Source organism: Amycolatopsis sp. NPDC049688 (assembly GCF_040674975.1).
In the GTDB taxonomy this organism is placed as follows: Bacteria; Actinomycetota; Actinomycetes; order Mycobacteriales; family Pseudonocardiaceae; genus Amycolatopsis.
The window spans coordinates 344143-459485 of sequence record NZ_JBFANY010000005.1 but is presented as its reverse complement, the minus strand read 5'-3'; the positions used below and the strand labels follow the sequence as shown (position 1 = coordinate 459485).

General features: G+C 72.5%; 96 protein-coding genes and 2 pseudogenes (2 of these 98 only partly in view). 53 read left to right on the top strand and 45 right to left on the bottom strand.

Annotation, left to right across the window (positions count from 1 at the left end; all coding sequences use genetic code 11):
* Positions 1–857: the 5' portion of a phosphocholine-specific phospholipase C gene (locus tag AB0J55_RS20875; RefSeq protein WP_364250615.1), read on the bottom strand. 1165 nt of this gene lie to the left of the window's left edge; the window shows 857 of its 2022 coding nt (coding positions 1–857); its start codon is at positions 855–857; the stop codon falls past the left edge of the window.
* Positions 858–1022: 165 nt separating this feature from the next.
* On the opposite strand from AB0J55_RS20875, the gene AB0J55_RS20870 reads away from it, so the two are divergent.
* Both AB0J55_RS20870 and AB0J55_RS20865 read left to right on the top strand, forming a co-directional pair.
* Entirely contained in the window at positions 1023–1559 is a 537-nt protein-coding gene (locus tag AB0J55_RS20870; protein ID WP_364250612.1) for a MarR family transcriptional regulator, read from the top strand.
* Entirely contained in the window at positions 1556–1942 is a 387-nt protein-coding gene (locus tag AB0J55_RS20865) for a hypothetical protein (protein WP_364250609.1), read from the top strand. The genes AB0J55_RS20870 and AB0J55_RS20865 overlap by 4 nt, the downstream gene beginning before the upstream one ends.
* Before the next feature lie 176 nt (positions 1943–2118).
* Here AB0J55_RS20865 and AB0J55_RS20860 read toward each other — a convergent pair whose 3' ends face one another.
* Positions 2119–3348 (bottom strand): MFS transporter, encoded by a 1230-nt coding sequence (locus tag AB0J55_RS20860; protein WP_364250606.1) that lies wholly within the window; start codon positions 3346–3348, stop codon positions 2119–2121.
* Between the two features lie 110 nt (positions 3349–3458).
* Between AB0J55_RS20860 and AB0J55_RS20855 the strand changes: the two genes are divergently transcribed.
* Complete coding sequence (locus AB0J55_RS20855; protein WP_364250603.1) at positions 3459–4169, top strand: metalloregulator ArsR/SmtB family transcription factor; 711 nt, start codon at positions 3459–3461, stop codon at positions 4167–4169.
* Here AB0J55_RS20855 and AB0J55_RS20850 read toward each other — a convergent pair.
* The 4 genes from AB0J55_RS20850 to AB0J55_RS20835 are packed head-to-tail and all read right to left on the bottom strand — an operon-like array spanning position 4152 to position 8417.
* The gene (locus AB0J55_RS20850) at positions 4152–5045 is read right to left on the bottom strand and encodes an aminoglycoside phosphotransferase family protein (RefSeq protein WP_364250600.1); all 894 of its coding nucleotides are present in this window, start codon (positions 5043–5045) and stop codon (positions 4152–4154) included. The genes AB0J55_RS20855 and AB0J55_RS20850 overlap by 18 nt on opposite strands.
* Before the next feature lie 29 nt (positions 5046–5074).
* Entirely contained in the window at positions 5075–5815 is a 741-nt protein-coding gene (locus tag AB0J55_RS20845; protein ID WP_364250597.1) for a succinate dehydrogenase/fumarate reductase iron-sulfur subunit, read from the bottom strand.
* The gene (locus AB0J55_RS20840) at positions 5812–7731 is read right to left on the bottom strand and encodes a fumarate reductase/succinate dehydrogenase flavoprotein subunit (protein ID WP_364250594.1); all 1920 of its coding nucleotides are present in this window, start codon (positions 7729–7731) and stop codon (positions 5812–5814) included. The genes AB0J55_RS20845 and AB0J55_RS20840 overlap by 4 nt, the downstream gene beginning before the upstream one ends.
* On the bottom strand, positions 7731–8417 hold the full coding sequence (locus AB0J55_RS20835) for a succinate dehydrogenase cytochrome b subunit (RefSeq protein ID WP_364250591.1): 687 nt from the start codon (positions 8415–8417) through the stop codon (positions 7731–7733). Before AB0J55_RS20835 ends, AB0J55_RS20840 begins: the two co-directional genes overlap by 1 nt.
* An 82-nt stretch (positions 8418–8499) precedes the next feature.
* Between AB0J55_RS20835 and AB0J55_RS20830 the strand changes: the two genes are divergently transcribed.
* The gene (locus AB0J55_RS20830) at positions 8500–9429 is read left to right on the top strand and encodes a LysR substrate-binding domain-containing protein (protein WP_364250588.1); all 930 of its coding nucleotides are present in this window, start codon (positions 8500–8502) and stop codon (positions 9427–9429) included.
* On the opposite strand, the gene AB0J55_RS20825 is transcribed toward AB0J55_RS20830, so the two are convergent.
* Entirely contained in the window at positions 9426–10268 is an 843-nt protein-coding gene (locus AB0J55_RS20825; protein WP_364250585.1) for a TIGR03619 family F420-dependent LLM class oxidoreductase, read from the bottom strand. The two genes, AB0J55_RS20830 and AB0J55_RS20825, sit on opposite strands and share 4 nt — an antisense overlap.
* A 129-nt stretch (positions 10269–10397) precedes the next feature.
* On the opposite strand from AB0J55_RS20825, the gene AB0J55_RS20820 reads away from it, so the two are divergent.
* Together AB0J55_RS20820 and AB0J55_RS20815 are read left to right on the top strand one after the other, a co-directional pair.
* Entirely contained in the window at positions 10398–14567 is a 4170-nt protein-coding gene (locus tag AB0J55_RS20820) for a cation-translocating P-type ATPase (RefSeq protein WP_364250582.1), read from the top strand.
* Between the two features lie 242 nt (positions 14568–14809).
* The gene (locus AB0J55_RS20815) at positions 14810–15907 is read left to right on the top strand and encodes a serine hydrolase domain-containing protein (RefSeq protein WP_364250579.1); all 1098 of its coding nucleotides are present in this window, start codon (positions 14810–14812) and stop codon (positions 15905–15907) included.
* A gap of 65 nt (positions 15908–15972) precedes the next feature.
* Here the strand turns inward: AB0J55_RS20815 and AB0J55_RS20810 are convergent, their stop codons facing one another.
* From AB0J55_RS20810 to AB0J55_RS20800, 3 genes are all read right to left on the bottom strand, one after another.
* The gene (locus tag AB0J55_RS20810) at positions 15973–16407 is read right to left on the bottom strand and encodes a hypothetical protein (protein ID WP_364250577.1); all 435 of its coding nucleotides are present in this window, start codon (positions 16405–16407) and stop codon (positions 15973–15975) included.
* Between the two features lie 10 nt (positions 16408–16417).
* Positions 16418–23122, bottom strand: coding sequence for an RHS repeat-associated core domain-containing protein (locus AB0J55_RS20805; protein ID WP_364250574.1), 6705 nt, complete (start codon positions 23120–23122; stop codon positions 16418–16420).
* A gap of 181 nt (positions 23123–23303) precedes the next feature.
* Positions 23304–23882 carry an XRE family transcriptional regulator gene (locus AB0J55_RS20800; protein WP_364250571.1) on the bottom strand — a complete coding sequence of 193 codons (579 nt, stop codon included), beginning with the start codon at positions 23880–23882 and terminating at the stop codon, positions 23304–23306.
* Between the two features lie 66 nt (positions 23883–23948).
* Here AB0J55_RS20800 and AB0J55_RS20795 point away from each other — a divergent pair, with 66 nt between their 5' ends.
* From AB0J55_RS20795 to AB0J55_RS20785, 3 genes are all read left to right on the top strand, one after another.
* Positions 23949–24566, top strand: a complete 618-nt coding sequence (locus AB0J55_RS20795) for a class I SAM-dependent methyltransferase (protein ID WP_364250568.1) — start codon at positions 23949–23951, stop codon at positions 24564–24566.
* A gap of 11 nt (positions 24567–24577) precedes the next feature.
* Entirely contained in the window at positions 24578–25060 is a 483-nt protein-coding gene (locus AB0J55_RS20790; RefSeq protein ID WP_364250565.1) for a DinB family protein, read from the top strand.
* Positions 25061–25205: 145 nt separating this feature from the next.
* Positions 25206–25709, top strand: a complete 504-nt coding sequence (locus tag AB0J55_RS20785) for a hypothetical protein (RefSeq protein ID WP_364250562.1) — start codon at positions 25206–25208, stop codon at positions 25707–25709.
* Positions 25710–25964: 255 nt separating this feature from the next.
* Here AB0J55_RS20785 and AB0J55_RS20780 read toward each other — a convergent pair whose 3' ends face one another.
* Complete coding sequence (locus AB0J55_RS20780) at positions 25965–26378, bottom strand: STAS domain-containing protein (protein ID WP_364250559.1); 414 nt, start codon at positions 26376–26378, stop codon at positions 25965–25967.
* A 182-nt stretch (positions 26379–26560) separates the two neighbouring features.
* Between AB0J55_RS20780 and AB0J55_RS20775 the strand changes: the two genes are divergently transcribed.
* The 4 genes from AB0J55_RS20775 (at position 26561) to nrfD (ending at position 33519) form a co-directional block, all read left to right on the top strand.
* Positions 26561–28069, top strand: coding sequence for an MFS transporter (locus AB0J55_RS20775; RefSeq protein WP_364250556.1), 1509 nt, complete (start codon positions 26561–26563; stop codon positions 28067–28069).
* 118 nt (positions 28070–28187) lie between these two features.
* Positions 28188–31463 carry a formate dehydrogenase gene (gene fdh, locus AB0J55_RS20770; protein ID WP_364250553.1) on the top strand — a complete coding sequence of 1092 codons (3276 nt, stop codon included), beginning with the start codon at positions 28188–28190 and terminating at the stop codon, positions 31461–31463.
* On the top strand, positions 31460–32509 hold the full coding sequence (locus tag AB0J55_RS20765) for a 4Fe-4S dicluster domain-containing protein (protein WP_364250550.1): 1050 nt from the start codon (positions 31460–31462) through the stop codon (positions 32507–32509). The genes fdh and AB0J55_RS20765 overlap by 4 nt, the downstream gene beginning before the upstream one ends.
* Positions 32506–33519: an NrfD/PsrC family molybdoenzyme membrane anchor subunit gene (nrfD, locus tag AB0J55_RS20760; RefSeq protein ID WP_364250547.1), complete on the top strand. Its 1014-nt coding sequence runs from the start codon at positions 32506–32508 to the stop codon at positions 33517–33519. The genes AB0J55_RS20765 and nrfD overlap by 4 nt, the downstream gene beginning before the upstream one ends.
* A gap of 8 nt (positions 33520–33527) precedes the next feature.
* Here nrfD and AB0J55_RS20755 read toward each other — a convergent pair whose 3' ends face one another.
* Positions 33528–33956: an STAS domain-containing protein gene (locus tag AB0J55_RS20755; RefSeq protein ID WP_364250544.1), complete on the bottom strand. Its 429-nt coding sequence runs from the start codon at positions 33954–33956 to the stop codon at positions 33528–33530.
* 237 nt (positions 33957–34193) lie between these two features.
* Here AB0J55_RS20755 and AB0J55_RS20750 point away from each other — a divergent pair, with 237 nt between their 5' ends.
* From AB0J55_RS20750 to AB0J55_RS20725, 6 genes and pseudogenes are all read left to right on the top strand, one after another.
* Positions 34194–35984 carry an NAD(P)/FAD-dependent oxidoreductase gene (locus AB0J55_RS20750; RefSeq protein WP_364250541.1) on the top strand — a complete coding sequence of 597 codons (1791 nt, stop codon included), beginning with the start codon at positions 34194–34196 and terminating at the stop codon, positions 35982–35984.
* On the top strand, positions 35981–37507 hold the full coding sequence (locus AB0J55_RS20745; protein WP_364250538.1) for a PQQ-binding-like beta-propeller repeat protein: 1527 nt from the start codon (positions 35981–35983) through the stop codon (positions 37505–37507). Before AB0J55_RS20750 ends, AB0J55_RS20745 begins: the two co-directional genes overlap by 4 nt.
* Positions 37508–37539: 32 nt before the next feature.
* A pseudogene (locus tag AB0J55_RS20740) lies at positions 37540–38782 on the top strand (MFS transporter); the annotation flags it as partial.
* Positions 38783–39001: 219 nt separating this feature from the next.
* Positions 39002–40372 (top strand): protein kinase, encoded by a 1371-nt coding sequence (locus AB0J55_RS20735; RefSeq protein WP_364250535.1) that lies wholly within the window; start codon positions 39002–39004, stop codon positions 40370–40372.
* A gap of 165 nt (positions 40373–40537) precedes the next feature.
* On the top strand, positions 40538–41896 hold the full coding sequence (locus tag AB0J55_RS20730; protein ID WP_364250802.1) for a serine/threonine-protein kinase: 1359 nt from the start codon (positions 40538–40540) through the stop codon (positions 41894–41896).
* A gap of 139 nt (positions 41897–42035) precedes the next feature.
* Positions 42036–43094 (top strand): LacI family DNA-binding transcriptional regulator, encoded by a 1059-nt coding sequence (locus AB0J55_RS20725; protein ID WP_364250532.1) that lies wholly within the window; start codon positions 42036–42038, stop codon positions 43092–43094.
* A gap of 337 nt (positions 43095–43431) precedes the next feature.
* Here the strand turns inward: AB0J55_RS20725 and AB0J55_RS20720 are convergent, their stop codons facing one another.
* Both AB0J55_RS20720 and AB0J55_RS20715 read right to left on the bottom strand, forming a co-directional pair.
* Complete coding sequence (locus tag AB0J55_RS20720) at positions 43432–44538, bottom strand: substrate-binding domain-containing protein (protein WP_364250529.1); 1107 nt, start codon at positions 44536–44538, stop codon at positions 43432–43434.
* A complete protein-coding gene (locus AB0J55_RS20715) occupies positions 44538–46328 on the bottom strand; it encodes a heparinase II/III family protein (RefSeq protein WP_364250526.1) in 1791 nt (596 codons plus the stop codon). The genes AB0J55_RS20720 and AB0J55_RS20715 overlap by 1 nt, the downstream gene beginning before the upstream one ends.
* Before the next feature lie 105 nt (positions 46329–46433).
* Here AB0J55_RS20715 and AB0J55_RS20710 point away from each other — a divergent pair, with 105 nt between their 5' ends.
* From AB0J55_RS20710 to AB0J55_RS20690, 5 genes are all read left to right on the top strand, one after another.
* Positions 46434–47747, top strand: coding sequence for a sugar ABC transporter substrate-binding protein (locus AB0J55_RS20710; RefSeq protein ID WP_364250523.1), 1314 nt, complete (start codon positions 46434–46436; stop codon positions 47745–47747).
* Entirely contained in the window at positions 47747–48679 is a 933-nt protein-coding gene (locus tag AB0J55_RS20705; protein ID WP_364250520.1) for a sugar ABC transporter permease, read from the top strand. The genes AB0J55_RS20710 and AB0J55_RS20705 overlap by 1 nt, the downstream gene beginning before the upstream one ends.
* A gap of 101 nt (positions 48680–48780) precedes the next feature.
* Positions 48781–49590: a carbohydrate ABC transporter permease gene (locus AB0J55_RS20700; RefSeq protein ID WP_364250799.1), complete on the top strand. Its 810-nt coding sequence runs from the start codon at positions 48781–48783 to the stop codon at positions 49588–49590.
* A complete protein-coding gene (locus tag AB0J55_RS20695) occupies positions 49587–50597 on the top strand; it encodes a hydroxyacid dehydrogenase (protein WP_364250517.1) in 1011 nt (336 codons plus the stop codon). The genes AB0J55_RS20700 and AB0J55_RS20695 overlap by 4 nt, the downstream gene beginning before the upstream one ends.
* A gap of 115 nt (positions 50598–50712) precedes the next feature.
* A complete protein-coding gene (locus AB0J55_RS20690) occupies positions 50713–52629 on the top strand; it encodes a DUF2264 domain-containing protein (RefSeq protein ID WP_364250514.1) in 1917 nt (638 codons plus the stop codon).
* A gap of 3 nt (positions 52630–52632) precedes the next feature.
* Here the strand turns inward: AB0J55_RS20690 and AB0J55_RS20685 are convergent, their stop codons facing one another.
* Both AB0J55_RS20685 and AB0J55_RS20680 read right to left on the bottom strand, forming a co-directional pair.
* Complete coding sequence (locus AB0J55_RS20685; RefSeq protein WP_364250511.1) at positions 52633–53358, bottom strand: ABC transporter permease; 726 nt, start codon at positions 53356–53358, stop codon at positions 52633–52635.
* Complete coding sequence (locus AB0J55_RS20680; protein WP_364250508.1) at positions 53355–54080, bottom strand: ABC transporter ATP-binding protein; 726 nt, start codon at positions 54078–54080, stop codon at positions 53355–53357. Before AB0J55_RS20680 ends, AB0J55_RS20685 begins: the two co-directional genes overlap by 4 nt.
* Before the next feature lie 227 nt (positions 54081–54307).
* Here AB0J55_RS20680 and AB0J55_RS20675 point away from each other — a divergent pair, with 227 nt between their 5' ends.
* From AB0J55_RS20675 to AB0J55_RS20640, 8 genes are all read left to right on the top strand, one after another.
* Positions 54308–55948, top strand: coding sequence for a beta-1,3-glucanase family protein (locus AB0J55_RS20675; protein WP_364250505.1), 1641 nt, complete (start codon positions 54308–54310; stop codon positions 55946–55948).
* Positions 55949–55987: 39 nt separating this feature from the next.
* Positions 55988–56686, top strand: a complete 699-nt coding sequence (locus AB0J55_RS20670; RefSeq protein ID WP_364250796.1) for a response regulator transcription factor — start codon at positions 55988–55990, stop codon at positions 56684–56686.
* Positions 56683–58062 (top strand): ATP-binding protein, encoded by a 1380-nt coding sequence (locus AB0J55_RS20665; protein WP_364250502.1) that lies wholly within the window; start codon positions 56683–56685, stop codon positions 58060–58062. The genes AB0J55_RS20670 and AB0J55_RS20665 overlap by 4 nt, the downstream gene beginning before the upstream one ends.
* 48 nt (positions 58063–58110) lie before the next feature.
* Positions 58111–59490, top strand: a complete 1380-nt coding sequence (locus AB0J55_RS20660; protein WP_364250499.1) for a ferredoxin reductase family protein — start codon at positions 58111–58113, stop codon at positions 59488–59490.
* A gap of 13 nt (positions 59491–59503) precedes the next feature.
* A complete protein-coding gene (locus AB0J55_RS20655) occupies positions 59504–59929 on the top strand; it encodes an FMN-binding protein (protein ID WP_364250496.1) in 426 nt (141 codons plus the stop codon).
* Positions 59930–59964: 35 nt separating this feature from the next.
* Positions 59965–60456: a DUF2231 domain-containing protein gene (locus AB0J55_RS20650; protein ID WP_364250493.1), complete on the top strand. Its 492-nt coding sequence runs from the start codon at positions 59965–59967 to the stop codon at positions 60454–60456.
* Between the two features lie 90 nt (positions 60457–60546).
* Complete coding sequence (locus AB0J55_RS20645) at positions 60547–62187, top strand: phospholipase D-like domain-containing protein (RefSeq protein WP_364250490.1); 1641 nt, start codon at positions 60547–60549, stop codon at positions 62185–62187.
* A 15-nt stretch (positions 62188–62202) separates the two neighbouring features.
* Complete coding sequence (locus tag AB0J55_RS20640; protein ID WP_364250487.1) at positions 62203–62856, top strand: DUF2278 family protein; 654 nt, start codon at positions 62203–62205, stop codon at positions 62854–62856.
* Positions 62857–62892: 36 nt separating this feature from the next.
* Here the strand turns inward: AB0J55_RS20640 and AB0J55_RS20635 are convergent, their stop codons facing one another.
* Complete coding sequence (locus tag AB0J55_RS20635; RefSeq protein ID WP_364250484.1) at positions 62893–67062, bottom strand: amino acid adenylation domain-containing protein; 4170 nt, start codon at positions 67060–67062, stop codon at positions 62893–62895.
* Positions 67063–67064: 2 nt separating this feature from the next.
* A pseudogene (locus AB0J55_RS20630) lies at positions 67065–67595 on the bottom strand (SET domain-containing protein-lysine N-methyltransferase); the annotation flags it as partial.
* Positions 67596–67717: 122 nt separating this feature from the next.
* Here AB0J55_RS20630 and AB0J55_RS20625 point away from each other — a divergent pair.
* On the top strand, positions 67718–69349 hold the full coding sequence (locus AB0J55_RS20625; RefSeq protein WP_364250482.1) for a glycoside hydrolase family 13 protein: 1632 nt from the start codon (positions 67718–67720) through the stop codon (positions 69347–69349).
* Between the two features lie 85 nt (positions 69350–69434).
* Here AB0J55_RS20625 and AB0J55_RS20620 read toward each other — a convergent pair whose 3' ends face one another.
* Positions 69435–69725: a winged helix-turn-helix domain-containing protein gene (locus AB0J55_RS20620; RefSeq protein WP_364250479.1), complete on the bottom strand. Its 291-nt coding sequence runs from the start codon at positions 69723–69725 to the stop codon at positions 69435–69437.
* Positions 69726–69910: 185 nt separating this feature from the next.
* Here AB0J55_RS20620 and AB0J55_RS20615 point away from each other — a divergent pair, with 185 nt between their 5' ends.
* The 3 genes from AB0J55_RS20615 to AB0J55_RS20605 all read left to right on the top strand — a co-directional run bounded on the left by AB0J55_RS20615 (position 69911) and on the right by AB0J55_RS20605 (position 72127).
* Positions 69911–70843: a TerC family protein gene (locus tag AB0J55_RS20615; protein WP_364250476.1), complete on the top strand. Its 933-nt coding sequence runs from the start codon at positions 69911–69913 to the stop codon at positions 70841–70843.
* 138 nt (positions 70844–70981) lie between these two features.
* Positions 70982–71623, top strand: coding sequence for a DedA family protein (locus tag AB0J55_RS20610; RefSeq protein ID WP_364250474.1), 642 nt, complete (start codon positions 70982–70984; stop codon positions 71621–71623).
* Positions 71624–71632: 9 nt separating this feature from the next.
* A complete protein-coding gene (locus AB0J55_RS20605; RefSeq protein ID WP_364250472.1) occupies positions 71633–72127 on the top strand; it encodes a hypothetical protein in 495 nt (164 codons plus the stop codon).
* On the opposite strand, the gene AB0J55_RS20600 is transcribed toward AB0J55_RS20605, so the two are convergent.
* From AB0J55_RS20600 to AB0J55_RS20565, 8 genes are all read right to left on the bottom strand, one after another.
* Positions 72121–73071, bottom strand: coding sequence for an RNA polymerase subunit sigma-70 (locus AB0J55_RS20600; protein ID WP_364250469.1), 951 nt, complete (start codon positions 73069–73071; stop codon positions 72121–72123). The genes AB0J55_RS20605 and AB0J55_RS20600 overlap by 7 nt on opposite strands.
* Positions 73072–73103: 32 nt before the next feature.
* Positions 73104–73640: a maleylpyruvate isomerase family mycothiol-dependent enzyme gene (locus tag AB0J55_RS20595; RefSeq protein ID WP_364250466.1), complete on the bottom strand. Its 537-nt coding sequence runs from the start codon at positions 73638–73640 to the stop codon at positions 73104–73106.
* 201 nt (positions 73641–73841) lie between these two features.
* Positions 73842–74633 carry an isocitrate lyase/phosphoenolpyruvate mutase family protein gene (locus AB0J55_RS20590; protein WP_364250463.1) on the bottom strand — a complete coding sequence of 264 codons (792 nt, stop codon included), beginning with the start codon at positions 74631–74633 and terminating at the stop codon, positions 73842–73844.
* Between the two features lie 4 nt (positions 74634–74637).
* Complete coding sequence (locus tag AB0J55_RS20585; RefSeq protein WP_364250460.1) at positions 74638–76038, bottom strand: DHA2 family efflux MFS transporter permease subunit; 1401 nt, start codon at positions 76036–76038, stop codon at positions 74638–74640.
* Between the two features lie 337 nt (positions 76039–76375).
* A complete protein-coding gene (locus AB0J55_RS20580; RefSeq protein WP_364250457.1) occupies positions 76376–77044 on the bottom strand; it encodes a hypothetical protein in 669 nt (222 codons plus the stop codon).
* 17 nt (positions 77045–77061) lie between these two features.
* Positions 77062–77433, bottom strand: a complete 372-nt coding sequence (locus AB0J55_RS20575; protein ID WP_364250793.1) for a hypothetical protein — start codon at positions 77431–77433, stop codon at positions 77062–77064.
* A gap of 41 nt (positions 77434–77474) precedes the next feature.
* Entirely contained in the window at positions 77475–77843 is a 369-nt protein-coding gene (locus AB0J55_RS20570; protein WP_003082809.1) for a roadblock/LC7 domain-containing protein, read from the bottom strand.
* A 246-nt stretch (positions 77844–78089) separates the two neighbouring features.
* The gene (locus AB0J55_RS20565) at positions 78090–78929 is read right to left on the bottom strand and encodes an LLM class F420-dependent oxidoreductase (RefSeq protein ID WP_364250454.1); all 840 of its coding nucleotides are present in this window, start codon (positions 78927–78929) and stop codon (positions 78090–78092) included.
* Positions 78930–79019: 90 nt separating this feature from the next.
* Between AB0J55_RS20565 and ligA the strand changes: the two genes are divergently transcribed.
* The 3 genes from ligA (at position 79020) to AB0J55_RS20550 (ending at position 81916) form a co-directional block, all read left to right on the top strand.
* Positions 79020–81011, top strand: coding sequence for an NAD-dependent DNA ligase LigA (gene ligA, locus AB0J55_RS20560; RefSeq protein WP_364250451.1), 1992 nt, complete (start codon positions 79020–79022; stop codon positions 81009–81011).
* 114 nt (positions 81012–81125) lie between these two features.
* Positions 81126–81572: a hypothetical protein gene (locus AB0J55_RS20555; RefSeq protein ID WP_364250448.1), complete on the top strand. Its 447-nt coding sequence runs from the start codon at positions 81126–81128 to the stop codon at positions 81570–81572.
* A gap of 143 nt (positions 81573–81715) precedes the next feature.
* A complete protein-coding gene (locus AB0J55_RS20550; protein WP_364250445.1) occupies positions 81716–81916 on the top strand; it encodes a hypothetical protein in 201 nt (66 codons plus the stop codon).
* Positions 81917–81973: 57 nt separating this feature from the next.
* Here the strand turns inward: AB0J55_RS20550 and AB0J55_RS20545 are convergent, their stop codons facing one another.
* A complete protein-coding gene (locus tag AB0J55_RS20545; protein WP_364250442.1) occupies positions 81974–82993 on the bottom strand; it encodes an alcohol dehydrogenase catalytic domain-containing protein in 1020 nt (339 codons plus the stop codon).
* A 65-nt stretch (positions 82994–83058) separates the two neighbouring features.
* Between AB0J55_RS20545 and AB0J55_RS20540 the strand changes: the two genes are divergently transcribed.
* Positions 83059–83646: a TetR/AcrR family transcriptional regulator gene (locus AB0J55_RS20540; protein ID WP_364250439.1), complete on the top strand. Its 588-nt coding sequence runs from the start codon at positions 83059–83061 to the stop codon at positions 83644–83646.
* Between the two features lie 238 nt (positions 83647–83884).
* Positions 83885–84097 (top strand): hypothetical protein, encoded by a 213-nt coding sequence (locus AB0J55_RS20535; RefSeq protein ID WP_364250436.1) that lies wholly within the window; start codon positions 83885–83887, stop codon positions 84095–84097.
* 6 nt (positions 84098–84103) lie between these two features.
* Here the strand turns inward: AB0J55_RS20535 and AB0J55_RS20530 are convergent, their stop codons facing one another.
* Entirely contained in the window at positions 84104–85027 is a 924-nt protein-coding gene (locus AB0J55_RS20530; RefSeq protein WP_364250433.1) for an NADP-dependent oxidoreductase, read from the bottom strand.
* A 105-nt stretch (positions 85028–85132) separates the two neighbouring features.
* Complete coding sequence (locus tag AB0J55_RS20525) at positions 85133–85498, bottom strand: MerR family transcriptional regulator (RefSeq protein ID WP_364250430.1); 366 nt, start codon at positions 85496–85498, stop codon at positions 85133–85135.
* 231 nt (positions 85499–85729) lie between these two features.
* On the opposite strand from AB0J55_RS20525, the gene AB0J55_RS20520 reads away from it, so the two are divergent.
* Positions 85730–86302, top strand: coding sequence for a hypothetical protein (locus AB0J55_RS20520; protein WP_364250427.1), 573 nt, complete (start codon positions 85730–85732; stop codon positions 86300–86302).
* A 125-nt stretch (positions 86303–86427) separates the two neighbouring features.
* On the top strand, positions 86428–88638 hold the full coding sequence (locus AB0J55_RS20515; RefSeq protein WP_364250424.1) for a tetratricopeptide repeat protein: 2211 nt from the start codon (positions 86428–86430) through the stop codon (positions 88636–88638).
* 35 nt (positions 88639–88673) lie between these two features.
* On the opposite strand, the gene AB0J55_RS20510 is transcribed toward AB0J55_RS20515, so the two are convergent.
* From AB0J55_RS20510 to AB0J55_RS20495, 4 genes are all read right to left on the bottom strand, one after another.
* On the bottom strand, positions 88674–89828 hold the full coding sequence (locus AB0J55_RS20510) for a 4-hydroxybenzoate 3-monooxygenase (RefSeq protein ID WP_364250421.1): 1155 nt from the start codon (positions 89826–89828) through the stop codon (positions 88674–88676).
* Positions 89829–89906: 78 nt separating this feature from the next.
* Positions 89907–90683 (bottom strand): helix-turn-helix transcriptional regulator, encoded by a 777-nt coding sequence (locus AB0J55_RS20505; RefSeq protein ID WP_364250418.1) that lies wholly within the window; start codon positions 90681–90683, stop codon positions 89907–89909.
* A gap of 107 nt (positions 90684–90790) precedes the next feature.
* Positions 90791–92215, bottom strand: a complete 1425-nt coding sequence (locus AB0J55_RS20500) for a metallophosphoesterase family protein (RefSeq protein ID WP_364250415.1) — start codon at positions 92213–92215, stop codon at positions 90791–90793.
* Positions 92216–92390: 175 nt separating this feature from the next.
* Entirely contained in the window at positions 92391–93149 is a 759-nt protein-coding gene (locus AB0J55_RS20495; RefSeq protein WP_364250412.1) for an SDR family NAD(P)-dependent oxidoreductase, read from the bottom strand.
* 100 nt (positions 93150–93249) lie between these two features.
* On the opposite strand from AB0J55_RS20495, the gene AB0J55_RS20490 reads away from it, so the two are divergent.
* On the top strand, positions 93250–94149 hold the full coding sequence (locus tag AB0J55_RS20490) for a helix-turn-helix transcriptional regulator (RefSeq protein ID WP_364250409.1): 900 nt from the start codon (positions 93250–93252) through the stop codon (positions 94147–94149).
* On the opposite strand, the gene AB0J55_RS20485 is transcribed toward AB0J55_RS20490, so the two are convergent.
* From AB0J55_RS20485 to AB0J55_RS20475, 3 genes are read right to left on the bottom strand one after another with little or no spacing between them, the layout of a single operon-like run.
* A complete protein-coding gene (locus AB0J55_RS20485) occupies positions 94139–94774 on the bottom strand; it encodes a hypothetical protein (protein WP_364250406.1) in 636 nt (211 codons plus the stop codon). The genes AB0J55_RS20490 and AB0J55_RS20485 overlap by 11 nt on opposite strands.
* Positions 94771–95529, bottom strand: a complete 759-nt coding sequence (locus AB0J55_RS20480; protein ID WP_364250403.1) for an HD domain-containing protein — start codon at positions 95527–95529, stop codon at positions 94771–94773. Before AB0J55_RS20480 ends, AB0J55_RS20485 begins: the two co-directional genes overlap by 4 nt.
* Positions 95526–95852, bottom strand: coding sequence for a PadR family transcriptional regulator (locus AB0J55_RS20475; protein WP_364250400.1), 327 nt, complete (start codon positions 95850–95852; stop codon positions 95526–95528). The genes AB0J55_RS20480 and AB0J55_RS20475 overlap by 4 nt, the downstream gene beginning before the upstream one ends.
* 288 nt (positions 95853–96140) lie before the next feature.
* Here AB0J55_RS20475 and AB0J55_RS20470 point away from each other — a divergent pair, with 288 nt between their 5' ends.
* Positions 96141–97793 carry a phosphodiester glycosidase family protein gene (locus tag AB0J55_RS20470; RefSeq protein ID WP_364250397.1) on the top strand — a complete coding sequence of 551 codons (1653 nt, stop codon included), beginning with the start codon at positions 96141–96143 and terminating at the stop codon, positions 97791–97793.
* On the opposite strand, the gene AB0J55_RS20465 is transcribed toward AB0J55_RS20470, so the two are convergent.
* Together AB0J55_RS20465 and AB0J55_RS20460 are read right to left on the bottom strand one after the other, a co-directional pair.
* Entirely contained in the window at positions 97735–98706 is a 972-nt protein-coding gene (locus tag AB0J55_RS20465; protein ID WP_364250394.1) for an LLM class F420-dependent oxidoreductase, read from the bottom strand. The genes AB0J55_RS20470 and AB0J55_RS20465 overlap by 59 nt on opposite strands.
* A gap of 11 nt (positions 98707–98717) precedes the next feature.
* A complete protein-coding gene (locus tag AB0J55_RS20460; protein WP_364250391.1) occupies positions 98718–99200 on the bottom strand; it encodes an RpiB/LacA/LacB family sugar-phosphate isomerase in 483 nt (160 codons plus the stop codon).
* Positions 99201–99273: 73 nt separating this feature from the next.
* On the opposite strand from AB0J55_RS20460, the gene AB0J55_RS20455 reads away from it, so the two are divergent.
* Both AB0J55_RS20455 and eno read left to right on the top strand, forming a co-directional pair.
* On the top strand, positions 99274–100512 hold the full coding sequence (locus AB0J55_RS20455) for a hypothetical protein (RefSeq protein ID WP_364250388.1): 1239 nt from the start codon (positions 99274–99276) through the stop codon (positions 100510–100512).
* Between the two features lie 6 nt (positions 100513–100518).
* Positions 100519–101781: a phosphopyruvate hydratase gene (gene eno / locus AB0J55_RS20450; RefSeq protein ID WP_364250385.1), complete on the top strand. Its 1263-nt coding sequence runs from the start codon at positions 100519–100521 to the stop codon at positions 101779–101781.
* On the opposite strand, the gene AB0J55_RS20445 is transcribed toward eno, so the two are convergent.
* A complete protein-coding gene (locus AB0J55_RS20445; RefSeq protein ID WP_364250382.1) occupies positions 101776–104598 on the bottom strand; it encodes a BTAD domain-containing putative transcriptional regulator in 2823 nt (940 codons plus the stop codon). The genes eno and AB0J55_RS20445 overlap by 6 nt on opposite strands.
* Before the next feature lie 207 nt (positions 104599–104805).
* Between AB0J55_RS20445 and AB0J55_RS20440 the strand changes: the two genes are divergently transcribed.
* A complete protein-coding gene (locus AB0J55_RS20440) occupies positions 104806–105027 on the top strand; it encodes a helix-turn-helix transcriptional regulator (protein WP_364250379.1) in 222 nt (73 codons plus the stop codon).
* 70 nt (positions 105028–105097) lie between these two features.
* Here AB0J55_RS20440 and AB0J55_RS20435 read toward each other — a convergent pair whose 3' ends face one another.
* Genes AB0J55_RS20435 through AB0J55_RS20415 form a run of 5 tightly spaced genes read right to left on the bottom strand, consistent with a single transcriptional unit; the run spans position 105098 to position 111150 of the window.
* A complete protein-coding gene (locus AB0J55_RS20435) occupies positions 105098–105778 on the bottom strand; it encodes a methyltransferase (RefSeq protein WP_364250376.1) in 681 nt (226 codons plus the stop codon).
* Positions 105779–106750: a glucosyl-3-phosphoglycerate synthase gene (locus AB0J55_RS20430; RefSeq protein ID WP_364250373.1), complete on the bottom strand. Its 972-nt coding sequence runs from the start codon at positions 106748–106750 to the stop codon at positions 105779–105781.
* Between the two features lies 1 nt (position 106751).
* Positions 106752–107939 (bottom strand): MFS transporter, encoded by a 1188-nt coding sequence (locus tag AB0J55_RS20425; protein WP_364250370.1) that lies wholly within the window; start codon positions 107937–107939, stop codon positions 106752–106754.
* Positions 107936–109267 carry a peptide ligase PGM1-related protein gene (locus AB0J55_RS20420; RefSeq protein WP_364250367.1) on the bottom strand — a complete coding sequence of 444 codons (1332 nt, stop codon included), beginning with the start codon at positions 109265–109267 and terminating at the stop codon, positions 107936–107938. Before AB0J55_RS20420 ends, AB0J55_RS20425 begins: the two co-directional genes overlap by 4 nt.
* Entirely contained in the window at positions 109264–111150 is a 1887-nt protein-coding gene (locus tag AB0J55_RS20415; protein WP_364250364.1) for an anthranilate synthase family protein, read from the bottom strand. Before AB0J55_RS20415 ends, AB0J55_RS20420 begins: the two co-directional genes overlap by 4 nt.
* Before the next feature lie 116 nt (positions 111151–111266).
* Between AB0J55_RS20415 and AB0J55_RS20410 the strand changes: the two genes are divergently transcribed.
* The 5 genes from AB0J55_RS20410 to AB0J55_RS20390 form a co-directional block, all read left to right on the top strand.
* Positions 111267–112502, top strand: coding sequence for a 3-deoxy-7-phosphoheptulonate synthase (locus AB0J55_RS20410; protein WP_364250361.1), 1236 nt, complete (start codon positions 111267–111269; stop codon positions 112500–112502).
* Positions 112499–113155 (top strand): isochorismatase family protein, encoded by a 657-nt coding sequence (locus tag AB0J55_RS20405; RefSeq protein WP_364250358.1) that lies wholly within the window; start codon positions 112499–112501, stop codon positions 113153–113155. The genes AB0J55_RS20410 and AB0J55_RS20405 overlap by 4 nt, the downstream gene beginning before the upstream one ends.
* A gap of 381 nt (positions 113156–113536) precedes the next feature.
* Complete coding sequence (gene fabG, locus AB0J55_RS20400; protein WP_364250355.1) at positions 113537–114298, top strand: 3-oxoacyl-ACP reductase FabG; 762 nt, start codon at positions 113537–113539, stop codon at positions 114296–114298.
* Between the two features lie 5 nt (positions 114299–114303).
* Positions 114304–114756 (top strand): MaoC family dehydratase, encoded by a 453-nt coding sequence (locus AB0J55_RS20395; RefSeq protein ID WP_364250352.1) that lies wholly within the window; start codon positions 114304–114306, stop codon positions 114754–114756.
* A 104-nt stretch (positions 114757–114860) separates the two neighbouring features.
* A protein-coding gene (locus AB0J55_RS20390; protein ID WP_364250349.1) for a phosphotransferase family protein crosses the window boundary here: on the top strand, positions 114861–115343 show its start. It continues 534 nt past the right edge of the window; 483 of the gene's 1017 nt are visible here — the first part of the coding sequence; its start codon is at positions 114861–114863; the stop codon falls past the right edge of the window.

Below are 115343 nucleotides of genomic sequence, written 5' to 3'. Positions count from 1 at the left end.
CGGAGCCGGTCGAAGTAGCCCTCGCCCGCCTTCGCGTTCGTGCCGGTGCGGGCCTTTTCGTACAGGGCGTCGCCGGGTTTGGCGTTGCGGTAGCTGTCGAAGTACAGCAGCGAGTTGTCGCCGTAGTTGCCGCGGTAGGCGTCGTCGATCCAGCCCCAGCCGCCGGCGGCGTCGAGGCCGTCGCCGATGTCCTGGTAGATCTTCCAGGACACCCCCGCCTTTTCGAGCCGCTCGGGGTAGGTCGTCCAGGAATAGCCCTTTTCGTCGTTGCCGAGGACCGGGCCGCCGCCCTTGCCGTCGTTGCCGGTGTAGCCGGTCCACATGTAGTAGCGGTTCGGGTCGGTCGAGCCCATGAACGAGCAGTGGTAGGCGTCGCAGATGGTGAACGAGTCGGCGAGGGCGTAGTGGAACGGGATGTCCTCACGGGTCAGGTACGCCATCGTGGTCGAGCCCTTGGCGGGCACCCACTTGTCGTACCGGCCGGCGTTCCACGCCGCGTGCGTGTCCTTCCAGCCGTGCGGGAGGTCCTGGATGAACTGCAGGCCCAGGTTGTCCGCTTCGGGGCGGAACGGCAGGATGTCGCGCTTGCCGTCCGACTGCTCCCACACCGACTTCCCCGACGCCAGCGTCACCGGCCGCGGGTCGCCGAAGCCGCGGACACCGCGCAGCGTGCCGAAGTAGTGGTCGAACGACCGGTTCTCCTGCATCAGCACCACGATGTGCTCGACGTCCCGCAGCGTCCCGGTGCGGTGGAACGCGGGGATCTCCGCGGCCCGGGCGATGCTGGTGGACAGCGCGGAAAGGGCGGCGGTACCGCCGGCCAGCTGCAGAAAACGTCGTCGGTTGACGTCCGTCATGGGGACTCCGGGGGTGTCGTGGTGGCGAGCCGGGTCAGTATGGGCGGCGAAGAGCGAACCTGTCCCGGGAGCGAGGCTAACGCCGGGCGAAAGCCTGGTTAACGCCTTCGGGCGGACAGGCCGTTGACAGAGATACGGAAGTACGTACTAATGTAGTCCTTCACTATGAACGACGTACCCAAACTCGCCCGCGACCCCGATGACCGGCTCTACTCCCCCGACGTCCGCAGCGCCCTGGCCGGGTTCGCCCTCGGCGAGGACACCGGGGCACTGGAGGCCGCCGCGGCCGTCCGCACCGCCGCGCGGAGCCTCGACCAGCTGCGCTCCCACGGCACCGGCAGCCGCGGCCTCAGCCCCGGCGCCCTCGACATCCTGATCCGGCTCGCCACCGGCAGCTCGAACGTCAAGGACCTCGCCGCCTCGGCCGGGGTCAGCTCCCGGAACGTGACCGGCCTGGTCGACACCCTGGAACGGGCCGGGTTCGCCGAGCGGGTCCCCGACCCGCGCGACCGGCGGTCCGTGCTGGTCCGGATCACCCCGGACGGCGAGACGTGGCTCGGGGAGTTCCGGCGGCCGTCGCAGCTGGCGATGGCCGCGCTGTTCCGCGGCTTCACCGCCACCGAGACGGCGCAGCTGCGGCACCTGTGCCTGCGGCTGGTGGAAAACCAGCACCACCTCACCCGCCACCTGGAGGACCGATGACCACCCGCGACACCGTTCAGGCCTACCACCGGGCCCGCTTCGACGGCGACGTGACCGCCGCGGCCGCGCAGCTGGCGGACACGTTCACCTTCCGCAGCCCGCTGATCACCTCCGCCGACGCGCGCGGCCACCTCGACGGGCTGGCCGCGTTCGTCGGGATCGTCACCGGGGTCGACCTGATCAGCGAGCTCTACGGCGAGTCGGAGGCCACGCTCGTCTACGACGTGCACACCGCCACGCCGGTCGGCGTCCAGCACACGGCCGAGCACTTCCGGTTGCAGGACGGGAAGATCGAGGCCATCTCACTGATCTTCGACGCGACGCGCTGGCATCCGCTCATGGCAGCGGCGGCCCGCCCGGACGCCCGCGGCGAAGGGGGTTGACCGGTCCCGCTTCCGCCCAGCGGAGGTCCGAGGGGGGTCGACCTGCGAGCGGAAGCGGGAGTACGAGGCCGGTACGGGGGTCGCCTCGCGGCGAAAGGCTCAACACGGCTCCAGCCGGACTGGTATTCCGTGAAGGCAAGGGGTGAGGCCCGGGGACACCGCCGTACCGACACCCGTTACAACGTCGCGCCACCGCTGGTGTTCCGGGCGGCGGGCGTGACGTGCGTCGCTCGGCGGGCCGGCTCGCGCGTGCGGACCGCCCAGCGGGTCAACGCCGGCACGGGAGCGGCGGCGGCGAGGAACACCGCGGCCACCAGCAGCCACCCGGGCGCCCCGAGCCCGCCCACCGCGAGCGTGAACACGCCGGGGGCCACCATCTGCACGGTCGCCGTGGCCGCTTCGGTGACGCCTTGGTAGGCGCCTTTGGCGTCTTCGCGCATCAGCCGCACCGACAGGCCCCAGCCGGCGGCCACGTACCCCAGTTCGCCCACGATGTGCAGCAACGCGGCCAGCACGACGATCGTGACGGCGCCCGCTCCCGCGCCCCCGGCCGTCGTGGCCAGCAGCACGCAGCTCGCGGCGAGCACGACGCCGGACACCACCGCCGTCCGCGCGGCCTGGGCCGTCGTGCGCGCGAACCGCGCGAACGGCACCTGGAACAGCGCGATGCCCACCGAGCTCAGCACGACCACGACCCCGCCGAGCCCCAGTGGCAGGCGGGTCCAGCCGGACAGCCACAGCGGCAGCCCGGCCGACAACATGGCCCAGCACAGGGAAAGCACCGCCGTGGCCGCGACGACGGCCAGGTACGGCCGGTCGCCGAGCACCGCCCTGGCCGGCGGGCGTTCCGCCGGGCGTGCGGCGGGCGCGGGCACCCGCAGCGTCGCGGCGGCGAGCACGAGGAAACTCGCGGCGTTGACGACGATCGCGAGGGTGTACGCCCACCGCGCGTCGGCGGTCAGCACGAGCGCGCCGAGACCGGCGCCGGCGGCGTACCCGACGTGCTGGGCGACCCGCTGCTGCGCCAGCACGCGCACGCGTTCCGCGGAGTCGGTGACCAGGCCGGTGATCAGCGCCGTCCGCACCGCGGTCCCGCCGGTGGCGAGGGCGGTGAACGGGATCGTCACGGCCACGAACGACCAGGTGCCGCCGACCGCCAGGTAGGCCGCCATCGCGGCGCCCCGCACGAGGGTGAGCACGACCAGCACCGGCCGCGCGCCGGCCCGGTCGGCCAGCGCCCCCAGCGGTACCGCGGCGGCCATGCCCGCCGCGCTCGCCACCGCGAGCCCGGCGCCGACCGTGATCGGCGGGAGGCCGGCGATCCGGGTGAAGTACAGCGCCCAGATGGTGAACCACAGGCCGTCGCCGAGGGCGGACACCCCGCGGCCCCAGAGCAGGCTTCGCATGCAACCACCCTTCATGGAGACGTGAATGGTAGGCACAGCCGTCACGGCGGCGCAACAATCATTCAGGGTTTCGTGAACCGTGCTAGGCTCGCGCGCGGAAGGGACGGGTGATGGGCGGACTGGTCGATGCGGGCAACGCCGTCCAGGGCGCGATCGTCGAGCTGACGCGCGAGCTGGCCGATCCGGTGCGGCTCACGGCCCTGCAGGTGCTGGCCGCGGAGGGCCCGCACACGATGGTGCAGCTGGCCGACGCTCTCGGCGTCACGGCGCCGAGGCTGGGCAACCACCTGGCGCGGCTGCGGGCGGCCGGGCTGGTGACGGTCGAGCACGCCGGGCGGCACGCCGTGTACCGCGTCGGCCGCGAGGACCTGCTGCCGGTGCTGACCGCACTCGCGCACTACGCGGGCAACGATTCCTTCGCCTTGCCGGACCGCGCCGAGTCGGGCGCGGACATGGCCCACACGTGTTACGACCACGCGGCGGGCCGCCTCGGCATCGCGGTGTTCAGCCTGCTGGTCGAGCGCGGCGCGGTACGGCCACCGGACGGTTCCGCCTCGGAGGTTCGGCTCGGCGAGGACCTCTCGGCGTTCCACGACCTCGGCGTCGCCCCGGCCGAGGTGGACCCGGGCCGCCGCCGCCCGGCGACGGCCTGTCTGGACCGGACACACCGGGTTCCGCACCTGGGTGGTGTGCTTGGGCACGAGGTCCTGGCCGCGTTCCTCGCCGGCGGTCTTGTCCGCCGGGGCACCGGGGACCGCGAGCTGCGGATCACCCCGCGCGGCCGGCGCCGGTTCGCCGCGCTGCTACCCGGCTTCGCCTGAATACTCGGCGAAGATCTGCCCCAGCACCCGGCGCGGCTCCGCGTCGGCCGACTGCGCACACGTGATCAGGGTCTTCCACAACGCCCAGCCGCGCCCGCGCGCCCACGTCGCCTCGTCGAGGGACAGCCGCTCGCGGAACGCCTTCCGGCCCTCGGCGGTCAGCAGCGTCCACGCGATCGCCGTGTCGCACGACGGGTCCCCGACGCCGCACGTGCCGAAGTCGATGACCGCCGCCAGCCGTCCGTTGCCGAGCAACAAGTTCCCGGCGGCCATGTCGCCGTGGAACCAGCGGTCCACGCCGTCCCAGGATGCGTCCAGGGCGGTTTTCCAGATGTCGCGCGCCAAGGCGGTGTCGATCTGACCGTCAAGAACCGTGAGGGCACGTTCGACCGATCCGGCATAGGTGTCCAGCCCGCCGCCGCGGAACCAGTTGTGCAGCCCCGGCTGCGGACCGTCAGCCGCGTCGATGCCCTGCAGCGCAGCCAGGAACCCGGCCAGGTCCAGCGCGAAACCGACGGCGTCGGCAATGCCGTCTGCGGTCGCCGGTTCGCCGGGCAGCCACGGGTAGACCGACCACTCGAAGGGGTAGCCCGCGCCAGGCCGTCCCGCGGCCAGTGGTGCGGGGATGGGCAACGGCAGCCGGGGAGCGAGCTCCGGGAGCCACCGGTGTTCCTTGCCGACCGCCAGCGCGTACTCGGCCGCGCTCGGCAGCCGGGCCACCAGGGCGTCGCCGAGGTGGAAGGTGAAGTTGTCCCACCCGCCCCGGGCCACCGGCCGGACCGGCAGGCCGGCCCACTGCGGGAACTGGGCGGCGACCAGCCGGCGCACCTGTCCGGCGTCGACGGTGAGGCGCTGCGGGCGCGGAAGATCGGGCATGCCTCCAGTCAACCCGGCGCGTCCACCGGTTATCGGGCCCGGGCCGCCGCCAGGAACTCGCGGTTGAGCGTGGTGATGCTCGCGAACGGAATCCCTTTCGGGCAGACCGCCACGCACTCGCCGGTGTTGGTGCAGCCGCCGAAACCCTCGGCGTCCATCGCCTCGACCATGTCCAGCACCCGCCGCGCGCGTTCCGGACCGCCCTGCGGCAGGAGGCTCAGGTGGGTCACCTTCGCCGCCGTGAAGAGCGTCGCGGAGCCGTTCGGGCAGGCCGCCACGCAGGCGCCGCAGCCGATGCACGTCGCGTTGTCGAACGCCAGGTCCGCGTCCGGCTTGGGGACCGGGGTCGCGTGGGCGTCCGGGGCGCTGCCGGTGGGCGCGCTGACGTACCCGCCCGCCTGGACGATCCGGTCGAGCGCCGACCGGTCGACGACGAGGTCCTTGACCACCGGGAACGCCTTGGCGCGCCACGGTTCCACGTCGACGACGGCGCCGTCGGCGAAGGAGCGCAGGTGCAGCTGGCACGACGTCGTGCGTTCGGGCCCGTGCGCCTGCCCGTCGATCACGACGCCGCAGGAGCCGCAGATGCCCTCGCGGCAGTCGTGGTCGAACGCGATCGGCTCGTCACCGGCGGCGATCAGCTGCTGGTTGAGCACGTCGAGCAGTTCGAGGAAGGACATGTCCGGGCTGAGCCCGTCGACCGGGTAGGTGACGAGCCGGCCTTCGGCGGCCGGGCCGGCCTGCCGCCAGACGCGGACGGTGAGTTTCACGTGTAGCTCCGTTGGCTCGGGTGGACGTGTTCGAAGACCAGCTGCTCGCGGTGCAGCACCGGCGGCGTGCCGTGCTCCCAGGCGGCGACGTGGGCGAAGTTGCCGTCGTCCCGCAACGCCTCGCCTTCGGGGGTCTGGTGTTCCTCGCGGAAGTGGCCGCCGCAGGATTCCTCGCGGGCGAGGGCGTCGACGAGCATAAGCTCGGCCAGCTCCAGGAAGTCCGCGACCCGGTTGGCCTTCTCCAGCTCCTGGTTGAACTCCGGGCCGCCGGGGATCCGGACGTCGCGCCAGAACTCGGCCCGCAGCTGCGGCACCCGGTCCAGGGCCGTGCGCAGGCCTTCGCGGGTGCGGGACATCCCGCAGTGGTCCCACATCAGCAGGCCGAGCTCCCGGTGGAAGGAATCCACCGAGCGCGTGCCCTCGACGGCCAGCAGCCGCGCGATCCGGTCGCGGACCTCGGTTTCCACTCGCGCGACCGCACCGGGATCGACGTCGCCGAGCCGCGTGCCGCCGAGGTAGTCGTTCACCGTCGCGGGCAGCACGAAGTAACCGTCGGCGAGGCCCTGCATGAGGGCCGACGCGCCGAGCCGGTTCGCGCCGTGGTCGGAGAAGTTCGCCTCGCCGATCACGAACAGGCCGGGGATCGTGCTCTGCAGGTCGTAGTCGACCCAGAGCCCGCCCATCGTGTAGTGGATGGCCGGGTAGATCCGCATCGGCACGGTGTACGGGTCCTCCGCGGTGATCCGCTGGTACATGTCGAAGAGGTTGCCGTAGCGGGCTTCGATCGCCGGGCGGCCCAGGCGCGCGATCGCGTCGGCGAAGTCGAGGTAGACGCCGAGGCCGCCGGGGCCGACGCCGAACCCGGCGTCGCAGACGTTCTTCGCCGCCCGCGAAGCGATGTCCCGCGGGACGAGGTTGCCGAAGCTCGGGTACCGGCGTTCGAGGTAGTAGTCGCGCTCGTCCTCGGGGATCTCCCCCGGCGGACGCGGGTCGCCCGCGCGCTTCGGCACCCAGATGCGCCCGTCGTTGCGCAGGGACTCGCTCATCAGCGTCAGCTTCGACTGGTGCTCCCCCGACCGCGGGATGCACGTCGGGTGGATCTGGGTGAAGCACGGGTTCGCGAAGTACGCGCCGCGTTTGTGCGCCCGCCAGATCGCCGTGGCGTTGGAGCCCTTCGCGTTCGTCGAAAGGGAGAAGACGTTGCCGTAGCCGCCGGTCGCGAGCACGACGGCGTCCGCGAGGTGCGTGGTGATCTCGCCGGTGACGAGGTCGCGGGCGACGACGCCCCGGGCCCGCCCGCCGTCGACGACGAGGTCGAGCATCTCCGTGCGTGCGTGCAGTTCCACGTTCCCGGCGCCGATCTGCCGGGACAGCGCCTGGTACGCGCCGATCAGCAGCTGCTGGCCGGTCTGGCCGCGCGCGTAGAACGTCCGCTGCACCTGCACCCCGCCGAAGGACCGGGTGTCGAGCAGGCCGCCGTACTCCCGCGCGAACGGCACGCCCTGGGCCACGGCCTGGTCGATGATCTGCGCCGACACCTGCGCCAGCCGGTACACATTGGACTCCCGGGCGCGGAAGTCGCCGCCCTTGACCGTGTCGTGGAAGAGCCGGTACACCGAGTCGCCGTCGTTGCGGTAGTTCTTCGCGGCGTTGATGCCGCCTTGGGCCGCGACGGAGTGCGCGCGCCGCGGCGAGTCCTGGAAGCAGAACTGCACGACGTGGTAACCCTGCTCGGCCAGCGTCGCGCCGGCCGAGCCGCCCGCCAGCCCGGTGCCCACGACGATCACCCGGTGCCGGCGCCGGTTCGCCGGGTTCACCAGTTTCGCGGCGAACTTCCGGGCGTCCCACCGGTTCTCCAGCGGACCGCCGGGGGCCTTCGTGTCGGCGATCGGGTCGCCCGTCAGGTAGCCGGACATCAGTGCACCAGTCCCGTCATGATCGCGACCGGGACGAGGGCGTAGCCGCCCGCGACCACGACCGCTGTCGTGCTGCCGAGGATCTTGATCGCCCGCTCCCGTTTCGCACTGGCGACACCGAGGGTGCGGGCGGCGCTTGCGAAGCCGTGGTGGATGTGCAGCCCCAGCATGGCCAGGGCGACGAGGTAGACGAGGTTCACCCACCAGACCCGGAAGTCGGCGACGAGGTTGTGGTACGGGTCGCCGGGCACGAAGTCCCGGTTCACCGCGCCCACGGTGAAGTCGAGGATGTGCCAGACGACGAACACCGCGAGGGTCGCGCCGCCCCAGCGCATGGTCCGCACCGCGAAGGTCGCGCGCGGCCGGCGGTGGACGTAGCGGACCGGGCGGGCGCGGAGGTCGCGGCGGGCCAGCTGCACCGCCGCGGTGACGTGCAGGACCAGCGCGACGAGCAGGACCGCGCGCTGCAGCCAGAGGAACCACTCGCGGCGCAGCACCGGTTCGCCGATCGTGCGCAGCCAGCCCGCGTAGTGGTTCAGCTCGGCGGCGCCCAGGAACGTCTTGAGGTTGCCCACCATGTGCGCGAACAGAAAGGCGAGCAGGAGCGCGCCGGTCACCGCCATGACGGCTTTCTTGCCGATCGTCGACGCCCAGAAGCGCCGTACGGGCGCGAGTTCAGTGACCACCCGATCGACGTTAGGAGCGCGCCCACCAGAGGTCAAAGACATGATGACTCTGCTGTCGATAGGTGTGGTCTATCGTGAGCGGATGCAGTTCCAGCAGCTCGCCTACTTCGTCGCCGTGGCCGACCACCGGCACTTCACCCGGGCCGCCGAGCAGATGCGCGTTGCCCAGCCGTCGCTGTCCCAGCAGATCCGCGCGCTGGAGCACGACCTGGGCGCCCCGCTGTTTCACCGGATCCGCGGCAACGTCTCGCTCACCGAGGCCGGCGAAACCCTGCTGCCGATCGCCCGCCGGATCCTCGCGGACACCGAGACCGCCCGGCGGGCCATCCGGGAACTGGACGAGCTCGACCGCGGCCGCGTCCGGCTCGGCGCGCCGCCGAGCCTGTGCACCGGCCTGCTGCCCGCGATGCTCGCGGCGTTCCGCCGCCGGTACCCGGGCATCCAGCTGGAGCTGCACGAAAGCGGCTCCGGCGACCTCCGGCAGCGGCTCGCCGAAGGCGCGCTGGACCTGGCGCTGCTGGCGGGCGCGCGGACGACGGCCGACGCCGGCCTGACCGCGACACCACTGCTGCTGGAGGAGCTGGTGGTGATCTCCCCCGCTCCCCTGGGGAGCGACCGGCTCGGCATCGCGGAGCTCGCCGACGTCCCGCTGGTGATGTTCCGCCGCGGCTACGACGTCCGGGAAGCCACGGTGAACGCGTGCCGCGCCGCGGGCTTCGAACCGTCGTTCGCGATCGAAGGCGGCGAGATGGACGCGGTCCTGGAGCTGGTGCGCGCGGGTGTCGGGGCGGCGGTGGTCCCCCGCACGGTGGCGGGCGACCGGTTCCCGGTGACCCGGTTCGCCCCGGGTGCCGGGATGACCAGGGTGGTGCAGCTCGCGCACCGCGCGGACGTGGAACCCACCCGGGCGGTGCGCGCGCTGCGCACCGCCGTCGTGGGGTTCGTGGCCGACCCGGCCCGGCGAGCCGGTCTGCCGCCGGGTATCGAGTCCCTGGTGGACGGGCCGGCTTAGCCGAGGCCGAACCGCGCCGCGAACGCCGCCATTTCTTCGCGGCGGCGCCCGGGCTCCGCCGTGCCCGGGGTGACGACCACGCGGGTCACGCCCTGGGCGGCCAGCTCCTCGACGTCCTCTGTGGACATGTCGAGGGTCCCCCAGCGGGTGTACTCCAGGCCGTCGCGGCCCGCTTCCGCCGCCACCGTCCGGGCCAGGTCGAACTGGCGGCGGCGCTCCTCCGGCGTCAGCCGGCCGCCGGGGAAGTAGCCGTCACCGCGCCGGCCCGCGCGCCGCGCCGCCGCCGCGCTCGATCCCCCGACGTGGATCGGCAGCGTGCCGAGGGGTTTCGGGAAGCTGCAGACGTTCTCGAAGGAGAAGAACTCGCCGTCGAAGCTCACCCCCTCCTCGCCACCGGCCCACAGCAGCCGCAGGACGTCGATCGCCTCGTCCGCCCGGCGGCCGCGGGTCGCGAAGTCCACCCCGGCCGCCCGGGCCTCGCCGGGCAGCGCGCCGACGCCCACCGTGAGCAGCCGCATGCGGCCGCCGGACAGGACGTCGACCGTCGCCAGCCGCTTGGCCAGCACGACCGGGTGGTGGTAGGGCAGCAGCAGCACGCCGGTGCCCAGCAGGATGCGGTCAGTGACGGCGGCGGCGAAACTCAGGCACTCCAGCGGATCCGCGTACGGCAGCGACGGCGGCAGCTCCATCGGGCCGATCTTCGCGCCGGGGTACAGCGCGACGTGCTCCGGCAGGGACAACGACTCGAACCCGCACTCCTCGGCGTCCCGGGCGAACCCCGCGATCGTCTCGGGGTGGACCCCGAAAAACGGCGTGCTGTAGCTGATTCCGAACTTCACGCCGCCGAAGCTAGACGTTGACGCCGACGTCAAGGCAAGGAACGCGTTGTCCCGCGATCGGGCGGTCCCGGGTTTGAGCACCCGCCACCAGGGAACGCGGCGAGGACGGTCGGCAGGCGGAGGTCCGGGGTGCTCGGAGGGTTGTTCGCGGTGACGAAGGCCGGGGCCGTGCTGGCCCTGGCCGGTCCGGTGCTCGTGACACAGCAGGCGAAGAAGGTGGTCTCGGCGCTCGCTCCGGTCGCCGGGGAACTGGCCGCGGGCGCGGCCGGGACCGCGGGGGAAGCGACCCGGGCGACCGGCCGCACGGCCGTGCGGGCCTCCCGGGTCGTGCGCAACGCCGCGGGCGCCCGCACGGCCGTGTGGCGGGCCGGGCGGCGGCTGCACGTGCCGTTGCGGCCGGGCGAGCACGCCGACGTCGCCGCGTTCGCCGCCGAACTGGCCGCGCACGCCGACGTCGCCGGGGCCTACTGGGACGGCGGGCTGGGCAGCGCGGTCGTCCACCTGGCCGATGAGGCGGCAGCGGACCGGGTGGTCGACTGGGTGTCGAGCCGGTGCGAATCGCACGGGCTGACACCGGCCGAGCCGGGCGACTGCGCCCCCGCGCACCCCGGGGACACCTACGGCGTGCGGGCGGCCGCGTTCGCACTGGCGATGGACGTCGCCGGCCTGGCGGTGTCGGCCGCCGGCTCCGGGCGGCTGCACGAAGGGGTGCGGGCCGCGGTGTCCGCGGCCAGGGAACACCCGGCCGTCCGGGCCGCACTCGACGAACGGTTCGGCTGGTACACGGCCGAACTGGCGCGGTCGGGCGTGTCCGCCGCGGTGCGCGGGCTGAGCCAGGACCCCTGGGAACTCGCGCTCGACGCCGTCCTGCGCGCCGGCCAGCTCACCGAGGCGGTCGCCCGGCTCACCGCGTTCGACGCCGGGCACGACGAGCTCTGTTCGCCGGACCGGCCCAGCCTCGGCGTGACCCCACCGCAGCGGCGGGTCCGCGCGCCCATGGAAGACTACGCCCGCACCGCCGTCGGCGGCGGCCTGCTCGCCGCGCTGGCCGACCTGCTGGTGCGCCGCAACGCCCGCGAAGCCGCCCGGGCGTTCCTCATGTCGTCCCCGATGCCCGCCCGGTACGCCGACACCGCGTTCCACACCGCGATGGGCACGGCGTTCGCCCGCGAAGGCGTGCTCGTCCGCGACCCCGACCGGCTCAAGGCACTGGACACTGTGGACACCGTCGTGCTGCACGCCGACGCCCTGCACGGCGACGACGGGCTGGACCCGCACGCCGAAGCCGTGCTGGACGCCGCGCGCCGGGCCGAGGCGCGGGTCGTCATCACCGGGACGGCCGCCCGCGACCGGCTCGGCGAGTTCGCCGCGCTCGCCGACGACGTCACCGAAGAGCCGTTCGCCGCGCTGGTGACGCGGCTGCAGGACGACGGCCGGGTCGTGCTCACCGTCGCCCGCCCGCCCGCGCGGTGCACGCCGGGCTGCGACGAGGTGGCGGGCCTGTTCGCCGGCGACCTCTGCGTCGCGCTCGCCGACCGGAACGCCCCGGTGCTGTGGGGCGCCGACCTCGTCGTCCAGCCGGGACTGGCCGGCGTGTGGCGGGTGCTGCGGGCGGCGGGGGCCGCACGGGCGAACAGCAAGCGGGCCACCCGGGTGGCCACCGCGGGCGGCCTGATCGGCGGGCTGCTGCTGATGTCACGGCGGCGGCGGCCGCTGGTGCCGTTCCTGCCCCGGCTGGACCCGGTCCTGCTCGGCGGCCTGACCGGGCTCGCGATGGGCACGTTCGCCGCGGTGCGCGTCGCCGCGGCGCGGCCGCCCGCCGGCCGGGCCCGGATCGCCTGGCACGAGCTGACCGGTGAGGAGGTCCTCGACCGGCTCGCGGCCGCGGCCCCCGCACCGACGCACCGGGACCTGCTGGCCCTGCGGGTGCGGGCGGTGACCGGCGCGGTGGCCCGGCACCCGGCCGCCGCCCCGGTCCGGTTCGGGACGGGCCTGGCCACCGACGTCGCCGCGGAGCTGAACGACCCGCTCACCCCGGTGCTGGCCCTCGGCGCGGTCGCGTCCGCGGTGGTCGGTTCGCCGGTGGACGCGCTGTTGGTGGCCGCGGCGATGGGCCTGAACGCCGTCGTCGGCGGGGCCCAGCAGTTCCGCGGCCGCCGCGCGCTGGCGAAGCTACGGGACGACGAGCGGCAGCGGGCCCGCCGGGCGGGCGGCCGGGTCGTCGACGCGCGGGCGCTGCGGCCCGGCGACCGGATCGAGCTGCGCACCGGCGACGTCGTCCCGGCCGACGCCCGGCTGCTCACCGCGAACGACCTCGAGGCCGACGAATCCGCGCTGACCGGCGAGTCGCTGCCGGTCGCCAAGCAGCTCGACCCGGTGCCGGGCGCGCCGATGGCCGAGCGCAGCTGCCTGGTGTTCGCCGGCACCACGGTGGTCAGCGGGGAAGGCACGGCGGTGGTCGTGGCGGTCGGCTCGGAGACCGTGGCCGGCCGGGCGGTCGAGCTGGCCACCCGGACCGCCGCCGCGGTGGGCATCCAGGCGCGGCTGCAGGAGCTGACCCGCCGGGCGCTGCCGCTGACGATGCTCGGCGGGGCGCTCGTCACCGGCCTCGCGGCGGTCCGCGGCCGCCCGCTGCGCCGGGCGCTGGCCGGCGGGGTGGCGATCGCCGTCGCCGCGGTGCCCGAGGGGCTGCCGCTGGTGGCCACGGTGGCGCAGCGGGCGGCGGCCCGGCGGCTGTCCGCGCGCGGCATCCTCGTCCGGGCCCCGCGGGCGCTGGAAGCCTTGGGACGCCTGGACGTCGTGTGCTTCGACAAGACCGGCACGCTGACCGAGAACCGGCTGCGCGTGGTCACCACGACCGGGCCCGACGGCCGGGCGCGCGAGCCGGAACCCGGGGACGCGGTGCTGCGGGCGGCCGCCCGGGCGTGCCCGGGCACCCTCGACGACCCGCACGTGCGCGCCCACGCCACCGACCACGCCGTGCTGGACGCCGCCGGCCCGGACGCGGACTGGACCGAGCTCGCCGGCCAGCCGTTCGAGGCGAACCGGGGCTACTCGGCCACGATCGGCCGGGCCGGGGACGGCGAGCCGGTGCTGGTCGTGAAGGGTGCCCCGGAGGTCGTGCTGCCCGCCTGCGCCGGCGCGGACGAGCTGGCCCGGGCCGCGGAAGCGCTGGCGGACAAGGGATTGCGGGTGCTGGCGGTGGCGTCCCGGCAGGCCGGGCCGGACCTCGACGGCGACCAGGAGGTGCTCGCGGACCTGGAGTTCCTCGGGTTCCTCGGGCTCGCCGACACGCTGCGGCCGACGGCTGAACCGCTGATCAGCGGGCTGCGTGCGGCCGGCGTGGCGCCGGTGATGCTCACCGGGGACCACCCGAACACCGCGCGGGCCATCGCGACGTCGCTCGGCTGGCCGTCCGACGCACCCGTCGTCACCGGCGACGAGCTGGCCCGGCTGGACGGCGCCGGCCGGGCCCGGCTGCTCTCCGGCGCCGGTGTGATCGCCCGCGTCGCGCCGGAGCAGAAGCTGCAGGTCGTCGAGGCGCTGCGCGAAGCGGGCCGGGTGACGGCGATGGTCGGCGACGGCGCGAACGACGCGGCGGCCATCCGCGCCGCGGACGTCGGCATCGGCGTGCGCGCCCGGGCGTCGACCGCCGCCCGCACCGCGGCCGACGTCGCGCTGACCGACGAGGACCTGACGGTGCTGCTGGAGGCGGTGGCGGAGGGCCGCGCGCTGTGGCGCAGCGTGTCGGACGCGGTGGTGATCCTGGTCGGCGGCAACGCGGGCGAGATCGGCTTTTCGGTGCTGGGCACGCTGCTTTCGGGCGACTCGCCGCTGGGCACCCGGCAGCTGCTGCTGGTCAACCTGCTGACGGACCTGTTCCCGGCGATGGCGGTGGCGGTGACGCGCCCGGACGACGACGGCGGCGGCCCCGGCGGGCTCGGCGCGGACCTGAACCGCGCGATCACCGGCCGCGGCGTGACCACGGGCGTCGGCGCGACGACGGCGTGGCTGATCGGCCGGTACACGCCGGGAACGGTGCGCCGCACGAGCACGATGGCGCTGTGCGGCCTGGTCGGCACCCAGCTGGCCCAGACCCTGCGCGGCCGCCGCCGCAGCCCGCTGGTGGTGGGCACGGCGGTCGGCTCGGCCCTCGCGCTGGCCGCGATCGTCCAGACACCGGGGGTGAGCCAGTTCTTCGGCTGCACCCCGCTGGGGCCGCTTGCGTGGGCGGGGGTGGGAGCAGGTGTCGCCACGGGAGCCCTGACGTCCTCGCTGCCGCTGCTGCGGAACCCGTAACCGGCGTGCTTGGGGCGGGGCAGGCGCCGCCCTCAGTTCCGGCTGGAGCACCATCGCCGCGCAGCCGATCGCGGGCCGGGCACCTGAGCAGCCGTGCCCGGTCGAACCCCGCGCCGGTGAACAGGGCCGCCGTCCGCGGGGTAGCGCTGGCGCTACCCCGCATCCGGTGGTCTGCACTGCTGATCTTCGCGCCGGATCCCGGCATCGTGAGCGATGTCGATCCGGTCGGAAGGAGCAGGAAAATGCGCACAGGTGTGGTGGTCTTGACGGTGGCCGGGCTGCTGGGTGCCACGGCCCCGGCGGCGGTGGCGGCACCCTCCCGGGACGCCGTCCAGGAACAGCTGGACGCGCTGGTGGGCCGGTTCCCGGCCGCCCTGGCCTCGGTGACCCGCGGCGGGCACACGGTGTCACTGGTCGCCGGTTCGGCCCGGCTCGGCAGCCGGGTGCCGGTGCCGGCCGACGGGCGCGTCCGGGCGGGCAGCAACACGAAGACGTTCACCGCGGTGGTGGTGCTGCAGCTGGTGGCCGAGGGCCGGGTGGAGCTGGACGCGCCGATCGAGCGGTACCTGCCCGGCCTGGTGCCCGGCGGGCAGGCGATCACCGTCCGGCAGCTGCTGCAGCACACCAGCGGGCTGCCGAACTACACGGAGTACCTCGGGCTGGAGGACATCGCGAAGCTGCAGCACCGGTACTTCGAGCCGCACGAGCTGCTCGCCACCGCGTTCGCGCACCCGGCGCGCTTCGCCCCGGGAACGAAGTGGGAGTACAGCAACACCAACTACGTGCTGGCGGGCCTGCTGATCGAGCGGGTCACCGGGCGGCCGGTGGCGGAGCAGATCACCGAGCGCGTGATCCGGAAGGCGGGCCTGCGGAACACGTACTGGCCCTCGGTGGGCGACCAGGGTATTCAGGGCCCGCACCCGCACGGCTACGCCCGATCGGGTGGCGCGGTGATCGACGTGACGGAGCTGGATCCGTCGTGGGGCTGGGCGGCGGGCCAGCTGATCTCGACCCCGGGCGACCTGGCTTCGTTCTCCCGCGCCCTCCTGGGCGGCCGCCTGCTGCCCGCAGCCCAGCTGGCGGAGATGCGCAAGACGGTGGAGGCGCCCCTGCTGCCGGGCTGGCGCTACGGCTTGGGCCTGTTCCGCGTCCCCTTGAGCTGCGGCGGCGAGTACTGGGGCCACGGCGGCGACATCCACGGCTACGAAACCCGCGGCGGCGCCACGGACGACGGCCGCGCGGTGGGCCTGGCGGTGACGGCCCTTCCGGGCACGTTCGGCAACGCCGACGAGGGCGCCCAGGCGGTTCTGTCTACAGTGGACGCGGCGTTCTGTCGCTAGCCGGCCACCGGCGCCGAGCACTGTCCGGGTGCGGCGCCGGCCTTCCCTGTCCCGGTCGTATTCCGTCACCCTTCCCGGGCCGGGGGGTCCAGGACTCCGATGTACCAGCGGTTGGGGCGGGGATGACGGTCGAAGGGCTTCAGGGAATACGTCGTGTAGCACCAGGACACCAGGACCTGGCGTGGCTCCAACGTGATGTCCCGGCTCAGCGCCACTTCCTTGCCCCCTCCGCTCACCACGAAATCGAGGCGATGGGTTCCCGGCGGCAGGTCGACCCACCGCACCGATCGGTCGTCGGCGCTGCCCGCGTACAGCTGACGGCGGCCTTCGCGGACGTACACGAATCGGAGGAATCGGTAGCCGTTTCGGTTGCTCGACGGGATGACCGCGTACGCCAGCAGGCCCGTGCGGCCTTCGCGGCGGGCTTTCCGCAGCTTCCGGCGTGCACTCCACTTGAGCTGACGCGGCTCGAGCGGGCGTACCTCGCTGGTGTCGGTCATCCTCGTCACCTTAGTGATGGTTCAGGTCGTTGGGGTCCTGGGGCGAGTTGAGGTTGCAGCCGCCCGCGATCGAGTAGCCCAGGGAGGCGATGTTCTGCAGCCAGGCGCCGATGTTGAGGCCGCGTTTCGCCTGGCGGTAGCCCCAGCGGCCGATCGCCGAGCTGGCGCCCTCCGCCAGTTTGCCCGCCGCCTTCGCTCCGGCGCCGAAGGTGTAGCCGGCCGCGCCCGTTGCGACGCTTGCCACACTGACCGCGCAACTCGCCGCGCTGCCGGTCTTGCACGTGTACCTGGCGTCCGCAATGGACAGTGCGGTGTCCGCGTAGAACAGCCCGTTGGCGAGCATCGACGCGCCTTCGGTGATGCCGACGCCGATCGCGGTGTCGGCGAGCAGGTAGCCGCCGACGAACTCGCCGACCACCGGGATGGCCAGCGACGCCACGGCGAGGCCCACCTCGAAGGCCGTCTTGTGCTCCCAGACGAAGTTCGCCGCCGCGCAGGCCCAGCCGAACCCGGACCAGCACATCCCCGACAGATCGGTCAGGTTGACCGGATTGCCCGCGACGTAGGCGTACGCGCTGTGTGTGCTGTCGACCTGCGGGTCGACCGTCAGGAACTCCGCGGTGCCCGGGTCGTAGTACCGTGCGCGCAGGTAGACCAGCCCGGATTCCGCGTCGGTGTACTGGCCGGTGTACCGGAGCGGCGTGTCGGCGGAACCGGACGCCGTCGTCGTGCCGTACGGCGTGTAGCTGTAGCTGCCGGCCACCGCGCCCGCGCCGGTGAGCAGCGCGAGCGTCGAGCCGACCTGGTCGTGGACGTACCAGAACGCCCCGGCCGCGCCGACCTGTTCGATCGGGAGGCCGTCGGGACCGTAGAGGTACTCGTTGGTCCCGTCGTTCAGGACGTTCGGCGTCGAGCCGGTGTCCCAGACGAACGTGGTCGTCGTCCCTCCGGACGTCTTGGACATCCGCAGGCCGTCGCCGTTGTAGCCGTAGGTGGCCGACGTCGTGCCCCGGGTGAACGCGTTCAGCCTCCCCGCCTGGTCGTAGCCGTAGGTGGTCGTGCCCGCCGTCTTGCGCTCGCCCGATGCACCAAAGGTGTAGCTGACGGCACCGGCCGGGACGGTGCCGCAACCGGACGTGCCCGCCGAGCCGCCGGGCAGCGTCCAGCAGAGCTGCCCGGCCGCGTCGAACGCCTGGGTGACGGCGCCGATCTGCACCGGGTTGTCCGCGGCGTCGTCGGTGTAGGTGTTCGAGCCGTCGGAGGCGAGCTGTTCCTTGGCGTTGTACCCGAACGTCTGGGTGGCCTGGCCGACCGTGCGGGACGCCAGCTGGCCGACCGGGTCCCGGCCGTAGGTCGCCGACACCGCCGTGGCCGACCCGGTCACGGCGGTCGTGCCCGTCAGGTGGTCGCTGTCGTCGTAGCCGTTGGTCACGGTGGTGCCGTTGGGGTACGAAGCCGTCTTGACGACGCCGTCGCCGTCGTAGCCGAAGGTGGTCTTGTTCCCGTTCCAGTCGGTCACCGTCTTGAGCCGCTCGGCGTCGTCGAAGGTCCGGACCACCGTGCTGGTGCGCCCCGGGTAGGTGATGCCGGTCTGGTTCCCGTTGTCGTCGTAGCCGTACCCGACCGTCGCGCCCGAGCCCTGCGTCTGCGAGGTGACTTCGCCGAAGGTGTTGTAGGTCCAGATCGACGTGCCGGTCCCGTCCGTCATCGTCGTCCGGTGACCGGCCGGGTCGTAGCCGTAGCCGACCGTCGGCGTCACCCCGTCGGAGTAGGTCATCGACTTGAGCTGGCCCGCCGGGTCGTACCCGTTCGTCGTGACGCGGCCGGCGGGGTCGGTCGCGGTCAGCGCGTGCCCGGCCGGGTCGAGGTGCACGGTCGACGTGCGGTTGTCCGGATCGGTGCGGGAACTCTTGCGGCCTTGCCCGTCGTAGCCGTAGGCCGTCTTGGCGCCGAGGCCGTCGATCGTGTCGGCGACGGTCCCGTCCGGGTTGTAGTCCGTGATCAGGGTCGAGTTGTCCGCCTGGGTGACCTTCACCGCCTGCCCCACCGGGTCGAAGGTCGTGATGGTCGTCTTCTGGTTGGCGTCGGTGACCGACGTCCGGTGGCCGTCGGCGTCGAAGTGCGCGGACGCGGCGTGGCCGAGCGGATCCGTCGTCAGCGTGACGTTCCCGTAGGCGTCGTGGCCGTAGGTCGTGCAGCCCTTGGCCGGCGGGGTGCAGCCGGTGGTGACGCCGGCCGCGCTGCCGTTCCCGTCCACCGTCGAGACGAGCAGGCCGGTCGCGGTGTCGAACCCGGACTGCGTCTTGTCCCCGGCGGCGTCGGTCACCGACACCCGGTCACCGAAGGCGTCGAACGTGACGCTGGTGGTCTTGCCGTTGGGATCGACCGCGCGGGTCTGGTCGGCCGGGTGCGCCGGGTCGTCGTAGTAGAACGCGGCGGTGCGGACCGGCGCCGGCCCGAAGTTGCCGGTCGTGGACTCCACGACGTTGTTCGCGCGGGTGACCGTCCTCGACGTCAGGTCCAGCCCGCCGCCCACACCCGACGGGACGTGCCCCGCCTGGTCGTACTGGTTGACCGTCGCCACCCCGTTGGCGTCGATGGTTTCCAGGAGGTTCGCGGCGTCGTCGTAGACGTAGTCGGTGGTGAACCCGAGCGGGTTCGACTCGGAGGTCTTGTTGCCGTGGTCGTCGTAGGTGAACGTGCGCAGGGTGCCGTCGGGGTCGGTCTGCGTGGACACCCCGAGGGTGACCGGGTCGTAGGTGTAGGACGTCGTCCCGGCGTCGGCGGTGCCGTACCCCAGGGTTTCCGAGACCAGCAGCCCGTTCTGGTACGTGTCCAGCTTCCGGTGCCCGCTCGGGTCCGTCACGAGTGTCTGCCCGGCGGCCAGTCCGCCGTCCGGGCCGTAGGTGAACGTCGTGGTGTGCCCGTTGGCGTCGGTTTGCGTGTGGACCCGCTCGGCGCTGTCGTACACCATCGAAGTCGTCGCCGAGGCCGGTCCGCCGAAGTTGGCGGGGGACCGCATCGACGTCATCAGGTGGTTGCCGTCGTAGGTGTACTGGGCGTGGTCGTCGTCTTTCCGGACGGGGGCCCGGGTGGTGCCGACGCCGTAGACGTCGGTGAGGTTGCCGTTCGCGTCGTAGCCGTAGGTCACGGTCCGGCCGGCCGCATCGGACAGGCCGCTGATGTGGTTTCCCGTCCAGCTGAGCGTGTAGGCGCGGCCGGCGGGGTCGGTGATCGTGGCCAGGTGACCGGCACCGTCGTAGGCGAGCGTCGTCCGGTAGGCCGGCGACGCCTTGCTCCCGGCGAGGTCCGTTTCCGCCGTCAGGTGCCCGCTCGCGACGTCGAAGGTGAAGATCTCCCTGCCCCGCCGCGTGTAGGTGTAGGTGGTCCCGGACTTCACCAGCGCCGCGTCGAACCGGGGTGCGGCCGGGGCGAAGGTGCTCCCGGTCGCGGTGAAGGCGACCGCCGAACCGTCCTCCTGCTTCACCGTCACGTTTCCGGTCGCGGAGTCGGTGTTCGCGGTCAGGTTGTACGAATACGTCCAGCCCCAGCCGAACGGACCGTCGGCGGCGAGGGCCTTGTTGGGCCCGTTCGGGTCGGCGATGCTCCCGGCGTAGCTGCGGGTGAAGTTCAGCGGCATGCCGCGCCCGGGCGTGGTCAGGTCGGTGAATTCGTCCCCGAAGTAGCCGGTCGCGGTGTCGACCGGGTCGCCGGCGGTGCGGCGGGCGCAGCCGCAGGCGATGAACGCCGGGTTGCTGCCGCGCGGCTCGTCCTGGATCCCGGGCGGGCCGCCGATCGGCTGGCCCGGCGTCCCGCCCTGGGGGACGAACGCGATCGCGTCGAACGCGACGTCGAAGTCGGAGTAGCCGTAGCCGCCGTTGTCGACGGAACTGCCGTTGTTGGTCAACATCACGTTCGCGCCGTTCTGCATGGCGAACGTGCCGATGGTGACCCACTGCTCGGAGTTCCACGCCTGGTTGACGCGGATCCGCCACGGCGACACCCCGCCGCCCGGGTTGATGGTGTAGACCACGTTCGTCGCCTGGGCACCGAGGCCGGGCAGGTGCAGCTTGACCTTGTAGTACTGCAGGGACGGCAGGTTCGGCGTCCAGACGCCGGTGTTGATCAGCGCCGGGTTCGAGCCGTCCTCGGTGTGGGTGAACAGCACCCGGCCGCCGAGGCCGGTGCCGAGCTGGTGGGTGTCGATCGCGCCGATCGGGTCACCCGCGGAGTTCGTCCCGTAGGTGTAGGCGAACGTGCCGTTGCTCGACCAGTTCGCGCCGCCGCAGCCCTGCAGGTTCAGCCGCGACGGCTCGTCGTCGACGATGATCGAGCCGGCCGGCACCTTCGCCGTGTCCTGGCTGCACGTCGGCGGGTTCTGCGACGGGTTCGCCGGTTCGCTCCCGCCCGACACCGCGTACGGACTCGTCGCGCACGTCGTGGCGCAGCTCGGGATCCACGTCACCGGGTTGTGCCACCAGCACTGGAAGTCGTTGAGCATGCAGTGGCTCGCGCCCGGGTTGGAGGTGTTGGTGCTGTTCGGGTCGCACTGGTTGGCCGCCATCGAGCACATGGCGGTGAAGGGCGCGGGCTGCACCCAGCGCTGGCCGCCGTTGTACGTCGGCTTCGCGTACGCCGGGTTGCTGTAGCGGATCAGCGGGCTCGCGGTCCAGCCGAGCACGCGCTCCTGGTACGGCCAGCTCGCCGGGTGCGCCGCGTCGGCGTAGGTGTCCTGCAGGTACGGGTCGCGGTTGGGCGGGTAGTCCAGGTTGGCCGGGTTGTTGGTCCAGCCGAGGCCCCACGTGCCGTGCGGGCCGGTGCAGGACGGGCCGGGCGTGCAGCCGGTGGTGTTGCCGTTGGCCGCGTTCGGCTGGATGCCCGAGTTGTACGCCCAGGCCGCGAAGTACCAGTTCTCCAGGTACCGCGGGTCGGCGTTGTTCGCCGTGATGCCGTCGGCGTAGAGCTGGTTCCAGGTCGTCTCCAGGATCTGCAGGCCGGCGGCGATGTTCTCCTGGTAGTCGACCGCGACCTTCCACTGGCCGTGCTCGGACAGCGAGTGGTCGCCGATGTGCATGCCGTCGGTGACCTGGCTGATCCCGTAACCGCAGTCCGAAGCCGCGTAGTTGATCGAGACGATGTCCCCGCCCGCGCCGTAGTAACTGGCGATCAGCGGGTCGCCCGCGGTACCGGCGGGCGCGTGCCACGACGCCTGCGACCAGTTCGACTCCTGGGCCATGATGCCCTCGAAGATCGACCGCGGCACGGTGTTCGAGCCGCCCGCCGGGTGCGACAGCGGGATCAGCGGGAAGTCGCTGTTCGGCGCGTAGGCGACCAGGCCCATGTTCCCGAAGCCGGCCGGGCGCGTGTAGGCGCTGCCGGTCAGCAGGCCCTGCTCCGCCAGCTGCACCGCCCAGTTCACCTGCGCCGGGTTCGGCTGCATCACCTGCCGGTTCGCGGTCAGCGGCGGTACCGCGCACTTCGGCGTCTGCGCCTGGGTGGTGTTCGGGGCCGCCTTCGGCGCCGCCGCGTCACCCTGCGGGCTCAGCCGGCTCTGGTGCGGCGCCTGGGCGGCCTTCGGCGCGGCCGAGTAGGTGGGCACGGCAGTGGCGGCGGCCCGGGTGGCGGCCGGGACGGCGGGGGCGAGCACCTTGCCCGTGTTCGTCGCCAGCAAGGCGGGCGCGGACTTCCGGCCGTCGGCGTCCGGGCCGAGCAGCGCATCACCGTCCAAAGAGGACGCCTCGGCGCCGTGCGCGAGCGGGCCGTCGGCCACGCTGCGCACGCCGGCGGCGGCCAGCGCGGCCGGTGCGGCCGGGACGGCGCCGGAGAGCACGGCGTGCCCCGCGCGGCCCTGGAACAGCTGCACCCGGCCGAGGTCGCCGGAGCCGAGCGGGGTCACCGCGCCGCCGTGCTCGTGCGCGGCGGTCGCGGTGCGGGTGCCCGGCTTGGTGTGCAAAAAGCTGACGCCGCCGTCGGCGGCCGGTCGCACGTCGTAGACGTCACCGGGCAGGGTGGCCACCACCGTGGGATTTCCCTTGGGTGGCACGGAAATCAGCCGGTTGCCGGCCACGCCGACGATGCCCGGGGCGGCCGGGACGGCGGAGGTGAGCTGCCCCGGCGTGGTCACGTCGGCGTCGATCCTGCCGGTGGCCAGGTTGGCGCTGAGCAGCCGGGTCTGCCCGTCGAGGGCGACGGTGAAGACGGCGGTGTCCCCGGTGCCGCAGCCGGGCGAGTAGTACTTGAGGCCGACGCCGCCGGCCAGCGCGTGCACGCCCCCGGTGCCGAGGTCGACGGAGTAGGCGAAGGCACCGTGGTCGCGCGCGGCCTGGGTGTTCACGGCCGAGGCGGGCAGGATCGCGACGGCGGCGTACTTCCCGTCGCCGGACACGCACTGGTAGCCGGTCCACGAGCCGTCGTCGAACCCGGCCGGGCGGAGCAGCGCGACCTCCCGCCACGCGAACCCGGCGGCTTCCCGGCCCAGTTCGACGTGGTAGCCCTGCGCGTCCCCGTAGCCGTCGACGGCGACATCGGCGGATTTCGCCGCGCCCGGCCCGAAATCCGCCGGTTGCGGTGCGGCGGCGGATTTCGCGGGCGGGGGCGGTTTCGGGGCCGCGGCCACCACCGAAGCGGACGCGCCGACGAGGGCGAGAACCGCGCCCAGCACGGTCAGCACCCGGAACCCGGACATTCTTCGCGCACGATCGATTCCACCGGTCACGGCAGATCCTCCCCCTGAAGTAGCGGCCCCGGAAATCCGGCCGCCAAGGGGAAATCTAACTGTCCGCCCCGCGGGACCCATCACCCATTGGAGTGATCTTCGAACTGACGAGCGAACAATTCGGACATTACTTTTCCTTGGCATTTCGTGTCCGAAGAGGACGAATGCCGGAAACGGGACCTCAGTGCGCGCGGGCGCGCAGGTGGGCCCGTTCGCCCTGGCGGCCGAAGAGGATGAGCAGCTCGACCGCGTTCCCGTCCGCGGTGCCCAGCCAGTGCGGGATCGTCGTGTCGAATTCCGCCGCCTCGCCCGGGGGCAGCACCAGATCGTGCTCGCCGAGGACCAGCCGCAGGTTCCCGTGGAGCACGTACAGCCATTCGTGCCCCTCGTGGATCCGGTGGTCCGGGACGGGCACCGGGTCGGCACCGGGGATGAGCATCTTGTACGCCTGCATCCCGCCCGGCCGCCGGGACAGCGGCACGAACGTCATGCCGTGGCGGCGGATCGGGCTGAGGTGGATGCGCGGGTCGCCGGTGCGGGGCGCGCCCACGAGGTCGTCGAGCGGGACGCCGTAGGCGCGGGCGAGCGGCAGCAGCAGTTCCAGGCTCGCCCGCCGCTGCCCGCTCTCCAGCCGCGACAGCGTGCTCTCCGACACCCCGGTCGTGCCGGCGACGTCCGCCAGCGTCAGCCCGCGGTGCCGGCGCAGCGCCCGCAGCCGGGGGCCGACGGCGTGCAGCACGTCTTCGAAGTCGTCGCTCACCCGGCCATCTTGCCGGAACCGCAAGAAAGCGTGCCACAACGGCCAGGGCCGGGGCAGGCTGAACCCATGACGACCTCCTCCGCCGCTGCGTCCCGGTTCTGGGACGGCCACTACGAAACCCACCTCCCGGACGACGAGCCGCGCCCCAACGTCCGGCTCGCCGAGGTCGTCTCGCGGCTGTCCCCCGGCCGCGCGCTCGACCTCGGGTCCGGCGCCGGCGGCGACGCGCTGTGGCTGGCCCGGCGCGGCTGGCGCGTGACCGCCGCCGACATCTCCGCCGTCGCCCTCGCCCACCTGGCCCGCCGCGCGCGGGAACTCGGGCTCGGCGACCGGATCACCGGCGAGCGGCACGACCTGGCCGTGACGTTCCCGGCGGGTTCCTTCGACCTCGTCTCGGCGCACTACCTGCACACGTCCTTCCCGTTGCCGCGCGACACCGTGCTGCGGCAGGCCGCGCGGGCGCTCGCCCCCGGCGGCCGGCTGCTGGTCGTCGAGCACGGGTCCGTCGCGCCGTGGTCGTGGAACCAGGACCCGGAATCGGTCACGCCCCGGCAGGTCCCGTCCCTCGATCCCGCGGTGTGGACGGTGGAGCGCGCCGACGCCCTCCCCCGCCGCGCCACCGGACCCGGCGGGCGGACCGCCGAGGTCGTCGACCACCTGCTGCTCGTCCACCGCACCCGGTGAAAGGAACCGCGATGCCCCGAACCCGGCGGCGGGACACCCCGCCCCCGCGCACCGGACCGGCCGAAAAGGACGTGCTGCGCGGCTTCTTGGACCACCTGCGGGCCGCCGTGGCCGCCAAGGCGGCGGACGTCCCGGAACCGCAGGTCCGGACGGCCGGCGTGCCGTCCGGGACGTCGCTGCTGGGCCTGGTCCGGCACCTGGCGCACGTCGAACGGTTCACCTTCCTCGGCGAGGAACCCGCCGGCTGGCCCGGCACGTTCCGGCCGGGCCCGGAGGAGACCGTCGCCTCGGTGCTGGCGGACTACCGCGCCGCGTGCGAGCGGGCGAACGCCGTCATCGACGCCTGCCCCGACCTGGCGCAGCCGGTGGCGCGCCCCGGCCGCCCGGCGCCGTCCATGCGCTGGGCGCTGGTGCACATGATCGAGGAAACCGGCCGGCACGCCGGGCACGCCGACATCCTCCGCGAACTGATCGACGGCAGCACGGGCCGGTGACAACCCCGTTTTCGCGTCCCGGCGGCGCCCCCGCCGAGGAATCCACTGTGGAACCGGGACGGGAATGGGAATTCCCTGACCCGGGCCGGCACTTGCCCGACGCGTTCGCTCTGCGAGTCACCCGGGAGCGTGCTATTTGGTCATTATGAGTGAATCACCCGAGTACCCGAGCTACCCACAGTCGTCCACCCCGACAGACCAGGCGCCCGCACCGGCGCGGCCCGGCACGGTCGAAGGCGCTTTCTGGGCGTTCCTCGCCTCGACCGTCATCGGGCTGCTCGGCGGTGTGCTGATCTTCGCCAACCGCGACGGGATCGCCGAGACCCTGCGGAACGCGAACCGGCAACGCGGCGGCAACCTCACCGACGCGCAGATCGACCAGGCGGTGAACGTCGCGATGATCACCGCGGTGGTGATCGCGGTGGTCATCGCCGCCCTGTACCTGCTCTTCGCGTTCAAGCTGCGCGCCGGCCGGAACTGGGCGCGGATCGTGCTCACCGTGCTCACCGCGCTGCAGCTGCTTTCGGTGCTGATCGGGCAGAGCACGATCGGCAGTTACGTCGCCGTGCTGGCCGCGGTGGTGGGCGTGGTGCTGTCGTTCACCGGCCCGTCCAACGCCTATTTCGCTTCGCTCAAGGGTCCGCGCTGATCCGTGCCACGCGGCGGTCCGGTCCGGACCGCCGCCCGCACGAACACCGGCTCGAGATGCCGCCCCGGCAACGCCTTCGGCAGCTCCTCCCAGCGGGGAGCTCGCGGCTCTTGCCGTCGCTGCCACCGAAGGCGCGGTGGCGCCATGCGGCCACCCGACCGGGGCCACCGCGGCGATCAGCCGACTTCGCGGAACCACCCCGCGAGCGCTTTCCCCACCCCGAAGGCAAGGCGGCTATCGTCCACTATGGACGGATCAGTCGTTCCACATCCGTGTGGTGAGCCGGAGGAACTCGCGGCCGTCACCGGCGCTCAGCGCGGCGGCGCGGTCGGGGTAGCTGTCCAGCACCCGGTTCGCCCCGGTCAGCAGCAGGGCCCGGCTCACCACTGCGTTGCCGCCGGTGACGATGCGGAGGCGGGCGCCGGCCGCGGCCGTGTGGTCGGCCGCCTCGCACAGCACGCGGACGCCGGCCGCGCCGAGGAAAAGGACCTCCGCCAGGTCCAGGACGATCACCCGGGGTGCCGGGCAGCGGTCCAGCGCGGCGGCCACGGCGCGCACGACGAGCAGAGCCGTGCCGGCGTCGAGCTCGCCGGCCAGGTTCAGCACCACCGGATCGCCGGCCGAGCACGACAGCCGCAACCGCCCCGTCGGGCCACCGCAGGACCTCACGCGAGAACACCCCATCTTCGAGCCCGGGCGACAGGCGCGGCCCTGCCCGGCGCGCCCCTCGCCAGGCTAGTGACGGCTTTCGGCTGATCACAAGCCGTGACCAGGCGAGTCGACCCGATCGTGTTTCACCGGGGGCGCGCGGGGGAAGCCACGCGTGGCGTTCTGCTCTCAAGGAGGTTGTCATGGCGGCAACACCCGATCCGGCGTCGACCGGGGTGCGCACGCTCATCCCGGCGCGCATCGACCGGTTGCCCTGGTCCCCGTTCCACACCCGGATGGTGGTCGCCCTCGGGGTGGCCTGGATCCTCGACGGCCTGGAGATCACGGTGGCCAGCGCGGTCGCCGACACGCTCACCAAGCCCGAGACGTTGCACATGTCGTCGGCGGCGGTGGGCCTGCTGGCGACGATCTACCTCGCCGGCGAGGTGGTCGGGGCGCTGTTCTTCGGCAGCCTCTCCGACAAACTCGGCCGCCGGAACCTCTTCATGCTCACCCTGGCCGTCTACCTGGTCGGCAGCGGCCTGACCGCGCTGACCCTGGGCAACGGCGCGGGCTGGGTCGTCTTCCTCTACGCCACCCGGTTCGTCGCCGGCATGGGCATCGGCGGCGAATACGCCGCGATCAACTCCGCCATCGACGAGCTGATCCCGGCCCGCTACCGCGGCCGGGTGGACATCGCCGTCAACGGCACCTACTGGGCCGGGGCGGTGCTCGGCACGATCGGCACCTACATCCTGCTCAACCGGATGGACCTGTCGCTGGGCTGGCGGCTGGGCTTCCTCATCGGCCCGGTGCTCGGGCTGGTGATCCTGCTGGTGCGGCGGCACCTGCCGGAGAGCCCGCGGTGGCAGATCATGCACGGCAAGGCGGACGCCGCCGAGGAGTCGATCCAGCAGATCGAGCAGGAGGTCGAGCACACCGGCCGCAGCCTGCCCCCGGTCGACGAGTCGAAGGCGATCGAGGTGACGCCGGCCGAGCGGATCGGGTACGTGGCGCTGGCCAGGGTGCTGTTCCGCGACTACCCGTCGCGCGCGATCCTGGGCGCGTCGCTGATGATCAGCCAGTCGTTCCTGTACAACGCGATCTTCTTCACCTACACGCTGGTGCTGGGCAAGTTCTACGGGGTGTCGTCGGCGGCGACGCCGATCTACCTGATCGCGTTCGCGGTGGGGAACCTGGTCGGCCCGTTCACCATCGGGCACCTCTTCGACACCCTCGGCCGCCGGAAGATGATCTCCGGGACGTACATCGTGTCCGGGGTCCTGCTGGCGATCACGGCGGTGCTGTTCTACGCGGGCGCGCTCAACGCGATCACCCAGACGATCGCGTGGTGCGTGATCTTCTTCTTCGCCTCCGCGGGCGCGAGCGCGGGCTACCTGACGGTGAGCGAGATCTTCCCCCTGGAGGTCCGGGCGAAGGCGATCGCGGTGTTCTTCGCGATCGCGCAGTGCTTCGGGGCGCTGGGCCCGGTCATCTACGGCGCGCTGATCGGCACCGGCGACCACCCGGTCCGCCTGTTCATCGGCTACCTGCTCGGCGCGGCGGTGATGATCGCCGGCGGCCTGGTGGCCCGGTTCCTGGCGGTCGACGCGGAGGGCAAGTCCCTGGAGGACATCGCCCAGCCCCTCGCCGCGGCCGGCCGCCGTGGCCGGACCCGCGCGGAAGGGGCGTCCTCGCCGTTCTCGACCTGACGACCACCCGGACTTGCGCCCCAACGCCACATCGGGGCGCACAACAGGCCGGGCGGGGCGAGCCGGTTTAGGCTCGGGAGACCACGGGTAGCCGCGTTCGACGTCAGCGGGAGGTGACATGGGACCACGGAAGTGGCTCGAGCTGTGGCCCGTGTACCGCCAGCTCACCGGCACCGACCCGCTCGGCCGCGGCAAGGCCGCCGAATCGCCCCGCTCCGAGGCCCTGGCTTCGCGCACCGCGAGCGCCGACCGGGTCGCCCGGTCCGTCTGCCCCTACTGCGCCGTCGGCTGCGGGCAGCAGGTCTTCGTCAAGGACGAGAAAGTCGTCCAGATCGAAGGCGACCCGCACAGCCCGATCTCCCGCGGCCGCCTCTGCCCCAAGGGCTCGGCCAGCAAGCAGCTGGTCACCGGCCCGCAGCGCGAGCAGAAGGTCCGCTACCGCGCGCCCTACGCCACCGAGTGGACCGAACTGGACCTCGGCACGGCCATGGACATGGTCGCCGACCGCGTGCTCGACGCCCGGCGCAAGGGCTGGCAGGACACCGACGACCACGGGAAGCCGCTGCGCCGCACCATGGGGCTGGCCAGCCTCGGCGGCGCCACCCTGGACAACGAAGAGAACTACCTGATCAAGAAGCTCTTCACCGCCCTCGGCGCGATCCAGATCGAGAACCAGGCCCGGATTTGACACTCCGCCACCGTTCCCGGTCTGGGGACCTCCTTCGGTCGCGGTGGCGCGACGGACTACCAGCAGGACCTGCAGAACTCCGACTGCGTCGTGATCATGGGCTCGAACATGGCCGAGGCGCACCCGGTCGGGTTCCAGTGGGTGATGGAGGCGAAGGCCCGCGGGGCCGAGGTGTTCCACATCGACCCGCGGTTCACGCGCACCAGCGCGCTGGCCGACGCCCACGTGCCGCTGCGCGCCGGCACGGACATCGCGTTCCTCGGCGGGGTGATCAACCACATCCTCAGCCACGACCTGGACTTCCGCGAGTACGTGGTCGCCTACACCAACGCGTCCTTCCTGGTGTCCGAGGACTACCGGGACACCGAGGACCTGGACGGCCTGTTCAGCGGCTACGACGAGGCCAAGGCCGCCTACGACCCCGCCACCTGGCACTACGAGAACACCCGGCCCCAGGACACTTCGCACGGCAAGGAGACCTCGGCGTCCGACCAGCACGGGTCGGGCGGCCCGGTGCTCGAAGGCGGCAGCGAGGAGATCGCCGCCGACCCGACACTGCAGCACCCGCGCTGCGTGTTCCAGATCCTCAAGCGCCACTTCGCCCGCTATACCCCGGAGATGGTCGAGGCGACCTGCGGAACGCCGAAGGAGCTCTTCCAGCGCGTCTGTGACGCCTGGACGCGCAACTCGGGCCGGGAACGCACCGCCGCGCTCGTCTACAGCGTCGGCTGGACGCAGCACAGCGTCGGCGCCCAGTACATCCGGGCGGGCTCGATCATCCAGCTGCTGCTGGGCAACATCGGGCGGCCCGGCGGCGGGGTGTTCGCGCTGCGCGGGCACGCCAGCATCCAGGGCTCGACCGACATCCCGACGCTGTTCAACCTGCTGCCCGGCTACCTGCCGATGCCCACGCCCGAGCACGCCACGCTGGCGGACTACCTCGGCAGCATCACCGGCGACAAGCAGAAGGGCTTCTGGCGCAACGCCGACGCCTACACCGTCTCGCTGTTGAAGGAGTACTGGGGCGAAAAGGCCACGCCCGACAACGACTTCTGCTTCGGCTACCTGCCGCGGATCAACGGCGACCACGGCACCTACCGCGCGGTCATGGACATGGTCGAGGGCAAGGTGTCCGGCTACTTCCTGCTCGGGCAGAACCCGGCCGTCGGCTCGGCGCACGGCCGGCTGCAGCGGCTCGGCATGGCCAACCTCGACTGGCTGGTCGTCCGCGACCTGACGATGATCGAGAGCGCCACCTTCTGGAAGGACGCGCCGGAGATCGAGACCGGCGAGATCGTGCCCGAGCAGTGCCGCACCGAGGTGTTCTTCTTCCCCGCCGCCTCGCACGTCGAGAAGGAAGGCACCTTCACCCAGACCCAGCGCATGCTGCAGTGGCGGGAAAAAGCCGTCGAGCCGGCCGGGGACCAGCGTTCGGAGCTGTGGTTCTTCCACCACCTGGGCCGGCTGCTGCAGGAGCGGCTCGCCGGCTCGGAAGACGAGCGCGACCGGCCGGTGCTCGACCTCGCCTGGGACTACGAGGTCCACGGCGACGAGCCGTCCGCCGAGGATGTGCTGCGCCGGATCAACGGCCAGGACCTGACGACCGGCAAGGAGGTCGGCAGCTACCTGGAGCTCAAGGCGGACGGCAGCACCTCCTGCGGGTGCTGGATCTACAGCGGCGTCTACGCCGACGGCGTCAACCAGGCCGCGCGCCGCAAGTCCCGCTTCGAGCAGGACTTCTACGCCCACGAGTGGGGCTGGGTGTGGCCGATGGACCGGCGGGTGCTCTACAACCGCGCGTCGGCCGACCCGCAGGGACGTCCCTGGAGCGACCGCAAGGCCCTGATCTGGTGGGACGCCGGCAAGGGCGAGTGGACCGGCCACGACGTGCCGGACTTCGAGAAGACCAAGCCGCCGGACCACGTCCCGCCGCCGGACGCCGTGGGCCCGGCCGCGCTGCGCGGCGACGACCCGTTCATCATGCAGTCGGACGGCAAGGCGTGGCTGTTCGCGCCGTCGGGACTGGCCGACGGGCCGCTGCCGACGCACTACGAGCCGCACGAATCGCCGTTCCGGAACCCGTTCTACGCGCAGCAGGGCAACCCGGCGCGGAAGGTCTACGGCCGTCGCGACAACCCTTCGCACCCGTCGCCGCCCGAAGCCGGTGGCGAGGTGTTCCCGTTCGTCTTCACCGCCGCGCGGCTGACCGAGCACCACACCGCGGGCGGGATGAGCCGCACCCTGCCGTACCTGTCCGAGCTGCAGCCCGACCTGTTCGTCGAGGTCTCCCCCGAACTGGCGAAGCTGCGCGGGCTCTCGCACCTGGGCTGGGCGCACGTGATCACCGCGCGGGCGGCCGTCGAGGCGCGCGTGTTCGTCACCGACCGGATGGCGCCGCTGCGGGTGCAGGACCGGGTCGTGCACCAGGTGTGGATGCCCTACCACTGGGGCAGTTCCGGGCTGGTGTCGCGGGACGTCGTCAACGACCTGTTCGGCGTGGTGCTGGACCCGAACGTGTTCATCCAGGAGAGCAAGGTCGCCACCTGCGACGTCCGGCCCGGCCGGCGCCCGCGGGGAGCGGACCTGCTCGCGTTGCTCGCTCAGTACCGAGACCGCGCCGGCATCACGGCGGAGACGGGGACGCAGGTGGCGACCGTGCACGAAACGCGGCACGTCGAACCCGGCCACGAGGAGGACGGGACATGAGCGTCGAGGACCGGCTGTCCGGCCCGCTGCCGGACGTCGCCGGGGAAGCCGGGCACACCGGGCACCCGCCGCGGGTCGGGTTCTTCACCGACACGTCGGTGTGCATCGGCTGCAAGGCCTGCGAAGTCGCCTGCAAGGAGTGGAACAACGTCCCCGAGGACGGGCTCGACCTGCTCGGGATGTCGTTCGACAACACCGGCGCGCTCGGCGCGAACTCGTGGCGGCACGTGGCCTTCATCGAGCAGCAGCGCCCGCTCGGCGGGCAGTCGCCCGGGCTCGAAGGACTGCCGACCGGTCCGTCCGCGATCGACGTGACCACCGCCTTCGTCGCCGACGAGCTGCGCGACGCCCCGCGCGGTGGCGGCGAGCTGGGCACCTCTCCCCTGCCGCGCGCGCCGGAGGACCTCGGGATGCCGTCGTTCGACCTGCCGGGCGCGAAGACCGGCACCGAGGGCCGGACCGACTTCCGCTGGCTGATGGCCTCGGACGTGTGCAAGCACTGCACCCACGCCGGCTGCCTCGACGTCTGCCCGACCGGTGCGCTGTTCCGCACCGAGTTCGGCACGGTCGTGGTGCAGCAGGACATCTGCAACGGCTGCGGCTACTGCGTTTCCGGCTGCCCGTACGGCGTCATCGACCGCCGGCCGGACGACGGGCGGGCGCAGAAGTGCACGCTCTGCTACGACCGGCTCCACGACGGCCTCGAACCGGCGTGCGCCAAGGCGTGCCCGACCGACTCGATCCAGTTCGGCGAGCTCGACGAGCTGCGCGAGCGGGCGGCCCGCCGCGTCGAGCAGCTGCACGAGCGCGGCGTGCCGGAAGCCCGGCTCTACGGCCACGACCCGGCCGACGGCGTCGGCGGCAACGGCGCGTTCTTCCTGCTCCTGGACGAACCCGAGGTCTACGGGCTGCCCCCGGACCCGGTGGTGCCGACGCGCGAACTGCCCGCGATGTGGAAGTACGCCGGGATGGCGGCGTCGGCGTTGCTCGCCGCCGCCGTGGCGTCGTTCGGGTCGTTCGGGTCGTTCGGAAGGAGGCGCCGGTGACGCCGCGGGAGCCGCGCAGCGACGCCGGGGCCGCCGACACCCGGGCGCGCGTGTTCGGCCGCCGCAAGCGCGGCGGCGCCGGGGAAGAGCTGATGGTGCCGCGCGCCGAGTTCCGGTCGTACTACGGGCGGCCGGTGCTCAAGCCGCCGGTGTGGGAGTGGAAGGTGCCGGCGTACCTGTTCACCGGCGGGCTCGCGGCGGGGACGTCGCTGCTGGCCGCGGGCGCGGACCTGACCGGGCGGCCGTCACTGCGCCGGGTGGGCCGCACCGGTTCGCTCGCCGCGCTGCTGGCCAGCGTCTACCTGCTGGTCGCCGACCTCGGGCGGCCGGAACGGTTCCACCACATGCTGCGCGTCGCGAAGCCGACGTCGCCGATGAGCGTCGGGACCTGGATCCTGAGCGCCTTCGGCCCCGGGGTGGGGATCGCGGCGGCGGCCGAGGTGCTGCCCGCCGGGCTGCGCCGGCGCCTCCCGGGACGGCTCGCGGGCGCGGTGGCCCGGCCGGCCGGGCTCGCGTCCGCGGTCGTGGCCCCGGCGATGGCGTCCTACACGGCGGTGCTGCTGTCGCAGACGGCGGTCCCGGCCTGGCACGAGGCCCACCCGGAGCTGCCGTTCGTGTTCACCGGCTCGGCGGCGGCGAGTTCGGGCGGGTTCGCGATGGTGCTGGTCCCGGTCGGCGAAGCCGGCCCGGCGCGGACGCTGGCGGCCTTCGGCGCGGCGACGGAGCTGGTGGCGTCGAAGGTGCTGGAGCAGCGGCTCGGCCTCACCGCGGAGGCGTACACGACCGGCAAGGCGCACCGGCTGCGCAAGTGGTCGGAACGGCTGACCGCCGCCGGCCTGCTCGGCACCCTGGTGGGACACCGCAGCCGCGCGGTCTCGGTGGTGGCCGGGACGGCGTTGTTCGCCGGGAGCGCGTTGCAGCGCTTCGGGGTCTTCGAGGCGGGGGTGGCGTCCACAAAGGACCCGAAGTACGTCGTCGTGCCCCAGCGGGAGCGCACGAACCGGCCGTGACGCCGCGGTCAGTCCGTCTGTTGTGGACGGCCGGGCAGCAGTCGCGGCAGCACGGCCAGCCAGTCCAGCGCGGCGGCGGCACTGCGGTGGATCGGCAGCACGTGCTCCAGCCCCAGGACCCGGATCGGACGCAGCACCGCCCGGCCGTCGGCGGCGATGGCGAACGGCACCCCGCTGACGTGCGCCTCGGACGCGGCCACCAGCAGTTCCGTGATCCCGCCGGAGCCGCAGAAGCCGACGCCGGTGAGATCCAGGACCAGGGCCCGCGGGGCGAGGTCGAGTTCTTCGCCCAGCCGGCTGCGGAGCCGGCCGACGGCCGCCAGATCGACGTCGCCGCGGACGGTGACGATCGTGGCTTCCGCCGTGGCCGTGACCCGCAGGGCCATCCCGGCCGGGAGGTCGACGAGCCGGGTCGGGACGGCGAGCTGGTCGAGCACACGGCCTCCTCGGAAGAGAGGGCGGCCGGGGACACCGGGTCCCCGGCGACGCAGGGCGAGCGGACGGCTCCCTGCTGAACCGCGACACCCCCACCGTACGCCTCACGACGGCCGGCGGGCACGGCACGCATTCACCGGTCCAGGTGGCTTCCGGGCCGATCTTCACGCTAGCCTAAAGTCAAGCAGTTGATTTAACGACTGGCCACGACCTGTCCCCGGGCAGGCGGAAGGGACCCCATGTCTTCCCAGCCGGACCTCGGGTTCGACCCTGAAGCCCTGCGCGCGAAGTACCGGGCGGAGCGCGACCGCCGCCTCCGGCCGGACGGGACCGCCCAGTACCGGCGGGCGGCCGGCGAATTCGGTTACTACGCCGCCGATCCGTACACCGAGCGCGTCGAGCGGGACACCGTGCACGACCGCGTCGAAGCGCTCGTCATCGGCGGCGGCTTCGGTGGGCTGCTCACCGGAGCCCGCCTGCGCCAAGCCGGCCTGACGGACATCCGGACGCTCGACGAGGCCGGCGGCTTCGGCGGGACCTGGTACTGGAACCGCTACCCGGGCATCCACTGCGACATCGAGTCCTACTCCTACCTACCACTGCTCGAGGAAGTCGGCTACGTCCCGAAATGGCGCTACGCCCCCGGCGAGGAGATCCGGCAGCACGCGATCACCATCGCCCAGCACTTCGGCCTCGACCGCGACACCCTCTTCCACACCCGCGCCACCGAACTGCGCTGGGACCACGCCGCCGCCGAGTGGGAGGTGCGCACCGACCGCGGCGACGCCTTCCACGCCCGCTACGTCGTCGTCTCCTCCGGCACCCTCACCCAGCCGAAACTGCCCGGCATCCCCGGCATCGACACCTTCCGCGGGCACACCTTCCACACCAGCCGCTGGGACTACACCTACACCGGCGGCACCCCCGACGGCAGCCTGGACCGCCTCGCCGACAAGAAGGTCGCCGTGGTCGGCACCGGCGCCACCGGGATCCAGGTCATCCCCCACCTCGGCCGCGACGCGCAGCACCTCTACGTCTTCCAGCGCACCCCGTCGTCAGTCGACGTCCGCGGCAACCGCCCCACCGACCCGGAATGGGCCGCCTCCCTGAAGCCCGGCTGGCAGCAGGAACGGATGGACAACTTCCTGACCATCGTCACCGGCGGCCACGCCGAAACCGACCTCGTCGGCGACGGCTGGACCAGCACCGGACGGCTGCAACGCCAGATGCTCAGCGGCACCCTCGACACCTCGCTCCCGGCCGAAGAACGCGAACGCCTCGACGAAATCGCGGACTTCGTGAAGATGAACGAAATCCGCGCCCGCGTCGACGAAGTCGTCACCGACCCGGCCACCGCCGAGCTGCTCAAACCCTGGTACCGGTACATGTGCAAGCGGCCCACGTTCAGCGACCACTACCTGCAGACCTTCAACCGCCCCAACGTCACCCTCATCGACACCGCCGACCACGGCGGCATCACCCGGATGACCGAGCACGCCGTCGTCGTCGGCGACCGCGAGTACGAAGTGGACTGCGTCGTCTTCGCCACCGGCTTCGAGGTCGGCATCTCCGGCATCCTCTCCGGCACGCTGCCGGTGTACGGCCGCGACGGCGTCGCCCTGCTGCAGTCGTGGCAGCGGGGCCCGAAGACGCTGCACGGCTTCTACAGCCACGGTTTCCCCAACCTGTTCCACCTGGGCTCGCTGCAGAACGCGACCGCCGTCAACTTCGTGCACATCCTCCAGGAACAGGCCACGCACATCGGCGCCGTCGTCGCCGAAGCCCGCAAACGCGGCGCCCGGTACGTCGAGCCCACCCCCGAAGCCCAGGAGGCGTGGGTCGCCACCCTCCGCGCGAACGCCCGCGACACCTCCGCCTTCCTCACCGAGTGCACCCCCGGCTACTACAACAACGAAGGAAAACCGCGCCCGGCGGGCAACTCCTTCGCCCCGGGCCCGATCGTCTTCCACGACCTGCTGCGCCGCTGGCGCGAAGAAGGCGGCATCGACGACGTCCTGGTCGGCGCATGACCGGCTTCCACGCACGCCCGCTGACCCGGCCGGCGCCCCTGCGCGGCTCGAACGGCGTCGCCTTCGGCCCGGACAGGCGGCTCTACGTGGCCCAGTTCCTGGCCGGGGAGATCAGCGCCGTCGACCTGGCGACCGGCGACGTCGAGGTGATCGTCCCGGCCGGTGGGCCGGTGCAGGCGCCGGACGACCTCGCCTTCGGGGCCGACGGGTCGATGTACATCACCGACCTCGTCCCCGGCCGCGTCTGGCGACGGCGTCCCGACGGCACGTTCACCCTGGTCACCGACCGGGTCCGGCTGCCCAACGGGATCGCCTTCGCCGGCGACCGCCTGTTCGTCAACGAGATGATCCCGCACGGCCGGCTGCTCGAACTGGGCGCGGGCGAGCCGTCCGTGCTCACCGGCGAGCTCGCGATGGGCAACGCCATGCAGCTCGGCCCGGACGGCCGGCTGTACTACCCGCACATGCTCACCGGCGAGGTCTTCCGCATCCCGCCCGACGGCGGCACGCCGGAACTCGTCGCTTCGGACGTGCCCGAACCGGTCGCCGTCCGGTTCGACCGCGCCGGGACGCTGCTGGTGCTCTCCCGCGGCGCGGCCGGCGTGATCACCCGGATCGACCTGTTCGGCACCGGCGCCCGGACCCTGCTCACCACCGGACTCCCCGGACTGGACAACGCCGCCTTCGACACCGAGAACCGCATGTACGTCTCCAGTTTCGCCGGCGGCGGCATCGCGGAGGTGCACCCCGACGGCCGGGCCCGCGAGGTCGCGCCCCGCGGGTTCGCCGGGCCGTACGGCGTCACGGTGGACCTCGGCGGCACGGTGCACACCGCCGACCACTACCGCATCACCGAGCCCCGCGACGACGACGTCACCACGACCGAGCTCCTCCCCTTCGCCCACGGCATCGCGGCGGACGGCGACCTGCTGCACCTGACGTCGCAGTACGGCCAGGTCCGCACGTACGACCGGGGCACGCGCACGGTCCGCACCCGCGCCGGCGGGCTGGACCAGCCGCTGGGGATCGCGGTCCGCGCCGACGGCACGCTGCTGGTGGCCGAGGCGGGCGCGGGCCGCGTCCTGACCGTCGACGCCGGCGACGAGGTCGCCGAGCTGGCCACCGGCCTCGGCCGTCCGGTGGACGTGACGGCGGACGGCGAAGGCCGTTGGTACGTCAGCGACGAGGAACGCGGCGCGGTGTACCGCCTCGACGGCGAACCGGCCGTGGTGGTCGCGGATCTCGTGGCCCCCCAGGGCATCGTGGTCGCCGGCGGCCGGTTGTACGTCGCCGAAACGGGAAAGGGGCGGGTGGTGGCGGTCGAACTCGCGACCGGCGAAACCCGGGTCGTGCTCGAACTCCCGGCGAACCCGACCCCCGCCAGGGACTTCCCCGCGTTGCACGCCCACGGCCTCCCCGGTGTCCCCCGGCCCTTCGCCGGCCTCGCCGCCGGACCCGGCGGCTCCCTCTACCTCACCTCCGGCGGCACCGTCGTGCACCTCACCCCCGCGGAGCACCCGTGACCACGGTCGCCGCCCCGTCGCGACGGTAGGTTCTGCAAGCGCTGAGCGGCCTCCTGCTCGCCCTGTTCGTCTCCACCCTGGGCAGCACCGTCGTCGCCACCGCCCTGCCGCGGATGCTGCGGGAACTCCACGGCTCGCCCACCCAGTACACCTGGGTCGTCACGGCCACCCTGCTCGCCGCCACCGCCGCCACCGCGATCTGGGGAAGCTCGCCGATCTGTTCAGCAAGAAGACGCTCATCCAGACCGCCGCCGCCGTGTTCATCGCCGGGTCGGCCGCCGCCGGGCCGGCCCAGGACGCCGGGCAGCTGATCGGGGCCCGTGCGCTGCAGGACGCCGGGGTGGGCGGGCTGCAGTCCCTGGTCCAGATCGCGATCGCCGCGATGATCCCGCCGCGGGAACGCGGCCGCTACGCCGGTACCAGAGCAGCGTCACCGCGCTGTCCACCATCGGCGGGCCACTGCTGGGCGGCTTCATCGTCGACACGTCCTGGCTGGGCTGGCGGTGGTGCTTCTTCGTCGGGGTCCCGGTCGCCGTCGTCGCCGTCGTGCTGCTGCAGTGGACGCTGCGGCTGCCGGTCGTGCGCCGGGAGAACGTCCGCATCGACTACGGGGGGCGCCACCCTCATCACCGCCGGGGTCAGCCTGCTGCTGATCTGGGTTTCCTTCGCCGGCGGGGCGTTCGCCTGGGCGTCGTGGCAGACCGCCGTCATGGTCGGCGGTGCCGTCGTCCTGCTGGGGCTCGCCGCCCGGGTCGAGTCCCGCGCCGCCGAACCCGTCGTCCCGCCCCGGATCATCCGGCAGCGCACCACCGCGCCGGCCATCCTGGGCAGCCTCGCCGCCGGCACCGCGATGTACGGCGCCGCCGTCTTCCTCAGCCAGTACTTCCAGGTCAGCCGCGGCCCACGCCCACGGAGGCCGGCCTGCTCACCATCCCGATAATGACCGGCATCCTCGTCGCCTCCGTCACGGGCGGGCGGCTGGTCAGCCGCTCCGGCCGGCTCAAGCCCTACCTCGTCACCGGCGCGCTCAGCCTGACCGCCGGCTTCGGTCTCCTCGGGTTCCTCGGCGAACGGACGCCCCTGGTCCTCGTCGCGGTGGCCATGGTGCTCGTCGGCGCGGGGGTCGGGCTGACGCTGCAGAACTTCGTCCTGGTCGTGCAGAACGTCGTGCCGCTGCGGGAAGTCGGCGCCGCGAGCGCCACGGTGTCCTTCTTCCGGTCCCTCGGCGGCACCATCGGCGTCGCCGTCCTCGGGGCGGTACTCGCCCGTCAGGTCGCGGACCGGCGCAAGGCATACCGGCGTCCGCCGCCCACGGCCAGGCGACCGGGCCGATCACAGTCCACAGTGGACTACGGGGAAGGCGTCGAAATCGGCGAATGCGGCGATCATGATAACGGTTCCCGCGCGAGTGACCGGACGAACTCCCCGCCCGCGCCCGTTCTCTGCTAAAAAGGCCCTCGGTCACGAAGTCCGCCGAGCGACGCAGGGGTACGGGTGCCTTTCGAGGAACAGCTCGTGAGCGGGCGGTACCGGATCCTGGAACGCATCGGCCACGGCGCGATGAGCGTCGTGTGGCAGGCCAGGGACGAGCGCCTGGACCGCGTCGTCGCCGTCAAGCAGTTCCTGCACGAGCCGGGAACCGGGGCAGCGCCGGCCGGGCTCTGCGAACGGGCGATCCGCGAAGCGCGGCTGGCCTCCCGGCTGCGGCACCCGCACGCGATCACGGTGTACGACGTCCTCGAGGACGCGGGTTCGATGTACCTGGTCATGGAGTACGTGCCGGCCCGTTCGCTGACCGACGTGCTCGTCGAGCGGGGCGCGCTGCCGCGGTGCGACGTGGTCCGGCTCGGACGGCAGATCGGGTCCGCGCTGGCCGCCGCGCACGGGGACTGGATCCTGCACCGGGACGTCACGCCGAACAACGTGCTCGTCTCCGGCGACGGCACCGCCCGGATCACCGACTTCGGGGTGTCGCGCGCGCTCGGCGAGCACCTCGCCGCCGAAGACGACGTCATCGTCGGCACCCTCCCCTACCTGGCCCCGGAGGTCGCCCGGGGCGGCGAAGCCGGCCTGCCGTCCGACGTCTACGGGCTCGGCGCCACGCTCTACACCGCGCTCGAGGGCACGCCGCCGTTCGGCACCAGCGACGACCCGATCACGCTGCTGCGGCGGATCACCGAAAACCAGCTCGTCCCGCCGCCGCACGGCGGCCCGCTCACCGGCGTGCTGATGCGGATGCTCGAACGCGACCCCGCCGCGCGCCCCACGATGCAGGAGGCGGTCGCCCTCCTCTCGGCCGTGGGCCGGCCAGCGGCCACGGCGGTGCCCCGCCGTCCCCGGCTGCGCCGCGTCGCCGTGGCCGGGGCCGCGGTGTGCGTGACCTCGGCGTGCGTGGCGGCCGGGCTGGCCTTCACCGGCGAGCCGGAGACCACCGCCGCCCCGGTCGAGCGGCCCCCGACGACCGTCACCGAGGACCACACCGTCAGCGCCACCACCACGGCACCCGCACCGCCGCCGCGGCCGGCCCGGGCCACCGACGCACCGCCCGCGCCGGCCTCCGCGGGGTGCACCGCGCGGTTCGAGGTCACGAACTCGTGGCCGGGCGGCGCCCAGGCCGAGGTGACCGTGCGCAACGACCGGCCGACGCGGCTGTCCGGCTGGACGGTGACGTGGGCGCTGCCCGGCGGCGCCACCGTCCGGGACCTCTGGAACGGCACCCTCACCCGGGCCGGCTCGACGGTGACCGTCACCGACGCGGGCTGGAACGCCCTGGTCGAACCGGGCGCGTCGGCGTCGTTCGGGCTGATCCAGGACCTCGCGGACGGCCGGGCCGCCGTCCCCGTCCTCGGCTGCCGGCCGAACTGAGGCGCGGAATACCGTTACCGTTCCGAAACAACCGGATCGGCCGTTTTTCCGTAGCGGGCGAAAAAGCTTTCCGGGCGCCACGGCGAAATCGTCGAAGCCGATTTCCGGAAACCACCCGGGTGAGTGAATTCCTCGCGGGCGCCGAACGCCGCGGCCGGGCGGGCCGTGTCCCCGTCGACGGCAACCGCAGAGGGGAGCGTGCCCGTGGAGACAGGGGCAGTGATCGCCGGCCGCTACCGCGTGCTCGGCCGGGCCGGTCACGGCGCGATGGGCACCGTGTGGCGGGCGCAGGACGAACGGCTGAGGCGCGTCGTCGCGATCAAGCAGCTGTTCGGCGACGCCGACGCGGCACGCACCCGCGCCCGGACGGTCCGCGAGGCCCGGATGGCCGCCCGGTTGCGCCACCCGCACGCGGTCGTCGTGTACGACGTCGTCGAGCACGAAGCGGCGTCCTACATCGCGATGGAGTACCTGCCGTCCCAGACGCTGACCGAAGTCCTGGAAGGCGAAGGCCCGCTGGTGCCGGAGTACGTGGCCGAACTCGGCGGCCAGCTCGCCTCGGCGCTGGCCGCGGCGCACGCCGAAGGCGTCCTGCACCGCGACATCAGCCCGAACAACGTCCTCGTCACCGCCGACGGCACCGCGAAGATCACCGACTTCGGGGTGGCGCACGCCCCCGGCGAAGGCGCCGCGACCGGGGGCGGCCTCGTCGTCGGCACCCCGGCCTACCTCGCCCCGGAGGTCGCGGACGGCGCCGACGCGGGCTTCCCGTCCGACGTGTACTCCCTCGGCGCGACGCTCTACACCGCCCTCGAAGGCCGGCCGCCCTTCGGCACCGACCACAACCAGCTGGCGCTGCTCAAACGCGTCGTCCGCGGGGACATCCGGCCGCCGCGCACCGCCGGGCCGGTCACCGACGTCGTCCTCCGGCTGCTACACCGGGATCCGGCCGCCCGCCCCACGATGGCCGAAGCGGCCCGGCTGCTCGGCCGCCGCGCCACCGAAGGCCCGCGGCCACCGGTCCCGGCCCCGGTGGCCGCCGAGCCCGCCCCCGCCCGCCGCCGGCGGTCCCGCGTCGCGCTGGCGGCGGCCGTGCTGCTGCTGACCGGGGCCGGGATCGTGGCGGCGACGTCGATCCCGGCCCGCTCCGCGCCCGCGGCCGCACCGGCCCAGCTCGCCTCGGCGCCGTCCGCGACCGCTTCCGCCGCGGGGCCGCCCGGCTGTGCCGCGCGGTACCAGGTCGTGAAGTCCTGGGACGGCGGCTTCCAGGGTCTGGTGACCGTGCGCAACAGCGGGCGGGCCGACCTCGCCGGCTGGACCGTCAGCTGGCCGACGCCGTCCGGGACGAGCATCGACGACCTCTGGAACGGCAAGCTGCTGCGCACGGGGGCCACGTCGGCGATCGCGAACGCCGAGTGGAACGGGAAGCTGCGGCCCGGCGAAACGACCACGTTCGGCTTCGTCGCCCTGGCTCGCGCCGGCCGCCGCGGACTCCCCGTGACCGACTGCCGCCCCGCCGGGTGAGCACGAGCTCCCGGCCGCCGACGAAGGTGGCTTGACCAGCGCCGTTGACCCCCATTATGGTCAGCCTTCCCTCTTTCGTGTTAACGCTAACGCTCCACCGGACAACGGACCGGACAATGGCCCGGGAAAGTGCTCGACAATGACGAATCCCCGCGACGTCGCGGACGAACCGGGCGGAGCAGGCCGCGGCGTGGTGACGATCACCGACGTGGCGAACGCGGCCGGCGTCTCGGCGAGCACGGTGTCGTACGTGATCACCGGCAAGCGGACGATCTCCCCGGCGACGCGGCGGCGGGTCGAGCAGACCATCCGCGCGCTCGGCTACCGGCGCCGCACCGGCTCGCCGCCGCCGTCCCCGGCCCGGGCCGGGGTGCTGGCGGTCGCGGTGCCGCCGCACGGCGACCGGCACGTGGGCGTGGAGATGGAGTTCTTCTCGGCGGCCGCGGGCGCCGCCCGCGGGCTCGGCTTCGACCTGCTCCTGGTCACCGACGAAGAAGGCACGGCCGGCCTGCACCGGGTGACGGCGGCCGCGCTGGCCGACGCGGTGATCGTGCTGGACGCCGGCGACGGCGACCCGCGGGTGCCGGTCCTGCTCGCCTCGGGCCGCCCGGCGGTCCTGGTCGGCGCGCCCGGACGGCACCACGGGCTGGCGGCGCTGACGCTCGACCTGCGGCCGGCCGGGCAGACGTGCCTGAACCACCTCGCCGACCTCGGGCACCGCTCGGTCGTCCACCTGGGACCGTCGCCCACGCAGCCCGGCCACCGGCTGCGGTACCTCGAGGACTTCACCGAAGGCCTGCGCGAGGCCGCGGTGCGGCGCGGTGTGGAAGCGCTTTCCCAGCCGTGCGAGCCCACGGCCGAAGACGTCACCCGCTGCCTCGCCGAGCTCCTCGGCCCCGGCGGCCCGGCCGCGCTGGTGGTCCACGACGAAGCCGCGCTGCCACTGGTGATGGCGACGCTGCGGAACCGCGGGCTGCGGGTCCCCGAAGACGTGTCGGTCGTGGCGGTCTGCTCGGCAACGGTGGCGGAGCACCAGCGGATCCCCCCGACGGCGGTGGTGATCCCGGCCCGCGAGCTGGGCGCGCTGGCCGTGGACCGGGCGGTCCGCCAGCTCGACGGGACACCGGTCGCGGAACCGGAACCGGTCCTCCCCCGGTTCGTGCCGGGGGAAACCACGGGACCCGCACCGGCCGCCTGAGCCGGGCGCGGCCGGACGTCCGGGCGACGGCGGTGCGGGATTCCGCGCACGCCCGCTCGATCGGATGCCCGGCCCCGCACGCGAACGATCGCAACTCGCCTGACGAGCGACCGTTCGCGAAGCCCCGAATCCCCGCCCGACCGACGGCAGGGCGGAATCCTCCGCACCCACCCCACCGATGCCCGATCCCACACGCGAGCGGCTGCCCGTGAATCCCGGGATCCCCGCCCGGCCGACGGCGGTGCGGGATTCCGCGCGCACCCGCCCGATCGACGCCCGACCCCACCCGCGAGCGGCTGCTCGTGAAATCCCGGGATCGCCGTCCGATCCGGCGATGTCAGGCCGCGGAATCCGGGGCGCCGCCGCAGGATTCCCGCACCACCAGCGTCGGCCACAGCTGCAGGCGGTGGACCGGTCGCCCGGCCGGGTCGGCGAGGCGGGCCAGTGCCAGCTCCGCGGCCACCGCGCCGAGCCGGTGCTTCTGCGGGCACACCGCCGTCAGCGGCGGGTCCGAGGCCGCCGCGACCTCGTCGTCGTAGGTGACCACCGCCAGCTCGCCGGGCACCGCGATGCCGCCGTCGCGGGCCCGCTCGATCAGGCCGATGGCCTCGCGGTCGGAGTGCACCAGCAGGGCCCCCACCCCGGCGCGGCGGCAGCGGGCCAGCAGCGCGTCGTACTCCGCCGTCCAGCCCGGGGCACCGTAGACCGGGACGTCCAGGTCCAGCGCCGTGCCCGCGTCGAGGCCGAGGGATTCGACCGTCTCGCGCCAGCCGGTGCGCAGCGCGCGGCTGGTCGGGCTGGACCGGGACGTGACCAGCCCGACCCCGCGGTGGCCCAGGGACACCAGGTGCCGCACGGCCAGTCCCGCGCCGAGCGCGTGCGCGGTCGTGGCCGCGTCCAGGGCCAGGGTGGGCAGTTCCGGCGGCGGCAGGCGCTCGACGAGGACCACCGGGACGCTGAGCGAACCCAGCCACCGCAACAGGTCCAGCGCGCCGCGCCCGCTCGTGGCCGGCGCCACCAGCAGTGTCTGCACGCCGCGTTCGAGCAGCTTGGTGACCTGGCGACGGTCCTCCGCGGCGTCGTAGCTGGACGCGCGCAGCACGAGCCGCCCGCCCGCCGCGGCCACGGTGGACTGGGCGCCCTGGACCACCGGCGGCCAGTAGTACTCCACCGACGGCGTGACCATGCCGACCAGCGCGCCGGGCACCACCGGGCCGAACATCGAGGCGGTGGCGCGCCCGTGCTCGGGCGGGCCGCCGCGGGGCCGGGTCAGGGTGACCCCGCCGTGCACCCGGGTCAGCAGCCCGCGGTCGGCCAGTTCCGTGACGTCCCGGCGCACGGTGACCGCGGTGACGCCCAGTCGTTCGACCAGCTCGGTGAGCCGGACCGCGCCGTGTTCGCGCACCAGGGAAAGGATCAGCTGGTGCCGTTCCGAAGCGAGCATCACCGGACCTGCTCCAGCCGGACCCGCGCGGGCCCCTCGCGCACGAGCAGGGTGAGCCGGCTGAGGTACCCGCCCCAGGAGGCCCGCAGCAGCGGGTCGGTCAGCTCGCGCCGCTCGAGTTCCGCGGTGGTGTGCCGGGGATCCCAGCACAGCCGCACCCGGACCCCGTTGCGGGACACCGAGGCCTCGCCGTCGGCCAGCTCCACCGCACCCGCCAGGAGATGCCGGAGCCGGACCGGCCGGACGCTGTCGTCGTCTTCCACGACGACGTGGGCGGAAGGACCGCGGACCAGCCGCACCGAACGGATCCAGCGCGGCACCCCCGGGTAGGCGGCGGCGAGGTCCGCGGTCAGGACGGCCTCGGCCGCGCCGAGCTCCACCCGGACGTCCCGTGCCCCGGCCGCCTCTCCCGCTTCCTGCGGGACGCCCGGCTCGGGGACGTTGTGCCACTCGCTGCGCAGCGGCCAAGCCTGGTAGCGGTCCGGCCCGAAGCTCGCCGCCGTGTAGGTCGGCTGGCCGGCGTCGATCACCAACGGGACGCCGTCGGCCGCCACCCAGAACGAACCCACGTCGAGGTGGTTGTGCCGTTCCCCGTTGTGCCCGGCCTTGACCGCCACGGTCAGCCCGCGCGCGGTGCCCGCGGTCTCCCGGGCCACGAGCACCTGCACCCGCGGCAGCCATTCTTCGCGCGCCAGCCAGGGTTCGCCCGCTTCCGCCACCACCGCCCGCCAGCCCGGGTCGGCCAGCCCCGAAAGCGCGCGGCCCAGCCCGGCCGACGGCCACACGAGCCGGCCGCCCGCCCGGGCCCGCGCGGCCGCGAACGCGCACACGGCGGCGTCGCCGAGCCGCTCGCCCCACCGGTGCAGGACGTGCCACGGCTGGGCCGGCGACAGGCGGGCCGGGGCGTCTCCGGCGTTGACGAAGGCGTCGCCACCCAGGTGCATCCGGTGCGGGAAGCGGATCAGCTCCGCGAGCACGGGCAGTTCCGGCACCTCGAAACCGCCACCGGCCAGGAGGTCGAGGCATTCGAGCAGGCGGCACGCGCCGTGCCACCAGTAGGCGACGCCTTCGTCGATGCCGCCGTCGTCGGGCAGCACGGCGACGTAGTGGCCGAGGCCGTCGACGACCAGCCGGACCAGCCGGCGGCGCCGCTCCTCGTCGGCCACGAGCAGGAGCGCCGCGGTGAGGACGGCGCTGTGGATCCACGGGTTCCAGTTGTGCGCGTCGCCGTCCAGGCCGAGCCAGTGCCAGTCGCGGATGCGCTCGAACGGCGTCAGGACGCGGAGTTCGACCTCCCGGCGCAGACGTTTGCGCAAGCCGGGAGCCCGGCGGTCGAGGTGCGGGCCGAGGGCGTGATCGGACCAGGCGAACAGCGACGCGACCTCGGCCGCGCCCAGGTCGAGGAACGGGTCGTCCGGGTCGGCCAGCACTTCGCCGCGCGCGGCCGCGTGCCGGTCGTGCGGCGCCCAGCACCAGGTGGTCGCCTCGGCAAGGGTGACCAGCCCGTCGATCGCGCCGTCCAGGAACGGCACCTCGTCCGGCGGCGTCTCGCCGGTCAGCACCGCGGCCAGCACCAGCGTGGTCACGCGCTCGCGCAGTTCACGGGCGGCGTCTTCGTAGTCGGTCCGGACCCCGTCGCGGAACGTCCGCGCCCACGCCGTGGCCGTCAGCACGGGCGCCGGGCGGGCGAGCAGCGCGCGGGCGTCGGCGAGCACGGCGGCGCCGTCGGCCGCGGCCCAGCCCGCCCGGTCACGGACGTCGGGGACGCCGAAGAGCACGCTGGACACCATGGCGTTCCTTCGGTTCTGATCGTTTGTGATCGTTTTTGCGCTGAAATGTTGACTCGCACTATGGCACACCCCGACAGTGACAGCCATCACTTCGACGGAGGAGCAATGACGCTTCGGCCCCCGGCCGGTTTGACCCGCCGGACCTTCCTGTCCGCCACCACCGGGCTCGCGGCCGCCGGGCTCGTCGGCGGCTGCGCGTCCTCGACGACGGCCTCCGGCGCCACGCGCGTGCGCATCTGGTCCTGGCTGACCGGGATGGACAAGTACGTCGCCGCGTTCAACGCGGCGCACCCGGACATTTCGGTGGAGCTCAACGTGATCGCGTCCGGGCTCAAGGGCGGCTACGCCCAGCAGACCAACGCCCTGCGCGCGCACAACGCCCCGGACATCCTGCACACCGAGTACCAGGGCCTGCCGCAGCTGCTGACCACGGGCGGCCTGCGCGACCTCACCGCGGACCTGGCCGACCTCGAACGCGGCTACTCCCCCGCCGCGTGGCAGGGCGTGCGGCCCGGCGGGCGCACCTGGGCGGTGCCGATGGACCTCGCCCCGATGGTGCTCTACTACCGCAAGGACCTGTTCGACCGGCACGGCATCGCGGTCCCGCGCACCTGGCAGGAGTTCCGCACCGCCGCGCAGGCTGTGAAGCGGGCCGACCCGGCCGCGCGGGTGACGACGTTCCCGCTCAACGACGGCTCGTTCTTCGCCGGGATGTGCTGGCAGGCGGGCGATCCGTGGTGGCGGGTCGACGACGGCGCCTGGCGGGTGAACATCGACGGGGCCGGCACCCGGCGCACCGCGGACTACTGGCAGGGCATGATCGCCGACGGCCTGGTCGCCACCGCCCCGACCGGCGACCAGGACTGGATCGGCGCGATGCACACCGGACGGCTGTGGGGCCTGCTCGGCGCGTCCTGGAGTGTCGGCTCGCTCGTCAAGTCCATCCCGAAGGACACCGGCCGGTGGGCGGTGACCACCATGCCGACCTGGGACGGCGTGCCGTCGACCGGCGTGCAGGGCGGCAGCGCGTTCGCCGTCTCCGCCGAAAGCGAGGTGCCCGAAGCGGCCGTGAAGTTCCTGCGGTGGCTGAGCACCGATCCGGCCGTCGCGAAGATCGGCACGACGTTCACCACGCCGTTCCCGGGCTACCTGCCGAGCCGGGATGTCGCCCGGAAGGCGTACAAGGGCGGGTACTTCCTCGGTGCGCCGGTGTACGACGTGCTCGACGAAGCCGCCCGGCGCGTCCCGGACTGGACGTGGGGCCCCAACGCCCTGCGGATGTTCTCGGCCGTCGTCGACCACCTCGGCGGGGTCAAGACCGGCGGTACCACCCTGGCCGCCGCCGTCCGGCAGACGCAGGCCGACGCCGTCGCCGAGCTGCGCGAGCGGGGATTGACCGTGCGGGAAGGGAAAGCCTGATGACCGTCCTCACTCCCGAGCGCGCCGCGAACGTCCCGGCGCCGGCGAGTCCGGGCGTCCCGGCGAGGAGCCGCCGCGGCCGCGGGCGCGCCGGCCTGGTGCTGGCGGCGCCGTTCGCGGTGCTGTTGACCGCCACCGTGCTCGTCCCGATCGGGTATGCGCTCTACCTGAGCCTGTTCACCGATCGCCTGTCCGGCCTGGGTTTCTCCGGCCCGCGGCAGGCGTTCGTCGCCCTCGGCAACTACGTCGACGTGCTCACCGACAGCGCGTTCCACACCAGCCTCGGCAACGTGGCGCTGTTCGTCGTCGTCCACATCCCGATCATGCTGGGCCTCGCGCTCCTGTTGGCCCTGCTGGTCGACTCCGCGGTCGTGCGGCTCAAGCGCGTATGGTCCCTCGCAGTCTTCCTGCCCTACGCGGTGCCGACCGTGATCACCGGGCTCGTCTGGGCCTACCTGTACAGCCCCGGGTCGGGCCTGTCCGCCGTGCTGCCGGTCGACCCGCTGGGCAAGACCGGCATCCTGCCCTCGATCGTCAACATCGCGACCTGGCAGTGGGTCGGCTACAACATGATCATCTTCTACACCGCGCTGCAGGCCGTGCCGCGTGACGTCCTCGAAGCCGCGCGCGCCGACGGCGCCGGGGGTGTCCGGACGGCGTGGTCGGTCAAGGTCCCGATGATCCGGCCGACGATGTTCGTCGCCCTCGTGTTCACCGTCATCGGTTCCCTGCAGCTGTTCACCGAACCCCTGGTGCTGCGGGGATTCACCGGTTCGGTGACGAGCACCTGGTCCCCGAGTCTCTACGTGTACGAAGCCGCCTTCATCGCCGGTGACTACGGGCGCGCCGCCGCCGCGTCCGTGCTGCTGGCCCTGGTGTCCGCCCTGCTCTCGGCGCTGGTCATGCGCCTGTCCAACCGGAGGTCCCGGTGACCGTCTCCTACGCAGCGACGTCCGAGGCTTCGCCTCGGGCCGGGGGCTCCGCCACCCGGAACCCCCGGAAAGCAGATTCGCGCTGGACGTCCCGCACGGTCGTGCACGTCCTGCTGGTGCTCGCCGCGCTCTACGCGGTGCTGCCCCTGGTCTGGCTGGTCACCTCGGCCACCAAGTCCGTCGGCGACTTCTCCACGACCGGCGCGTTCGAGCTCGGGCAGTGGAACCTCGGCACCAACCTCGGCGCCCTGTTCACCCAGGAGAACGGCGTCTTCCTGGCCTGGATCCGCAATTCCCTGCTCTACGCCGGGCTCGGCGCGGTGCTCGGCTCGCTGATCTGCGCCGGCTGCGGGTACGCGATCGCGAAGCTGGACTTCCCGGGGCGGCGCGCGCTGTTCGCCGTCACCCTGGCCGGGGTGCTCGTGCCGACCACCGCGCTGGCCCTGCCGCTGTACCTGCTGGCGTCCCAGCTGCACGTGGTCGGGACGTTCTGGGCGGTGTTCGTCCCGTTGCTCACCAACCCGTTCGGCGTCTACCTCGCCCGGGTCTACGCCGAAGCCGCGGTGCCGGGCGAGGTCCTCGAAGCCGCGCGCACCGACGGCGCCGGCGAGCTGCGGACGTTCTTCACCATCGCGCTGCCGATGATGCGGCCGGGCCTGGTGACCATCTTCCTGTTCCAGTTCGTCGGGATCTGGAACAACTTCTTCCTGCCGCTGGTGATGCTCACCGACCCGCAGCTGTTCCCGATGAGCCTCGGGCTGTACCAGTGGAGCACGCGCGTGACGCAGTTCCCGCAGTACAACCCGCTCGTCATCACCGGTTCGCTGCTGGCGGTGCTGCCGCTGGTGGTCGCGTTCGTGCTGCTGCACCGGCAATGGCGGTCCGGGCTGGCCGCGGGCAGCGTCAAATGACGCGGCGCCCGGAGACGCTGCTGGTACTGGGAAAGGACACGATGCGGCTGCAGTTCGGCGACACGGAACTGGCGCGGCTGCGGGCCACGGCCCGGCTCGGCGATCCACTGTGGACCGACGAGCTCGCCTCGGCGGCGGTCCGGGCGCGGCTGGCGGAGGTGGAGGTGCTGCTCACGTCGTGGGGCTGTCCGCCGCTCGACGAACAGGTGCTGCGGGCGGCGCCGAACCTGCGCGCGGTGCTGCACGCGGCCGGCAGCGTCCGCGACCACGTCGGCGCGGCGGTGTTCGACCGGGGTCTGCTCGTCACCACGGCGGCCGGCGCCAACGCCGAACCGGTCGCCCAGTACACCCTGGGCGCGATCCTGTGGGCGTTCAAGAAGGTGCCGTTCCTGGCCGCCGACGCCCGGGTGTTCCGGGAGGATTGGCGCTACCGTGAGCACCGCGGCGAACTGTCGGGCCGGGACCGCACGGTCGTGCTGGTGGGCTTTTCCCGCGTCGGACGGCGGGTCGCCGCGCTGCTGCGGCTGCTCGGCTTGGCCCGGGTCCTGGTGGTCGACCCGGTGGCGGACGCGGAGGAGATCCGGGCCGCCGGCGCCGAGCCGGCTTCGCTCGCGGACGCCCTGCCCCAGGCCGACGTGCTGAGCCTGCACGCGCCGTCGCTGCCGGAGACCCGGCACATGATCGGCGCCGCGGAACTGGCCGCCCTGCCACCGGGCGCGGTGCTGATCAACACCGCACGGGGAGCGCTGGTGGACACGGCGGCCCTCGAAAACGCCTGCAGAGGAGGCCTGCACGCGGTGCTCGACGTCACCGAGCCGGAGCCGCTGCCGGCCACGTCGCCGCTGTACGACCTGCCGAACGTGGTGCTGACCCCGCATGTGGCGGGCTCGCTGGGCGCGGAGACCCGGCGGATGACCGCCGAGGCACTCGGCGAGCTGGAGCGGTACGCCGCGGGCCTGCCGCCTCGAGCGCCGGTGACACGGCATTCCCTGGCGGTGCAGGCATGACCGCCGAAGGGCGCGGCGAGCCAGGGGCCGCCACCCGCACACCCCGCGGCCCAGGCACACCCAGCGGCCTCGAGCCCTGCCCCGCCCGCCCGCCCCGCGCCCTGGCGGTGCAGCCGTGACCGCGCTCGAAGACCGGCGCCTTTCGCCCTACACCGGGTGGACCCGCGAGCACTGGACCGCCCTCGCCGACCGGATGCTCGCCGCCGTCGCCCCCTACCGCTCGCCCGGCTGCGCGCGGATCGACCTGCCCGGCCCGGCCAGCCGCAACGGCCGCGTCTCCGATGGGCTGGAAGGCTTCGCCCGGACGTTCCTCATCGCCGGGTTCCGCGTCGCCGGGGAGCGCGGCGCGGACCCCGGCGGGCTGCTCGAACCGTACGCGCGCGGGCTGGCCGCCGGTACCGATCCGGCGTCGGCCGAGGCGTGGCCGCGGCCCGGCGAACTCGGGCAGTCCAAAGTGGAGGCCGCGTCGATCGCCCTGGTCCTGCAGCTGACCCGGCCGTGGCTGTGGGACCGGCTCGACGACCCGGTCCGGGAGCGGGTCGTCGCCTGGCTGGCGACCGTCGTCGGCCAGCCCTACCCGCCGATCAACTGGGTGTGGTTCCGGATCGTCGTCGAGTCGTTCCTGCGCGAGGCGGACGGCCCGTGGTCGGCGGCGGACATCGAAGAGGACCTCGCCGTGCACGCCTCGCTGCGCCGGCCCGGCGGCTGGCTCAGCGACGGCGACGAGCGCGCCTACGACCACTACACCGGCTGGGCGCTGCACCTGTACCCGCTGCTGTGGACGCACCTGTTCGACGTCACCGGCAGCCTGTGCCCCGGCGAGCTGCGCCACCAGTGGGCCGCCGACCTCCGCGCGTACCTCGACGACGCCGTGCGGCTGGTCGGCGCCGACGGCTCGCCGCTCCTGCAGGGCCGCAGCCTGGTCTACCGCTTCGCCGCCGCAGCGCCGTTCTGGGTGGGTGCGTTCACCGGGACGTCCCGGCTGGCCCCGGGCCTGACCCGGCGCGTGGCCGGCGGGATGGTCCGGCACTTCGCCGGCCGCGGCGCGTTCGAGCCGGACGGCCTGCTCACCCTCGGCTGGCACCGCGCCTGGCCGGCGATGCGCCAGGCGTACTCCGGGCCCGGCTCGCCGTACTGGGCGGCCAAGGGCCTGCTCGGGCTGGCCCTGCCGGCGGACCATCCCGTGTGGACGGACGTCGAAGAGCCGCTGCCGATCGAAACCGGCGACGTCGCGCGCGTGATCGACGCGCCCGGCTGGCTGGTTTCGGGGCGGCGCCGCGACGGCATCGCCGTGGTCGTCAACCACGGCACGGACCACGCCCGTCCCGGCGACCCGCGCTCCGACTCTCCGCTGTACGCGCGGCTCGGCTACTCCACGGCCACGGTTCCGCCGCTCGGTTCCGTCCCCGACAACACGGTCGTCGTCCTCGACGCCGACGGCCGCGCGAGCCACCGGTCGGGCTTCTCGACGTGCTACGCGGCCGAGCTGCCGGGCGGTGTGCTGGCGGCGGCGTCGCGGGGCCGCGTCCGCTGGGTCGACACGACCGGCGACGACGCCCCCGACCACGGCTCGGGCCGCGGCGGCCCGGTGGTGCCGGGGCCGGTGCTGACCGTCGTTTCCGTGGTGCGCCACGGGGCCGAGATCCGGATCGTGCGCGCCGGCGCCGGGGCCGGGCCGCTGCGGATGAGCGGTTGGCCGGTGGCGGCCGCCGGCCCACCGCGCGTGACCCGGACCGGCGGGTCCGCCACCGCGGAAACCCCCGAGCTGCGATCCGTGCTGCGGAACCTGCGCGGCTTCGCCACGGCGGACGTGGCGGTCGAAACCGGCACGTCACCGCTGGGCGAGTGGACGGCGATCCCGCTCCTCACCACCGGCGGCCCCCCGGCGCCCGGTGACGTCCTCGCCGCCGTGGTCGTCCTGGACCGCGGCGGTCCCGGCGAACCCGATCCCTCCCTCGCCGTGGCGGGCGACCGCGTCACCCTGACCTGGTCCGACGGCCTCACCACCGAGCTGGCCGTCCCCGCGCCGTGAAGCTCACGGCGTCCGGCGGCGCAGGGTGGCCGCGCCGAGCAGGAGGGCGAGGACGGCGCAGCCGGCGATGATGCCGATGTTGCGGAGCAGGGTGCCGTCGATCTCGGCGGAGCGGGTCACCTGGGTGAGGGCGTCCACGGCGTAGGACAGCGGCAGGACGTCGGACAGCGCGCTGAGCACCCAGCCCATGTCGCCGCGCGGGACGAACAGCCCGCACAGCAGGAACTGCGGCAGCACGAACACCGGCAGGAACTGGATGGCCTGGAACTCGGTGCGGGCGAACGCGCTGACGAACAGCCCCAGCGCCGTCCCCAGCAGCGCGTCCAGCACCACGATCAGCAGCAGCGCCCAGACCGGACCGGCGATGTCGAGTCCGAGCCAGGTCAGGGCGATCCCCGCCGCCACGGCCACTTGCAGGACCGCGAGCAGGCCGAACGCCAGCGCGTAGCCGAGGATGAGGTCCAGCTTGCCGATCGGCAGCGTCATCAGCCGCTCCAGCGTCCCGGTGGTGCGCTCGCGCAGGGTCGTCACCGAGGTGAGCAGGAACATGATCGTGAACGGGAAAATGCCCAGCAGGGCCGGCGCGACCGCGCTGAACCGCTGCTCGGAATTCAGCACGTACCGCAGCAGGATCATCAGGACGCTGGGCACCGCGACCAGCAGCGCGACCGTGCGCGGGTCGTGCCGCAGCTGGGTGAGGATCCGCCGGGTGGTGGCCAGCGCGTTCACCGCCTCACCCCTTCCCGGCCCTTGATCAGCCGCAGGAAGGCCTGTTCGAGGTCGGCGGCGCCGGTGCGGGCGCGCAGCTCGGCGGGGGCGCCCCGGGCCAGCAGCTTGCCCTGGTGCAGCAGCAGGAGGTCGTCGCAGCGCGCGGCTTCGTCCATGACGTGGCTGGAGATCAGCAGGGTGGTCCCGGCCGCGGCCAGTGCGTGGAACAGCTGCCACAGCTCGTCGCGCAGCTCGGGGTCGGAGCCGACCGTCGGCTCGTCCAGCACCAGCAGCTCGGGCGTGCCCAGCAGCGCCACCGCCAGGTTGGCCCGGCCGCGCTGACCGCCCGACAGCCGGCCGATCAGGGTGCGCGCGGACTCGGTGAGCCCGGCTTGCGCAATGACACGGTCCACATCGGACGGACCGGTGCCGAGCACCGCGGCGAAGTAGCGCAAGGCCTCGGTCACGGTCAGGTCGGCGTAGATCGCCGGGTCCTGCGTCGCGTAGCCGATCCGCCGCCGCAGGTCCGGGCTGCCCGCCGCGCGGCCGAGCACGGTGACCCGGCCGCCCTCGACGACCTGCACACCGACGATCGAGCGCATCAGCGTGCTCTTCCCGCAGCCATTGGGCCCGAGCAGGCCGGTGACGGTGCCCCGCCGGACGGTGAAGCCGATGTCACGGAGGACTTCGTGCCCGCCGCGGCGGACGCGCAGGCCGGTCACCTCGATCGCCGGTTCGTCCATGACCCGCTCCTTCCCGCCCCTCATGGTGCGCGCCCGGGCCGCCCCGGGCAAGGCCGTCCCGTCTTGATCCACAAAGGACGGTGACCGGACCACCGGGCGTACTGGTCCAGGCAACGAAAGGGCAGGTTCGTGGTCCGTTAGTCCCCAACCCGGGCCGCCGGAGGTTGACCCGGCCGGAGCCCGTACCTACCGTCCGGCGGACACGAAAGCCCTTTCCAGGAGGTGCCATGCTGTCGAGGCGTACCTTCGTCACCGCCGGCCTGGCGGCCGCCGCAGCCGGCACGCCGCTGTGGGCCGCTCTCGCCACGCCGGCCGCCCGGGCCGCCGCCGCCCTGCCGTTGACGCTGAAGAACAATTCCGGCAGCGGCACCGTCTACGCCTACATCAGCGGCGCGGACACCTCGGGCCGCCCCGGGTTCGTCACCGCCGACGGCCGGTTCCAGGCGCTGCCCAACCCGTCTTCGCCGGTGACGCCGATCCCCGACTACGCCATCCCCCTGACGGGCTCGGGCGCGCAGCGCACCGTGACGCTGACCGACTACCTCATCGGCGGCCGGGTGTGGTTCTCGGTGGACAGGAAGATCCAGTTCTTCGTCAACCCGGGCCCCGGCCTCGTGCAGCCCGGCTTCACCAGTTCGGACCCGAACTGGCAGACGAACTGGACGTTCTGCGAGTTCACCTACAACAGCGCGAACCTCTACGCCAACATCAGCTACGTCGACATGGTGGCGCTGCCGGTGTCGATGGCCACCACGGGCGCGGCGGGCGCCCAGTCGGTCAGCCCGCTGCCGAACGGCGCCCTCGGCAGCATCGCCGACGGGCTGCGCGCGCAGCACAACGCCGACGGGGCGCCGTGGGACCGGCTGGTCGTCACCGACGGGTCCGGCCAGGTGGTGCGGGTGCTCGCGCCCGGCCACTCCCCGGTCGATTTCGGCGGTTACTGGACGAACTACCTCAACGCCGTCTGGGACCACTACCGCTCGACGCCGCTGACGATCAACGGGCAGGGCGGCATCGGCTCCTACACGGGCACGGTCAGCGGCGACGCGATCGTGTTCGCCGGCCTGAACACCAACGGGGTCCCGTTCACGAAGCCGAGCGCGGCGGACATCTTCGGCTGCGCGAGCGGGCCGCTGTACAACTCCGGCAGCGACGCCCGGGGCGCGGTCGCCGCCCGCCTGGCCGCGGCGCTGAACCGCAGCAGCCTGCTGGTGGCAGGCGGAAACAACCAGCCTGACGGCGTGCCACCGTCGCAGTACTACCGCGACGCGACGACCAACCACTACGCGCGCCTGGTGCACCAGTACGCGTCGATCGGCTACGCGTTCCCGTACGACGACGTCGGCCCGACGGGCGCCCAGCCGGTGGACGGCCACCTCCAGGACCCGGCCCCGACGTCCTGGACGGTGTCCCTGGGTGCGGGCGGCGGCACGACCCCGCCACCGGGCAACGGCGGCACGAGCGCGTACTCGACGATCCAGGCGGAGGCGTACACGGCCCAGAGCGGCACGCAGAACGAGTCGTGCAGCGACACGGGCGGCGGCGTGGACGTGGGCTGGATCGCGAACGGCGACTGGCTGAAGTATCCGGGCATCGACTTCGGCTCGAGTTCCCCGAACCAGTTCGTCGCCCGCCTGGCCTCGGGCGCGGCGGCCGGGGTGAGCGGCGCGATCAAGGCCCGCCTGGACGGCGTCTCGGGCCCGGTCATCGCGGAGATCGACTTCGCGAACAACGGCGGCTGGCAGCAGTGGCAGACGGTGCCGGCCAACATCGTCGGCGCGGCCACCGGCGTGCACGATCTGTACCTGACGTTCTCGGGGAGTTCGTCGGACTTCGTCAACGTCAACTGGTTCACCTTCACCCGCTAGCCGGGCGGCCCGCGCGCCTTGGGGCGGCGCGCGGGCATGATGGCGGCCATGCCGCACCGCGTCCTGCTCGCCGACGACGACCGGGCCATCCGGGAATCCCTCGTCCGGGCCCTCGATCTCGAGGGCTACCTGGTCACCGAGGTGGCCGACGGGGTCGGCGCGCTCGCCACCGCGCGGCGCGAAGACTTCGACGTGATCGTCCTCGACGTCATGATGCCCGGCGTCGACGGGCTCGGGGTCTGCCGCGTGCTGCGGGCCGAGGGCGATCCCACGCCGATCCTCATGCTCACCGCGCGCGTCGAAACCCCTGACCGGGTCGCCGGGCTGGACGCCGGGGCCGACGACTACCTGCCCAAGCCCTTCGAGCTCGACGAGCTGCTCGCCCGGCTGCGGGCGCTGCTGCGGCGCACGTCGCCCGAGACCGAGTCCGAGGCGCGGCGGACCGTGCGGCTCGGCGAGCTCGCCGTCGACCCGGCCGCGCGGCGCGTGTGGTGGCAGGGCACCGAGATCACCCTCTCGAAGACCGAATTCGACCTGCTCGAGCTGCTCGTCCGCAACGCCGGGATCGTGCTCGACCGGGCCACCATCTACCGGCGGATCTGGGGCTACGAGTTCGGCGCGGACTCCAAGAACCTCGCCGTCTACATCGGCTACCTGCGGCGCAAGCTGGAACAGGCCGGGGCCACCGGGCTGATCCACACCGTGCGCGGGGTCGGCTACTCGGTGCGGCCGTCGTGAACCTGCGCAGCAAGCTCGCCATCGCCTTCGCCGGGGTCGGCGCCGCGGTAGCGATCCTCGTCGGGGTCTTCAGCTACCAGGCCGCCTCGCAGCGGATCGACGCCGAACTCGACCGGTCGCTGCTGACCACGTCGGCGGAAATCGCCGCGGGGGCGACGCAGATCCTCGCGCCCAGCCCGGTCACCCGCGGCCCGGACGACGACGACCACGACGAGGCCCAGCCCATGGTGGCGCAGGCGATCGCGCCCGACGGGAGCGTCCGCCCGCTCGGCGGCCGCCGGGTGCCCCTCCCGGTCGGCGGCCCCGACCGGGCGCTGGCCGCGTCCGGCGCCCTCGGCGACCACCGCTACACCGACTTCACCGCCGGCCGCGACGACTACCGGGTCATCACCGTCGCCCTCGGGCCCGGCCGCGGCGCCGTCGAGCTCGGCATCGACGTCGACGAGTCCCGGCACGTCCTGAAGGGACTGGCCGCCCGCATCACCGGCGTCAGCGCCCTCGTGCTGGCCGTCGCGGCCCTGGCCGGGTGGCTGCTGGCCCGGCAGATCACCCGGCGGCTGGTCCGGCTGACCGACGTCACCGAACAGGTCAGCGACGGGCGGCTCGACGACGTCGCCGTGCCCACCGGCGGCCACGACGAGGTCGGCAGGCTCGCGACGTCGTTCGACCGGATGCTCGGCAGGCTCGCCGACGCCCGCGCCGACCAGGAACGGCTCGTCCAGGACGCCGCCCACGAGCTGCGGACCCCGCTGACCAGCCTCCGGACCAACGCCAGCGTGCTGCGCCGGTTCGGCGAGCTCAGCCCGGACTCCCGCGCCCGGCTGCTCGACGACGTCGACGGGGAGACCCGCGAGCTGACCCACCTGGTCGACGAGCTCGTCGAGCTCGCCACCCGCCGCTACGAGGCCGAGGAACCGGCGCCGGTGGAGCTGGGCGAGATCGCCGGCCGCGCCGCCGAGCGCGTCCGGCGGCGCTCGGGCCGCGCCATCACCGTCGAGGCGGACGCGTCCGCGCTGACCGGCCAGGCGAAGGCGCTGGAGCGCGCGGTGACGAACCTGCTGGAAAACGCCGTGAAGTTCGCCCCCGAAGGGCCGATCGAAGCCGTGGTGCGCGACGGCCGCGTCGAGGTCCTCGACCGCGGCCCCGGCATCGGCGACGACGACGCGGCCCGCGTGTTCGACCGCTTCCACCGCGCGGACGCCGCCCGCGGCCTGCCGGGCTCGGGGCTCGGCCTGGCCATCGTGCGGGAGATCGCGCTCGCCCACGGCGGGTCGGTCTTCGCCGGGCCGCGCCCGGGCGGCGGCGCGGTGGCCGGGTTCACGGTCGGCGCCGAGCGGCTCTTACCGAACTCTCACCCGGATCACGTCGACGGCTAACCGGGCTCCGGAAGGGTGGATCGCAGAAGCGATCACCCGAGGAGCCCGATGTCCACGCTCGCCGCCCGCCGCACCGCGCGGCCGGTAGTCCGCCCGTGGTGGCGCGACGCCGCCGGGCTCACGGCCTGGCTCAGCGTGCTCTTCGTGGTCGCGCTCTGGGTGTCCGGCCGCGGCCTGCAGGACCTCGCCACCGCCTTCTTCACCTCCGCCGGACGGCTCACCGGGCTCCTTTCAGCGGATCTGCTGCTGCTCCAGCTGCTGCTGATGGCGCGCATCCCGTGGGTCGAGCGCAGCTACGGCCAGGACGAGCTGGCCCGCCGCCACCGGCTCGCCGGGTTCACGTCGATCACGCTGCTGGCCGCGCACGTCGTGCTCATCACCCTGGGCTACGCGGCGACCGACCGCTCCGGCGTCCTGGCCGAGGCGTGGGCGCTGGTGACGACCTACCCCGGCATGCTCCTGGCCGCGGCCGGCACCGCCGCGCTGGGCATGGTCGCGGTGACGTCGGTGCGGGCGGCCCGGCGGCGGCTGCGCTACGAGTCCTGGCACCTGCTGCACCTCTACGCCTACCTCGGCGCCGGGCTCGCCCTCCCGCACCAGCTCTGGACCGGCGCCGACTTCACCGCCGCCCCGGTCGCGACCGCGTTCTGGTGGACCGCCTACGCCGGGGCGGCGGGCGCGGTCCTCGTGTTCCGGGTGGGCCGGCCGGTGTGGCTCAACGCGCGGCACCGGCTGGTCGTCGAGCAGGTCGTGCCGGAGGCACCCGGGGTGGTCTCGGTGTACCTGCGCGGCCGTGACCTCCACCGGCTTCCCGCCGCCGCGGGCCAGTTCTGCGTCTGGCGGTTCCCCGCCGGGCCGGGCTGGACGCGCGGCAAGCCGTTCTCCTTCTCCGCCGCCCCGGACGGACAGCGGCTGCGGATCACCGCGAAGGACCTCGGCCCGGGCAGCCGCCGCCTCGCCACCCTGCGGCCGGGCACGCGAGCGTTCTTCGAAGGCCCGTACGGCCGGCTGACCGCTAGTGTCCGGAAAGGACAGAAGATCGCGCTGTTCGCCTCCGGAGTCGGGATCACGCCGTTGCGCGCCCTGTTGGAAGAACTCCCCTATCGCCCCGGTGAGGCCGTGCTGTTCCACCGGGCCGGCCGTCCGGCGGACCTGCTGTTCCAGGCGGAACTCGAGGAGCTCGCGGCCCGCCGCGGCATCCGGATCCACTGCCTGCTCGGCCCGCGTGCCCGCGACCGCGTGTCGTGGCTGCCCGCCGGGTACGCCCCGGTGCCCGACGACCAAGTACTGCGCCATCTCGTCCCGGACGTCTCCGGCCACGACGTCTACGTCTGCGGACCGGACGCCTGGACCGGCGCCGTGCTCGACAGCGCCCGCCGCGCCGGCGTCCCCGCCGACCGCGTCCACTTCGAACGGTTCGCCTGGTAGGAAAGGACTTCCGATGCGCCGGATCGCCATCGTGGCCGCGGCGACCGTCTCCGTCGTCGTGCTGCTGTTCAGCTACCGCACGAGCACGGACCGGACGCCGGTACCGCCCGCCCGCACCGCGAGCCCGCCGACGTCCGGCGCTGGTGCGGGTGCTGCGGTGGCCTCCGGCACGTTCACCGGCGACGCCGCCGACACCCGCTACGGCCCGGTCCAGGTCCGGATCACCGTCGCCGGCGGCAGGATCACCGAAGCGGACGCGATCGAATACCCGCAGGAGAGCGGGCGCGACGTCCGGATCAACTCCGCCGCCGTCCCGGAACTGAACCAGGAGGCGTTGCAGGCCCAGAGCGCGCAGATCGACACGGTCAGCGGCGCCACCTACACCTCGGAGGGCTACCAGCAGTCGCTGCAGTCTGCAATCGACCAAGCCCACCGGTGACCGACCCCGTTCGCCATCCATCCACAAAGGACATCATGACCACCGTCGACGGCCTGCCCGCCCACATCCTGCTCGTGCACGCAATCGTCGTGCTGCTGCCCCTTTCCGCGCTGCTGCTGGTCCTCAGCGCCGTTTGGCCGGCCGCGCGCGCCAAGCTCGCCGGGCCCAACGCGATCCTCTCCGTCCTCGTCGTGATCCTCGTCCCGATCACGACCGAAGCCGGCGAATGGCTCGAACGGCGGGTCGCACCGACGCCGCTGGTGCGCGCCCACACCGAGCTCGGCGACACGGCCGTCTGGGTCGCGATCCCGGTGGCCGTGCTGGCGCTCCTGGTGTGGTGGCGCGGGCGGGCGGCCCGCCGCCCCTTCCTCGCCCCGGCTTCGACGGCGGTCACCGTGGTGCTCGCGGTGCTGTCCGTCGCGGCCGCCGGGGCCGCCGTCGCCGACGTCTACCGCATCGGCGACTCCGGCGCCCAGGCCACCTGGCAGGGCCAGTTCGGCACCGCCCCGGCAGCCGGCGGGCACTGAGCCCGTAACGGCCGTTGCGTCCCGCGCGACCCATCAGTGCCGGAGCGGATCCGCTGCCGAACGGACGCCCGGCGGGGTGGAGGCACGACCATGCGGAGCCGCAGCACAGCCGATTCGTTGCAAGTCCACGTCGTGGCCGGGTCCGCCGTCGTGCTGTTCGGGATCGACCTGCCGAAACGGGCGACCAAGGGGTTGCTCGGCTTCGCCATCGAGCGCACCGATCCGGCCAAAAAGGAACGTTACTGGCTCCGCGGCATGAAGGTGTTCGAGGAAACTTCACGCGGAATTCCCCCGGGCACCTCGGTCAGCCTGCGCGAGCACCCGGTGCAGGGCTTCCAGTGGGGCGACTACACCGCCGAGCCGGACCACGAATACACCTACCGGATCGTCGCGCTCTACGGGAAACCGAAGAACCTCGAGGAACGCCGCGAGGTCACCGTGACCGTCCGCACCGAACCGGTGGACACCGGGACGCACGCGATCCACTTCAACCGCGGGGTCGCCGCCAGCCAGGCGTACGCCCAGCGGTTCGGGCGGCCGCCGCGTCCCGGCGACCGCAGCGACCCCGCCTACACCTGGCTGTCCCGCGGACTCGAGGAAGCCCTCGTGAAGTTCGTCGCGTCGGCCACCGGCCCCGGGTTCGCGCTGCGCGGCTCGGTCTACGAGTTCTCCTACCCGCGTGTCCTCGACGCCCTGAAGGCCGCCGCGGACCGCGGTGTCGACGTCAAGATCATCTACGACCGGCGCGGCCGGGCGAGCACGGACCCGAAGCGCGCCAAGGTCTGGCAGCAGTCCGAGCCGGCCATCGCCGCCGCCGGGCTCGGCGCGTGCATGATCCCCCGCAAGACCGGCAGCGCCATCTCGCACAACAAGTTCCTGGTCCTGCTGCGCGACGGCGAACCGCAGGCCGTCTGGACCGGGTCGGCCAACATCACCTGGGGCGGCCTGTTCGGCCAGTCGAACGTCGGGCACCTCGTCCGCGACCCGGCGATCGCCGCCGGGTACCTCGCCTACTGGACGCGCCTGTCCACCGACCCGGACTACGACGGGATCCGGCCGGCCGACACCACCGCCACGCCCACGCCGGCCATCCCGCCCCCGGCCGGGATCTCGCCCGTGGTCAGCCCGAGGACCACCCTCGACCTGATCGACTTCTACGCCGGCGTGGCCGGGCGTGCCGAGAAGTCGTTCTTCATGACGGCGGCGTTCGGCGTGCACGACAAGATCGCCGAAGCGATCGCCCCCGAATCCGACGTGCTGCGCTACCTCGTCCTCGAAGAACCACCCGACAGCGGGGACGTCGAATTCACCCGCGACCACGACGTCAAGGTCGCCGTCGGATCGCTGCTGAGCACGGACATCCTCGACCGCTGGACCAAGGAACAGCTGACCGGCCTGAACTTCCACGTCCGCTACACCCACACGAAGTTCATGCTCGTCGACCCGCTCGGCGACGACCCCCTGGTCATCACCGGCTCCGGCAACTTCAGCGACGCCTCGGTCCGCGAAAACGACGAGAACATGCTCGTGATCCAGGGCGACACCCGGGTCGCCGACATCTACCTCGGCGAGTTCATGCGGCTGTTCAACCACTTCTACTTCCGTTACCTGCAGCAGAAGTTCCGCGACGACCCGGCGGACGTCGGGTACCTCGCCCCCGACGACAGCTGGGTTCCCCGCTACTACAAGCGCGCGACCCCCAGCTACCGCCAACGGCTGCTGTTCCGCTGACCAGAGGAGAACCCGATGCCGCTGCCCGGCTACGGCGTCCTGATCGGCACGCTGGTTTCGTTCACGCGAGAGGACCCCAACGACTTCGGGTCCTGGTATCACGGCAAGCTCACCGTGCAGGCCCCGCAGGGCGAGTACGAGTGCGCGGTCGACGTGTCGACACCGAGCGGTGTTCCGGTGCAGTACCGCGAGGTCCGCCATCTCGACGCGAGCCTGTTCGCCGCCGTCTCCGGCCTCGGCCCGGGCTGGCACCCGCTGGCCCGCGACGCGGCTTCCGGCGCGCTCGACTACCTGCGGTCGCCGCTGCTGCGCGGCCGGGGCTGCCTGACGCTGGTCGCGAGCCCGCTCGCGACGATGGTCAACGCGATCCTGCGCTCGCCCCGGTTCGGCTGGGTCGAAAGCACCGCGGACAACGCGCTGAACCTGCTGGAGCAGCGGCTGACGGGCTGCCGGCGGGTGCACGTGTTCGGCGCGCCCTACAGCCACGGCCTCGGCGTCCACGACATCCACTACAACCAGGGCGACCCGCCGGGGCAGTTCCAGCACCTCGACGGCATCTGGCAGGACGGCGGCACCGTCATCGAGTCGGCGGCCGGTGAGCTCACCGCGTTCCTGACGAAGTTCAAGACGCAGGTGCTGACGACCGACGACCACGGCCTGCCGGCCTGAACCGCCGCCTCCTCCGGCGGCCGGTCCGGTTCGCCCTCAGGTGCTCGGCAGCTGGTCTCCCCTCCGGCCGTGGGGAAGCTCCGGCCGCATCGGCCCGGCGGCCGGCGCGGCCACCCGCCGGTGTCGCCCCGGCTGCTCGCCCGGCACTGTGAACGTGCGCTCGAAACGGAGGAACGGCTGCGTCGGCGGGGCCGGCGCCACCGGGGGACGGCCGGCCCGGAACGGGTAGGTCCGCAGCTCCGGGTTCGTCCGCGGTGACGGCGCCTTCTGCTCCTTCGTCGGCACGCCCGCGTACCGCAGCCGCGGCAGCAACCGCTCCTGCTTCATGATCACGCTGTGCGGTGCCACATACGCGTGCTCGCCGATTTCCGCGCCGTACAACGGAACCGTGCCGTGGGACAGCGTCGAATGCGCGCCGACGTACACGTGGTCGATCTTGAGGACGCGGTCCTCGAACGTGTGGGCCTGGAACATCGCGCTCACCGTCGCGCCGTCGCCGAAGTGCAGCATGTCGGGGTCGACGACCTGGGCGAAACCCTCGCCGAGGACCACCCGCTTGCCGATGCGCATGCCCGTGCGGCGCAGGTACAACGGCAGCATCAGGGTGCCCTCCAGCGCGGACAGCACCCCGCTCGCGATGACACCCCAGGCCACGTACAGGAAGTCCCAGCGGCTGCACCAGCACGACCACAGCGGGTGCACGCCCGGTTTGACCCGGCCGAGCAGGCCCCACTTGAGGGCCAGCACGATCAGGCAAGGCAGGATCGCCGTCAGCACCGCCACCAGCGCCGCCCCCGGGAACACGAACGCGGCCAGTGGCAGCACCTTCGCCGCGTAGGCGGTCATCACGAACCACGCCGTCAGCACGGCCAGCGGCACGACCGGGAGCGCGAAGCGCAGCCACTCCCAGAACACCCGGGTGACCACCCTGGCGAACGACGGGTCGTGCGTCAGGCTGCGATCCGTTTCGACGATTTCCCGGCGCGGCAACAGGATCGGCGCATGGCCGAACCACGACGTGCCAGGCAGCATGATGCGGTCGTCGGCCACCGTGCAGACGCCGATCAGGATGTCCGGCGGCAACCGCTGCCCGCCCGCGACGACCGCGTGGTTGCCGAGGAACGTGTCGTGCCCGAGGCGCACCCGGGCCAGCGTGACCGTGCCCTGCTGGATGCGGGGACCACCGAGGTAGATGCCGTCGGCGAAGAACGTGTCCGGCCCGATCTCGACCAGCTCCGGGACGACGTCGATGATCGTGCTGATCTCGCAGCCGCGCCCCACCCGCATCCCGGCCCAGCGCAGCCACACCGGCCAGAACAGCCCGCCGGACAGCCAGTTCCCGGCCGTGGTGACCAGCCCGGTCTTGAGCGCCACCCGGATGTAGCCGAGGCTCCACCGGCTGATCACGCCCTCCTCGACCCGGCCGAGCAGCCGCGCGCTGATCGCCTCCAGCCACACGCCGGCCAGCAGCGAAAGGCACGCCGACAGCGCGAACACGGCCATGAACTGCCCGTGCGCCCACGGCTGCGTGAAGGCCGCCAGCACGTCCGGGTAGGTGATGCCGAAGGCCAGCACCAGCGCGACCATGACGGCCGAGAACGGCAGGGCGAACAGCCAGCCGAACGCCGCGCGGGCCGCGACGGTCGCCAGGCCGTGGGCGAACGGCGAAAGCAGGCTGCCCGAGACCACCGGGACCGGCGCCCGGGGCGCGGGTCCGGCGTCGTGCGCGGGGACGCCGTCCCAGCGGCGGCCGTCGGGCACGGCGGTGCCGGACGGCAGCGACGACAGCGCGGTCAGCCAGGCGCCGCGGCCGAGCCGGGTGTTCGGTGACATGCCCGCGCGGACGTCCACCGTGGCCCCGCCGGCCACGGTGATCCGGCCGATCGTGAGGTGCCCCTCGGCCAGCTGGACCGTGCCCAGCGAGGCGTCCTGGCCGATGGTGGCGTCGTCACCGATGTCGAGCAGGTCCCAGCCGCCCTGCACGAGGTCGACCCCGCGGTGGATGTGCACCCGCTGCCCGATGCGGGCGCCGAGCGCGCGCAGCGCCATGTTCTGGAACTCGGTCCCGGCGATCGTCCCCCACGGCACGAACCGCAGCAGGTGCCGCACGATCCACAGCCGCAGGTGGAACCCGCTCCACACCGGCACCCGCATCGGTTCGAACCTGCCGATGAGCAGCCGTTTCGCCCGGACGGCGAAGAACACCGCCACCGGCGTCCAGCCGAAGCCGGCCACCAGCAGCGCCACCGGGGCCAGGACGATCAGCGGGACCAGCCCGATCCGCTCGGAGAGCCAGGGCAGCACGACGAACGCGGCGAACCAGCCGATCGGCGCGGCGATCGCCAGCTCGGCCAGCAGCCAGGCGGCCTGCGCGATCGTGATCGCGACGGCGCTGCGCGCGGGCGCCGCGACCGCGTCGATTTCGTCGTGGGTGACCGGCGCGGCGAGTTTCGCCAGCCCGGACACCGTGCGGGCGCCGTAGACGTCCCGGACCGCGATGCCCTCGGTGAGCGGGTTGCCGCGCAGCTTCGAGATGAGCATCGCGGCCTGCAGCGAGCTGCCGCCCAGGTCGTCGAAGAAGTCGTCGTCGACGCCGACGTCCGTCGTCTCGAACACCTCACCCAGCGCGCCGGCGATGAACTCCTCGAGCTCGCTGCCGGAGGTCCTGGCCGCGTGCCGCCGGGCGGTGGCGAGCACCGGCAGGTCGGTGCGGCGCAGCTTGCCGCCGGCGCTGCGCGGCAGCGTTTCCGCGGCCCCGAAGACCGCGGGGATCATGTACGCGGGCAGCGCTTTGCGCAGGTGTTCCTTGAGCTCCGCGGGATCCGGCATCCCGCCCGGGCCGGCGGGCACGAGGTGCGCGGCGATCACCTGGCCCGCACCTTCGCCCTGGACCCGGCAGGCGGCCTCGCGCACGCCGGGGTGGCGCGCGAGCGACGCCTCGATCGCCTCCAGCTCGATCCGGTAGCCGCGCAGCTTGACCTGGGAGTCGATCCGGCCGTGGTAGAAGAGCGTGCCGTCCGGCGCGGCGGACACGAGGTCACCGGTGCGGTAGAGCCGGCCCAGCCGCGGGTGGTGCGGGAACTTCTCGGCGGTCAGCTCCGGCTTGCCGTGGTAGCCCAGCGCCAGCCCCGCGCCGGTCATGCACAGCTCGCCCTTCTCGCCGGGCGCGACCGGTTCGAGCCGGTCGTCGAGCACCAGCGCCCGCATGCCGGGCACCGGACGGCCGATCGCGACCGGCTTCCCCGGTTCGACGTCCGCGCGCAGGCACGTCACCGTGCATTCGGTCGGCCCGTAGCCGTTGACCATCCGGCGGCCGGGGGCCCAGCGCTCGGCGACGTCGGCGGGCAGCGCCTCCCCGCCGACGTAGAGCAGCCGCAGCTGCGGCAGTTCGCGCCGGGGGTCTTCGCACGCGGCCGCGCGCAGCAGCGTCGGGGGCGGGCAGAGCACGGTGATCCGTTCGTCGCGCAGCCACGGCACGAGGTCGGGGCCGAGGCGGGCGGTCTCGTCGTCCATCACCACGGCGGTGGCCCCGCACGCCCACGCCATCCAGGCTTCCTCCACGGAGGAGTCGTAGGCGGGCGAGGAGCCCTGGGCCACCCGGTCGCCGGGGCCGAGGCCGAACTCGGCGACGTCGGAGCGGATCAGGTTGACCACGCCCTGGTGCCCGACGAGCACGCCCTTCGGCTTCCCGGTGGTTCCCGAGGTGTAGATGACGTAGGCCAGCCCGGCCGGCGCCGCCGGGGCGATGACCGGCTGCGCCGCGGGCTCGGCGGTGCCGTCGACGCGCTGCACCGCGCCGGTGTACCCGGCCCGGGCGGCCCGCTCGTGCCCGGCGCGGTCGGTGATCAGCAGCGCGGGCGCGGCGTCGGCGAGGATGTGCCCGAGCTGTTCGTCCGGGAAGGACGGATCGACGCAGACGTAGGCCGATCCGGCCCGGAGCACGCCGAGCTGGGCGAGGTAGAGGTCTTCGGTGGTGCGGGACAGCAGGATCGCGACGATCCCCGGGCGCCGGACGGCCCGGTGCACCGCGCGCGCCACGGTCGCGGAACGGCGGTGCAGGTCGCGGTAGGTGGCGGTCCGCCGCGGCCGCCCGCCCGAAGGCGGGACGTCCACGGCGACCGCGTCCGGCCACCGCCGGGCCGACTCCTCGAAGAAGTGGTGCAGCAGGGCGGGGCCGGCGTCGTGCGGCTGGGGCGCTCGGCTCACCGTCACACCCCGGCGGGTTCGGCGATCCGGCCGTCCAGCACGGCGAGCAGGTACGGCGAGAGCAGCTCGCGGAGGCTTTCGCGGCGTTCCGGCGGCAGGTGGCGGAAGCCCCGGATCGTCCCGTCGCAGCCGGCCGCCCCGCACCGGCAGGAGAACGGCTCGGCCATGTCGTACTCGGTGCTGGCGTAGTGGAAGGTGATCTCCGACCAGGCGGGGATCGGCCGCAGGCTCAGCACCGACCGGCCGCGGATCACCGCCGTCGGCTCGCAGGCGTGGTTCATGAACCGCCAGTAGTACCGGTCGAGGACCTCTTCCAGCGGGCACCCGGCGGGCATGTCGACGTGGTGGTCCGCGTCGAGCTGGACGGTGTAGCGCGTCGGTGTGGCCGTCACGTCGCCTTCGAGGGTGAACAGCAGCGCGCGGGCGGGCACCGCCTGGTTGGTGACCAGCCGGTACTCGCGGTCGTTGCGGACGACGGCTGCCCGTCGCGTGTCCTCAGCCATCCGTGACCTCCTGGGAAGTTGACCCGAACACCGGAGGCCACGTCGGCCGCGCCCGGAGAGTTCAGCTCCCCCACCCGGCCCGCTCTCAGGATCTTCTCAACGACGCTCTGGTAGCCGCGGCCCGGCCGCCGGCCGCGTGCGAGGATCGCGGGGTGTCTGCGACTTCCTCCCGTACCCCCTCGTTCTGGGACGACGCGGTCGTCTACCAGCTCTACGTCCGCTCCTTCGCCGACAGCGACGGCGACGGCGTCGGCGACCTCGGCGGGGTGATCCGGCGGCTGGACCACATCGCCGGGCTCGGCGCCGACGCGATCTGGCTCAACCCCTGCTACCCCTCGCCGCAGGCCGACCACGGCTACGACATCGCCGACTACCGCGGCGTCAACCCCGAGTACGGCAGCCTCGCGACGTTCGACCGCCTGGTCGCCGAGGCGCACGCCCGCGGGCTGCGGATCCTGATGGACCTGGTCCCGAACCACTGCTCGGACCGGCACCCCTGGTTCGCCGCGGCCCTCGCCGCCGGCCCCGGCTCCCCCGAGCGCGCGCGGTTCGTCTTCCGCGACGGCCGGGGCGACGCGCCGCCCAACAACTGGCGGTCGGTGTTCGGCGGGCCGGCCTGGACCCGCGTCACCGAGCCCGACGGCACGCCCGGCCAGTGGTACCTGCACCTGTTCGCCCGCGAGCAGCCGGACTTCGACTGGCGCAACCCCGAGGTCCTGGCCGAGTTCGACGACGTGCTGCGGTTCTGGTTCGACCGCGGCGTCGACGGGTTCCGGATCGACGTCTGCCACGGGCTGATCAAGGACGCGGCCCTGCGCGACTGGGACGGCGGCGGCTACAACGCCCACAGCTGGAACCAGCCGGAGGTGCACGGGATCTTCCGCCGCTGGCGAGCGCTGGCCGAGGGCTACGAGCGCGACCTGCTGCTGGTCGGCGAGGTGTGGGTGCCCGACCCGGGCGACCTCGACGACTACCTGCGCCCGGACGAGCTGCACCAGGCGTTCTCCTTTGACCTGCTCGTCCAGCCGTGGGACGCCGGGGCGCTGCGCGGCGCCGTCGAGCGCGCCGTGGCCCGGACCGCAGTGCACGGCGCGCCGGCGGCGTGGACGCTGGCCAACCACGACGTGCACCGGGCGGTCACGCGGTACGGCATCGTCCGCCCCGAGCCCGCGCCGGAGAGCAACGACGCGTTCGCCGCGCTGATGCGCCCCCGCGGCGAGGTCGACGCCAAGCTGGGCGAGCGGCGCGCCCGGGCCGCGCTGCTCCTGCTGCTGGCCCTGCCCGGCTCGGTGTTCCTGTACCAGGGCGAGGAGCTCGGCCTGCCCGAGGTGCTCGACCTGCCGGACGACGCCCGCCAGGACCCGGTGTTCCACCGCAGCGGCGGCCGGGAGAAGGGCCGCGACGGCTGCCGGGTCCCGCTGCCCTGGTCGGCGGCCGCCCCGGCGTTCGGCTTCAGCACGGGCACCCCGTGGCTGCCCCAGCCGGAGTGGTTCGCCGGCTACGCGGCGGACGTCCAGGACGAGACGTCGACGCTGGGCCTGTACCGCCGCGCGATCCGGGCCCGGCGGGAGCTCGGCCTCGGCGGCCCCGGTGCGGTGGAGTGGCTCGGGACGGGCGAGGACACGGTGCTCGCGTTCCGGCGCGGCGAGCTGGTGTGCGTGCTCAACACCGGGGCCACGGACTTCACCCCGCCCGCGGAGTGGGGTTCGGTCGTGCTGCACAGCAGCGAACCGGGTGTGGTGTCCGCGGACACCGCGGCCTGGCTGGCGCCGGCCCGGTCCTAGGCCGGCGATCGGGAAGCCGCCGTCCGGGCCCGTGCGGCGGCGCCCGGCCTTGAGAAAGCGCTTCCCGCGGGACGGGCGACCGCAGTCAGGCGCCGGGAGCAGGCGCCAAGCCCAGCGCCGCAACGAGGTCGGCCACCCGGCGGTGGGCTTCCAGGGGGTGCCGCAGCCGGCCTTCCGGGTGGATCTTGTAGTGGTTGCGCCGCCCGACGCGCTCGCGTTCGAGGTAGCCCTCCGCGATGAGGTCGGCGAGGATGAGCTGCACGCCGCGTTCGGTGATCCCCACCCGCGCGGCGATGTCGTGCAGTGTCCGGTCCGGATCCGCGGCCACGCACAGCAGGACGTGCGCGTGGTTGCTGAGGAAGGTCCACGAAGCCATACCGGCCACAGTAGACGTCCGAACTTGACAGACGAAGTGGAGTTCGTCATTCTGGAGGCAGCGGAGGGGAGTACCCGCCCGGTCCGGCATCGTCAGTCCGGCTGCCCGTGTGCAGCCCGGTGCCGGCGTCACCCTCGGGTGACCGGGGAGACCTCCGGTTCGTCACCGAACCGGAGGAGTGTGTCGTGACCGTCCCGCTGTGGGCCTGGGCCGCCGTGCTCGGCGTCATCCTGGCCATGCTCGCCATCGACCTGGCCGCCCACCGGAAGACCTCCGTCGTCGGCGTCCGCGAGGCGCTCGCCTGGTCCGGGGTGTGGGTGGCGCTGGGCCTCGCCTTCGGTGCCGTGGTCTGGTGGGTCTGGGGCGCGGAGTTCGCGGGCCAGTACTTCGCCGGCTACGTCATCGAGAAGTCCCTGGCCGTCGACAACGTCTTCGTGTTCGCGATCATCTTCGGCTACTTCGCGGTGCCCCGCGAGTACCAGCACCGCATCCTGTTCTACGGTGTCGTCGGCGCGCTGGTGTTCCGCGCGGTGTTCATCGCGGCGGGCTCGGTGCTGATCGCCGGCTTCGCCTGGATCCTCTACGTGTTCGGCGCGTTCCTGGTCCTCACCGGCATCCGGATGGCCTTCCACCGCGACGAAACGGTCGACTACGGCAGGAACCCGGTGCTGCGGCTGTTCCGCCGCCTGGTCCCGTCGACCGACGGCGACCACGGCGGCCGGTTCCTCGTCCGCCAGGGCGGCCGCTGGGTGGCGACCCCGCTGCTCGCGGTGCTGGTGCTGATCGAGGTCACCGACGTGGTCTTCGCGGTCGACTCGATCCCGGCGATCTTCGCGGTGACGCAGGAACCGTTCCTCGTGTTCACGTCGAACGCGTTCGCGGTACTGGGCCTGCGGGCGATGTACTTCCTCCTCGCCGATGTCATGCACCGGTTCGTGTACCTCAAGCTCGGGCTGGCCCTGGTGCTGGTCTGGGTGGGCGTGAAGATGCTGCTGCTGGACGTCTGGAAGATCCCGACGGCCCTGTCGCTGGGCGTGGTCGCGGCAATCCTCGCGACGGCGATCGGCGCCAGCCTGCTCCGGACGCGTACCGCGGTTCCCCGAAAGGAAGTCCGATGAAGATGCCGGCGGTGGCCGTCCTGCTCACCGGCTGCGGCGTGACGGCGGAAAGTCCTTAGAGGACAGTGACGGCCCGGCCGGGCGAACTCTGCCGGGCCCCACCCGCCACTGCACCGAACTCGCCCCGGGAAGGCCACCATGACCGCAGCCCCCGCCTCACCCGCCACCGGTGAACTCACCGGAGTGGCCGGCTGGGCCGTCGGGCTCATGGAATCCCTCGGCGGCCCCGGAGCCGCTCTCGTCGTCGGGCTCGACAACCTCTTCCCGCCGCTGCCCAGCGAACTCGTCCTCCCCCTCGCCGGCTTCGCCGCCGGGCGGGGGGCTTTCGGGCTCGGCTCCGCGATCTTCTGGACCACCTTCGGCTCCGTCGCCGGCGCCGTCGTCGTCTACCTGCTCGGCCGCCGGCTCGGGCACGACCGCACCCGGCGTTGGGTGAGCCGGCTGCCCCTGGTCGATACCGCCGACTTCGACCGGACCGCCGCCTGGTTCGCGCGGCACGGCGGCAAAGCCGTCTTCCTCGGGCGCATGATCCCGCTGTTCCGGAGCTTCGTCTCGATCCCCGCCGGGGTCGAAGCGATGCCGTTCGGACGGTTCCTGCTCTTCACCACCGCCGGCAGCCTGGTCTGGAACACCGGGTTCGTCGGCGCCGGCTACCTGCTCGGCGAACACTGGCCGCGGATCGAGCGGTACGCGTCGGCCTTCCAGTACTTCGTCGTGGCGGGGATCGCCGTCGCCGCCGGGCTGTTCGTGGTCCGGCGGCTCCGCGCGCGCAAGCCGTAAGGTCGGGGCATGACCGATGCCCGGGCCGCGGGAGCCGTGTCCGCCCTGCGGGAACGCGTGTACGCCACCCTGGTGGGCCTCTCCACCGTCCTGCTGCTGCTGAACTACGCGGACAGCACGTCCGCCGGGGAGGCCGTCGCCGACATCGCCGCCGCGATGGGCGCCCTGTGCCTGGCCGGCGCGTTCGCCGACGTCAGCGCGCACCGGATCACGCATGGCCACTTCCCGCGCGGGCACGACCTCCGCCACATCACCGCCGCGGCCGGGCACGTCCTGGAGACCGCCCTGCTGCCGATCCTCAGCGTCGGTGCCGCGGCGCTCGGCTGGCTGCCGCTCGACACCGCGCTGTGGATCGCCACCCTGTCCCTGGTGCTCACCATCGCCGCGCTGGTCCTGGTCGCGACGCGGCGGACCGCCGTCCGGTGGCCGGTGAAGCTGCTGCTGTTCGTCGTCGAGATGGCGATCGCGCTCACCGTGGTGGCGGTGAAGCTGCTCGCTCACTGACCGAGCCGGGCCGGCAGGCCGGCCGCCGTGACGAGCCCGGGGTCGTGGAACTTCACCGCCCGCGAGAACCGGCCGCCGGTGACCGTGAACACCCACAGCCCGTCGGCGCCTCCCGGGCGGTAGCTGCCCGCGGCCGGCTGGCCGTTCGCGCGGGTCGGCAGCAGCCGGGCGGCACCACCCGGGGCCGAGAACGCCCGCTCCAGGAACGGCAGGCACACGTTCACGCCCTTGAACCACACCGGGTGCGGGACGGCTTCGAGGCTGAAGTCGTCGTGGATGACCGCGCGCAGGGCCGCGGTGTCCTCGGCCTCGAACGCCGCGATGTAGCGGTCGAGCAGCGCCCGCTCGGGCTCGGGGCCCGGGGGCGGCCGGTCGTCCAGGTCCAGCTCGTCGAGCCGGACGCGGGCCCGCTGCAGCAGGCTCTTGACCGCGGGGACGCTGACGCCGAGGGTGTCCGCGATCTCGGTGGCCGGCCACGAGAGCACCTCGCGCAGCAGGAACGCCGCCCGCTGCCGGGCCGGCAGGTGCTGCAGCGCCGCGACCAGCGCCAGCCGGACCGACTCCCGCCGCACGACGACCTCGCCCGGGTCGCCGAGCACCGCGTCGGGCAGCGGCCCGAGCCACGCGACCGAGTCGTCGGCGAAGACCCGCGCGCCGGGATCGTCCGACGGCGCGCCCAGCCCGGCGGGGAGCACGCGCCGGCTGCGGTGGTTCAGCTCGGTCAGGCAGGTGTTGGTCGCGATCCGGTAGAGCCACGTCTTGAACGACGACCGCTCCTCGAACGCGGCCACGCCCCGCACGGCCTTGAGCCAGGTTTCCTGGACGGCGTCTTCGGCGTCCTGGTAGGACCCGGTCATCCGGTAACAGTGCGCGACCAGCGCCGGGCGGAGCGAACCGAATTCGGCCTGCAGCCGCTCGGTGCGGGGGATCGCTTCGGAAGACACACACACTCCCTGTTCGTCGGGGACATCGTCGGTCAACGGGGACAATCGCGCAGCGAGGGGTCGCGCCCGAGGGCCGCGAGCAGGCGCTCGGCCGCCGGGCGGCCCGCCGGCAGGACGACGGGCGCGGCGAACAGCCCCTCGCGGCGGGTGAGCACGGAGGGCAGTTCGGCGAGCAGCCGGGCGGCCAGGTCACCGGGGATCGGCCGGGTGGGAACGGCATCCCAGCCGTGCACGACGGCCTCGACCGCGGCAACGACGATCAGCTGCCGGCACGGCAGCGCCAGCCCGTCGACGGCGACCGCGCGCCGGCCCCGCAGATCGCGCGCGGCGGCGGCAAGCGCGACGGCCGCCCGGCCGAGCTCGCGCCCCGACGCCCGCGCGGCGGGCACCGCAACGACGCCGGAGGCCAGCGAACCGGCGACGCAGCGGAGGGACTGCGTGAGGTGAGCGAGAACTTCGGCGACGGTCCAGCCGGCACAGCCCGACGGACACCCGAGCTCGGCCTCGCCCGCGGCCGCAACCGCATGGTCGAGGGCGGCGGCGAGCACCTCCTCATCGACGGAACGCACCGGCACCCCGCCCCACCAACCCCACCACAACCGCACGACCTGAGGCGGCAGCAAGCACCCCCTCATCCACGCGAAACACCGCCACCCCGCCCCACCGCAACCGCATGACCTGAGGCGGCAGCAAGCACCTCCTCATCCACCAAACGCACCGGCACCCGCCCCACCACAACCGCATGCCCCAAGGCGGCAGGGAGCACCTCGTCATCCACGCGAAACACCGGCACCCCGCCCCACCTTCCCCGCCGCGACCCGCAGTTCCTCGAGCGCCCCGCGCATCGCGGCCAAACCCCCGCGGTAGAACCGCGGCCCGAAGGACACCCTGGCGACCCCCAGCGACGCCAGGGTGTCCAGGTCCAGTTCCGGCCCGGTGTTCCCGTTGACCGCCCCGGGCACCCCCTCGACCACCCGCCCCAGGACCTCGGCGCTCGACACCCCGATCGGGTACACGCAGTCCGCGCCGGCCGCGCGGTAGCGCTGCCCGCGGCGGATCGTCTCCGCCGTCCGGTCCGGCTCCGGGATCCCGCTCGGCGGCAGGAAGACGTCGATGCGCGCGTTGACGACCAGCGGGACGCCCGCCGCGTCGGCGGCCGCGCGCACCCCGGCCAGCCGGTCCGCCTGCGCGGCCACCTCCGCGAGGCCGCCCGCCCGGTGATCGGTGTCCTCGAGGTTGCAGCCGGCCGCACCGGCTTCGAGCAGTTCGGCCACCAGCTGCGCCGGCTCCAGGCCGTAGCCCGCCTCGGCGTCCACGGTCACCGGCACCGGCACCGCGCGGGCGATCCGCGCGACGGCCGCGAACATCTCGCGCCACGGCGCCTTTTCGCCGTCCTGGTGGCCGAGCGCCTCCGCCACCGCGACACTCGACGTCGCCACGACCGGGAACCCGGCCTCGACGACCAGTTCCGCGCTGGCCTCGTCCCAGGCGTTCGGCAGCACGAGCAGCTTCCCGCGGTGCAGCGAGCGCAGCAGTTCGGCGTGGGTCTTCAACTCCGGCATGGTCCTACTCCTCCGGTTCGCGCCGCGGGATGAGACAACCGGCCAGCGCCCCCGCGGCGGCGAGGACGGCACTGACCACGACGGCCGTGGTGAACCCGCGGGTGAACGCGCCGGGCGACGCGTAGCTGCCCGTCAGCGAAAACCCGGCCACCAGGACCGCCACCCCGAACGCGCCGCCGAGCTGCCGCATCGCGCTGAACGCACCGGACGCCTTGCCGAGGAACCGCGGTGCGACCGATGTCAGCACCGCGCTCTGCGCGGCGGGCAGGCACATCGCGATCCCGGTGCCGGACAGCACCAGCGGCGCCGCGATGGCCCAGTAGCCGATCGCGGGGCCGGCGACCAGGGCGATCCAGAGCATGGCCAGTGCGTGCAGCCCGAGCCCGGCGACGATGAACGGGCGCTCGCCGAACCGGCCGGCCAGCCGGCCCGCCACCTGCGGGACCACCGCGGTCGTCAGTCCCCACGGCGCCAGCGCGAGCCCGGCGGCCAGCGGCCGGTACCCGAGCCCCTCCTGCAGGAACTGCGCCATGAAGAACACCGAGCCGAGCGCGGACGCCCAGTGGAAGAAGATCACGGCGTTGCCGGCGGCGAACCGCCGCGAGCGGAACAGGTGCAGCGGCAGCATCGGGTGCGCGGCCCGCCGCTGCCAGGCGGCGAACGCCCCGAACGCCACCAAGCCCGCCACGAGCGGCCCGGCCACCGCGACGCTGGTCCAGCCCGCCGTGGGGCCCTGCGCCAGGCCCCACACGACCCCGAACGAACCGGCCCCCGCCAGCACCAGCCCGGGGACGTCGATCGCCGGATCCGGGCCGCGGCTCTCCTCGATCCGGGTCAGGGCGAAGAAGACGAGCGCGATCCCCACCGGGACGTTGATCCAGAAGATCCATGGCCACGAGATGCCTTCGACGACGGCCCCGCCGAACAGCGGCCCGAGCGGCACGGCCACCCCGCTGACGCTCGCGAAGACGCCGAGGGCCTTCGGCCGCTCCGCCGGCGGGAACGCCGCTCCGAGCAGGGCGAGCGCGAGCGGCATCACGAACGCGGCCCCGGCGCCCTGCAGCACCCGGCCGGCGATCAGCGTCCCGGCGTCCGGGGCGAGGGCGCAGAGCAGCGACGCCCCCGCGAACACGGTCACGCCGGCCGCGAAGACCCGGCGCCGGCCCCAGCGGTCGCCGGCTGCCGCCGACGTCATCAGCAGGACCGCGAAGCTCAGGCCGTAGGCGTTGACCGTCCACTCGAGCTCGGCGGCCGACGCGCCGAGGTCGCTTCTGATCGCGGTCAGCGCGGTCGCCACGGCCAGCGCGTCGAGGACGACCAGCAGCGAGGCGACCGCGGTGATGGCCAGCACCCATCTTCGCTGCGTCCCCTGCACGGCCCGCGCGGGTGAAGTCCTGGTGCCCACTGTCGTACTCCCCTGCCTCCGGTGCTCGGCGGTGTGCCGCTTCCGAAGACGTAGACACCGCGCGGGCCCCGGAGGAATCGGTGCGGGCGGACTTCAGTTCCCACGGCCGCGGGCTCCACCGGCACCGCGGCCGTGCTGGCCAGGTGGTCCTGCAGCCGGGCGTGGCGGAACTGGTGGACCGCGCCCGCTTTGCGGAGGATCCGCGGCGTAGGCGACCGCGCCGCCGATGATCAGCCCGCCGCTGAGCGTCCGGACCAGCGGGCCGAGGGCGCCCTGCAGGAGCTCGGCCACGATCCGGCCGCCGGCCGCGATGGCATGCCGGCGCAGCTCCCCCGGCTCAGAGCGACACCTCCACCTCCATTCCCATGATCCGGGTGACCGTGCGGCGGCGCAGCCACCCGCGGGGCGGCGAGCCGTCCCGCACCTCGGTGAGGAATGCCTTGCGCTGCGCCGAAGTCGCCGATCGCCAGCGCATCGCGAGCACCGGGCGGACCGGCGCGATGAACGCCTGCACCCGCTCGTGCGCGCCCGCGATCCGGGTCTCGTAGTCGCGGTCCGGCCGGTAGGTCAGTTGCAGGTCGATCAGGGGCGCGGCGCCGCCGGCGTGGTGGTGGCAGCGCGACAGCATCCGCGCGAGTTCGTCCATCGCGCCCCGCACGCGGCAGGGCATCTGGTCCTGCCAGCGGCCGAGCCGCGGGACCGGCGACGGCGCGGCCGTCACCTCGTCCGCGAGCACCACCAGGGCCCGGACCGCCGATCCGGCGAGCTCGACGCGGATCCGCCGCCCGTTCGCGTCGACGAAGAAGCGCGGCACCCGGCCGGCCACGACGGTGCCCGACCGCAGCCGCACCCACTCCCCGACGGCGTCGGGCGACGGGCAGGAGGACACGAACGTGAACGTCAGCTCGTCGCCGGCGAGGTTCATCGTCACGGGGAACAGGGAACCGAGGTCGTGCACGAACGCCGAGCCGATGACGAGTGCGGCGCGGGAGCCGCCTCCGGTCATCGCCTCCCCTTCCCGGGCTACACCTGGAGATCCGCTTCGATCCGCTTGAGGTAGTGCCGGGCCAGCGCCAGGTTCGCCCGGTCGCGGTCCAGCACCAGGTACAGGAACAGCGAGCTCCGCGTGCCGACCGAGTTCATCAGCCGGATCAGGTGGTACTGGCGGTGCAGGGTGATCAGGATGTCCTCGATGGTGTCGTTGAGCGCCAGCGAGGACATCACCCGCAGTTTCGACCGCACGACCTCGGTGTTCCCGGCCGCCGCGACCTCCAGGTCCAGCCATTCGCCGCCCCCGCTGGTGCCGAGCGACATCCCGCTTTCGTAGTCGACCAGCGCCACGCCGACGGCGCCGCTGATCGACATGGCTTCCTTGAGTGCCGTGTCGATGTTCATCATCATGCTGCATCCTTTCCGTGAAACGAGTGACCGGCGTGCTACGCGGCCAGGATCGAACCGATCCGCTCGATGACGGGCCGCGATTCGAAAAGCAGCCGCCCGACGTTCAGACCCTTGTCCCCCAGCACGACCATCAGCGCGAGCCGCCCGATGGCGTAGACGGCCATGTACCCTTCGCTGCCGAACACGACGGTCTGGTGCAGCGTGCCCTTGCCGGTGATTTCGGCCGCCTGCCGGGCGATCCCGAGATCGGCCGCGGCGAGCGCGGAGATCTTCGCCGGATCGATGTCGTCGGCCGCGTCGGCGATGATCGGAATGCCGTCGACCGCGGCCAGCACCGTGTCGGTCACCCCGGCGACGCTTTCCCGCAGGGTACGCAGCTCGCCGGCCAGTGCTTCGAAGTCCAAGACTTTTTCTTTCTGCTCCGGAATTGCGGAAGACGAGTGCGGCGACCCTACCGCCGTCATTACTGCGCGCCAATCCGCGTGCGAGTACCACCCCGCCGTTTCACTCGATCGAGTGAAACGATTCGGGCACTGTAACAGAAAGAAATTGACAAACGTCGATCATTTCCGCCGGACATTCGGCCGATCGGCGGCTCACAATAGTCCGGAAACGGGCCGGCCCCGGGCGGGAGCCCGGGGCCGGACGGTTCAGCGCAGCGGCGCCAGCGCCTTCGCCAGTGGCTCCAGCACGGCCGGGGTGTGCGGCGGCGGCAGGTAGACGATGGCCAGGTCGAGGCCCACCGCACCGAGGGCCTCCGCCTCCGCGGCGACCTTCGCGTAGTCGAGGTCCGGTCCCAGCCGGACGTGCGAGGACAGCGTGATCTCGGCCGGGTCGCGGCCGACGTCCGCGCAGTGGCGGTGCAGCACCTCACGCTTGCGGGTGAACTCCTCCGGGGTGCCGCCGACGAAGTTCCAGTGCTGGGCGTACTTCGCGGTCGTGCGCAGGGTGCGCTTCTCGCCGCTGCCGCCGATGCAGATCGGCGGGTGCGGCCGCTGCACGCCCTTCGGCTCGCACCGGGCGTCGGTCAGCTGGTAGTGCTCGCCCCGGAACGTCGTGGTCTCCTGCGTCAGCAGGCCGACCAGGACCTCGCACGCTTCCTCGAACCGGTCGCTGCGCTCCTTGACCGAACCGAGCTGCATGCCGTACGCACCGGACTCCTCTTCGTTCCAGCCGGCGCCGACGCCGATCTCGAGCCGGCCGCCGGAGACGATGTCGAGGGTGGCCGCCATGTTGGCCAGCAGCGCCGGGTGGCGGTAGTGGATGCCGCTGACCAGCGTGCCCAGCCGGAGCCGCTTCGTCGCCTGGGCGAGCGCCGTGAGCGTCACCCAGCCTTCCAGGCAGGGACCGGTCGAATCGGAGAAGATGGGGTAGAAGTGGTCGAACGTCCAGCCCGACTCGAACAGCTCGATTTCGTCCGCGGCCTGCCAGACGGCGAGCATGTCCGCCCATGCGGTGTTCTGCGGTGAGGTCTTGATGGCGAATCGCATGATCTTCAGCGTAACCCTGGAGTTCCTCCAGAATGCCTGCTCACCTGCCCCGGAGGTTTTTGTCGGTGGTGCCCGGTAACGTCCTGGAGCGTGAACGCTCAGGAACGCATCCGGGACCTCGCCGACCGCATCACGGTGCTGCGCGACGCCTACTACCGCGGGTCGCCGTTGGTGGCCGACGCGGAGTACGACGCGATCGAGGACGAGCTGCGGAGCCTGATCGGGGCGCACCCGGAGCTCACCCCGGACCCGAACCCGCTCGACCAGGTCGGCGCCCCCGCGGTGCTGCACGCGCCGATCCGGCACTCGCGCCCGATGCTGTCCCTGGAGAAGGCGACCAAGCCCGAGCAGGTCGAGGCGTTCTTCGACCGCTTCCCGGGCCAGCCGGTGGTGGTCATGCCGAAGCTCGACGGGCTGTCGCTGGCCGTCGTCTACGAAAACGGGCGGCTGGCCAGGGCGGTCACCCGCGGCGACGGCACGACCGGCGACGACGTCACCGTGCTCGTGCGCGCCCTGACCGACGGGATCCCGGAACAGGTCGAGGCGCCGGGCCGCGTCGAGGTGCGCGGCGAGGCCGTCATGCTGCGCTCGACCTTCGCCGCCTACAACACCGCGCACCCGGACAAGCCGCTGATCAACCCGCGCAACGCCGCCGCGGGCACGCTGCGCGCGAAGGACCCGGCGACCGTGGCCGAGCGGCGGCTGCGCTTCTTCGCCTTCGACCTGCACACCGAACCCGACAGCGCGGAGACCGACCTCGGCAGCGCGCTGCACACGCTCGGCTTCACCGCGGCCGACATGCGCCGCTGCGCCGACGCGGCCGCGGCGCAGAGCGTCATCGGCGAAATCGAGCGGCAGCGCAACGACCTGGACTACGACCTCGACGGCGCCGTGCTGCGGCTGGCGAGCCGGGACGCCTACGCGGCGGCCGGCACCCGGTCGAGCTCGCCGCGCGGGGCGCTGGCGTTCAAGTTCGCCGCCGAGGAAAAGACCACCGTGCTCGCCGACGTGGTCTGGGACGTCGGCAAGACGGGCAAGATCGCCCCGGTCGCCTGGCTGGAACCGGTGTTCGTGGGCGGCACCACGGTCACCCGCGCGACGCTGGCCAACCAGGAGGTGATCCGCGCCCGCGGCATCAGGATCGGCGACACCGTGCTGGTCCGCCGGGCCGGTGACGTGATCCCCTTCGTCGCCGGGGTGCTCGACGCCTCGAAGCGCACCGGCGCCGAGCGGGAGATCGTCCCGCCGGACGCGTGCCCGTCGTGCGGGCAGCCCTTGACCGAACAGGGCAACAGCCGGGAACTGTTCTGCACCAACGTGTCCTGCCCGGCCCAGACCGTGCGGCGGCTGATCCACTGGGCGTCGCGGGCGGCGGCCGACATCGACGCCATCGGCGGCGTGTGGATCGAACGGCTGGCCGAGGCCGGGATCCTGGAGCACCCGTCGGACTTCTACGGGCTGACGAAGGAGAAGCTGCTCGAGTTCGACCGCATCGGCGAGGTCTCGGCCACCCGGATGATCGAGTCGATCGACGCGAGCCGGTCGGTCGGCCTGCGCCGGGCGCTGATCGGGCTGGCGATCCCGATGGCGTCCGAGGGCACGGCCGCCCGCCTGTGCCGGGCCGGGTTCGGCTCGCTGGAGGACGTCGCGGAGGCGGGGGTCGACGGGCTGGTGGCGGTGGAGGACATCGGGCCGAAGGTGGCGGCGTCGCTGATCGAGCACCTCACCCGGCTGCGGCCCGAGCTCGAACGCCTGCGGGAGGCCGGCGTTTCCCTGGACGTGCGCGAGGAGGACCTCCCGCCGGTCGTCGCGGCCGGCGCGCCGCTGGCGGGCAAGACGGTGGTGGTCACCGGCTCGATCAGTGACCCCCGTTCGGGTGAGAAGGTCCCCCGCCCGACGTTCCAGCGGCTCTGCGAGAAGGCGGGCGCGACCACGGCGACGTCGGTCTCGGCGAGCACCGACCTGCTCGTCACCGGCGCCGACGTGGGGGCGAGCAAGCTGACGAAGGCCGAAAAACACGGCGTCGAGGTGGTCGACCAGGGCGAGATCTGGCAACAGCTGATCGCGGCGGGCATCGTGTAGCCCGCGCTGTCCCAGTCCCTGTCCCTGTCCACGGACGCGGGTCACCCGGTCGTGGAAACCCGGCGCGGGCCACACTGCAAGGCGGGTAACCAGCCTCGCTCGAAGGGATGCACGATGACCACGCCGCCGACCGACCGGGCGCGCACCCGCCAGCTCCGCGTGCACGAGTTCCTCACGGCCCGGGGCTGGCACCTCGACGGCGACAGCGACCCGGCCGAGGCCTGGTTCGCCGACGACGTCCACGCGGGCTGGCACTACCCCGCGACCTACGGCGGTCAGGCGATCAACGAGGTCGAGGACACCACCCCGGTGCGGCTGCAGTGCTACTTCACGTTCGGCGACGAGGGCGAAGAGGTCTTCAGCGTGACCCCGGCGGGCAACCTGCGCGGCAGCGGCTGCCCCGAGCACGACACGCAGGAGCGGTTCTTCGCCCTGACCGCCGACGGAACGGTGGACCTGGCGGAGATCACGTCCCTGCTCGACATCCTGGAGCCCCGGGCGCGCGCGCTCGACCCGCGGGCGCTGATCGAATGCCGGTACTTCGGTCCGTGTAAGAGCTGATCGCGGCGGGTCTACGGCCGGCTGCGCGACGAGGAGCCGCTGGCTCGCGTGAAACTCCCGTACGGCGACGAAGCCTGCTCACGCGGTACGACGACGTCCGCGTCGCGCTCGGCGACCCGCGGTTCAGCCTCGCGCAGGCGGCCGTGCGGGACACGCCACGGCTGGGTCCGCAGCGGATGGGCGCGATCCTGACCGATCTCGACCCGCCGAACCACACGCGCCTGCGGCGGCTGCTGGCACACGCGTTCACCGTGCGCCGCGTCGAAGCGCTGCGCGCGGGCGCGGAACGCCTGGCGCACGAGCTGGTGGATTGGAGAAGGCCGGCCCGCCGGCCGATCTGCTGACGGCGCCGGCTGTGCGAGAAACTGCGGGCTTCGCTCGGATCATGACCGCCGCGCCGTTCACGGGCGGGTGAAGACCGGCTTGCCCGGCGGCGGGTCCAGCAGCACCTCGACCGCATCCTCGTAACCGAACGGGCCGGCCAGGACCGGCGCCGGGTCGAGGGTCCCGTCGTCGACGAGCTTCAGCACGTCGGGAACGTGCGGACTGGCGTGGGGCGGCCCGACGACCAGGGTGATCCCCGTGCCGTACAAGGAAAAGTACGGCAGCCGCGGCTCTCCGAAGTAGACGGACCGGATCACGCACGTGCCGCCCGGGCGGGTCGACAGCAGGGCGCACCGGAAGCCCGCGCTCGCGGCCGAGGCGTCCACGACCAGGTCGAAAGAGCCGTCGAGGCGGTCGGGGTAGGTGTCGGCGACAGTGACGGCCGCGCCCGCGGCGGCGGCCTTGGCGCAGCGGGCTTCGTCGACGTCGAGGTAGGTGACGCTGCCCGCCCCCAGCGCGACGGCGCTCAGGACGGTCAGCAGCCCGAGGCTGGCCGTTCCGCCGACCACGAGCACTGCGGCGCCGGGCCGGGCGTCGAGGGTCGGCCGGACGGCCTGGAAGGCGTCGGTCAGGTTGTCGGAAGCGGAGGCGCCGAGGACCGGATCGACGGCCGGCGGCAGCGGCGTGAGGCTGTACGCCGCCCACGGGACGCGCACCAGCTCGTCGAACAGCCCGCCCCAGCCGCCGCCGATGCTCGTGCCGTAGGACGCCAGGCGCGGCACCGAAACGCAGGCGCCCGGCAGGTCGCGACGGCAGTTCTCGCACGTGCCGCAGCTGACGTGCCAGGGAATGACCACCCGCTGGCCCACGTGCAGCGGTGAGTCGTCGCCGTCGAGGTCGACGATCTCGCCGACCGCCTCGTGGCCGAGGGCGAACGGGACTTCGAACGGCGCCGGCGACACCACGAGCCGCCGGTCGAGATCGCACGCCGACGAGGCGATCGGCCGCACGAGCGCGTCGCCGGGCGCGGAGAGGCGGGGCGCCGGCCGGTCTTGCCATTCCAGGCCGCGGGGACCGGTGACGACGAGGCTCTGCATGGCGCTCCTTGGACGAGGCTCTCTAGAGGTCGGACTCTAGAAGGCACGTTCGGTATCGTCAACCCATGCCACGGCTCGTGCACGACACGTCGGCGATCCTCGACGCGGCAGCCCGGCTGCTCGCCGCGGGCAGCGCCGACGCGATCACCATCGCCGGCGTGATCCGGGAAGCCGCGGTGTCCAGCGGCTCCGTCTACCACCGGTTCCCCAATCGCGCGGCCCTGCTGGCCGCCGTCTGGAACCGGGCGGTGCAGGGCTTTCACGCCGAGCTGTACCCGCTCTTCGACGACGAGCCGGTGGCCGCGGCGGTCGCGCTCGGGCGCCGGACCGTGTCCTGGTGCCGCGACCACCCGGCCGACGCCCGGGTGCTGCTGACCGGCCTCGGCTCCTTCGAGCCCGCCGCGTGGCCCGCGGAAAGCCGGGACGCGCGCGAGGCCGACCAGGCCCGCTGGGACCAGCACATCCGCCGCCTGGTGACCGGCCTGAAGGCGGCGACCGGGCGGGCGACGGCGGAGATCCTGCTCATCGTCGTCGACCTGCCGTACGCAGCCGTCCGCCGCTACCTGAGCGCCGGCCGGGACATCCCGGCGGCCCTCGAGGACATCGTCGAGCGCGCCATCCGGGCGGCGCTCACCGCGGACCGGCGGCCTTGATCAGCAGCTTGTATATCCTCAGCACGCCGGCGGCCGGCGGTGTCGTCACCGTCGAAGACCACGACCACACCCGGCCCTTCCTCCTCCTGCACGGCGGGGGCGGCCCCCCACTCCCGCCGCACCAGGTCACGCACGTCGGTGTCCTCGCCGACCTCCACCGCCTGCCGGGTCAGCCCGATCCGGCTGGACCGGGCCGGGCCCGGACGTCCGGGCGCTGCTCTCCTACACCGGCCCGGCCATGCCCGACCCGACCTTGCTGGACCGCTTCCGCACGCTCGGCGACCTGCCCGTCCACGTAATCTGGGGCGAAAGCGACGGGATCGTCAGCACCGAATACGGCAAGGCCTACACCGCGGCCATCCCCGGGGCGTGGTTCACCGTGCTCCCCCGGTCCGGCCACCTGCCGCAGGTCGAGACGCCGGAAGAGCTCCTCGGCGCGATCACCGGCTGACCGCGGTCAGGCCACCTTGATGACGACCTTCCCGGCGGCGTGCCCGTTCTCGACGGTGGCGAGGGCAGCCGGAGCGTCGGACAACGGGTGGACCGCGGTGATCGCCGGGGCGAGGACTCCGTCGAGGGCCAGCCGGGCGGCGCGCTCCAGGTTCGCCCGGTCGAGGCGCCGCTCGACGAACCGGCCGCCGACCTCCGACACGGACTGGTCGCCCACGGCGACGACGGTGCGGGGATCGCGCGCCAGCGGGGCCACCGCGCGCAGCGAGGCGCCGCCGACCAGGTCGACGATCCCGTCGAAGCCCCCGGGAACCAGCTCCCGGGCCGCGGCGGCGACGTCCCCGGCGGTGTAGTCGACGAACCGCGCACCGGCGGCCTCGGCCTGCTCGCGCTTGGCGGCGCTGCCGGTGCCGATCACCGTCAGCTCGCGCGCCGCGGCCAGCCGGGCGACGGCGAGGCCGACGCCGCCGCCGACCCCGTTGACCAGGATCGTGGCCCCGGCCGGGAGGCCGAGCTGGTCGAGCGCGTCCACCGCGGTCGTCCCGGCGATCGGCAGCGTCGCGGCCACGATCCCGGACAGGCCCGCCGGGATGCGCGCGGTGTTCGGCGCGGACAGCACCGTCGTTTCGGCGTAGGTGCCGCCGCCGGTGAGGGCGAACCCGAAGACCGCGTCCCCCACCTCGAGCCCGTCGACGTCCTCCCCCAGGGCGAGAACGGTGCCCGCCGCTTCCATGCCCAGCACCCGCGGGAACGGCCGCCCGCCGTCGAGCCCCGGGACCAGACCCGCGCGCAGCAGGTGGTCGAGCGGGTTCACCCCGGCGGCCTCGACCCGGATCAGCACCTCATCGCGCCCGGGAACGGGATCGGGGCGGTCGAAGAACTCCTGCACCTCCGGCCCGCCGTGCCTGCCGAAACCCCATGCCTGTCCCATTTCCGCTGCCTTTCCGACGACCGGCCCGGCGATTCCGGGCGTTGCGGCCATCGTCACCGCTCACACCGGTGTCAGGGGCAACCGGCTGAGGCGCGGATCACAGCGTCAGGCGAGCTCCGCGCGGTGCCGGCTGTTGGCGTCGAGCAGGACGTCGAGCGCATCCCGCGTCTCGGCCAGGCGCGCGATCTCGGCGTCGATCCGATCGCGTTCACGCTGCATCGTCGCGAACGCGAACTCGACGACACCCGCATCAGCGGGCATCTCCACGCACGGCAGCACCATGGCGATCACCCGGCTGGACAGCCCCGCGGCGAACAGCTGCCGGATGAGCGACACGCGCTGGACCTCGGCGTCGGAGTAGTGCCGCTGCCCGGCCTCGGAGCGAATGCTGGTCAGCAGGCCCTGTGCTTCGTAGTACCGCAGAGAGCGCGCACTCACGCCAGTGCGCCGGGACAGCTCGCCGATCCTCATCCCTCGAAAATACGCCCGCTCGGATCCGGTGGAAGTCCGTGGAGTGTCGTCCCGCCGCGGTCGGCCGGAAGTCCGCCCCTTCGGTCGTTGCCGACGAATGGGCGCCGGGGGGCCGCAGTGTCTCGTTGCCCAGCGGGATCCCGTGGTGGCCGCGCCGTCGCTGGACGAGCAGTACCGCGCCGGCCTGCAGTGGACTTCGCGGCGGCCCGCAACGCCAATACCGAGGAGGAATTGGACGCCGCCGGTGCCGCGTTCGCCGCCGCGGTGGCGGAGATCGAGATCGACGCGATCATCCTGCTGCTCTCGCACGGGATCGGTGGCGGCCGTGGCACGCCGGTCCGGGGTGGTCGTCCGCCTGCCGGCCTGGTGCTGGGGCGCAGCGGCGGGGCGGCCGTGCTCGTCCCGGTGGCCGTGGAGACCATCACCCCCGCGCTGGTCGCCGGCTTGCGCGGTGGCTCGATGGCCATGGTGGGCCGGCCGCGAAGGCCTCCGGTTTCGCGGGAGTTCGAGCCACCGCTGCGTGATCACACCGGGCCGGTCAGCGGCGAGCACAAGCTGGGCGGCCGCATCCCGGAGACCGATGCCGCGCGGAAGCGGGCTGTGGACAGCTGGACGCGCGAGGAACTGGAGTTCGTGGCCGACGAACTGGAGCAGAGCATCGCCGCTCGCAACCGCGAGCAGGGGACGATGGGTGAGACGTCCGTCGGCGACCAAGGCCAGCGAGTGGGCGCCGGGCACCGTGACCGCATCCGCAACGAGGAAGCCCTGCTGCGCGCGGTGCGCAAGAAACTCGGTGGTTCCTGACCTTCGCAAAGCGCGGGCACACGCAAGGCGCGTTCGAACTGATCAAGCATCGGAGGCGTGCTCGCTCGGACCGGGCGGCGCCGTCGGCAGTACCTTGGGCCCATGGTCACGGAGCCTTACCCGCGATGACCGGGGAACCGCCGGGCGGGGTGCACAACGAGGTGGCCGGCCATGCCGCCGGTGTGGTGCAGGCCGGGCACATCCACGGTGACGTGCACGTGCATCAGCATCACGTATTGCCGCGGGCGGCCGGCGGTCCCGTCGTGGTGGGCCGGATCCCTCGCCGGTCGGCGGCGTTCCAGCCGCGCTCCGCTCTGGCCGGCCGGCTGGCGGCGGACGGGCTCAGCGTGCTCGTCGGTCCCCGGGGGATCGGGAAGACCCAACTCGCCGCCGCGTACACCCGCATGAGGGTCGCGGATCGCCGGCGGGCGGTGGTGTGGATCGATGCCCAGGACCACGACCGGGTGGCCCTCGGGTGGCAGCGGCTCGCCGAACGGCTGTGCCTGCGGGCGGCCGGCGAAACCATCACGAGTGGCGCCGAGGCCGCCCGCGCGTGGGTGGAAGACCTGACAGAACCGTCGCTGATCGTCTTCGACAACGCCGTGGACCCCGAGATCGTCGACCGCTGGCTGCCCCGCCACGGCCGCGCCCAGGTCCTGGTCACGACGACCAGCCACGCCTTCGAGGACTTCGGCACCGCCGTCGAGGTGGGCCTGTTCGACGAGGGCGAGAGTCTCGCTTACCTGCGAGAACGCACGCAGCTACCGGACGACGGCGCGCACCGGCTGATCGAGGAGCTCGATCGGCTGCCGCTGGCTCTCGCCCTCGCCGCGGGCCTGATCCGCCGGCAACGGATCGGCTATGACCTCTGCGTCCGGCGACTGCGCACCTTCCCCCTCGACCGCTACCTCCCGGCCCGTCCCGGCGACCCCTACCCCCGTGGCGTCGCCCAGGCAGTGTTGCTGTCCGTGGGCGCTGCGGAGGAAGCCGACGAAACCGGGTTGACCGAAATCCTCCTTGCCGCTCTGGCCGTGTTGTCGCCGGGTGGAACGGCCCGGCGACTGCTCCACGAAATCGCCGGGAACCTGGTCCTGCCCGAAGAACCGGCGGCCGCGACCGACGCGGTTCTCGGGCGGCTCGCCGAGGAGTCGATCGTCACCCTGAGCACAGATGGCGGACTGGCCTTCATGCACCGGGTCACCGGTCGCGTGCTGCGTGATCGTCTGCAGCAGGCGGCCTCGCGGCAGACAGTCGTCGAGGTGGTCGTGCGCGCGTTGGAAGACCTCACCCAGCACAGCCTCGGCCCCCGCCTTCCGGAACGAGCGTGGGCGGAACACCTCGTCGAGCAGATCCACGCCGTGCACCGGCTGCCCCTGGACGACGCACACGCTTCGCGGCTACTCGGACTTCGGCACTGGATCGCGAAGTACCACCTGGCTGCCGGCGAATACGACCGCGCGGTGGCCGCCTACGCCGAGGTCATGCCCGAATACCAGGAGCGGTCCGGGAACGACCCCGACCACCGGCGGCCTCCCCGGTCGGAATTCGCCCAGGCGCTGGCCAGGGCCCATCGGTTCGAGGAAGCCATCGCCCTGCAGGAAGAGGTTCTCGCCGCCGCGTGCGCGGAACACGGTCACCTCGACACGATCATTGTGGCTCTGCAGCGCGTGACACTGGCGTTCATCCACCAGCTCGCCGGAAACTTCGAGGAAGCCCTCCGGCTGGAGCTGCAGACCTGGCACCACCGGAAGGCGTTCTTGGGAGCCGATGACCCGCGAACCCTCATGGCCCAGCTCAGGTTGGGCACCGCATTCCGGCGGGCAGGCGACGCCGCAGCGGCTCTGGAGTTGCTTGAATCAGCCGAGTCGGCGTGTGCTCGGGTACACCCCGAAAGCTTCCTGATGCTCGACATCAAGAAATCCGTTGCGGTCGAGTACGCGGCAGCGGGACGGACAACGGACGCGATTGCCCGAAACGAAGCGATATTGGCGGACTGGAACCTTTCTTGGGGCGGAACCGGAGAAGAGCCTTACCTGAGTGTCGTCTGCGATCTGGCCGGCAATCTGACGACCATCGGACGATACGACGAAGCGATCGCCCTCTGCGAGACGACGGTCAGCGGAGTGGATGAGGAGACCCGCATCCGGGTCGATTCGCTGAACCTGCACTCGATCCTGGCCGAGCTGTACCACCGCACGGGCCGGACCGGGGAGGCCATCGGAATCCGCTCGCAAATGGTACGCGACGCCGAACGCATGTACGGCCCGGACCACGTGATCACCCGTGATTGCCGGAGGCAACTGACCGAGCTCACGCACGAACGATCGCGGGATTGAACGACGCGCTCCGGCAGCGAGCGAATCCGGCCGGGTCAATTCCTCGGCAGGCGTGGCCGGAGGAGGTTTTCCAGGTTCGCTCGCGCGACGTGCTTGAGGAATTCCCCGCGGTAGGTGGAGTCACCGGAGTCGTGCATCGTGTCGGTCATCGAGACCGCGGCCGCCTGTCGTTCCCAGGTGTGGGCCAGGCAGGTGTCCGAGTAGCTCTCCAGCAGGTTCCCGTCGCCTTTTCCGACCTGGTGGATGATCGCCTGGGCGAGTTTCTCGGCGTCGTGCAATGCGAGGCTCATCCCCTCCGCACTCATCGGGGAAATCAGGTGCGCCGCGTCCCCGAGGAGGTGAAGCCGGCCGTAGCTCATCGGGCTGAACACCACACCGCGCAGCGGCACGACCTGCTTGCTGACGATCGGGCCCCTCGGCCCAGGTCCGCCGAACCGCGTTCCGAGCTCGCTCCAGACGCGTTCGTCCGGCCAGTCCTCGACGGAGTCGGTGACCGGGCACTGCAGGTAGACACGGCTCGCGTTCGGGCCGCGGGTGATCTGGGCGGCGAAGCCGCGGGAATGCACCGCCATCACGGCCGGTGGATCGGCGGGCACCTCCGTCATGACGGTCAGCCAGGCGTAGCCGAACTCGTGGGTGTGGCCGGTGAGGAAGCCGTCGGGGATGGCTGTCCTGCTGACACCCTGGTAGCCGTCGCTGCCGGCGACGAAGTCGCAGCCGATCACCGTGGTCGCGCCGGCGGCGTCCCGGTAGCGCACCTGGGGATGCTCGGTGTCGAGACCGGCCAGTGAGATGTCTTCGGCCTCGAAGCGGAGGTCGCCACCGTCGCGCAGGAACAGCCGGATGAGGTTGCGGACCAGGATCTGTTGCGGGACGAAAGCGCCCGCGGCGTCCTCGTAGTCGTCCATCTTCCATTCGCGCCTCTCGCCGTCGACGATCAGCGGCATCGCGGCGTCGGCCGAATCGTGACCGGGCCCCTCGACCACCTCTCCTGTTCCCCATTCGTGCAGCATGCGCACGCCGCGGGCGTCGAGCGCCCCGGCCCGCTGCCGGTTCTCGACGTACTCACGGCTGTGCTTTTCCAAGATGACGCACCGGATTCCGCTGCGCAGCAGGAAGGTACCGAGGGCGAGTCCGGCGACTCCGCCGCCCACGATGACCGCAGTGGTGTTTTCTTCTGTTCGAGTCATGATCACCACTGTGGCCGGGCCGGAGATTGCCGTCCACCGATAACCCGACGCGCGATAACGGAAACCCGCCAACATTTCCTAGGCGCCGCGGTCCCGCAGGCCGGCCTGGTAGCGCCCGGGGGTTTGCCCGACGACGGCGGTGAACGCTTCGATGAAGGTCGAGGGGGTCGACCACCCGCAGCTGATCGCGGTGTCGGTGACGGAGTCGCCGTCGGTGAGCCGGATGACGGCGTGGTGGAGGCGCAGGATGGTGCGCCAGCGGTGGAAGCTCATGCCGAGGTCGGTCCGGAACAGGCGGCTGAGGGTGCGTTCACTCGTCCCGACGGCCCGCCCCAGTCCGGCCAGGGTCGTGTTCCGGCCGGGATCGGCGTGCAGGAGATCGGTCGCGGCGCGCAGCCGATCGTCGCGCGGCGCGGGCAGGTGGAAGGACCGCTCGGGAATCTCGCCGAGTTCGTCGAGCACCACCGCACGCAGCCGCCGGTCGGCGTCGGCGGATTTCGCCCGGTCGCCGGTCAGCGCCAGGATGCCCTCACGCAACAGGGGCGACACCGCGAACACGCAGGGGTGCTCGGCCAGGTCGCCGCACTCCTCGGCGGGGACGGCGAGGATGCGGGCGTCGGTCCGGCCGTAGAAGCGGTGCGAGTGCTCGAAACCCGGCGGTGTCCAGGTGATCCGGTCGGCGGGCGCGATCCAGGTCCCGTACTCGGTCGTGGTGGCGAAGGCTCCGGCTGCCGCGTACACCAGCTGCCCGTCGCGGTGGGAGTGGCTTTCCAGGTGATAACCGTGCGGGAGCCAGCCTGCGCCCTGCGGCGTCCGCTCGCCGGGCAGGGCGGAAGAGTGGCGGGTTTTCTGCATCGGACATCAGTTTACCGGTGGTAGGGCATGCGGGAATCGGCACGGCCCCGCGCCGGACGGAACGGTGTCCACCGTCGGCTACGAACTGCTGCCCGTCACAACCCAGGTCAGACGTCCGAACGAGGGCGCTGGAGGGTGAAGGTCTCGAAGGGCCGCAGAGCGCCGTCGGTGCCGACGACGTCGTAGTAGGTCACCTCCATCGTGGTGACCCCGCCGCGTCGCGTCCCGGGGTCGACGGTGAAGGCCGCGAAGCCGTAGGAGTTGGCCGCGTCGCGGACCGCCGACCAGGGAGCGTCCTCGGTGACGTACACCGGCGGGCGCTTGCCGGTCTTCGGGTCCGGGTCGCCGACCTCGGTGATCACCCGGCAGCGCGGCGGGGTGAAGAAGAGCTGGTTCGACGGCGCCGACGTGCCGCCGCCGCCGAGGACCATGTGGACGGTGCCCTTCGTCGTGTCGACGACGTCGGTGCGGGTCGAGGCCGGCACCGGGGTGCGCGTCGGGTTCGCCGCCGCGCCGCGGATCGGGTGGGACCGCTCGTAGTGGTGCTCGTGGCCGCAGACGACCAGGTCGACGCCGTAGCGGTCGAACAGCGGCACCCACTCCTCGCGGACGCCGAGATCGGCGCCGTTGAACTGGTCGGCGGTGCTGATCGCCACCTGGTGCATGCAGACGACCACCCAGTCGACGCCGCGGTCGGCCCGCGCCGCCGCCAGCTCGCGCTCCAGCCACGCCTTCTGCGCGCCGTTCGAGTAGCCGCGGACGTAGGAGTTCCCGCCGTCCTGGTAGCAGATGTCGTCGTTGGCGAGGCTGATCACCCGCACCGAGCCGACGGTGAACGAGTACCAGAGCCCGCGGGTGGCCGCCGTCTGCCCGGCCGCCGGTGGCACCGAGAAGTACGTCTGGTAGGCCGCGTAGCCGATCGGGCCGTTGCCCAGCTCGTTCTCGTGGTTGCCGGCGGCCGGCATCCACGGCCGGTTGCGCGCGCTGCGGCTGTTGTTGGTCCAGAAGTCCCACCAGGTCCGGACCCGGTCGGTGGCCAGGTTGGCGTAGCAGAGATCCCCGTTGAACAGGTGGAACAGCGGCCGCACCCGTTCGACCCCGGCGGTGGTGTCGCCCGCGGCCGGCGAACCGAGGTTGTCGTTGACCAGCGGCGGGTTCGGCAGCGTCACGCCGGCCGGTGGCACGTAGCGCTTGCCGAGCGTCGGCGTGCCCTGGTCACCGAAGCTGGTGAACGTGAACTTCCCGCGGCCACGCGGCGCGGTGCGGAACGTCGCGAGCACCGGCTCGGCGCCGTCGTGCAGCGCCGCGTAGAGGTACTCGGTGTCCGGCTGAAGCCCGCGAAGCGACGCGTGGAACGCGTAGACGACCTGGCCGGACTTCGCGTCGGTGTAGCTGACGGTCTTCGCCGGGGCGCTGCGCTCGTACCGGCCGTCAGCCCGGCCGAGCAGCACCCGGGCACTGCGTGCCGGCTGAAGGGCGTGCCACGACACCACCACCTCGGCGGCCGCGTCGGCGCCGAACTGCAGGTGCAACCCGGCGACCGCCGGGCTCTTGGCCGGGTCACCCGAGGTGGTGGCGAGCTCGGCCGCCGGGTCGGCCTCGGCGGTGCCGGCGAGCGCGGCACCGGCGGTGGTGAGGAACGGCTTCCGAACGAACTCGCGCTTCCCGGCGTTGTGTCCGTTACCCCCCCTTCGGGGACAAAACGGATTAGTGCGGGTCGGTGCCGTTGAGCGTCGCGACCACCTGGTCGTAGTCGCCGCGGACTTCGCCGTAGCGGAGGAACTTCACCCGCTCCACGAGGATCTCCTTCGCTTCCGGCTGGGTCCGGAGGATGTCCATCACCTCGGTGACGAACTCGCCGAGCGGCATCGCGTGCTCGTTGTCGGCCTGGCCCGGCAGCAGGTCGGTCTGCACCGACGGCGGCACCAGCTCCACGACCTTCACCGGCGTGTCGGCCAGCTGCAGCCGCAGGGACTCGCTGAGCAGGTGGATCGCCGCCTTCGAGGCGTTGTAGCTGGGGGTCGCCCGCAGCGGGGCGAACGCCAGTCCCGAGGAGACGGTCATGATCGTGGCGTCCGGCCGGGTCCGCAGGTGCTCGACGAACGCCGCGATCAGGCGGATCGGTCCGAGCACGTTCGTCGTCACGACGTTCTCGGCCGACTCGAGGAAGGTTTCCGGCTGGTGCCAGTCCTCGACGCGCATGACGCCGGCCATGGTCACCAGCACGTTCAGGCCGGGGTGGCGGGCGAGCACCTCCTTCGCCGCGGCCTGGATGCTCACCGGATCGGTGGTGTCGATCCGGACGGTGTCGATGCCGGGGTGCTCGGCGGCGATGCGCTCCAGCAGCTCGGTGCGGCGGCCGCCGACGATCACGGTGTTGCCGCGGTCTGCCCACGCGAGGGCGAGCGCCAGGCCGATGCCGCTCGTGGCGCCGGGGATGAAGAGGGTGTTTCCGGTGTTGTCCATGCCCCGAGTCTCACCGGGCCGGGCGGGCGGCGGCAGAGACCGTCCATCGGGGGATCGGCGATCCCTGGTTGCGCCCGCGCCGGCCGCGATACTGGGAGGTATGGACCGAGCGGAACTGGCGGCCTTCCTGCGGCGACGCCGGGAGCAGCTGCGCCCCGAGGACGTCGGCCTCCTGCCGGGCACGCGCCGCCGCACGGCCGGGTTGCGCCGGGAGGAGGTCGCGTCGCTGGCGGCGATGTCGACCGACTACTACACCCGCCTCGAGCAGCGCCGCGGCCCCCAGCCCAGCGAGCAGATGCTGACCGCGCTGGCCCGCGCCTTGAGGTTGAACAACGACGAGCACGACTACCTGTTCCAGGTGGCCGGCCGCACGGCCCCCTCACCGGCCGCCACGGCCGCGCACGTGGCCCCGGCGCTGCTGAGGGTGCTGGACCGGCTTTCGGACACCCCCGCGCTCATCCTGTCCAACCTCGGAGAGGTCCTCGTGCGCAACCGCCTCGCCGAGGCCCTCTACGGCGGCCCGGCCGAGTACACCGGGCTCGCGCGCAGCGAGATCTACCGCTGGTTCACCGATCCCCGCGAACGGCTCATCTACCCGGAGCACGACCGGGACCGCCAGAGCCGCGCCCTGGTCGCGAGCCTGCGCGCCGCCCACGGCTCGATGGGCCCGCGTTCCCGGGCCGGCGACCTGGTGCGGGCCCTCACCCGCGAAAGCGAGGAGTTCGCGCAGTTGTGGGAACGCCACGAGGTCGCGAAACGGTTCGAGGACCACAAGGTGCTCGTGCACCCGCAGCTCGGCGACATCGAGGTGGACTGCCAGGCGCTGTTCACCGAGGACCAATCCCAGGCGCTGCTGGTGCTCACCGCGCCCCCGCGCACGGAGGCGTTCGAGAAGCTGCAGTTGCTGGCCGTGCTGGGCAACGAGCGGTTCGACGACCCGGTTCCAGGACCCGCCGCGCACGCTCAGAAGGCGGAGCCAGGTCCCGGCCTCACCGGTTGACCGGCGTCGGCCGCGGTAGCGGCTTGCCGTCGTCATCGCGCAGGACATGGATCCAGCCGTGGTGACGCCGGTCGGCGATCGTCACGTGCACCAGCTGCCGGAAGTGGTGCTGTTCGATGCGGTCGTAGCCGTGGCGGACGATCGACTGGTAGATGCTGTCGGAGACGACCAGCGTCAACGGGGTGCTCGACCGGCTGAGCGCCGTCTTCAGCTCGGGCGAGTCCAAGAGCCGGAAGGTGAGGTCCACGGCCTCGCCGAAACAGCCGTGGCTGTCGTAGTGGACCTCGCCGGCGTGCACGGCCGCGCGCAGGCGCAGGCACTGGCCCGGGTGGTGCGCGTTGTGTTCGGCCAGCATCCGGTCGAGCGTGGGAATCACCCGGTTGAGCAACAGCGTTTTCGGAACACGGTCGCTGGGGCGGATCAGCGTGAGGATCCCGTCACCGCAGTTGACGAGCGGGTCACGGCGCCGCCGGGTGATGCCGCCCGTGTGCAGGGCCGCTTCGAACATCTCGTAGAGCGCCGCGCGGAGCGTGATCTTGTCCGGGTTGCGCCGGGTCGTGGAGGCCTCGACGTCGACGGCCATGATCGCCCGGTGGCACGGCTCGTGCCGCGGCGGCCTTCTCATGGCCCGGCCTGCCGCAGCACGACCGCGAGCCGCGCCATGCCGGCCAGCAGCTGCACGGTGAACCGGGCCCGGGCGCGGCGGCCGGGCAGCGCGTGCAACTCGGCGGTCCATTCCTCCAGCCAGCGGGCGCGGGCCTCGGCGGGCAGCAGCACGGCCGAGATGGTCAACACCCTTCGCGAGACGCGCAGGCCGCGGACAGATCCATTGTGGATGGTGAACCGATCCGGGTAGAGCGTCGCCAGGGAAAGCGCTTCCAGCTGCTCTTTCACGGTGTCGAGGCCGAGCCGGCCGGCCAGCGGCACCAGGACATCCAGGGTTTCCCGCGATTTCCGTTCCTGCTTGGCCCGGGGCACGAACCGGATGGTCCGCATGTTGTGCAGCCGGTCGGCGAGCTTGAGGATCAGCACCCGGCGTCCGGCGGATTCCAGCGAACCACCGTCCCGTTCCAGCACGAGCAGCCCCTCGACCAGCGCCGCGACTTCGTCGCCGAATTCGGCGCGCAACAGGCCCGGCGGGCAATCGGTGTCCTCGCCGACGTCGTGCAGCAGGCCCGCGCACACCATGGGGGCGTCGAGCCCCAGCCCGGCCAGCGTGGCGCCGACCTCGACCGGGTGGGAGATGTAGGGGTCACCGCTGCGCCGGGTCTGGCCCCGGTGCCAGAACGCGGCGAACACATAGGCCCGTTCCACCAGCCGGGCCCCGGGTTCCGGGTACCGGCCGGCGATCTCGGCGACCTGCGGCGGAAGGGTGGTCATGCCGGCTCCCCGGCCAGGCCGAACCCGCGCATCCGCGTCGGCCGGTGCACCCGGGCGAGCGCGACCCGAGCCTGCTCCGCCCCGTCGTCGGTCAGCCGGTAGTACCGGCGCCGCGGCCGCCCTTCGGTGATGTGCTCGTTCGGGTCCTCCCAGCGGCTTTCGAGCCACCCGAAGTTCTCGAGCCGGGCCACGATCGGATAGATGGTGCCGCTGGGCAGGCCGGTCTCCGCGCACAGCTCCAGGCCGTACTGCTCCCGTGTGGGCCGCTGCAGCAGGGCACGAAGCACCAGCTGGGTCTGCAGCGTCATCCGGGGGCCTGCCATATGTCGTACTCTACATAGGTAGACCTAGGCTGTCGAGCGCTTGACGCCCGGTTGCCCCCGGTTCGTGGCAGTCGGTCGAGATGCCGATCACCGTGCTGCGCTCACCCAGCCAGCCGGACGGACCGCGGACGACTGAACTCCAGCCGGATCCCGGCGCCCCAGGACCCGGCCCTGCACACAGGTCGCGTGCGAGGTCTCGGCCATACCTCGACGACGCGCCATCAAGACCACCTGCCGTCGTACGCCCGGCCGCTGCCCGAGCACTGATGGCTATCGTGCAGTTACCAGATGGACATGACCGAGGGGGACAACATGACACTTCGACTGTGGCGCGAGTCGTGGCCACGAGCTGGCCAGGCCCTCACTCGTGTCGTCTGCCTGGAGATCGACCTCGCCGATCAGGTGTCGTCCGCACCAGCACATGCGCTCAGCTACCGGCAGGCTCGCCCCCAGCCCTACACCGACGACCTTCTGCGCCACGCGCAGTACTACTCGGTCTTCGGACGGCAGGCGCCGGCGCACCGGTCCGTGTTGTTGTTCGTCGGGGGCCGCGGCCGGGAGGATGCCGCGCAGGAGATTCGGTGGCACGGGACCGTTGTCGTCGACCGCGACCGGGCGGACTACCAGCTGCTCAAGACCGCCGCCGAACGCCGTGTTCTCGTCGTGGAGCCGGATGGGCGGGTCACGTTGTGCCCGGATGCCGTTATCGACGATCAGGACGCGACACTGGCGTGCCTGGAGAGGCTGGACCGGGACGGCCGGCTCGTGTACTACCCGGCCGGCAAGAGCGACCTGCGCCTGGGCCCCAAGACGGCTCGGCAGCCCGTCGACCTGGTCGTCCCGATCAACCCCGTGAGCACGTTGCTGTCGCGCGAGGCGGTGACCGCCGCGGCCGGTTTCAACGGCAGCTATTTCGTCATCGTGGAGGAGGAGTTCGTCTCGGATCCGTTCTCGTTCGCGATGGATCCGATCGGCCTCGTGATCACCGACGAGGTGGTGGTGAACCCGCCGATCTACCGGCGTCCGGCCTTTCTCGTCACCAGGGAGACCTACGGCAACGAGAACGACGACCTCCTCTACGGCGGCGGCCCGCGCCGTGCGCTGATCCGCACGATCGGTCCCGAGAACTGGTCCGCCACCCTCCCGGGCGGAGTGGTGGTGGCCGGCCGATCCGTCCGGCTGCCGGGTACGGTGCCCATGGCCGTCAACCCTGCGGAAACCGGCGCGGAGTGTTCGGTGTGGACACCGGCAGCACGGGCGGCGGGTACGTTCGCCACGCCACACGACGAAGACAGGGCGGACTTCGTCGTGGTGGGCGAGGCCGTCGTGGGACTGAAGGAGGGCGGCGGCACCCGCATTCCCATGAACGCGGCCGTGATCGGGCTGCGGAAGCGTTACGCGGCAACTGTTGTCGCGGCGATCCGGGGTGGCGACCGGGTCGTCGAGCACCACGTCGACTGTGGACCCGATGCCGGGCGGCCGGTGCACGGTACCCAGGGCTGGGTGCCGCTGGTGCGGAACGGCCGGCCGTGCGACCCCCTGACCGAGCTGGCCGGTCTCGACTTCGCCGGCCACGAGCACGGCAGCGAGGACTGCACCATTCCGCCCGTGTTCCTGCCCGACCGGTACGTCGTGGAGGAGAACCACGCCCACCTCGCGATCGGTTTGACCGGTGACGGGAGGATGTACGTCCTCCACGCCGAGGGGTGCGAGGTGCGCACCTATCGCGAAGGGCGGGACAGCCAGGGGGCCAGTCCCATCGAGCTGCGGGATCGTCTCCTGGCTCTGGGCTGTATCGAGGCGATCGCGATGGACGGTGGCGGGTCGGCCGCGATCGCGTGGAAGGGCGGGCTGGTCAGCAAGCCGTCCGACCGGTTCGACATCAGCCGGATCGCGGTGGAACGGCTTCTGCCCGGGATGTGGTTGCTCCACCCGGAATGAGGCCCCACGTCTCGGCCACCTGCCGCCAGCCGTTCTCGGGCAGGTGTTCGAGATCTGCATGGTAGAGCTGGACGCAGACGTGGTCGGCCCCGGCGTCGAGGTGTTCGCGTACGCGCGTGATCGCCGCAGCCGGATCGCCCCAGGACACGAGCGCGTCGACCAGGCGGTCGCTGCCACCACCCGCGATGTCCTCCTCGGTGAAGCCGAGCCGTCGCCAGTTGGCGACGTAGCTGGGCATGGCCAGGTAGCGGTGCAGGTGTTTCCTCGCCACGGCACGTGCTGTCGACGGTGTCCCGTCCAGCAGCAACGCCTGTTCCACGCACAAGACGGCATCGGGCCCGAGGACTTCCCGCGCCCGGCGCGTGTGTTCGGGCGGGACGAGGTAGGTGAGCGCCCCCTGTGCCCTCGTCGCGGCGAGTTCGAGCATGCGCGGCCCGAGTGCGGCCAGAAGGCGCGGGGCCGACGGCGGGGCCACGGCCCTGTACGCGGTGGCCGCCCGGTCCATCCCGTCGAGATAGTCCCGCATCGTCGCCAACGGCCGCCGGTAATGCGTTCCCCGGACGTCCTCGACGAGCGACGCGTGGCTGACGCCGATCCCGAGCACGAATCGGTCCGGGTACGCTTCGGCGAGCGTCAACGCGGCGGCCGTCGCGGCGAACGGGTCCCGCGCCCAGATGGCGGCGACTCCGGTGGCCACCACCATCCGGTCGGTCGCGCCGAGGAGAACCGCCGAATGGGTCAATGGCTCCCGGTAGACCGTCTCCCCCACCCACACCGCACCGTAACCAAGTGCCTCGAGATCCCGAACCGTGCGCCGGACCCGCGAGGTCGGGAAGAAGTTGAACTGCCGAGTCCAGACACCCACCTCGCCGAGGCGGTCGAGCGCCGCGTTCGCCGGCTGCCCAGGTGACACCGCACGCTCCCCTAACGTCCGGCCGCCCGCTGTGGCGGCAACCGGTTCCTCGCGTCGATCTGGTTCACCCGCTCCACCTTGCGAAGGGACCGGCCGCCGCCGAACTCCGCGGCGAGCCACCGCTCCACGACCGTCTCCGCGGCGGACGGCCCGATCACCATCGCGCCCATGGTGAGGATCTGGGCGTCGTTCGAGGTGCGGGCTCGTTCGGCCGACAGCGTGTCGTGCGCGGTCACCGCTCGGACACCGAAGAACTTGTTGGCCACGATGGCCATGCCGAGCCCAGTCCCGCAGAAGAGGATCGCCCGGCTGCACTCACCCCGGCTGATCGCCTCGGCCGCGTCCGACGCCACCTCCGGGTAGTCGCGGACCGGGGAGCCGCTGTAGTCGAGAACGTGGTAACCACGGCGCAGCAGGAGGTCGTCGATGTGGTTCTTCAAGGGAATCCCCCACTCGTCGGCGCCGATGCCGATCGCGCTTCCCGTCGATGTCAATCCTTGCCTCCTCCGCTCACCTGCTGTTTCAATGTTACTCCCCGCTACCACGTGACAACAGGACGGATTCGCCATGGTATCCGCTGGCTCCACGACTGCCTTCGAGGCGACGGTGACGGCGCTGGCCGGCCGTCAGGGGCGGACGATCGTCCTGCTGGTGCTGGACGGACTCGGCGGATACCGGACCGCGCAACGGGCTTCCGAGCTGGCCACGGCCCGCACGCCGAACCTGGACGAGCTCGCCGCAACCGGCGCACTCGGGTTGCACGACCCGGTGCGCCGGGGGATCACCCCGGGATCGGGCGCGGGCCACCTCGGATTGTTCGGGTACGACCCGCTGCGTTACCGCGTCGGCCGGGGCACGTTCACGGCCGCCGGCCTTGGCGTGGAACTCGTCGAAGGCGACGTGGTGGCCCGGGCGAACATCTGCACGCTGTCCGAGAACGGTGACATCGCCGATCGCCGGGCCGGCCGGATGTCCGGCGAAGAGGCGGCCACGGTCTGCGATCTGGTCAACGAACAGTCCTTCGGCGACGTCGAGGTCCGGCTCGTGGTGGAGATGGGTCACCGTGCCCTCCTGCTGCTGCGTGGTGCGGGCCTGAACGCCGACGTCGCCGACACGGATCCACAACGGACCGGCGTCCCGCCCCTCGCCCCGGCACCGTTGTCCGAAGCGGCTGTCCGTACGGCTGAGACGGTCGACACCGTGCTGGCGCGCTGCCGCAAAGTGCTGGCCCACCGGCAGTCGGGGAACTTCCTGCTGCTGCGCGGTTTCGACACCCGCCGCGAACTACCTCCCTTCCCACAGCGTTACCAGGTACGGGCCGCGGCGTTGGCCACTTACCCGATGTACCAGGGAATCGCCCGCCTCCTCGGCTTCGAGACCCACCACGTGCGCGACCTCGCGGCGGCCGTGCAGACATTGCCGGAACTCTTGCGTGACGGCGTGGAATTCGTCTACGTGCACGTGGAAACGCCGGATCTGGCCGGGGAGGACGGTGACTTCGGGGCCAAGCAGTCCGCCATCGAAGCCGTCGACGCCCTGGTCCCGGCGATCCGCGCGAGCGGCGCCGAGGTTCTCGCGGTGACCGGTGACCACGCCACGCCCGCCCAGCTGTCGGCGCACAGCTGGCACCCCGTGCCGGTACTCGTGCACGGCGGAACCGCGCCGGCTGACGGTATCGCCGCGTTCGACGAGGTGTCGTGCCGGCGGGGATCGCTCGGCCGCTTCCCCGCGTACGAGCTCATGCCCCAGCTCCTGGCGGCCGCGGGGCGGCTGGCGAAGTTCGACGGCCAACGACACGGCGTGTGAGGCCCGGTGTTCGTCATCGACGACCTTTTCGCGTGGGAGATCCTGGAAAGCCGTGGCCGGCCCACAGTCGCGGTGTCCGTCACCTTCCGCGGCGGCGCAACAGGGATGACCCAGGTTCCGTCCGGCGGATCACCGGGGAAACACGGCTGCGTGGAGCGGCGCGACGGCGACCCGCACCGATTCGGCGGCCAGGGCGTGCTCGGCGTCTGCCACACCATCGAGACCGAGGTACGGGACGCCGTCGTCGGCCGGCAGTTCGCCGAGCTGACCGATCTGGATCGCGCGCTGACGAATCTCGACGGCACAGCCGACAAGTCCCGGCTCGGAGCGAACGCCACCCTGGGCGTGTCGCAGGCGACGGCCGTGGCGCTCGCCGCGCACCGCGGTGTGCCCCTGCACCGGTTGCTGAGCAGCTGCGCGGGCACGGCCGAACGGCTTCCGCTGCCGTTCTTCAACGTGGTCAACGGTGGTGCCCACGCGACGAACCGGCTGCGGATGCTGGAGTTCATGATCGCACCCACCGGCGCACCCAGCTTCGGCGAAGGGGTCCGGTGGTGTGCCGAGATCTACGCGAGGCTCCGGCGCAATGTGCTGCGCGGCCACGGGAACATCAACCTCGGCTACGAAGGCGGGTTCGCCCCGGACATCGTCGAACCGGAGGAGGCGCTGCGGTTGATCCTGGAGGCCACGGTCGACGCCGGTTACACCCCCGGTAGCCAGATAGGTCTCGCGATCGACGCCGAAGCGGACAGCCTCGTCGTCGACGGCGGGTACGACCTCGGCGGCCCCGTGGTGAGCACGACCGGCCTCGTCGACCGGTACGAACAGATGACCGGGACGTACTTCGTGTTCAGCGTCGAGGACGCGGTGGCCACCCAGGACCGCGACGGCTGGGCGCTGCTGCGGTCACGGCTGGGCGATCGCCTGCAGCTCGTGGCGGACGCCGCACTCGGCACCCGGACCGCGAACATCCGGGACGCCGCCGGGGCGGGGCTGGGCAACGCCGCGCTGATCAAACCCAACCAGGCCGGCACGGTCACCGAGACGCTCGAGGCGATCGCCGCTGCGGGAGCGGCCGGGTGGACGGCGATGATCTCGCACCGTTCCGGCGAGACGGGTGACACCTTCATCGCGGACCTCGCGGTGGCGACCGGCGTCGGGCAGATCAAGGCCGGCGCGCCGGCCGGCGGCGAGCGCGTGGCGAAGTACAACCGCCTCATCGAGATCGAGAGGCGGTCCGGCGACCTGCCGGTGGGACCACCGCTATAGCGCGGTGCCCAGCTCGTCGATCTTCCGGCCGACCTCGCCGGCCTGGGGGTCGTCGAGATCGTCGAAGATGGCCAACGCGCGGTTCCAGTGGTCCCTGGCGGTGGCGAGCGAACCCGCCTGGCGAGCCGTGTCCCCCATGCTGTCCCACGTTCTCGCCTCGCCCTGGCGGTCACCGATCGCCCGGCGCAGCTCCAGTGCCGTCTGGTAGTACTCCATCGCGGCGTCGAAGTGCTCCAGCACGCAGTTGACCTCGCCGAGGTCGTGCAGCATCCACGCCTGGCCCCACCGGTCGTCGATCTGGCGTCGCACGTCGAGCGCGCGTTCGTACCAGCTCACCGCCTGCTCGTACCGCCGCAGGCCGGCGAACGCTTCGCCCAGCCCGCCGAGAACGGCACCCTCCGTCCACCGGTCGCCGGTCTTCAGCGCGATCGCGAGGGCGACCTGGTGTTGTTCGACCGCCTCGCCGAACCTCCCCTGGCTGGCGCGGACGAGACCGATGCCCATCCGGACGATGCACCGGCCGAACTCGGCGATTTCCTCGCTTATCCGCTGCCCGATCAGGTCGCACGTGACCAGGGCCCGCTCGAAGTACCCCATCGCCCGCTCGTGCGAGCCGAAGTCCCAGTACGCGTACCCGAGACTGCCCAGGCACCACCCCTGACCCAGGACGTCCTGCGACCGGCATGCGGCCTCGAGGCCGGTTGTGTACACCGCGAGCTGGTCGGCCCAATGTTTGCGCAGGTAGAAGAAGTTCCACATCGCGGCGGGCACCTGCCACGCGGTCTCGTACTCGTGCCAGTCGAAGGCCTGCCGGGTCGCGGCGACCAGGTTGGCCCGTTCCCTCTCGCACCATTCGAGCGCCTGGTCGTACCCGGTGAAGCCGAGCGGCTGCACGTCCGGGCTGCTCCCTCCCACCACGCTGAGGCGCTGGGGGATCAGAAGCCGGTCCGCCGCGGCCGCGGACAGCTTGTACCAGGTCAACATGCGGCGGACGGCCGCTGCCCGGTCCTCCTCGGTCTCCTCCTCGAACGCGCGTTCGTAAGCGTACAACCGGAGAAGGTCGTGGAACTCGTACCTGCCCGGGGTGGTCTCCTCGATGAGGTGGACATTCGCCAGCGTTCTGACGATGCGGCCCACCTGCCCCTCGGGAAGTCCGGTCATCGCCGCCGCCGCCGGCAGGCTGACGGTGCCGCCCGCGTGCAGGCCGAGCAACCGGAACACCCTGGCCGCCTCCGGCGACAGCACGCGGTACGACCAGGAAAACACCGTGCGCACCGCCGTCGACTCGTCGTCGCCGGTGTCCAGCAGATCCAGCCGGGACTTCTCGGCAGCCAGCTCCGCCGCCAGGTCCGCGAGCGCCGCGCTGGAGCGGGTGCACATGCTTTCCGCGACGATCCGCAGCGCCAGAGGCAGGCGACCGCAGAACCGCACCACGTCGGCGGCGGCCTCCGGATCAGCCTCGACGGCGCCGGTTCCGACGATGTGCCCGAGCAGCGCCAGTGCGTCGGCCTCCGGCAGCACGTCGAGGGTGACCCGGTGGATCCCTTCCCGGATCGCCAGCTTGCTCATCCGGTTGCGGCTGGTGATGAGCACCAGGCAGCTCGGCGACCCGGGCAGGAGGGGGGCCACCTGGTCAGCCGACTTCGCGTTGTCCAGGACGACGAGGACCCGACGACCGTCGAGGAGCGAACGGTAGAGCCCGGCCTGGGCGTCCACCCCCGGCGGGATCCTCTCCGGCGGCACGTTGAGTGCCCGCAGGAAGTTCTCCAGAACCTCGGCCGGGTCGAGCGGCCGGCTGTCCGGGTCGTAGCCGCGCAGGTTGACGTGCAGGATCCCGTCAGGGAACTCGGTGCGCAGCTGGGCGGCCCAATGCAGCGCCAGCGCGGTCTTGCCGACGCCGCCGACACCGTCGATGGCCGTGATGACCACTGTCTGGACCGGTTCCGCCCGCCCCCGCAGCACGCTGTTCAACCGCTCGAGATCGGCGGACCGGCCGATGAAATGCCTGGTGCCCGGCGGCAACTGCCTGGGCGCCGGGAAGCCCGCGGCGGGTTTGGCGGCCACGGCACGGTCGCCGGCGGCCACCAGGCCGGCGTCGTTGCGGAGGATCCGCCCCTGCAGCTCACGCAGCTCGGGACCGGGTTCGGCACCGAGGTCGCGGACCAGGTGCGCGCGCAGCTTCCGGTAGTGGTCGAGCGCCTCGGCGTGGCGGCCGCACCGGTACAGGGCGAGCATCAGCTGTCCGGCCACGCGTTCGTCCAGCGGGTACTCCCGCGCCTGCGTGGACAACGTCGGCAGCAACTCCGCGTGGTGGCCTTGGCGCAGCTCCAAGTCGTAGAAGTCCAGCTCGGCCGACCGCCGTTCGCCCAGCGCCGCGTCGCGGACGCCGTTGAGCCAGTAGGTGTCCAGGTTCGCGAACGGCTCGCCGCGCCAGAGCCCGAGCGCCTCGTCGAACAGCTCGTGCGCCCGCTCTCCGTCCTCGGCGGCCCGAGCCTGGGACACCAGCTCGCGGAACCGGTGCAGATCCACCGCGGCCGGATCGACGTCGATGACGTAGCCACCCGATCGCCGTCGGATGACGACACCGTCGAGCTCGGCGCACACCCGGCGCAGGTGGGAGACGTACCCGTAGAGGGTGTCGCGGGCGCGGGCGGGTGGACGACCGCCCCAGACACGCTCCGTGAGCTGGTCGATCGAGACGGGCCGATTGGCCTCCACCAACAGAACAGCGAGCACGCACTGCTGACGCGCATGCCCGAGCTCCACCAACCGGCCGCCGACCCGTGCTTCCACCGCACCGAGGAGTGCGAACCGCACACCCATGACAGTCCCCCTACGCGTCGCCCTCCTCCCCACTGAAGCGGCTTCGGCGCCGCCGTTCAAGGTTTTCCGCAGATCCGCCCCGGACTGACGACGCAGAGTCACCCCATGGGCAACGCACCCGGGGCCGATCGGCACCCCGGCATCCGCCGTGGCGATCCAGGGGATCCCCGGGTTCCCGACGACAGGAAGGGGTCGAGGGGGATGGACACCTCGGACACGAGGCAGGAACACAAGCAGCTCACGCCACCCGAACGGGACGTGGCGGCACTGGTGAGCGAAGGTCTCACCAACCAGCAGGTGGCCACGCGGCTGCACCGCTCGCCGCACACCGTGAACTTCCACCTGCGCAACATCTTCCGCAAGCTCGACGTCCGCTCACGGGTCGAACTTGCCGCCTACGTGCACCGGCGGCTGCCCCGGTAGCCGCGGCCACACGTGCGTGAGCTGCCATCGCCCAACGGGCGATGGCAGCTCACGCCGGAACACAAAGGGGCTACCCGAACTCGAGCAGACTGATCTCCACCGGGAAATCGCCGACCTGGCCCTGGGTCGTCCGTTCCGTCCGCACCTCGAAGCCGGCCTCACGGGCGAGTTCCGTCAACGTCACCCAGTCGCCGAGGCTGTTGAAGCCGAGGAACAACCGGCCGCCCGGATTGAGGAACCGCCCCGCCTGCGCGAGGTACCTGCGATGGGTGTCGTAGTGCCTGTCGAAGAACGCCCACTGCAAGTCGTCGGTGTAGGCGAACTCGTCCGGCGCGTTGATCACGTTCGAGTTCCAGAAGATCACGTCGTACCGCGTGCCGGGCTCGATGGCGTCGAACAGGTCGGTCCGCAGCACGCGGACCCGGTCGCTCACGCCGTGCCGTTCCGCGTTGACCCTGGCGTTGTCCGCCGCCGCGGCCGAGATGTCCGCCGCGGTGACACTGGCGCAGCCACGCAGCGCCGCCGACACCGCGGTCACCCCGGCGCCGGTCCCGACCTCCAGGAAACTGCCGTTCACCGGGTAGGGCAGCCACTCGGTGAACAGCGCGGTCGACATCGTCAGCGTCGGCGCGAACACGCCCGGCAGCAATGTCCAAGCCCGGCCGAGCAGCTCGAACTCCGACGACCGGGCGGCCTCGGCACCGTGCCGGGTGGTGAGGGCGTTGCCGACGTCGAGACGATTCGTGTTCATTCACTGAACCTCCGTTCCTGCCGATGCCATCCGGCGGTGGTGGGCCACGACCGAGCGCGCGGGCGGGCGCTCCGCCGTGGGTACCGGCCGGACGAGCTCTTCCTGCCGGCCGTCGAGCCGGGAGAACTGGGTGAGGTCCGCAGGGGACGGCACGAGCTCACGCACCGGCGACCGGCGCAGCGCCGTGTGCATGATCGTGGCGGCCATGAACCCCAGGTCCCCCACGGACTGGTGGGATGACTGCTCCAGGTGCCCCAGGTCGACCTGGGCGATTCCGTCGAGGCCGACCAGGTGGAACGTGTCCAGGAGCATGGCGATCTCCACGCCGTAGCCACCGGCGAACGGCAGCCGCTCGAGTGTCGAGCGGCGGCCGGCGCACTGTCCGGACAGCGGCTGGATCACCCCGGACAGTTCGGGCCAATACAGGTTGAGCAACGGACGCGCGACCAGTTCGGTGACCCGGCCACCGCCGACCTGCGTACTGCCCTCGCCGTTCACGGGGCGATCGAAGAAAGCCTTCACGAAGGACACCGCCGGGTCGTCCAGCAGCGGACCCACGAGCCCGGTGACGTAGTGCGGTCCCACGCCGATCAGATCGGAGTCGAGGAAGACGACGATGTCACCCGAGGTCACGAACTGCGACTTCCACAACGCCTCCCCCTTGCCCGGCCGGTGCCCCAGCTCGGGCAGGATCCCGCAGGCGGACACGACCCGTGCGCCGGCCTCCGTGGCCACCGCGACCGTGTCGTCGGCCGATCCCGTGTCGACGACCACGAGCTCGTCGACCAGCGGAACCTCCTCGACGACCGCGTCCCTCAAGGTGGTGACGATGGCACCGACGGTCTCTTGTTCGTTCAGCGCCGGGAGCACCACGCTGATGGTCAGGTCTTCCTTGCGGGCCGCCAGCGCCGCCGGGCTCCACCGCGGCCGGTAGGTACGCCGGTGGAACCAGTTCCGCACGTCCGCGCGCACGTCAGGCCTCCACCCGGACCCCGGAGTTCGCCCGGGACGAGGCGACCGCGCTCGCCGCGATCAACAGCAGCGCGATGGCCACGCAGCACAACACCGCCGCCGGCGGCGTCGAGGCGCCGAGCACGAGCCCGACCGCGGTCGCCGTAACGCTGTAGCCGGCCCCCTGGACGGCGTAGCCGATCGAGTAGCCGGCCGTGTGCATCCGGCCGGGCAGCCGTTCCCGGAGCCAGAGGTTGCGCGCGACCATGGTCCCCGCCTGAAGCAGGCCCGCGCACAGCAGGCCGAGCCAGATACCCGGCAGACCGGGCAGGACAGCGACGGAGAGGACGGCGACGGACGTGACGACGAGCATCGTCAGCGTCTGCCTCGCCGGGCTGCCCGGCCAGGTGCGCAACCCGTAGCAGAGCGAGCCGGCCGCGGTCACGATCGAGAACGTCATGAGCAACGGTCCCGCCCAGCCCACGGCCAGCTGCCGGTACTCCAGCAGCGCAGGCAGTGCGAGTTCGGCGGACGCGAGCAGCGCCATGGACGCGGCGCTCGTGACGTAGATCGGCCACGCCGCGGCCAGCGAGCGCAACACCGGAGCCGCGGGCCGGTCATCCTGCTCCCGAGGCGTCCCGGGCGGCATCCGGAGTAGCAACACCGCCGCGGCCACGGCGCAGCCGGCAGCGACGAGCAGCGGTGCGCCCGGACCGACCCGCAGGGCCATGAGCACGACCAAGCCGGGTGCGGCAGCCCAGATCGCCTGGGTGAGGGCTGCTTCGACGCTCAGAGCCGGTGCCGCGTCCCGATCCGGCACCGCGCTCGTCAGGAGCGTGCGCAACCCGCCCGGGCTCGCCGCGGGCCCCGCCCCGGCGAAGAAGGCGCAGACCAGCAGCAGCGCCGGCGACGCGGAACGGGCCAGCACCAGCCCGCCGAACGCGGCCGCGCCGACCAGCATGCCCAGTGCGAGGTGCCGGCGCATCGTCTCGGGTGTCAGCCACAGGCCCAGCACCGGTGCGCCCACGACCTCGCCCAGGACGTAGGTGGCGGCGAGGGAGGCGCCCAGGGTGTACCCACCCGGCAGTTCGCGCACGAGGAACACCATGCCGATCGACGCCATCGCGATCGGCACCTTCCCGGCCGTGGCCACCAGCACCCACAGGAAGAACCGCCGGCCGAGCAGCCGCCGGTAGCCCGGCCCGCTCACCGGTGCGCGCCGAACAGCTCGGTGACCTCGGCCTCCAGCTTCTCCGCATCGGGGCCGTCCTCGGCCACGAGCAGCAGCTCCCCGGACCCGCCTTCCGGGGTGTTGTCGTGGACCGAGATGATCACGCCGCGCCGGGTCGTGCGGTCGTACGCCAGGCCGCGCTCGGTGAGACTGCGCAGCGCGTCCTCGAACGAGGCGAAGGAGCACTGGCGCAGCTCGACGACCACACGGTCGTCGAGGTACCCGGCACCGACGACCTGTTCGCCGATCAGGTGGATGTGCGTGGAACCGTTCGTCCGGCAGTTGAACTCGTTGACCAGGATGTCCCCGCTCGGTGCGACCACGCCGTCGACGCTCATCGTCCCGCGGTATCCCATCCCCCGGACCGCCTCGCACAGCCGTTCCGCGTGCGCGAGGAACGCGGTGAACGCGGGCTGCGCCGCGGTCGGCACGGGTATGACGAGCCCGTTGAGGACCGGTTCGAGACGCAGCTGCCCGTGTCCGACCAGCCGGGTGCCGGCATCGGTCACGAGCAGTTCGACGTAGACGGACGTCGACTCGACGAGGTAGTGCTCGATCACCACCCGCTGCCGGCCGCAGTCCGAGTACCGCGCCCAGTTGACGCCGAAGTGGGCCGACACCGCGGCGTGGTCCGCGAGCAGCTCGACCCGGCGCGCACCGAGCGGCGGCACACCGGCGGCCGGGCTGAGGATCACGTGTCCTTCGTTGTCCTTCTGGAAGTCCTGCTTGACGATCACCGGCCGGCCGGCGGAAAGCATCTCCCGGACGTAGCTCTCCGCGTCCGCCCGGTGCTCGGTCACGATCCCGTCCGGGACCGGTACCCCGATCCCGGAGGCGATGGCCCGGAACGCCGCCTTGCTGTTCAGCAGCTTGCCCCCACCCTGGCCCAGGAACCCGATGCCCGGTGTGGCCGCGCCGATCCCGAGGTCGCGGGCCAGCTTGATGACGGCCTCGTCGAAGTGGAACGGGACGACGCTGTCGACCCGGGTCGCCGCCACCAGCTCACGGGTGCGGGCCAGGAACTCCGGGTGGCCGAGGCGGTCCCGGCTGAGGGTGCCGTCGCCGAACCGGCCGGGCGGCGGGACGACCACGTACACCGTCGCCGGGTCCACCTCCATGAAGTCCAGGACGTAGCGGAGCTGCGCCTCGCACGGCGCGATCGGCAGGACCAGGATGTCTCCCGGGGCGAGGCACCACGCCATCCGGACCGCCTGGTTGCCCACGTACCGGCTGTACCGGGGCGAGATGGACTCCGGGTCGCCCATCATGTCCTCGGACCGCTGGTTGCTGACGATCAGTTTGCTCATCGGGTTGCTCCCCTTGCGGTTGTCGCGTGCAGCAGCGGCGCCACCATGTCGGCGAGGATGTCCACGCCGTCGGTGGTGAGCACGGATTCGGGGTGGAACTGCGTACTGCGGAAGCGTTCGCCGCGCAGTGCGTGTATCTCGCCGGTGGCGGCGTCCGCGCACACGCTGACCGGTACGGCGGGCACGTGGTCCACGAGCGCGACGAATGTGTTGTAGAACCCGGCCATCGTGTGCCGGCCGAACAGGTCGATCCCGATCCGGCGGCCCTGGGCGGGTGGTCGTTTCGGCACGACCGGGAAGCCGAGCACCCCGCACAGGATCTGGTGTCCGAGGCAGATCGAGACGAACGGACGGCCGCTGTCGAGCAGCCGCTCGGTGATGGCGCGCAACGCAGCCTGTCTGCGCTGGTGGAGGTGCCGCGGGTCGCCGGGACCGGGCCCCACGACCACGAGGTCGAAGCCGTCGGTGTCACCGACGTCGTCGTAGGGCCGGGTCGTGACCGCGAGGCCGAGTGTCCGCAGCTGGTGGGCGAGCATCGCCGTGAAGGTGTCCTCGGCGTCGACCACGACCGCCGTGCGGCCGGCGAGGTCGCCGGTCCGCCGGCCACCGGCCGGATCCAGCCAGAACGGCGCCAGATCGGGTGTGCGCGCACCCAGGGCCTGGTGCACGGCCGGACTCAGCTCGGCGAGTCCGGCCGGACCAGGCCCTGGGGCCTCCCTCCCCCCGGTCATCATCGCGTGCAGCAGTCCGGCGGCTTTCGCCCGCGTCTCCGCGGCCTCGCTCCGCGGGCACGAGTGCCGGACCAGCGTCGCTCCGACGCCGATCCGGAACCGGCCGGTGGGCGCGATCTCGGCGGTGCGGATGACGATCGACGAGTCGAGCACCGGCCTGCCGGCTGTGTCGGTGCCCAGCAGGGCCACCACCCCGCTGTAGTAGCCGCGGCCGGTCCGTTCGTGGCGGGACAGGACCTGGCAGGCGTTCTCGAGCGGGCTGCCGGTGACGGTCGGCGCGAACATCGTCTCGCGGAGGATGTGGCGCAGGTCCCCGGTCGTCCGCCCGCGCAGCCGGTATTCGGTGTGTGCGACCCGGGCCATCTCCCGCAGGTACGGGCCCGAGACGCGGGCGCCGTCGACGCAGAGCCGGGTCATCATCTTCAGCTCCTCGTCGACGACCATGGACAGCTCGTCGATCTCCTTCTCGTCGGCGAGGAAACCGAGCAAACCGGAAATGGTCGGTCCGGTCGGCGGATAACGGTACGTTCCGCTGATCGGGCTCATCGTCATCGTTCCGCCGTCGACACTGACGTGCCGTTCCGGGGTCGCTCCGACGAATGTCCGTGATCCGGTGTGGAAAAGGAACGTCCAGTAGGCACCGAACTCGTGGGTGAGCAGCCGCCGGAAGATCGCCAGCGCTTTCCGGGCGGAAAAGCCGGCAATGGTCGCGGTGTACGTTCGCCGCACCACGAAGTTCGCACCCTGCCCGGTTCCTATTTCCTGATGAAGAACCGTCCGGACCAGGTCCGCGTACTCGTCGTCGGTCAGGTCGAAGCGGCCGCCGGTCACGGTCAAGGGTTCGTCGGGAAGCCACCGGGCCACGGCCTCGAGCGACATCCTGCCCTGCTCACGCACCCGCATGGCGAGCAACGGCGCACCGTCGTCCACGCAGGCGAACCCGCGCTCGGTGATCTGCCGGAACGGGATCATCGCCAGCGTCTCGTGACCTGCTCGCGAGCGCCGGCCCCCCGACGGAAGGTCCTGCAGAGAACGGAACTCGGCCACCTCACCCGAGAGGAACTCGACTTCGCCACCGCCGACGGCCGGCCGGTGCAGCAGCGCGAAGGGCGCGTTCTGCTGCAGCAGATGATTCACGGTGCTTTTGTCCACACCGAAAGCCTGGAGCCCGGCGTCGGGTGCGGCAACTACCTGTGCGAGTGGTTGGCCGTCCGGCCGGGCGCTCGTTACCGTTTCGGCAAACGCAGGAAGCCGACGGGACAGCCGCTATGACGATTTCGACCCGACATCAAGTCGGTTTTCCGTTCCCGAATCCGGGCAAGCTGGACGACATCAGGTCCAGGCCGGCTCTGCAGCAACCCGAATGGGCGGACGCGGAACTGGCCGAGCAGGTCCGGTCCGACCTCGCCCACCTGCCCGGTCTCGTGCCGTGGGACGAAGTGCGGGCGCTGCGCGCCGCCCTCGCCGGTGTCCACACCGGACACTCAACGGTCGTCCAAGCCGGCGACTGCGCGGAGGACCCCGCGGAGTGCACGCCGCGGTCGGTCGGGCGAAAGGTCGCGTTGCTCGACATGGTGGCCGGCGCGATGCGCTTGCACACCGGCAAACCGGTCCTGCGGATCGGCCGGATCGCCGGTCAGTTCGCCAAACCTCGCTCGCGGCCTGCCGAACGCCGCGGTGACGTGGAACTGCCCGCGTTTCGCGGCCACCTGGTCAACCTGCCTGCCCCCGACCGGCGCAGCAGACAGCCGGATCCGATGCGCATGCTGAGCTGCTACTGGGCGAGCAGGACGGCGATGGGGTTTTTGCACGACGAGGTGCGCGCGTCCCGGATGTGGACCAGCCACGAGGCGCTCGTGCTGGACTACGAGTTGCCGCTGATCCGGCGTACCGACGACGACCGCCTGTTCCTCAGCTCGACGCACTGGCCGTGGATCGGCGACCGGACCCGGCAGCTCGACGGTGCGCATGTCGCTCTGCTGGCCGGAGTGGGCAACCCGGTGGCGTGCAAGGTCGGCCCGAGCATGACCTCCGCCGAGCTGGTGGCCCTGTGCGAGCGGCTCGATCCCGGTCGCGAGCCGGGCCGGCTGACGCTGATTGCCCGGCTGGGCGCGGACCTGGTGTCCGACCGGCTGCCCGGGCTCGTGTCCAGCGTGCGGGCGGCGGGGCATCCCGCGATCTGGCTGTGCGATCCGATGCACGGGAACACGGTCACCACACCGGACGGTGGCAAGACCCGCTTCCTGGCGACCATCACGCGTGAGGTACGAGCCTTCCAGGAAGCCGTACCTTCCGGCGGTGGTGTCCGCGGTGGCCTTCACCTGGAAACCACGCCGAACGCCGTCCGCGAGTGCGTCACGGGCGGGCCGGCGACGGCACCCCGCGCCGGGGACTACACGAGCTTCTGCGATCCCCGCCTCAACCCACACCAAGCCATGCTCGTCGTGGACGCCTGGGGCCGTTCGCACCACCAGCCGACCGGAGGACGGAGGCGTCACCCATGAGCATTCCCGAGATCGCGCCGTACCCCATGCCCCTGGCCGGCGAACTGCCGGACAACCAGGTCACGTGGACTGTCGACCCGGACCGCGCGGTGCTGCTGGTCCACGATCTCCAACGGTACTTCCTCGACCCCTTCCCGGCGAGCGACTCCCCGACGACCGACATGCTCTCGAACATCCGTATGTTGCGGGACCTGAGCACCGAACGCGGCATGCCCGTGTCGTTCAGCGTCCAGCCCGGCGGCATGAGCGACGCCGACCGGGGTCTGCTGAAGGACTTCTGGGGTTCCGGCATGTCGCGCGAACCCCGGCACCGGCGTGTCGTCAGTCAGCTCAGCCCGACGCCGCAGGACCAGGTCTTCATCAAGACGCGCTACAGCGCGTTCCACCGCACTCCCCTGCTCGAGTTCCTCCACCGCAGCGGACGCGACCAGCTCGTCGTTTGCGGGGTATACGCACACATCGGTTGCCTGCTCACCGCCTGTGACGCCTTCACCAACGACATCCAACCGTTCCTAGTCGCCGACGCGGTCGCGGATTTCACCCCTGCCTTCCACCGGCAGGCGCTGGTCTACGCTGCAGAGCGGTGCGGGGTGGTGCTGACGGCCGCGGACCTGGCCACCTCACTCGGCGCGGCGACGTCCGGTGCCACCTGAACGAATCGAGCCGGCTCGAAACGGCTTCAGTGTCCTCGGCTCCCGCGCCGCCGACGGAAGCTGTTTCGACTTCACACCCTCTTTCTCCGCGCGCTCCGCCCTGGTCGAGGGAAACTTGCACGCCGTCGGATGCGTGCGGGCGCGTCTGGGAAGCCGTACGCGAGTTACCGCAGGCCACGCAGCATGTCAAGGCCGCAGCAGACCGCACGACCTGAACCGGGTTCCCCCGAGCGGAGCATCACCCGGCATACCCCCGGCCGTCGCTATGATCCTGCGCATGGCTTCGCCGCCTCGAGGACCTCTTCCACGTATGGTCTGATGACCAACCGCTTAGTAGGCTCGCGGGCACGAGCCCGATTCTCAACGACGAGGAGGTCCCCCGTGACCGATTCCCCTTCCCGTGTCGCCGTGGTCACCGGTGCCGGTCGTGGCATTGGTGCCGCCGTTGCCGCTCGGCTGGCCGATGACGGCTTTGCCGTCGGGCTGCTGGACCTGGACGAGGCCGGCGTCAAGCAGGGTGCCGAGGCGATCGTCGCGAAGGGCGGCAAGGCCGTCGGTGTCGCCCTCGACGTTGTCGACGCCGAGCAGGTCGAGGCCGCCGTCAGCCGGGTGGCCGATGAGCTCGGGCCGCCCGTGGTGCTGGTCAACAACGCCGGCATCACGCGGGACAACCTGATCTTCAAGATGACCGAACAGGACTGGGACTCCGTGCTCGGCGTGCACCTCAAGGGGTCCTTCCTGATGACCCGCGCGGTGCAGAAGTACATGACGCAGGAGAAGTACGGCCGGATCGTCAACCTCTCCAGCACCTCGGCGCTGGGCAACCGCGGCCAGGTCAACTACTCCGCCGCGAAGGCCGGCATGCAGGGCTTCACCAAGACCCTCGCCATCGAGCTGGGCAAGTTCAACGTCACCGCCAACGCCATCGCGCCGGGGTTCATCGCCACCGACATGACCGCCGCGACCGCCGAACGCCTGGGCATGAGCTTCGAGGACTTCAAGGCCGCCGCCGCGTCGCAGATCCCGGTGCAGCGCGTCGGCACGCCCGACGACATCGCCCACCTGACCTCCTACCTGGTCAGCGAGGGCGCCGGGTTCGTCTCGGGCCAGGTCATCTACGTCGCCGGCGGACCGAAGGACTGAGGCCGATGCGCGAGTTCGAGAACCTGGACGCCTTCGCCGCGGCCGTCGGCGAGCACCTCGGGTACAGCGAGTGGCTGAAGGTCACCCAGGACCGGGTGAACCTGTTCGCCGACGCCACCGACGACCACCAGTGGATCCACGTCGACGAGCCGATGGCGACCGCCGGCCCGTTCGGCGGCACCATCGCCCACGGCTTCCTGACGCTGTCGCTGCTCTCGGCGTTCGGCCCGAAGATCTACCGGGTCAACGGGATCAGGATGGGCATCAACTACGGCCTCAACAAGGTCCGCTTCCCGCAGCCGGTGAAGGTCGGCTCGAAGGTGCGCGCCGGGGCCGAGCTGGTGGAGGTCACCGACATCCCCGGCGGCAAGCAGGCGGTGTCGAAGTGGACGGTCGAGATCGACGGCGAGGCGAAGCCCGCCTGCGTCGCCGAGTGGGTCACCCGGTTCCTCGCGTGACACCGCCGGGAGGCGTCGCTTTCCCGGGGAAGTGACGCTTCCCGCGGCTCTCTGTACCTCATACCGACTAGTCGGTATGCTCCCCTCGACGAAGAGGAGACTGCATGAACCCGCCTGGACTCGACCTGGGCCGCCTGCGCGCCCACCTGGACGCGCACCGGCCCGGCCTGGTCGGCGGCGAGCTGACCGCGGACGTCGTGGAAGGCGGCCGGTCGAACCTGACCTACGTGGTGGGCGACGGCCGGTCGCGCTGGGTGGTGCGCCGGCCGCCGCTCGGGCACGTGCTGCCCACCGCGCACGACATGAGCCGCGAGTTCCGGGTGATCTCCGGCCTGCGCGACACCGCCGTGCCGGTGCCCGAAGCGCTGCTGCTGTGCGAGGACGCCGACGTCGTCGGGGCGCCGTTCTACGTCATGAGCTTCGTCGAGGGCACGCCGTACCGGACCGCGGACCAGCTGCGCGAACTCGGCCCGGACCGCACCCGGGCGATGGCCGACGCCCTGGTCGGCACGCTCGTCGACCTGCACGCGGTCGACCCGGCCGCCGTCGGGCTGGGCGACTTCGGCCGTCCGGAGGGCTTCCTCGAG

Excerpts from the sequence above, each read along its gene's own strand:
- AB0J55_RS20870 (WP_364250612.1), top strand. The coding sequence starts at position 1,023 with ATGAACGACGTACCCAAACTCGCCCGCGACCCCGATGACCGGCTCTAC.
- AB0J55_RS20865 (WP_364250609.1), top strand. The coding sequence starts at position 1,556 with ATGACCACCCGCGACACCGTTCAGGCCTACCACCGGGCCCGCTTCGAC.
- AB0J55_RS20860 (WP_364250606.1), bottom strand. The coding sequence starts at position 3,348 with ATGCGAAGCCTGCTCTGGGGCCGCGGGGTGTCCGCCCTCGGCGACGGC.
- AB0J55_RS20855 (WP_364250603.1), top strand. The coding sequence starts at position 3,459 with ATGGGCGGACTGGTCGATGCGGGCAACGCCGTCCAGGGCGCGATCGTC.
- AB0J55_RS20850 (WP_364250600.1), bottom strand. The coding sequence starts at position 5,045 with ATGCCCGATCTTCCGCGCCCGCAGCGCCTCACCGTCGACGCCGGACAG.
- AB0J55_RS20840 (WP_364250594.1), bottom strand. The coding sequence starts at position 7,731 with ATGTCCGGCTACCTGACGGGCGACCCGATCGCCGACACGAAGGCCCCC.
- AB0J55_RS20830 (WP_364250588.1), top strand. The coding sequence starts at position 8,500 with ATGCAGTTCCAGCAGCTCGCCTACTTCGTCGCCGTGGCCGACCACCGG.
- AB0J55_RS20815 (WP_364250579.1), top strand. The coding sequence starts at position 14,810 with ATGCGCACAGGTGTGGTGGTCTTGACGGTGGCCGGGCTGCTGGGTGCC.
- AB0J55_RS20810 (WP_364250577.1), bottom strand. The coding sequence starts at position 16,407 with ATGACCGACACCAGCGAGGTACGCCCGCTCGAGCCGCGTCAGCTCAAG.
- AB0J55_RS20795 (WP_364250568.1), top strand. The coding sequence starts at position 23,949 with ATGACGACCTCCTCCGCCGCTGCGTCCCGGTTCTGGGACGGCCACTAC.
- AB0J55_RS20790 (WP_364250565.1), top strand. The coding sequence starts at position 24,578 with ATGCCCCGAACCCGGCGGCGGGACACCCCGCCCCCGCGCACCGGACCG.
- AB0J55_RS20785 (WP_364250562.1), top strand. The coding sequence starts at position 25,206 with ATGAGTGAATCACCCGAGTACCCGAGCTACCCACAGTCGTCCACCCCG.
- AB0J55_RS20775 (WP_364250556.1), top strand. The coding sequence starts at position 26,561 with ATGGCGGCAACACCCGATCCGGCGTCGACCGGGGTGCGCACGCTCATC.
- AB0J55_RS20765 (WP_364250550.1), top strand. The coding sequence starts at position 31,460 with ATGAGCGTCGAGGACCGGCTGTCCGGCCCGCTGCCGGACGTCGCCGGG.
- AB0J55_RS20750 (WP_364250541.1), top strand. The coding sequence starts at position 34,194 with ATGTCTTCCCAGCCGGACCTCGGGTTCGACCCTGAAGCCCTGCGCGCG.
- AB0J55_RS20745 (WP_364250538.1), top strand. The coding sequence starts at position 35,981 with ATGACCGGCTTCCACGCACGCCCGCTGACCCGGCCGGCGCCCCTGCGC.
- AB0J55_RS20725 (WP_364250532.1), top strand. The coding sequence starts at position 42,036 with ATGACGAATCCCCGCGACGTCGCGGACGAACCGGGCGGAGCAGGCCGC.
- AB0J55_RS20720 (WP_364250529.1), bottom strand. The coding sequence starts at position 44,538 with ATGCTCGCTTCGGAACGGCACCAGCTGATCCTTTCCCTGGTGCGCGAA.
- AB0J55_RS20715 (WP_364250526.1), bottom strand. The coding sequence starts at position 46,328 with ATGGTGTCCAGCGTGCTCTTCGGCGTCCCCGACGTCCGTGACCGGGCG.
- AB0J55_RS20710 (WP_364250523.1), top strand. The coding sequence starts at position 46,434 with ATGACGCTTCGGCCCCCGGCCGGTTTGACCCGCCGGACCTTCCTGTCC.
- AB0J55_RS20705 (WP_364250520.1), top strand. The coding sequence starts at position 47,747 with ATGACCGTCCTCACTCCCGAGCGCGCCGCGAACGTCCCGGCGCCGGCG.
- AB0J55_RS20695 (WP_364250517.1), top strand. The coding sequence starts at position 49,587 with ATGACGCGGCGCCCGGAGACGCTGCTGGTACTGGGAAAGGACACGATG.
- AB0J55_RS20680 (WP_364250508.1), bottom strand. The coding sequence starts at position 54,080 with ATGGACGAACCGGCGATCGAGGTGACCGGCCTGCGCGTCCGCCGCGGC.
- AB0J55_RS20675 (WP_364250505.1), top strand. The coding sequence starts at position 54,308 with ATGCTGTCGAGGCGTACCTTCGTCACCGCCGGCCTGGCGGCCGCCGCA.
- AB0J55_RS20670 (WP_364250796.1), top strand. The coding sequence starts at position 55,988 with ATGGCGGCCATGCCGCACCGCGTCCTGCTCGCCGACGACGACCGGGCC.
- AB0J55_RS20660 (WP_364250499.1), top strand. The coding sequence starts at position 58,111 with ATGTCCACGCTCGCCGCCCGCCGCACCGCGCGGCCGGTAGTCCGCCCG.
- AB0J55_RS20655 (WP_364250496.1), top strand. The coding sequence starts at position 59,504 with ATGCGCCGGATCGCCATCGTGGCCGCGGCGACCGTCTCCGTCGTCGTG.
- AB0J55_RS20650 (WP_364250493.1), top strand. The coding sequence starts at position 59,965 with ATGACCACCGTCGACGGCCTGCCCGCCCACATCCTGCTCGTGCACGCA.
- AB0J55_RS20645 (WP_364250490.1), top strand. The coding sequence starts at position 60,547 with ATGCGGAGCCGCAGCACAGCCGATTCGTTGCAAGTCCACGTCGTGGCC.
- AB0J55_RS20640 (WP_364250487.1), top strand. The coding sequence starts at position 62,203 with ATGCCGCTGCCCGGCTACGGCGTCCTGATCGGCACGCTGGTTTCGTTC.
- AB0J55_RS20620 (WP_364250479.1), bottom strand. The coding sequence starts at position 69,725 with ATGGCTTCGTGGACCTTCCTCAGCAACCACGCGCACGTCCTGCTGTGC.
- AB0J55_RS20610 (WP_364250474.1), top strand. The coding sequence starts at position 70,982 with ATGACCGCAGCCCCCGCCTCACCCGCCACCGGTGAACTCACCGGAGTG.
- AB0J55_RS20605 (WP_364250472.1), top strand. The coding sequence starts at position 71,633 with ATGACCGATGCCCGGGCCGCGGGAGCCGTGTCCGCCCTGCGGGAACGC.
- AB0J55_RS20590 (WP_364250463.1), bottom strand. The coding sequence starts at position 74,633 with ATGCCGGAGTTGAAGACCCACGCCGAACTGCTGCGCTCGCTGCACCGC.
- AB0J55_RS20580 (WP_364250457.1), bottom strand. The coding sequence starts at position 77,044 with ATGACCGGAGGCGGCTCCCGCGCCGCACTCGTCATCGGCTCGGCGTTC.
- AB0J55_RS20575 (WP_364250793.1), bottom strand. The coding sequence starts at position 77,433 with ATGAACATCGACACGGCACTCAAGGAAGCCATGTCGATCAGCGGCGCC.
- AB0J55_RS20565 (WP_364250454.1), bottom strand. The coding sequence starts at position 78,929 with ATGCGATTCGCCATCAAGACCTCACCGCAGAACACCGCATGGGCGGAC.
- AB0J55_RS20555 (WP_364250448.1), top strand. The coding sequence starts at position 81,126 with ATGACCACGCCGCCGACCGACCGGGCGCGCACCCGCCAGCTCCGCGTG.
- AB0J55_RS20545 (WP_364250442.1), bottom strand. The coding sequence starts at position 82,993 with ATGCAGAGCCTCGTCGTCACCGGTCCCCGCGGCCTGGAATGGCAAGAC.
- AB0J55_RS20540 (WP_364250439.1), top strand. The coding sequence starts at position 83,059 with ATGCCACGGCTCGTGCACGACACGTCGGCGATCCTCGACGCGGCAGCC.
- AB0J55_RS20535 (WP_364250436.1), top strand. The coding sequence starts at position 83,885 with ATGCCCGACCCGACCTTGCTGGACCGCTTCCGCACGCTCGGCGACCTG.
- AB0J55_RS20530 (WP_364250433.1), bottom strand. The coding sequence starts at position 85,027 with ATGGGACAGGCATGGGGTTTCGGCAGGCACGGCGGGCCGGAGGTGCAG.
- AB0J55_RS20525 (WP_364250430.1), bottom strand. The coding sequence starts at position 85,498 with ATGAGGATCGGCGAGCTGTCCCGGCGCACTGGCGTGAGTGCGCGCTCT.
- AB0J55_RS20515 (WP_364250424.1), top strand. The coding sequence starts at position 86,428 with ATGACCGGGGAACCGCCGGGCGGGGTGCACAACGAGGTGGCCGGCCAT.
- AB0J55_RS20510 (WP_364250421.1), bottom strand. The coding sequence starts at position 89,828 with ATGACTCGAACAGAAGAAAACACCACTGCGGTCATCGTGGGCGGCGGA.
- AB0J55_RS20505 (WP_364250418.1), bottom strand. The coding sequence starts at position 90,683 with ATGCAGAAAACCCGCCACTCTTCCGCCCTGCCCGGCGAGCGGACGCCG.
- AB0J55_RS20495 (WP_364250412.1), bottom strand. The coding sequence starts at position 93,149 with ATGGACAACACCGGAAACACCCTCTTCATCCCCGGCGCCACGAGCGGC.
- AB0J55_RS20490 (WP_364250409.1), top strand. The coding sequence starts at position 93,250 with ATGGACCGAGCGGAACTGGCGGCCTTCCTGCGGCGACGCCGGGAGCAG.
- AB0J55_RS20485 (WP_364250406.1), bottom strand. The coding sequence starts at position 94,774 with ATGAGAAGGCCGCCGCGGCACGAGCCGTGCCACCGGGCGATCATGGCC.
- AB0J55_RS20480 (WP_364250403.1), bottom strand. The coding sequence starts at position 95,529 with ATGACCACCCTTCCGCCGCAGGTCGCCGAGATCGCCGGCCGGTACCCG.
- AB0J55_RS20475 (WP_364250400.1), bottom strand. The coding sequence starts at position 95,852 with ATGGCAGGCCCCCGGATGACGCTGCAGACCCAGCTGGTGCTTCGTGCC.
- AB0J55_RS20470 (WP_364250397.1), top strand. The coding sequence starts at position 96,141 with ATGGACATGACCGAGGGGGACAACATGACACTTCGACTGTGGCGCGAG.
- AB0J55_RS20455 (WP_364250388.1), top strand. The coding sequence starts at position 99,274 with ATGGTATCCGCTGGCTCCACGACTGCCTTCGAGGCGACGGTGACGGCG.
- AB0J55_RS20440 (WP_364250379.1), top strand. The coding sequence starts at position 104,806 with ATGGACACCTCGGACACGAGGCAGGAACACAAGCAGCTCACGCCACCC.
- AB0J55_RS20435 (WP_364250376.1), bottom strand. The coding sequence starts at position 105,778 with ATGAACACGAATCGTCTCGACGTCGGCAACGCCCTCACCACCCGGCAC.
- AB0J55_RS20420 (WP_364250367.1), bottom strand. The coding sequence starts at position 109,267 with ATGAGCAAACTGATCGTCAGCAACCAGCGGTCCGAGGACATGATGGGC.
- AB0J55_RS20410 (WP_364250361.1), top strand. The coding sequence starts at position 111,267 with ATGACGATTTCGACCCGACATCAAGTCGGTTTTCCGTTCCCGAATCCG.
- AB0J55_RS20405 (WP_364250358.1), top strand. The coding sequence starts at position 112,499 with ATGAGCATTCCCGAGATCGCGCCGTACCCCATGCCCCTGGCCGGCGAA.
- AB0J55_RS20395 (WP_364250352.1), top strand. The coding sequence starts at position 114,304 with ATGCGCGAGTTCGAGAACCTGGACGCCTTCGCCGCGGCCGTCGGCGAG.